The sequence below is a fragment of the Flavobacterium sp. HBTb2-11-1 genome, assembly GCF_009826975.1.
Lineage (GTDB): Bacteria > Bacteroidota > Bacteroidia > Flavobacteriales > Flavobacteriaceae > Flavobacterium.
The window spans coordinates 57,672-173,014 of sequence record NZ_WUMO01000001.1 but is presented as its reverse complement, the minus strand read 5'-3'; the positions used below and the strand labels follow the sequence as shown (position 1 = coordinate 173,014).

Annotated in this window: 112 protein-coding genes and 3 tRNA genes (2 of these 115 cut by a window edge); 58 read left to right on the top strand and 57 right to left on the bottom strand. The window is 33.6% G+C overall.

Annotated elements, in window-relative coordinates; translation table 11 throughout:
* From GR162_RS00850 to GR162_RS00780, 15 genes are all read right to left on the bottom strand, one after another.
* Positions 1-362: the start of a TonB-dependent receptor gene (locus GR162_RS00850; RefSeq protein ID WP_160780639.1), read on the bottom strand. The gene continues 2,458 nt to the left of window position 1, outside the view; 362 of the gene's 2,820 nt are visible here — the first part of the coding sequence; its start codon is at positions 360-362; the stop codon falls past the left edge of the window.
* A 202-nt stretch (positions 363-564) separates the two neighbouring features.
* Positions 565-1,779: an MFS transporter gene (locus tag GR162_RS00845; RefSeq protein ID WP_160780638.1), complete on the bottom strand. Its 1,215-nt coding sequence runs from the start codon at positions 1,777-1,779 to the stop codon at positions 565-567.
* Between the two features lie 486 nt (positions 1,780-2,265).
* The gene (locus tag GR162_RS00840; RefSeq protein ID WP_160780637.1) at positions 2,266-3,309 is read right to left on the bottom strand and encodes a Gfo/Idh/MocA family oxidoreductase; all 1,044 of its coding nucleotides are present in this window, start codon (positions 3,307-3,309) and stop codon (positions 2,266-2,268) included.
* A 103-nt stretch (positions 3,310-3,412) separates the two neighbouring features.
* A complete protein-coding gene (locus GR162_RS00835; RefSeq protein ID WP_160780636.1) occupies positions 3,413-4,483 on the bottom strand; it encodes an NADH:flavin oxidoreductase/NADH oxidase in 1,071 nt (356 codons plus the stop codon).
* 142 nt (positions 4,484-4,625) lie between these two features.
* Entirely contained in the window at positions 4,626-5,261 is a 636-nt protein-coding gene (locus GR162_RS00830; protein ID WP_160780635.1) for an ATP-binding cassette domain-containing protein, read from the bottom strand.
* Positions 5,255-6,157, bottom strand: a complete 903-nt coding sequence (locus GR162_RS00825) for a hypothetical protein (RefSeq protein WP_160780634.1) — start codon at positions 6,155-6,157, stop codon at positions 5,255-5,257. The genes GR162_RS00830 and GR162_RS00825 overlap by 7 nt, the downstream gene beginning before the upstream one ends.
* A gap of 68 nt (positions 6,158-6,225) precedes the next feature.
* On the bottom strand, positions 6,226-6,375 hold the full coding sequence (locus tag GR162_RS00820) for a class IIb bacteriocin, lactobin A/cerein 7B family (RefSeq protein WP_202393885.1): 150 nt from the start codon (positions 6,373-6,375) through the stop codon (positions 6,226-6,228).
* A gap of 173 nt (positions 6,376-6,548) precedes the next feature.
* Complete coding sequence (locus GR162_RS00815) at positions 6,549-8,699, bottom strand: peptidase domain-containing ABC transporter (protein ID WP_160780633.1); 2,151 nt, start codon at positions 8,697-8,699, stop codon at positions 6,549-6,551.
* Complete coding sequence (locus tag GR162_RS00810; protein WP_160780632.1) at positions 8,700-9,842, bottom strand: HlyD family secretion protein; 1,143 nt, start codon at positions 9,840-9,842, stop codon at positions 8,700-8,702.
* A 1,004-nt stretch (positions 9,843-10,846) separates the two neighbouring features.
* The gene (locus GR162_RS00805) at positions 10,847-11,092 is read right to left on the bottom strand and encodes a hypothetical protein (protein WP_160780631.1); all 246 of its coding nucleotides are present in this window, start codon (positions 11,090-11,092) and stop codon (positions 10,847-10,849) included.
* A gap of 11 nt (positions 11,093-11,103) precedes the next feature.
* Positions 11,104-11,676: a DUF3267 domain-containing protein gene (locus GR162_RS00800; RefSeq protein ID WP_160780630.1), complete on the bottom strand. Its 573-nt coding sequence runs from the start codon at positions 11,674-11,676 to the stop codon at positions 11,104-11,106.
* Positions 11,657-12,235, bottom strand: a complete 579-nt coding sequence (locus GR162_RS00795) for a hypothetical protein (protein ID WP_160780629.1) — start codon at positions 12,233-12,235, stop codon at positions 11,657-11,659. Before GR162_RS00795 ends, GR162_RS00800 begins: the two co-directional genes overlap by 20 nt.
* Positions 12,236-12,283: 48 nt before the next feature.
* Entirely contained in the window at positions 12,284-12,415 is a 132-nt protein-coding gene (locus GR162_RS00790; RefSeq protein WP_160780628.1) for a class IIb bacteriocin, lactobin A/cerein 7B family, read from the bottom strand.
* Positions 12,416-12,436: 21 nt separating this feature from the next.
* Positions 12,437-12,598 (bottom strand): class IIb bacteriocin, lactobin A/cerein 7B family, encoded by a 162-nt coding sequence (locus GR162_RS00785; RefSeq protein ID WP_160780627.1) that lies wholly within the window; start codon positions 12,596-12,598, stop codon positions 12,437-12,439.
* Positions 12,599-12,664: 66 nt separating this feature from the next.
* A complete protein-coding gene (locus GR162_RS00780; RefSeq protein WP_237421267.1) occupies positions 12,665-12,985 on the bottom strand; it encodes a hypothetical protein in 321 nt (106 codons plus the stop codon).
* A gap of 349 nt (positions 12,986-13,334) precedes the next feature.
* Between GR162_RS00780 and rseP the strand changes: the two genes are divergently transcribed.
* The 3 genes from rseP to GR162_RS00765 all read left to right on the top strand — a co-directional run bounded on the left by rseP (position 13,335) and on the right by GR162_RS00765 (position 14,948).
* Positions 13,335-14,678, top strand: coding sequence for an RIP metalloprotease RseP (gene rseP, locus GR162_RS00775; RefSeq protein ID WP_160780626.1), 1,344 nt, complete (start codon positions 13,335-13,337; stop codon positions 14,676-14,678).
* An 83-nt stretch (positions 14,679-14,761) separates the two neighbouring features.
* Positions 14,762-14,835, top strand: a tRNA-Asn gene (locus GR162_RS00770).
* Between the two features lie 39 nt (positions 14,836-14,874).
* Positions 14,875-14,948 (top strand) — tRNA-Asn (locus GR162_RS00765).
* Between the two features lie 511 nt (positions 14,949-15,459).
* Here the strand turns inward: GR162_RS00765 and GR162_RS00760 are convergent.
* On the bottom strand, positions 15,460-16,140 hold the full coding sequence (locus GR162_RS00760) for a hypothetical protein (protein WP_160780625.1): 681 nt from the start codon (positions 16,138-16,140) through the stop codon (positions 15,460-15,462).
* 120 nt (positions 16,141-16,260) lie between these two features.
* On the bottom strand, positions 16,261-16,539 hold the full coding sequence (locus tag GR162_RS00755; protein ID WP_160780624.1) for a hypothetical protein: 279 nt from the start codon (positions 16,537-16,539) through the stop codon (positions 16,261-16,263).
* A 176-nt stretch (positions 16,540-16,715) separates the two neighbouring features.
* Here GR162_RS00755 and GR162_RS00750 point away from each other — a divergent pair, with 176 nt between their 5' ends.
* Together GR162_RS00750 and GR162_RS00745 are read left to right on the top strand one after the other, a co-directional pair.
* Complete coding sequence (locus GR162_RS00750) at positions 16,716-17,114, top strand: helix-turn-helix domain-containing protein (RefSeq protein WP_160780623.1); 399 nt, start codon at positions 16,716-16,718, stop codon at positions 17,112-17,114.
* A 182-nt stretch (positions 17,115-17,296) separates the two neighbouring features.
* Entirely contained in the window at positions 17,297-19,594 is a 2,298-nt protein-coding gene (locus GR162_RS00745) for a hypothetical protein (protein WP_160780622.1), read from the top strand.
* A gap of 74 nt (positions 19,595-19,668) precedes the next feature.
* On the opposite strand, the gene GR162_RS00740 is transcribed toward GR162_RS00745, so the two are convergent.
* The 14 genes from GR162_RS00740 to GR162_RS00675 all read right to left on the bottom strand — a co-directional run bounded on the left by GR162_RS00740 (position 19,669) and on the right by GR162_RS00675 (position 36,424).
* Positions 19,669-20,865, bottom strand: a complete 1,197-nt coding sequence (locus GR162_RS00740; RefSeq protein ID WP_160780621.1) for an aminopeptidase C — start codon at positions 20,863-20,865, stop codon at positions 19,669-19,671.
* 213 nt (positions 20,866-21,078) lie between these two features.
* Positions 21,079-22,239: a BamA/TamA family outer membrane protein gene (locus GR162_RS00735; protein ID WP_160780620.1), complete on the bottom strand. Its 1,161-nt coding sequence runs from the start codon at positions 22,237-22,239 to the stop codon at positions 21,079-21,081.
* An 87-nt stretch (positions 22,240-22,326) separates the two neighbouring features.
* Positions 22,327-23,502 (bottom strand): AraC family transcriptional regulator, encoded by a 1,176-nt coding sequence (locus GR162_RS00730; RefSeq protein WP_091128899.1) that lies wholly within the window; start codon positions 23,500-23,502, stop codon positions 22,327-22,329.
* A 128-nt stretch (positions 23,503-23,630) separates the two neighbouring features.
* A complete protein-coding gene (locus GR162_RS00725) occupies positions 23,631-24,209 on the bottom strand; it encodes a DUF4136 domain-containing protein (protein WP_008466016.1) in 579 nt (192 codons plus the stop codon).
* A gap of 345 nt (positions 24,210-24,554) precedes the next feature.
* On the bottom strand, positions 24,555-26,099 hold the full coding sequence (locus GR162_RS00720) for an arylsulfatase (RefSeq protein WP_160780619.1): 1,545 nt from the start codon (positions 26,097-26,099) through the stop codon (positions 24,555-24,557).
* 104 nt (positions 26,100-26,203) lie between these two features.
* Entirely contained in the window at positions 26,204-27,604 is a 1,401-nt protein-coding gene (locus tag GR162_RS00715; protein ID WP_160780618.1) for a DUF2252 domain-containing protein, read from the bottom strand.
* A gap of 13 nt (positions 27,605-27,617) precedes the next feature.
* Positions 27,618-28,436: a hypothetical protein gene (locus tag GR162_RS00710; RefSeq protein WP_160780617.1), complete on the bottom strand. Its 819-nt coding sequence runs from the start codon at positions 28,434-28,436 to the stop codon at positions 27,618-27,620.
* A 91-nt stretch (positions 28,437-28,527) separates the two neighbouring features.
* Positions 28,528-29,544 (bottom strand): HAD family phosphatase, encoded by a 1,017-nt coding sequence (locus tag GR162_RS00705; protein ID WP_160780616.1) that lies wholly within the window; start codon positions 29,542-29,544, stop codon positions 28,528-28,530.
* A gap of 61 nt (positions 29,545-29,605) precedes the next feature.
* The gene (locus GR162_RS00700; protein WP_160780615.1) at positions 29,606-31,288 is read right to left on the bottom strand and encodes an arylsulfatase; all 1,683 of its coding nucleotides are present in this window, start codon (positions 31,286-31,288) and stop codon (positions 29,606-29,608) included.
* Between the two features lie 602 nt (positions 31,289-31,890).
* Positions 31,891-33,324 carry a pyruvate kinase gene (gene pyk / locus GR162_RS00695; protein WP_160780614.1) on the bottom strand — a complete coding sequence of 478 codons (1,434 nt, stop codon included), beginning with the start codon at positions 33,322-33,324 and terminating at the stop codon, positions 31,891-31,893.
* 5 nt (positions 33,325-33,329) lie between these two features.
* The gene (locus tag GR162_RS00690) at positions 33,330-33,818 is read right to left on the bottom strand and encodes an IPExxxVDY family protein (RefSeq protein WP_008466002.1); all 489 of its coding nucleotides are present in this window, start codon (positions 33,816-33,818) and stop codon (positions 33,330-33,332) included.
* 125 nt (positions 33,819-33,943) lie between these two features.
* Positions 33,944-34,684, bottom strand: a complete 741-nt coding sequence (gene rnc, locus GR162_RS00685) for a ribonuclease III (RefSeq protein WP_008466000.1) — start codon at positions 34,682-34,684, stop codon at positions 33,944-33,946.
* 10 nt (positions 34,685-34,694) lie between these two features.
* Positions 34,695-35,948, bottom strand: a complete 1,254-nt coding sequence (gene fabF, locus GR162_RS00680) for a beta-ketoacyl-ACP synthase II (RefSeq protein ID WP_008465997.1) — start codon at positions 35,946-35,948, stop codon at positions 34,695-34,697.
* 239 nt (positions 35,949-36,187) lie between these two features.
* Positions 36,188-36,424, bottom strand: a complete 237-nt coding sequence (locus tag GR162_RS00675) for an acyl carrier protein (RefSeq protein WP_007137004.1) — start codon at positions 36,422-36,424, stop codon at positions 36,188-36,190.
* 175 nt (positions 36,425-36,599) lie between these two features.
* Between GR162_RS00675 and purN the strand changes: the two genes are divergently transcribed.
* Together purN and rnhA are read left to right on the top strand one after the other, a co-directional pair.
* Positions 36,600-37,163 carry a phosphoribosylglycinamide formyltransferase gene (gene purN / locus GR162_RS00670; protein ID WP_008465995.1) on the top strand — a complete coding sequence of 188 codons (564 nt, stop codon included), beginning with the start codon at positions 36,600-36,602 and terminating at the stop codon, positions 37,161-37,163.
* Positions 37,164-37,313: 150 nt separating this feature from the next.
* A complete protein-coding gene (rnhA, locus tag GR162_RS00665; protein ID WP_008465993.1) occupies positions 37,314-37,793 on the top strand; it encodes a ribonuclease HI in 480 nt (159 codons plus the stop codon).
* Positions 37,794-37,856: 63 nt separating this feature from the next.
* Here the strand turns inward: rnhA and GR162_RS00660 are convergent, their stop codons facing one another.
* Positions 37,857-38,204 (bottom strand): DUF6249 domain-containing protein, encoded by a 348-nt coding sequence (locus GR162_RS00660; protein WP_008465992.1) that lies wholly within the window; start codon positions 38,202-38,204, stop codon positions 37,857-37,859.
* Between the two features lie 309 nt (positions 38,205-38,513).
* Between GR162_RS00660 and GR162_RS00655 the strand changes: the two genes are divergently transcribed.
* The 4 genes from GR162_RS00655 (at position 38,514) to GR162_RS00640 (ending at position 42,598) form a co-directional block, all read left to right on the top strand.
* A complete protein-coding gene (locus GR162_RS00655; protein WP_008465991.1) occupies positions 38,514-39,101 on the top strand; it encodes an RNA polymerase sigma factor in 588 nt (195 codons plus the stop codon).
* Positions 39,085-39,489, top strand: coding sequence for a hypothetical protein (locus GR162_RS00650; RefSeq protein ID WP_008465990.1), 405 nt, complete (start codon positions 39,085-39,087; stop codon positions 39,487-39,489). The genes GR162_RS00655 and GR162_RS00650 overlap by 17 nt, the downstream gene beginning before the upstream one ends.
* Positions 39,490-39,695: 206 nt before the next feature.
* Complete coding sequence (locus tag GR162_RS00645) at positions 39,696-40,619, top strand: PfkB family carbohydrate kinase (protein WP_008465988.1); 924 nt, start codon at positions 39,696-39,698, stop codon at positions 40,617-40,619.
* Between the two features lie 80 nt (positions 40,620-40,699).
* Positions 40,700-42,598 (top strand): amidophosphoribosyltransferase, encoded by a 1,899-nt coding sequence (locus GR162_RS00640; protein WP_008465986.1) that lies wholly within the window; start codon positions 40,700-40,702, stop codon positions 42,596-42,598.
* 662 nt (positions 42,599-43,260) lie between these two features.
* Here GR162_RS00640 and GR162_RS00635 read toward each other — a convergent pair.
* From GR162_RS00635 to GR162_RS00620, 4 genes are all read right to left on the bottom strand, one after another.
* Entirely contained in the window at positions 43,261-43,872 is a 612-nt protein-coding gene (locus tag GR162_RS00635; protein ID WP_008465979.1) for a superoxide dismutase, read from the bottom strand.
* A gap of 139 nt (positions 43,873-44,011) precedes the next feature.
* Positions 44,012-44,641 carry an aminoacyl-tRNA hydrolase gene (gene pth, locus GR162_RS00630; RefSeq protein ID WP_119788853.1) on the bottom strand — a complete coding sequence of 210 codons (630 nt, stop codon included), beginning with the start codon at positions 44,639-44,641 and terminating at the stop codon, positions 44,012-44,014.
* A gap of 381 nt (positions 44,642-45,022) precedes the next feature.
* On the bottom strand, positions 45,023-45,634 hold the full coding sequence (locus GR162_RS00625; RefSeq protein WP_008465977.1) for a 50S ribosomal protein L25/general stress protein Ctc: 612 nt from the start codon (positions 45,632-45,634) through the stop codon (positions 45,023-45,025).
* 76 nt (positions 45,635-45,710) lie between these two features.
* The gene (locus tag GR162_RS00620) at positions 45,711-46,652 is read right to left on the bottom strand and encodes a ribose-phosphate pyrophosphokinase (protein WP_008465976.1); all 942 of its coding nucleotides are present in this window, start codon (positions 46,650-46,652) and stop codon (positions 45,711-45,713) included.
* Between the two features lie 286 nt (positions 46,653-46,938).
* Here GR162_RS00620 and GR162_RS00615 point away from each other — a divergent pair.
* Positions 46,939-47,018: transfer RNA gene (locus tag GR162_RS00615), tRNA-Leu, on the top strand.
* Between the two features lie 57 nt (positions 47,019-47,075).
* Here GR162_RS00615 and GR162_RS00610 read toward each other — a convergent pair.
* The 9 genes from GR162_RS00610 to GR162_RS00570 all read right to left on the bottom strand — a co-directional run bounded on the left by GR162_RS00610 (position 47,076) and on the right by GR162_RS00570 (position 55,946).
* Entirely contained in the window at positions 47,076-47,369 is a 294-nt protein-coding gene (locus GR162_RS00610; protein ID WP_160780613.1) for a type II toxin-antitoxin system RelE/ParE family toxin, read from the bottom strand.
* Positions 47,370-47,372: 3 nt separating this feature from the next.
* A complete protein-coding gene (locus GR162_RS00605; RefSeq protein WP_160780612.1) occupies positions 47,373-47,642 on the bottom strand; it encodes a type II toxin-antitoxin system Phd/YefM family antitoxin in 270 nt (89 codons plus the stop codon).
* A 60-nt stretch (positions 47,643-47,702) separates the two neighbouring features.
* A complete protein-coding gene (locus GR162_RS00600; RefSeq protein ID WP_160780611.1) occupies positions 47,703-48,167 on the bottom strand; it encodes an OsmC family protein in 465 nt (154 codons plus the stop codon).
* A gap of 25 nt (positions 48,168-48,192) precedes the next feature.
* Positions 48,193-48,684 carry a DUF4468 domain-containing protein gene (locus GR162_RS00595; protein WP_160780610.1) on the bottom strand — a complete coding sequence of 164 codons (492 nt, stop codon included), beginning with the start codon at positions 48,682-48,684 and terminating at the stop codon, positions 48,193-48,195.
* A gap of 154 nt (positions 48,685-48,838) precedes the next feature.
* On the bottom strand, positions 48,839-50,023 hold the full coding sequence (locus GR162_RS00590) for an aldose epimerase family protein (protein ID WP_160780609.1): 1,185 nt from the start codon (positions 50,021-50,023) through the stop codon (positions 48,839-48,841).
* A gap of 147 nt (positions 50,024-50,170) precedes the next feature.
* Entirely contained in the window at positions 50,171-51,679 is a 1,509-nt protein-coding gene (araA, locus tag GR162_RS00585; protein WP_160780608.1) for an L-arabinose isomerase, read from the bottom strand.
* Positions 51,680-51,795: 116 nt separating this feature from the next.
* Positions 51,796-52,497: an L-ribulose-5-phosphate 4-epimerase gene (locus GR162_RS00580; RefSeq protein ID WP_008465939.1), complete on the bottom strand. Its 702-nt coding sequence runs from the start codon at positions 52,495-52,497 to the stop codon at positions 51,796-51,798.
* Positions 52,481-54,172 carry a ribulokinase gene (locus tag GR162_RS00575; protein ID WP_160780607.1) on the bottom strand — a complete coding sequence of 564 codons (1,692 nt, stop codon included), beginning with the start codon at positions 54,170-54,172 and terminating at the stop codon, positions 52,481-52,483. The genes GR162_RS00580 and GR162_RS00575 overlap by 17 nt, the downstream gene beginning before the upstream one ends.
* Positions 54,173-54,401: 229 nt before the next feature.
* On the bottom strand, positions 54,402-55,946 hold the full coding sequence (locus GR162_RS00570; protein WP_160780606.1) for an alpha-N-arabinofuranosidase: 1,545 nt from the start codon (positions 55,944-55,946) through the stop codon (positions 54,402-54,404).
* Between the two features lie 529 nt (positions 55,947-56,475).
* Here GR162_RS00570 and GR162_RS00565 point away from each other — a divergent pair.
* Positions 56,476-57,165 carry an NUDIX domain-containing protein gene (locus tag GR162_RS00565; protein WP_091128953.1) on the top strand — a complete coding sequence of 230 codons (690 nt, stop codon included), beginning with the start codon at positions 56,476-56,478 and terminating at the stop codon, positions 57,163-57,165.
* Positions 57,166-57,236: 71 nt separating this feature from the next.
* On the opposite strand, the gene GR162_RS00560 is transcribed toward GR162_RS00565, so the two are convergent.
* Positions 57,237-58,235: a GntR family transcriptional regulator gene (locus GR162_RS00560; RefSeq protein WP_160780605.1), complete on the bottom strand. Its 999-nt coding sequence runs from the start codon at positions 58,233-58,235 to the stop codon at positions 57,237-57,239.
* Between the two features lie 101 nt (positions 58,236-58,336).
* Here GR162_RS00560 and GR162_RS00555 point away from each other — a divergent pair, with 101 nt between their 5' ends.
* The 5 genes from GR162_RS00555 (at position 58,337) to GR162_RS00535 (ending at position 64,626) form a co-directional block, all read left to right on the top strand.
* Positions 58,337-59,389, top strand: coding sequence for an aldose epimerase family protein (locus tag GR162_RS00555; RefSeq protein WP_160780604.1), 1,053 nt, complete (start codon positions 58,337-58,339; stop codon positions 59,387-59,389).
* Positions 59,390-59,423: 34 nt separating this feature from the next.
* The gene (gene galK, locus GR162_RS00550) at positions 59,424-60,584 is read left to right on the top strand and encodes a galactokinase (RefSeq protein WP_160780603.1); all 1,161 of its coding nucleotides are present in this window, start codon (positions 59,424-59,426) and stop codon (positions 60,582-60,584) included.
* 14 nt (positions 60,585-60,598) lie between these two features.
* Complete coding sequence (locus GR162_RS00545; RefSeq protein WP_160780602.1) at positions 60,599-61,657, top strand: UDP-glucose--hexose-1-phosphate uridylyltransferase; 1,059 nt, start codon at positions 60,599-60,601, stop codon at positions 61,655-61,657.
* A gap of 251 nt (positions 61,658-61,908) precedes the next feature.
* Positions 61,909-63,597 carry a sodium/sugar symporter gene (locus GR162_RS00540; protein ID WP_091128969.1) on the top strand — a complete coding sequence of 563 codons (1,689 nt, stop codon included), beginning with the start codon at positions 61,909-61,911 and terminating at the stop codon, positions 63,595-63,597.
* A 249-nt stretch (positions 63,598-63,846) separates the two neighbouring features.
* Positions 63,847-64,626, top strand: a complete 780-nt coding sequence (locus tag GR162_RS00535; RefSeq protein WP_008465924.1) for an SDR family oxidoreductase — start codon at positions 63,847-63,849, stop codon at positions 64,624-64,626.
* Between the two features lie 136 nt (positions 64,627-64,762).
* Here the strand turns inward: GR162_RS00535 and GR162_RS00530 are convergent, their stop codons facing one another.
* Positions 64,763-65,653 (bottom strand): AraC family transcriptional regulator, encoded by an 891-nt coding sequence (locus GR162_RS00530; protein ID WP_160780601.1) that lies wholly within the window; start codon positions 65,651-65,653, stop codon positions 64,763-64,765.
* A gap of 172 nt (positions 65,654-65,825) precedes the next feature.
* Here GR162_RS00530 and GR162_RS00525 point away from each other — a divergent pair, with 172 nt between their 5' ends.
* From GR162_RS00525 to GR162_RS00510, 4 genes are all read left to right on the top strand, one after another.
* A complete protein-coding gene (locus GR162_RS00525) occupies positions 65,826-67,481 on the top strand; it encodes a UxaA family hydrolase (protein ID WP_160780600.1) in 1,656 nt (551 codons plus the stop codon).
* Between the two features lie 36 nt (positions 67,482-67,517).
* Positions 67,518-68,282 carry an SDR family NAD(P)-dependent oxidoreductase gene (locus tag GR162_RS00520; RefSeq protein ID WP_160780599.1) on the top strand — a complete coding sequence of 255 codons (765 nt, stop codon included), beginning with the start codon at positions 67,518-67,520 and terminating at the stop codon, positions 68,280-68,282.
* A 319-nt stretch (positions 68,283-68,601) separates the two neighbouring features.
* The gene (locus GR162_RS00515; protein ID WP_160780598.1) at positions 68,602-69,459 is read left to right on the top strand and encodes a fumarylacetoacetate hydrolase family protein; all 858 of its coding nucleotides are present in this window, start codon (positions 68,602-68,604) and stop codon (positions 69,457-69,459) included.
* 4 nt (positions 69,460-69,463) lie between these two features.
* Positions 69,464-69,799 (top strand): L-rhamnose mutarotase, encoded by a 336-nt coding sequence (locus GR162_RS00510; RefSeq protein WP_160780597.1) that lies wholly within the window; start codon positions 69,464-69,466, stop codon positions 69,797-69,799.
* Positions 69,800-70,043: 244 nt separating this feature from the next.
* Here GR162_RS00510 and GR162_RS00505 read toward each other — a convergent pair whose 3' ends face one another.
* On the bottom strand, positions 70,044-71,294 hold the full coding sequence (locus tag GR162_RS00505) for an NAD(P)/FAD-dependent oxidoreductase (protein WP_160780596.1): 1,251 nt from the start codon (positions 71,292-71,294) through the stop codon (positions 70,044-70,046).
* A 101-nt stretch (positions 71,295-71,395) separates the two neighbouring features.
* Between GR162_RS00505 and hutH the strand changes: the two genes are divergently transcribed.
* From hutH to dusB, 35 genes are all read left to right on the top strand, one after another.
* Positions 71,396-72,916 carry a histidine ammonia-lyase gene (gene hutH, locus GR162_RS00500; protein WP_160780595.1) on the top strand — a complete coding sequence of 507 codons (1,521 nt, stop codon included), beginning with the start codon at positions 71,396-71,398 and terminating at the stop codon, positions 72,914-72,916.
* 41 nt (positions 72,917-72,957) lie between these two features.
* Entirely contained in the window at positions 72,958-74,169 is a 1,212-nt protein-coding gene (locus tag GR162_RS00495) for a WG repeat-containing protein (protein WP_160780594.1), read from the top strand.
* Positions 74,170-74,264: 95 nt separating this feature from the next.
* Positions 74,265-74,996: a 3-oxoacyl-ACP reductase FabG gene (gene fabG / locus GR162_RS00490; protein WP_160780593.1), complete on the top strand. Its 732-nt coding sequence runs from the start codon at positions 74,265-74,267 to the stop codon at positions 74,994-74,996.
* Positions 74,997-75,201: 205 nt separating this feature from the next.
* Positions 75,202-76,437 carry a beta-ketoacyl synthase gene (locus GR162_RS00485; RefSeq protein WP_160780592.1) on the top strand — a complete coding sequence of 412 codons (1,236 nt, stop codon included), beginning with the start codon at positions 75,202-75,204 and terminating at the stop codon, positions 76,435-76,437.
* Entirely contained in the window at positions 76,430-76,684 is a 255-nt protein-coding gene (locus GR162_RS00480; protein WP_008465907.1) for an acyl carrier protein, read from the top strand. Before GR162_RS00485 ends, GR162_RS00480 begins: the two co-directional genes overlap by 8 nt.
* A complete protein-coding gene (locus tag GR162_RS00475; RefSeq protein WP_160780591.1) occupies positions 76,685-77,569 on the top strand; it encodes a lipid A biosynthesis acyltransferase in 885 nt (294 codons plus the stop codon). It begins immediately after the preceding gene.
* Between the two features lie 364 nt (positions 77,570-77,933).
* On the top strand, positions 77,934-78,836 hold the full coding sequence (locus GR162_RS00470) for a dialkylrecorsinol condensing enzyme DarA (RefSeq protein ID WP_160780590.1): 903 nt from the start codon (positions 77,934-77,936) through the stop codon (positions 78,834-78,836).
* 17 nt (positions 78,837-78,853) lie between these two features.
* Positions 78,854-79,987, top strand: a complete 1,134-nt coding sequence (locus GR162_RS00465; protein ID WP_160780589.1) for a beta-ketoacyl-ACP synthase III — start codon at positions 78,854-78,856, stop codon at positions 79,985-79,987.
* Positions 79,987-80,418 (top strand): hypothetical protein, encoded by a 432-nt coding sequence (locus GR162_RS00460; protein WP_160780588.1) that lies wholly within the window; start codon positions 79,987-79,989, stop codon positions 80,416-80,418. Before GR162_RS00465 ends, GR162_RS00460 begins: the two co-directional genes overlap by 1 nt.
* 8 nt (positions 80,419-80,426) lie before the next feature.
* Positions 80,427-80,891, top strand: coding sequence for an ABC transporter permease (locus GR162_RS00455; RefSeq protein WP_160780587.1), 465 nt, complete (start codon positions 80,427-80,429; stop codon positions 80,889-80,891).
* A gap of 322 nt (positions 80,892-81,213) precedes the next feature.
* Complete coding sequence (locus GR162_RS00450) at positions 81,214-81,618, top strand: hypothetical protein (protein WP_160780586.1); 405 nt, start codon at positions 81,214-81,216, stop codon at positions 81,616-81,618.
* On the top strand, positions 81,619-82,617 hold the full coding sequence (locus GR162_RS00445) for a BtrH N-terminal domain-containing protein (RefSeq protein WP_160780585.1): 999 nt from the start codon (positions 81,619-81,621) through the stop codon (positions 82,615-82,617).
* Positions 82,618-82,680: 63 nt separating this feature from the next.
* Positions 82,681-83,379, top strand: a complete 699-nt coding sequence (locus GR162_RS00440; RefSeq protein ID WP_160780584.1) for an ABC transporter ATP-binding protein — start codon at positions 82,681-82,683, stop codon at positions 83,377-83,379.
* Between the two features lie 7 nt (positions 83,380-83,386).
* Positions 83,387-84,652: an ABC transporter permease gene (locus GR162_RS00435; RefSeq protein ID WP_237421266.1), complete on the top strand. Its 1,266-nt coding sequence runs from the start codon at positions 83,387-83,389 to the stop codon at positions 84,650-84,652.
* Positions 84,627-85,076, top strand: a complete 450-nt coding sequence (locus GR162_RS00430; protein ID WP_160780582.1) for a thioesterase family protein — start codon at positions 84,627-84,629, stop codon at positions 85,074-85,076. Before GR162_RS00435 ends, GR162_RS00430 begins: the two co-directional genes overlap by 26 nt.
* 114 nt (positions 85,077-85,190) lie before the next feature.
* The gene (locus GR162_RS00425) at positions 85,191-86,330 is read left to right on the top strand and encodes a beta-ketoacyl synthase (RefSeq protein WP_160780581.1); all 1,140 of its coding nucleotides are present in this window, start codon (positions 85,191-85,193) and stop codon (positions 86,328-86,330) included.
* A 1-nt stretch (position 86,331) separates the two neighbouring features.
* On the top strand, positions 86,332-87,015 hold the full coding sequence (locus GR162_RS00420; RefSeq protein ID WP_160780580.1) for a hypothetical protein: 684 nt from the start codon (positions 86,332-86,334) through the stop codon (positions 87,013-87,015).
* Between the two features lie 12 nt (positions 87,016-87,027).
* Positions 87,028-87,510, top strand: a complete 483-nt coding sequence (locus GR162_RS00415; RefSeq protein WP_160780579.1) for a hypothetical protein — start codon at positions 87,028-87,030, stop codon at positions 87,508-87,510.
* Between the two features lies 1 nt (position 87,511).
* Positions 87,512-88,129, top strand: coding sequence for a 3-oxoacyl-ACP synthase (locus tag GR162_RS00410; RefSeq protein WP_160780578.1), 618 nt, complete (start codon positions 87,512-87,514; stop codon positions 88,127-88,129).
* A 2-nt stretch (positions 88,130-88,131) separates the two neighbouring features.
* On the top strand, positions 88,132-88,389 hold the full coding sequence (locus GR162_RS00405) for a phosphopantetheine-binding protein (RefSeq protein ID WP_008465883.1): 258 nt from the start codon (positions 88,132-88,134) through the stop codon (positions 88,387-88,389).
* Positions 88,390-88,528: 139 nt separating this feature from the next.
* On the top strand, positions 88,529-89,725 hold the full coding sequence (locus GR162_RS00400) for a beta-ketoacyl-[acyl-carrier-protein] synthase family protein (RefSeq protein WP_160780577.1): 1,197 nt from the start codon (positions 88,529-88,531) through the stop codon (positions 89,723-89,725).
* Entirely contained in the window at positions 89,725-90,786 is a 1,062-nt protein-coding gene (locus GR162_RS00395) for a beta-ketoacyl synthase N-terminal-like domain-containing protein (RefSeq protein WP_160780576.1), read from the top strand. The genes GR162_RS00400 and GR162_RS00395 overlap by 1 nt, the downstream gene beginning before the upstream one ends.
* Positions 90,783-91,559, top strand: coding sequence for a polysaccharide deacetylase family protein (locus GR162_RS00390; RefSeq protein WP_160780575.1), 777 nt, complete (start codon positions 90,783-90,785; stop codon positions 91,557-91,559). The genes GR162_RS00395 and GR162_RS00390 overlap by 4 nt, the downstream gene beginning before the upstream one ends.
* 280 nt (positions 91,560-91,839) lie before the next feature.
* Positions 91,840-92,466 (top strand): outer membrane lipoprotein carrier protein LolA, encoded by a 627-nt coding sequence (locus GR162_RS00385; protein WP_160780574.1) that lies wholly within the window; start codon positions 91,840-91,842, stop codon positions 92,464-92,466.
* Between the two features lie 7 nt (positions 92,467-92,473).
* Positions 92,474-93,067 (top strand): hypothetical protein, encoded by a 594-nt coding sequence (locus GR162_RS00380; RefSeq protein ID WP_237421265.1) that lies wholly within the window; start codon positions 92,474-92,476, stop codon positions 93,065-93,067.
* Positions 93,068-93,104: 37 nt separating this feature from the next.
* Entirely contained in the window at positions 93,105-93,692 is a 588-nt protein-coding gene (locus GR162_RS00375) for a porin family protein (protein WP_160780572.1), read from the top strand.
* A gap of 5 nt (positions 93,693-93,697) precedes the next feature.
* Positions 93,698-94,069, top strand: coding sequence for a 3-hydroxyacyl-ACP dehydratase (locus tag GR162_RS00370; protein ID WP_160780571.1), 372 nt, complete (start codon positions 93,698-93,700; stop codon positions 94,067-94,069).
* 2 nt (positions 94,070-94,071) lie between these two features.
* A complete protein-coding gene (locus GR162_RS00365; protein WP_160780570.1) occupies positions 94,072-94,557 on the top strand; it encodes a hypothetical protein in 486 nt (161 codons plus the stop codon).
* Positions 94,558-94,573: 16 nt separating this feature from the next.
* On the top strand, positions 94,574-95,749 hold the full coding sequence (locus GR162_RS00360) for a DUF2062 domain-containing protein (protein WP_160780569.1): 1,176 nt from the start codon (positions 94,574-94,576) through the stop codon (positions 95,747-95,749).
* 89 nt (positions 95,750-95,838) lie between these two features.
* On the top strand, positions 95,839-99,513 hold the full coding sequence (locus GR162_RS00355) for a 1-acyl-sn-glycerol-3-phosphate acyltransferase (protein WP_160780568.1): 3,675 nt from the start codon (positions 95,839-95,841) through the stop codon (positions 99,511-99,513).
* Complete coding sequence (locus GR162_RS00350) at positions 99,513-101,030, top strand: NAD(P)/FAD-dependent oxidoreductase (RefSeq protein WP_160780567.1); 1,518 nt, start codon at positions 99,513-99,515, stop codon at positions 101,028-101,030. The genes GR162_RS00355 and GR162_RS00350 overlap by 1 nt, the downstream gene beginning before the upstream one ends.
* 6 nt (positions 101,031-101,036) lie before the next feature.
* Entirely contained in the window at positions 101,037-102,701 is a 1,665-nt protein-coding gene (locus tag GR162_RS00345) for a C45 family peptidase (RefSeq protein ID WP_160780566.1), read from the top strand.
* On the top strand, positions 102,698-103,987 hold the full coding sequence (locus GR162_RS00340; protein WP_160780565.1) for a phenylacetate--CoA ligase family protein: 1,290 nt from the start codon (positions 102,698-102,700) through the stop codon (positions 103,985-103,987). Before GR162_RS00345 ends, GR162_RS00340 begins: the two co-directional genes overlap by 4 nt.
* A 68-nt stretch (positions 103,988-104,055) precedes the next feature.
* Entirely contained in the window at positions 104,056-104,874 is an 819-nt protein-coding gene (locus GR162_RS00335) for a toxin-antitoxin system YwqK family antitoxin (RefSeq protein WP_160780564.1), read from the top strand.
* Between the two features lie 118 nt (positions 104,875-104,992).
* Positions 104,993-105,985 carry a tRNA dihydrouridine synthase DusB gene (dusB, locus tag GR162_RS00330; RefSeq protein ID WP_160780563.1) on the top strand — a complete coding sequence of 331 codons (993 nt, stop codon included), beginning with the start codon at positions 104,993-104,995 and terminating at the stop codon, positions 105,983-105,985.
* A 54-nt stretch (positions 105,986-106,039) separates the two neighbouring features.
* Here dusB and GR162_RS00325 read toward each other — a convergent pair whose 3' ends face one another.
* The 3 genes from GR162_RS00325 to rbfA all read right to left on the bottom strand — a co-directional run bounded on the left by GR162_RS00325 (position 106,040) and on the right by rbfA (position 109,233).
* Positions 106,040-107,467 carry an MATE family efflux transporter gene (locus GR162_RS00325; RefSeq protein ID WP_160780562.1) on the bottom strand — a complete coding sequence of 476 codons (1,428 nt, stop codon included), beginning with the start codon at positions 107,465-107,467 and terminating at the stop codon, positions 106,040-106,042.
* A 172-nt stretch (positions 107,468-107,639) separates the two neighbouring features.
* The gene (locus GR162_RS00320; RefSeq protein ID WP_160780561.1) at positions 107,640-108,839 is read right to left on the bottom strand and encodes an FtsX-like permease family protein; all 1,200 of its coding nucleotides are present in this window, start codon (positions 108,837-108,839) and stop codon (positions 107,640-107,642) included.
* A 1-nt stretch (position 108,840) separates the two neighbouring features.
* Positions 108,841-109,233 carry a 30S ribosome-binding factor RbfA gene (gene rbfA, locus GR162_RS00315; protein ID WP_008465852.1) on the bottom strand — a complete coding sequence of 131 codons (393 nt, stop codon included), beginning with the start codon at positions 109,231-109,233 and terminating at the stop codon, positions 108,841-108,843.
* A 124-nt stretch (positions 109,234-109,357) separates the two neighbouring features.
* Between rbfA and GR162_RS00310 the strand changes: the two genes are divergently transcribed.
* Positions 109,358-109,777, top strand: a complete 420-nt coding sequence (locus GR162_RS00310) for a CBS domain-containing protein (RefSeq protein WP_160780560.1) — start codon at positions 109,358-109,360, stop codon at positions 109,775-109,777.
* Between the two features lie 30 nt (positions 109,778-109,807).
* Here GR162_RS00310 and GR162_RS00305 read toward each other — a convergent pair whose 3' ends face one another.
* The 6 genes in view from GR162_RS00305 to GR162_RS00280 are tightly spaced (at most 57 nt apart) and all read right to left on the bottom strand, a layout consistent with a single transcriptional unit that may run on beyond the window.
* Positions 109,808-111,061 carry a murein hydrolase activator EnvC gene (locus tag GR162_RS00305; protein ID WP_160780559.1) on the bottom strand — a complete coding sequence of 418 codons (1,254 nt, stop codon included), beginning with the start codon at positions 111,059-111,061 and terminating at the stop codon, positions 109,808-109,810.
* A gap of 24 nt (positions 111,062-111,085) precedes the next feature.
* Entirely contained in the window at positions 111,086-111,865 is a 780-nt protein-coding gene (locus GR162_RS00300) for a DUF4292 domain-containing protein (protein ID WP_160780558.1), read from the bottom strand.
* A 7-nt stretch (positions 111,866-111,872) separates the two neighbouring features.
* Positions 111,873-113,225, bottom strand: coding sequence for a lipopolysaccharide assembly protein LapB (locus GR162_RS00295; RefSeq protein WP_160780557.1), 1,353 nt, complete (start codon positions 113,223-113,225; stop codon positions 111,873-111,875).
* 49 nt (positions 113,226-113,274) lie between these two features.
* On the bottom strand, positions 113,275-114,291 hold the full coding sequence (locus GR162_RS00290; RefSeq protein ID WP_091129097.1) for a sugar phosphate nucleotidyltransferase: 1,017 nt from the start codon (positions 114,289-114,291) through the stop codon (positions 113,275-113,277).
* A gap of 57 nt (positions 114,292-114,348) precedes the next feature.
* Entirely contained in the window at positions 114,349-114,783 is a 435-nt protein-coding gene (gene dut / locus GR162_RS00285) for a dUTP diphosphatase (RefSeq protein WP_008465845.1), read from the bottom strand.
* Positions 114,784-114,810: 27 nt separating this feature from the next.
* Positions 114,811-115,343, bottom strand: the final stretch of a protein-coding gene (locus GR162_RS00280) for a lipopolysaccharide biosynthesis protein (protein WP_160780556.1). It continues 928 nt past the right edge of the window; 533 of the gene's 1,461 nt are visible here — the last part of the coding sequence; its start codon lies beyond the right edge, outside the window; the stop codon is at positions 114,811-114,813.

Here is a 115,343-nt window from a genome sequence, read left to right as displayed (position 1 = left end):
AAATCGCTATCTGATAAAGTAATCAATGCAGCAGGAACCTCATCCGAATACGTATCTTCTAATTGTAATATTCCGAGATTAATATTCTGTCCGGCATTGGACTTTACTTTCAAAAGAAAATCTTTGTATCCTTGGCTTCTTAGTAAAAGTAATTGTTCTTTTTGGGGAAATATATGAAGTTCAAATTTTCCCGACTTTGACGTAAGCTGCATCACAGCCGTGTTCTGTATCGTCACCACTACATTTTCGAGTGGATTCTGAGTTCGGGCATCAATAACAATTCCTGTTACCGTAATCTCTTTCTGCGAAAAAGCGAAATTAAGAAAACATACGAAAAAGAAGATAGCGTACTTTTTTACCATTTAAAAAATCCAATTTACTTTGAAAAAATAATCTTAGGATCGAAATCCTCTTATTCAAAAGATAAAATTGTTTTTTGGAAAAAGAGCGTTTTAAAAACTCAAGCTATTGCTTGATTTCAAATATAGACAAAATATTTAAAAACAAATAAATTCTTACAAATTTTATTCGTTTTTAATAAATGTTAGTCAAAAGTTGTTGATCTTAATTTCTAATTTTAGAAACCATAAAGGCAATCAGAACGCCAAAAATTCCGATAAAGGCAAAAGAAAACTGCAGTCCGAAACTTTGCGCAATATGTCCAATTACTGGTGGTCCCATTAAGAAACCTAAGAAACTTACGCTAGATACAATCGTTAAAGCTTCGCCTGCTGGAACAGTTGGGTTTTTCCCTGCAATGCTATATACGGTAGGAACAATCGTTGCAACGCCCAGACCTACAAACATAAAGGCAATCGTACACGGAATGATATAAGGAAGAAAGACCGCTGTAAAAAGTCCAGCCGAAATCATAACACCGCTAATCTGCATGACGCGTTCGCGTCCAAATTTATTTATTAATCCGTCGCCAAGAAATCGTCCGCTAGCCATCATAATCATAAAAGAAGTATAACCTAAAACTACCAATGGTCCTGGCGCTTTTACAATATCTTTAAAATAAACGCCACTCCAGTCAAACATAACACCTTCACTGGCCATACTGCAGAATCCGATAACGCCTAACCAAAGCAAAGCTGTATCTGGTTTTACAAATAGCTTTTTGCCTTCTTCTTTTGGTTTCTTTTTTTCTTTGGCTCTTACCAAAAATTTAAAGTTAAATGCCACCATCAATAAAACAATTCCGGCTACAATAATAAAATGATGCAGCGGACTTAATTTTAAAGCCAGCATTCCTAAACCCACCAGCGCACCAGTAAATCCGGCAAAACTCCACATTCCATGAAACGAAGACATGATTGTTTTTTTGAACAAAACTTCGGTATAGACCCCTTGTGTGTTTACGGCAATATTGGCTAGGTTTCCGAAAAGACCAAACAAAAATAATCCGAGGGATAATTGCAATGCTGTTGTTGCCAAACCTAAATTGATAAGGCATAAAACATACATTATTAAGGAGAAAATCAAAATGCGATGGCTTCCAAATTTGGTAACCATTTTGCCCGAAAAAGGCATAATAACCAATTGACCAACAGGAAGTGCAAAAAGTATAGAACCCAAATCGCCTTCTGTTAAATGCAAAGCCGTTTTGATATCTGGAATTCTACTCGCCCATGTGGCAAAACTCAAACCCATTCCGAAATAAAACATTCCGACAGCAAAACGAATGCGATTTAAATACGAAGCTTTGGCTTCTCTAAATACTTTCTTGATTTTTGCCTTGGTCTGAAAAAGCGATAATGGATTAATGTTTATCAGCATATTGAATTGTATTGGAATGTTGTCAAAAATACTAAAAACGCTCGTCAAAGTGTACAAAACCTACGGTTATGCACAATATACAACGTTATTGTTTATAAATTCAAAGGTTTTCATTTGAATTTAGCTTATTAAAATTACAATTTTTCGGGTTTAGTAGAATTAGAATTTGGTTCAATTTTTTATATACGCAAAAAAGGAGCATTCTCCATTTTTTTGTGACGCTCCTTTTTTCAAATACATTTAGTTGTTCCGTAGGAACATTTCGTCGGTAGAAAAAAATAATGCCCCCCACATTTACGTTCCGGAGGAACGTCTGATTTTGGCTTCATTTTAATCATTTAATGCATCAAACGTTCCTCCGGAACGTAAAATACGGCAAGAAATAATTTTTCTACTACCGACGAGACATTCCTACGGAATGTTTTTATGATATGCCTATTACTTTTTATTGTGCATTCTACCGATCAGACATTCCTACGGAATGTTTTATGATATGCCTATTACTTTTTGCTGTGCGTTGCTCGCAATTGCGGCTTCTATAACCTGCATTACTTTTACGCCTTCATCTGCGGTAACGGGTTCTTTTTTATCATTTGCAATCGAGTCGTAAACACCATCAAAGAAACTGAAATAATTGCCTTGAAGCGTAGGAATTTTTTCTCTCACAATTTTACCGTCTATTTCGGTATGCAAAAGCCCTTGCAAGCTTTCATCTTCTGTTCCCCAAGAATCTAAATTTGGCTTTTTGCCAATTTTCAATTCGTCTTCCTGAACGTCTCCACGAGGCTTTAAGAAAGAACCTTTTTTTCCATGCAAGACATAAGCTGGATTGGCCTCACGAACAAAGAAACCAGCTTTTAATCGTACTCTAAAATTAGAATAAAACAAAGTCAAATCGATCCAATCATCTACAACAGAGTTTTCTCTGGTTACGCGAATGTCTCCAAAAACAGCTTTCGGACAGCCAAACAGGCTTATCGCCTGATCTATAATATGCGGACCTAAATCTTTTAAAACTCCAGCCCCGTCATTGGCAGTTTCTTTATGTGCTTTTGGACTTAACAATGGATTGTATCTGTCGAAATGAAATTCGGCTTCGACCAAATCTCCCAAAACGCCATCATTGATTACTTTTTTTACGGTTTTAAAATCGCTGTCCCATCTTCTATTCTGGAAAACAGCCAATTTTAAATCATTTTCTTTGGCAATTTTGGCCAATTCTTTTGCTTCGGCCGCCGTTGTGGTAAATGCTTTTTCGACCACGGCATGTTTTCCTGCCAAAAGCACTTTTTTAGCGTATTCGTAATGCGTTCCAACTGGCGTATTTACAATTACCAGATCGACGTCATCTTTTAATAATTCGTCTAGCGAAGCGTAACTTTTTACGTATGGATAATCTTCTTGAATTAATTTTTTGCTTCTTTCCCAAGAACCTAATAATTCAAATCCTTCGTGAATATCCAAAAACGGAGCGTGGAAAACTTTCCCCGACATTCCGTATGATAATAATGCTGTTTTTATCTTCTGCATTGGTATTTTTTTTTGTACGCCACAGATTAAAATGATTTTCACAGATTTTTTTTTGTGGCAAAAAAGAATCCTTTTAATCCTTAAAATCTGTGGCTAAATAAATTTAAAGTTTAGCTCTTTCGTATTGTTTTGGCCATTGAATATCGTCGTTTAATGCTTTAGCGAAATCTAAAGGCAAATTCGGATTTCTTAAAGACTCTCTGGCAAATAAAATTAAATCGGCTTGATTCCTATTTAAAATTTCTTCGGCTTGTTTGGCTTCCGTAATTAACCCCACTGCTCCTGTTGCAATATTCGCTTCTTTTTTTACTTTTTCTGCAAAAGGAACTTGATAACCTGGCCCTAATGTTATTTTTTGATGCGAAACCAATCCGCCTGACGAAACATCTATTAAATCTACTCCTTTTTCTTTTAATATTTTAGAAAGTTGTACAGATTCTTCTGGATTCCAACCATTTTCTGCCCAATCGGTTGCGGAGATTCTAACAATTAATGGCAAATCTGAAGGCCATTCCGACTGAACCGCTTCTACAATTTCTAATGTAAAACGAATTCTATTTTCGAAACTTCCTCCATATTCGTCTGTTCTCACGTTTGTAAGAGGGGATAAAAACTGATGCAATAAATAACCATGAGCCGCATGGATTTCTACAACCTTATATCCTGCTTCAACCACTCTTTTTGTCGCGGTTTTAAAATCGGAGATCACTTTTTGAATTCCGTTTTTGTCCAATGCTTCCGGAAGAAATGGTTCATTTTCATGATATGGAATCGCGCTTGGCGCTACAGTCTGCCATCCGTCTTGAGCGAAACCTAATTTCTTATTCCCCAACCACGGAGCCGAAACACTTGCTTTTCTTCCCGCATGCGCTAATTGAATTCCAGGAATAGAATTTTGAGAAACAATAAACGCATTGATTTGTTTTAGTTTTTCGATATGCTCATCTTTCCAAATTCCGAGATCTATAGGCGAAATTCGAGCTTCTGGAGAAACCGCGGTTGCTTCTTGAATAATTAGTCCAGCGCCACCTGTGGCACGGCTTCCTAAATGAACAAGATGCCAATCGTTTGCAAATCCGTCTATTGCAGAATACTGGCACATTGGCGAGATTGCGATTCTATTTTTTAAAGTGATTTTTTTTATGGTGAGAGGAGAAAATAATTTCGTAGCCATAGACTTGTAACTTTTAGTGATTTTATACTACCAATTGAATAAGGCAGTGTTTAAAAAGTAAAGTTACGGCATCTTGTTAAAACGAGAAATTGAAATGTTTATTAATTAACAAACATTTAAAAGTATAATTTCTTCCCTCAATTTATAATAAAAACAATTCTTTCTCAATTTTTGAATACTTTTCTTTTTCGAACTTAAAAATGCTTTTATTCTTTAGCAGAAAGATTTTATCGCAATCTTTATATAGAATTTCTAAAATATGAGAGGAAATTAAAACTATACTCTTTTGAGAGAGTGTTCTAATATGATTCATCAACAAATAATTTGATTCTAAATCAAGTCCGTTAAAAGGTTCATCCAAAATATAGATTGGAAATTCTTTTTGAAAAACGGCATTCAGATACGTTTTCTTTTTCATCCCGGTGGAGAATTCTCGTATTAACTGATTATTTGGAACTTCAAATATTCGATTGTTATTTTTTATTTTCACATCCAATAGATGAGCATAGAAATCATAAAATTCTTCGGCAGTAAGTTCTCCATAAATTGGAGGTTCTGTTGGAACCCAACCAGCATTTTTCAAGACCACCTTTTCCTCATTGATAAAACAATTTCCGTTGAAACTTTCTAAACTCAACATACATTTAAAAAGTGTCGTTTTACCTTGGCCATTTTTACCAATAACTCCATAAATTCCAGGGCAATCAATAGAAATATTAATATTTTCTAATATCGTTCTATCCTTATATTTTTTATGATTTATAATAATCTTCAACATGTTTTGAATTCATTTAAGTTCTTGATCGCTATTTTATACATAAAAGGTGTTGCTAAAAATGGAACTCCAAAAAAAAGTATGCTTGTTATAATAAAAATGACAAAGAAAATCTGTTGTAGCAAACTATTATTAAAATAGATATACTTTAAAAGCAAATTAAAAAGAGGTGCTATAAATACTAAAATCAAGAATACCATTTTTTCCCACTGTAACAAAAAACACAATGATATTGCTATTGGAAATACCAAGCAAAAAGTATTGGCAATTGAATTTTTAAATTGAAATCTTAAATATTTTTTAGCGCTAAATGGATTGTATTTTATCTCTTCCTTTTTCTCTCTTTCAAATGATGGAATACATGCTATCAAAGATAAAACTAAAAATACAGCATATAAAAGATTTTCATTATTACTATTTACTGCCATAAAAGTAACAACAATCAATATCGGAAGAATATAAATAAGCTTATATTTTCTAAAAGAAATATGCCAATAAATATTAAAGGTATTAAAGGGATATTTAATGATTTTCAGACTAATTGTAGGCAAATTGATTAAAACTATTTTAAATAAAATAATTATTACAATAAAAACGAACTCTTTCTTTAATAAAAGCACCAAATAAAATGGAAATGAATAGATTGCATATTCTATGAATAAGATTACTTTATAATTTCTCTTCATTTTTAAAAGCTCCAAATCTGACCTTTGTAAATGATAAATCACCACTTCTAAAAAAAGAAAAGGAATATAATTTTTAAAAGACTCAAAGTTTACATAAATTAAAAATGCTCCCCCAATATAACTAAGTATAAGGATAAACACAGCCAAGCTATCATCTTTAGCTACTAATTTTCTAAACCGAATTAGAAACAAATAATGTAAGATTGTTATCAATATTTTTCAGAAATTTATTTGTTTTTTATAAAAAATCCCAAGTCGTACGCGCTTGGGATTTTTTTAATTTAATATGCTTTATGTGTACCATAAGGCCCTATTAAATACCAAGCAACTACAACTGCTAAAGGTAAAAACCCTCCTTCAATTTCTTGCTCTTCTTGAACATTTAGTTCTACTAAATTCAATTCTTCTAAATTCACTACTGCTGATTCCATAAATGATAAATTTTAAAAACGTTAATTAATAAATTTCAACAAAAATCATTTTTCTCGAGAACATTTTTGTTACAACAAACTTATCAGACTTCCGTCCAATAAACTTGGACGGAAGTCAAAAAGTCAAAATATCAAAATTTTCTTTTAATAATCTCCAATTTTCAAGTCTTAGATTAAACGAAATTCTGCTTATTCCATAAATTATAATATTCTGTTTTCTGTTCCAATAAATCAAAATGATTTCCTGACTCCACAATTGACCCATTTTTCATAACTAAGATAGTGTCTGCATTGGCTATTGTACTTAGGCGATGTGCAATGACAATTATGGTTTTTCCTGAGGATTTAAAATTATCAATCACTTCTTTTACAATTTGTTCAGAGTTAGTATCTAATGATGCTGTTGCCTCATCCATTAATAATATTTCAGGATTTTTGTACAATGCACGTGCAATTGCAATTCTTTGCTTTTGTCCGCCCGAAAGCATTGCTCCGTTTTCACCAATTTGTGTTTCAAATCCGTTCGGTAATTTTTCAACAAATTCATAAATTCCAAGTTGTTTTGAAAGGTCTAAAATTCTCTGAATATTTGGAAAAGATTCCCCTAAAGCTATGTTTTCTATAATATTTCCAGAAAACAAATTAAGCTGTTGGGGAATAACACCAACAATTTCTCTTAAACTTTTGTAATGAACAAACTGAAGATCAATATCTCCAATATTAATTTTACCTTCTTTTATTGGATAAAGATTTTGCAAAAGCGAAATCAAAGTAGTTTTCCCGCTACCGCTTTCACCGACAATCGCTGTCGTTTGATTTTTTTTAAATACAGCATTAAAATTCTTAAAAACTTCTGTACGAGACCCATATCGAAAAGAAACATTTTCAAATTTTATATCTCCCAAATTTTCTTTTGTTAATTCAATCTTGTTCTCTGTTTCCTCTCTTTCTAAATCCATAATTTCAAAAAGTCTGTCAGCAGCAATCAGAGCATTTTGCGCTGTTTTATTCATATTAATTAAGGATGCCACAGGCGAAGTAAAATAACCGATTAACGCATAAAAGGAAAACAATTCTCCAGGAGTAATTGCCCTGTCAATTACATAACCTGAACCAATCCACATTAAGATTACAGTAAATACAGATGCCAAAAACTGTGTCGATGTTGTGGCAAAAATGCCATTTAGACCAGATTTATATGTTATAAATAATAGTTTTACAAATTTGTTTTCGGTTTTTAGATTTGAAAATTCTTCAATTCCAAATTCTTTTACAGTTCTAACATGCGTAATGCTTTCAACCAATTGTGTCTGCAGTTCTGCAGCATTCTCCATTATGTTTCTTTCAACCTTTTTATTGAATTTATTAAGCAGAAAATAAATTAAAACATAAAACGGAATAACTAAAACAATGACCAAAGCCAATTTCCAATAATAGGTAAACATTAATGCAAAAGAAAAGATGACAATAAAAACATTTACAATCATTTCGATTGCAGTTTCATTTATGAAAGATCGAATTTTTACTGCATCATTTATTCTAGATGTGATTTCTCCAATTTGCATAGTATCAAAAAATCGTTGCGGAAGATGTAGAAGATGCTTATAGTACCCAAGAATTAATTTAGCATCAATTAATTGCCCCATTTTCATGACAAAAATGCTTTTCTTTGAGCCAATATATGCTTGAAGGAGAATAATCGCGATCATAGAAACACTTAATAAATTAAGCAAATTTCTATTGCCATCAACCAGAACATAGTCTGTTATTTTTTGGATATAAATAGACATTGCCAATCCTAAAACTGTAAATACAATAGCACCAATTAGTGCCTGAATTAAAATAGTTTTGTGTGGCTGGATTAAATTCCAAAACCTCTTTAAAGGTGAAGTTTTTTCATCTAATGTTTTAAAATCTTCATTTGGTGCAAAAAGAATTAAAACGCCCGTCCAGATTTTTTGAAATTCTTCAAAAGTATATGTTTCCATTTTACCAAAACCTGGATCCATAACCGTAATCGCAGATTTTTCAACTTTGTAAATAACTAGATAATGTTGATACTGCTCTTTTGTTATAATATGTGCAATAGCTGGAAGCGGAATTTTATCTAAGGCATCTAAGCCTCCTTTTACGCCTTTTGCTGTAAAGCCCATTTTCTCAGCAGCTTCAATTATTCCAAGAACATTTGTACCGCGTTTATCTGTATTGGCATACTGACGTATTCTTGCTATGGGAAGATTAACTTTGAAATGATTTCCGATAGAAGCCAGACAAGCAGCACCACAATCTTTAATATCATGTTGTTTTATTTTTATTGAAGCCATTTATTTTTTAGCTGATAATTGTTTTGGGTTTAGCCAATTGTCTATTTTATCAAATAACAAATCAAATAAACTTCGGCGTGTAATTATATATCTTGTAGTTAAGGTCATTCCTTTTGAAACATCGGTTTTGTAGCCTGATTTTAGATGTAAAGTATTAGAATTTAATGAACAGCGTACCTTAAAAAAAGCCTGTTCTCCCTGTATTGTTATATTATGGTCAATATCAATCACTTTCCCTTCCAACAAACCCCATTGGTTATAATTGAAAGCATCCAATTGAAATTTTACTTTTTGATTTTTCTTAATTAAACCAATATCATTTGGAGAAACATTATTCTCAACAATAAGGTGATCTGGAGAAGAAATTGTTGCAATAGATTGCGATGCATTTATAAAAGATCCTTTTTGAATACCAGAAAAGTTTTCTACAGTTCCTGAAATAGGAGCCAAAACAAAATAATTATTTGATTCAACGTTTATTTTTGCAACAGTTCCGTTAAGATTTTTCAATCGTTCTTCTAAATCTCTTTTCTGATTTTCCCAAGCTGCTTTTTGTTGGCTTACAAAACTTTGCAAGGCTTGTTTGTTTAACCGTAATTCGTATTCAAGTTTTTCAAAATCTGCTTTAGCAATAATATCTTTATCAAAAAGAATTTTATTGCGGTCATAATTATTTTGCGCTTGCGAAATTTTGCTTTGCAGTTCGTTCTTTCCTGATTGAAATTTTAGTAAATCTTCACGTGCTGTAGAAGTAAGCAAATTTTGTGTTTGATTCTGCAGTAAATTATTAATATCGCTTAGCAATAAAGAAACCGAACTCGACAATACATCTTGAGTTCTTTTGTCGCTTTCCAGATTTTCTTTAGAGATTTTTATTAATGTGTCTCCTTTTTTTACAAAAGCGTTATTTTTTAAAGCTATCCAATTAACTCTTCCGCTAACAATTGTTGCAACTGGAACATTATCTGTTTTACTGCGAATTATTCCTCTACTTTGACTGCTAATGTCTACTTTAATTACTGGCAACAATAACAGCAAAGCTATGATAGCCAAAAGAATTATCAGATAAATGGAGAAACTCCTTGTTTTGTTTTTTGAAATAAGATTTTCAAGTGTGTTTATTGGATCTGAACTGAAATGCATATTTTTTTTATCTGGGAAACTATTCTATTTCTTTTGAAAGAGAATAGTTTTAAATAGTTAATGACATATATAATATGCGATCTTGCCACACACATAACCTGCCCAATACAATAAAAATGATAGTGCAACTATCAATAAAACAATTTTAAGAAAGGGGTCTTCTTTTAAAAATCCTTTAGAAAAATTCATAGCTATTTATTTTTAATATTTTGTTTTTTATCAACTAGATACATAAAAAACACTACCGTTAGTGCACAAGAAACGCCTGTTAAAAAAGAACACATATGATTTTCGGGGTATTTTCTTAAAATAACAATTGTAATGAAATATATCATTCCTAAAAGAAAGAGAAGTTTCTTTTTCATAAAATAGCCATATTTAAAACCTTTATTTGAGAATGTTTTTAAATTTAAAAAAATATAAGTTTTATCTCATCTAGCCATAACCCTACCAAAATAAAACCCTAAGCAGAATAAAATAAAAACTATAATAAAAAGATAAGATATAAATTCGTTAGAATTCTCGTGCGCATATAGCGCAAGCCGATTTGCTATTTTCTTCATTTTTATATTTTTCGATTAATTAAAAATTTGTACAAACAATGGGAAAACATTCTATTTCTATTTCTTGCTAGATGGGCTACTTTATAATTTCTAACAACCCTTGTAGAGTTTTATTTTTTTTAATTAAGCTTAGTGTTGAAAGAAAATAATTTCACTTAAAATTCTCTTCCCTAAAAAGAGAAGAGAATATAGTTACTAGAAATAAAGATTATCCGAAACAATAACCTATAGCATATCCAAACAAATAAAATGAAACAGTTATAAGTATTCCAATTTGTATCCTTGTTAAAATTTTAGATGATCTCATAAAAAACACTTTTAATTTTAATTATTTTCCTTCTTTTATTATCGTAAACTTATTGGTGTTCCGTCTAACAAACTTGGACGGAAGTAAAAGCTTTTCATTTTTTTTCCAAAAAACATTTGAAGTCCACTGGGCAATTACACCTTATCAAAAATTCCCAAATTAAAATCATTAATAATTTTTTGTGCCTTTTGACTATCTCCTTCTTGTACAATTAATTTAACAGCACTCAAATCTCCAACCACCCCCCATGGATTAAACACAGACATTGATGAAGAATCTTCAAAAACCTGAATAGAGAAACTTTCTAATAGTATTTTTAAAATCATTGCTTCTTCCTTGCTACCATTAAAAACAGATATTCTTCTTTTTTCCTCGATCACTTTATTTCATTTTAATCTATAATCATAAAACCGACTTTGCTCTTATGATCTAATAATTTATGATTTAAACCCGCTTTTAATATTAAATAAGCGTAGATAAAATCTCCGACTGCACCTAAAGTCATCGAAAAGCCAATAAATAAGAAAGTCAAATCATTATAAAGAAATCCATAAATTGAAGGCAATAATCCAAGAATAAAAAATGGTGCAAGTGCAACAACTAACATTTTCTTGGATTCTAACGGTTCCGTACAATTTGCAAAAGGCATTAAATATTTCTTAATGAAACCAAATTTTACAGATTGCCATCCTTTTTTTGAAAAAAGTGCCATAAAAATTCCATGTATAATTTCATGTACAAGTATACCTACGCAAATAATTAAATTTGGAACCAATAAAATTAAAAGTACATTTAGTTTTTTATTGTCAAAAACTTGTAAGGTTTGCTTTACTGCTTTCAAATTCGTTGCAAAAACCTCATTCCATGTGAAATACAAAACAAATAGAAAAAACAAAACAATCGGTACACTTATTAGCATTCCTAAAATTTGCACTTTTTTAGAATCAATAGAGATTTCTTTCATTTTCTATGATTTTATAATTTCTAATTTCTAATAACTCCTGTGGAATTTTAATTTTTTCAATTGACATTAATTCTGTTTCAACAGTTTGATTTATGTGATTAAAATTTATTTCAGTTTTATTATATGCCAAAATTTCATTTTTATCAAATGAAACACTCATCAATTGATTTTTCATATTGAAATTAAAGTAATCACTATAGGCTGTATTAATAAAATCAATATCATAAATAGTTTTTATTGTACAATTAAAGGTATTATCTTCATTGAAATAGTGGTATAGATAAGACTCATAGTCAAAAATATTTTCTGGATTTATTTCTTTTACACTGTTTAAAAAACCAATTCTTTTAGACATATTATCGTTCTGCTTTTGAAAATTTGAAAAATCAATTGAAGATAAATGTTGTGTTTCTGAATTTATTGAATATATCTTATCAACCTTTTTTATGTAAATACTTTTTTTATCTTCAAAAAATACGAGGACAATAGAATCATCAACTAATATTTTTTGAAGAATATTTTTTCCACCAAATCTTAAATTAAACAATAAACTATACATAAGGATATAAATATTTAAAGGTGGCATCATATGATGCCACCCCATAAATTAAAGCAATAACGCGCAAGCCATACCTGCGGCAAAACAAACTATAACTAGTCCAATCATTATACCACCATCAATATCAATCATCTCTTGAGTTGATAATGGAGAAACATTTAATTCAATTAAGTTCATCATGTTCTATTTTTTTTTAAGATTTTAAGAATAATAATATGCAATTGCACAACCCACAGCAAAACCTACACACCATGCACCTCCATATACTAATAAAGGTGCAATACCACCTTCTATTTCTTGTGACTCTTGAGTGCTTAATTCAACTAAACCATAATCTTTTAAACCCACTAATGTTAGTTCCATAATGTTAATTTTTAAATAGTTAATTAATAAATTTCAACAAAATTCATTTTCTCGAGAAGTATTTTGTTATAGCAAACTTATCAGAGTTCCGTCCAATAAACTTGGACGGAAGTTAGAACCGCCAAAAATTTCTTTAGATTCATCATCTTTTATTGTTTTTAGCGAAAAAATCACTACCAATTCAAAAGGAGTTTCATAATAAAAGGTTTCTCTTTTTTTACAATACTTTACCGGAGCATCAAGTTCTTTTATGAGGTCTAGCTCGTTATAAAACTGGCTTCGGCTCAGACATAACCTTTTGGCAAATGTTAGAGGAGAGCCTGTTTTTTCTCCAGAAATTAATTTGTGCATTTCTTTTATTCTTTCAATTTGTTTAATAAAATTCATATTCTCACTGTAAAAAAATTAATAAAACAAAAAAGTCTTTAAGAATTTCAAAATAGTTGTGTTAACTATTTAAGAATAACCTTATATCCTTGAAAAATAAAATTAGAATTGAATTTTTAAAAAACACCTACCCAATAAGCTTTAAAAATATCAGAATAAGACAAATTGTAACATTTTAACTAAATGAGTTACTAATTCTAGTAGAATAAGAATTGAGATTTAAATTTTTGTTTAATAAAAACTAATATAATTATTAACAAACATTTAAAATCTTAAACACTATCTTGCATACTTATATTAAAATAGAAAACGCTACTTTTGTGCGTTAAATACGAATTAAAAACAACAAATGGATATAGTTATCAAACTGTCTCAATTTCTATTGAGTTTATCTTTACTTATTATTCTTCATGAATTAGGGCATTTTATCCCTGCTAAATTGTTTAAAACTAGAGTCGAAAAATTTTATTTATTTTTTGATGTTAAATATTCACTTTTCAAAAAGAAAATCGGAGAAACAGAATATGGTATCGGATGGCTTCCGCTTGGGGGTTATGTGAAAATTTCTGGAATGATTGACGAAAGTATGGACAAGGAGCAAATGGCTCTGCCTCCTCAGCCTTGGGAATTTCGTACTAAACCGGCTTGGCAACGTTTAATTATTATGCTTGGCGGTGTTACCGTAAACTTTATTCTGGCTTTTATTATCTATATCGGAATGGCATTTGCTTACGGAGATACTTATATTGCAAATGCTGACTTAAAAGACGGTGTTGCAATTGAAAATCCTGCTATGCTTAAAGCTGGTTTTAAAACGGGTGATAAAATTATTTCTATAGATGGTAAAGCTGTAGAGAATTTTGACAGCGACATGAACATGAATGTGATCATGGCTAAACATATTTTGATCGAAAGAGACGGAAAACAGCATACTATTACAATGCCGACCGATTTTGTTGACCAGCTTTCTAAAACAGAAAAAGGAATGCTTATCGATATCCGCAGACCTTTTGTTATTGGAAAAGTTGCGGAAGAATCGCCTAATCAGAATTTAAAAGCAAAAGACTTGATTCTTTCTCTTAATGGGCAAAAAGTTAAATATTTTGATGAAGCAAAAACAATTTTAGAAGCAAACAAAGGAAAATCAATCCCTGCTGTTGTTTTACGTGATTTAAAAGAAACACCTCTTACTATAAAAGTTAGTTCTAAAGGAAAATTAGAGGTTATGCCTGGTGACTTAGATATAAAATCATTGGAAAAATTGGGTTACTATAAAGTAAGTAAAAAAGAATATGGCTTCTTCGAATCTATTCCGATTGGTCTTGAAAAAGGAAAAGATCAATTAGTAGGTTACGGAAAACAATTGAAAATGATTTTTAACCCTGAAACTAAAGCTTACAAACAAGTGGGTGGTTTTGCGGCGATTTACAACATTTTCCCTAGTTCTTGGAGCTGGGAAGTTTTCTGGTCAATCACAGCTTTATTGTCAATTATGCTTGGCGTTATGAATTTATTGCCAATTCCGGCTCTTGATGGTGGACACGTAATGTTTTTATTGTATGAAATTATTAGCGGCAAAAAACCAAGCGACAAATTCCTAGAGAATGCGCAAATGGTTGGTTTTGTTTTACTTATTTCACTGCTACTATTTGCTAATGGTAACGACATTTATAAGGCCATTGTAGGCAAGTAAAAAAAAGTCAAAAAAAGAGTGGAAATGTTTTTGAGAAACTAAAAATAGTTTTATATTTGCACTCGCTAAAAAGAGCAACACTTTCCTCCTTAGCTCAGTTGGTTAGAGCATCTGACTGTTAATCAGAGGGTCCTTGGTTCGAGCCCAAGAGGGGGAGCAACTTTTTTTAGCAAACATATTAACCTTTTAAGGTGATTCCTCCTTAGCTCAGTTGGTTAGAGCATCTGACTGTTAATCAGAGGGTCCTTGGTTCGAGCCCAAGAGGGGGAGCAAAAAAAAAAGACTATCAGAAATGATGGTCTTTTTTTTTGTTCAAATTTCAAAGTTTTAAAATTCCAAATTCCAATATGTAGGATTGTTTATTTAACCGCAAAGGGCGCAAGGGTTTTACGCAAAGCTCGCAAAGCTTTTAAGCAGAGGACACGAAGAGTTTTTTTTTCGAGACTTAAATAAGAATCTATAAAGGAGATCGCAAAGGTTACCAATCTTTGTCGATATGCGAGTGTGATCCTTCGTTCCTCAGGATGACAAACTGTCGATAAAACAAAAAATTCGCAAAGTCTTATACAAAGCTTTGCGAACTTAATCTTTAGATTTATCTCAAAATAACCTTAGCGAACTTTGCGTAAACCTTAGCGCCCTTTGCGGTAAAAAAACTTCACACAAAAAAAGCTCGCAGAGCTTTATAAACAAAGCTTTGCGAACTTAATCTTTAGATTTATCTCAAAATAAAAATAACCTTAGCGAACTTTGCGGTTAAAAAAACACACAAAGAAAAACCCTATTTCATACTCAAAGTTTCACTCTTGAACCTTTTCATCAAAGTATTTGCTTTTTCATCTTCATTTATTGCTTTTAAAGACTGAGCATATCTATAATAATAAATAACATCCAAATCTTTGGCTTGGTCAAATAATTGGGTGTAATAGCCCGCTGCTGCGGTTAGATTGCCTTCAAAATAAAAACGGTCGGCTACTTTTTTAAGCATATCGACAGATTTATACCCTTTATCAATCACTTTTTCGTAAGTGTCGACCATATTAACGGTTATATATTTTGAAGTTGAAGGCGCAGGAGCTGTAACTTCAACCTTAATAGGCGCTACAGAAGTATTCGCACTTGCAACAAGCGTTTTGGTTTCTATTGTATTTGGAGCAACTTTAGGTTTTCTTTTTACGTAATTCGGAATTACGGTTCTTGTATTATTAGGACCAAGATCGTAAGTATCGACCATGTCCAATTTTGAAACTTGGTAGGTAATAATTCTACCTCCAAAAAGTTTATTTATTCTTTCTTCTACATAATACGATTGAATTACCATATCATCTGTAGGGAGACTATCCGTCAATAATGTCGTTTTTCCAGGTGCTGGAGAAGCAGAGGCACTGTTTGTGCTCTGAGCAAAACAGCCGAGAGAAAATACGAACGCAAGTGTACATAAAATTGCTTCATACTTTTTCATGATTTTTTGAATAAAATTAATGCTCCTATTAAAAAACTCAGACTAAAGATACTGATTTTCTTTTACTTAGCTTTTATTCTGACCATGAATTACTTAGAAAGCCGATAAAGTACTTCTTTTTTACGCCTTTATCATTTTAACGCAGGCTTTTTGCACTTCTTCGTCTGAAAATGGCTCTAGTGCTTTTGCCAACATTTTACTGGTTCTAATGCAGCTTAGCATTTTAATTCGTAAGGAACGGCTGTCTCCAGATTCTGTTTCTAGAAGATGCTCAAAAATCTCGGCTAAGTATTCTGGATGATTTTTATATTCTCCGTCGAAACCAATATCTGATACCAACCTAGCTATCGATTCTATTATTTGGTTCTCATTGGCATTGTTTTCATTTTCTGTTTTCATGGCGTTTATTTATGGTTTTGATTAACGAATAATTATTGTACGAAAAGTTGTATTTTTACCTCAGCAAAATAAATAATCTAAAACATCCAAACAAAACATTAAGTTTGGTAATTCACCAAAAAAGATAGTCTTTCACCAATATCTTAATTTTTAAGGATTTTTAATATCTTTGAAGTATGAGCACAGCAACAAAACCAAAACATATCGGGAGAAACATAAGCCGCATTCGTGAGCTTAGAGGAATGAAACAAGAAGCACTTGCCATTGCTATTGGCATGAGCCAACAGACGATTTCTAATATTGAAGGAAGCGAAACCGTTGATGATGAAAAACTAAACGCCATTGCAGAAGCTTTGGGTGTTTCAGTTGATTCAATAAAAAGCTTCTCAGATGAAGGCGTCGTTAATTATTTCAATAATGTATATGACAACGATATCACTGATAGTATTTTTAATGCAAATGCAATAGAATGTACTTTCAACCCGATTGATAAAATTGTGGAGCTTTATGAGCGTTTGGTTCAGGCTGAAAAGGATAAAGTGGAGTATTTGGAGAAGTGGATGAAGGGGAAATAATTTCTTTTGACAAAATCTGATTTTTATTTAATAATATATCTTTAAAGGGACTATTCATTTCATGATGGTCTTTTTTTTTGTTTTACAAGCATCGTATTAAAAACAGGTGTTTAATCCTTGCTTAGAATAATATTTAAAACACTTTATTTAGCTACATCTTTGATATAATAAATTAGAAAAATATGATATTAGAAAATATAATTGAAATTTGCGTTGCAATTGATATTGCAATTTTAGGTATTGCTTATCCTATTATCGTTGATAAAATCTCAAATATTGGAGATAAGTACTCTTCTGAATATCTTTCTGTTTTATTCAATAATGATTTCCCTCAAAAGACATTTTCGCGAAGTATAAAAGGACGAGATTTTGAAATCTCAATTTTCAAATTAACCTTATTTCTTACAATTTTAACTTTCTTTTTTTTAATCTTTAATGAACAACCTCCTTTTGGTTTTGATAATTGGTTTGTAAATAATTCCGCCAAAATAATTGTTTTGATATTTACTACTTTTCTAACCATTTTCTTTTTTATGTGGCTAGATAAAGTTGTTTTATATAATGGCAAATCAACTTCTCTTCTAAAATATATTATTTTAAAATATAATTCTACAAAAGATAATGATGAAATAAAACCATACTATCTAAAAGCAATAAATGAATTAACATTTTATGCTGTAGAAAAACAAGATGAACATTTGCAAAAAACCTTATTAGAGTTTTATTATCAAGTATTTAAGAATATAAGAAAGAATCATGACAAATCAAAACCTTTAATATATCCAGTTGACTTATATTTTTTAGTCAATAGATTAAATAGTGAGCTAATAAGTAGCCATAACAAAAAACTTCAAGCCATTGAACATAGAGCAGTAAGCGCAGTTTGGCTACTTGGTGAAGATTTCGAAGACATTACAATTTCTGAGGATACTTATAATTGGATTTGGCAAAATTTATATATCATTTGTGACAATGATAAGTTTATAAAAATGTATTGGGCTAACGTAAACCAATATTTTGACTTTCGTTTAAAATATATTACCCCAGAATACGATAAAAATCATACATTGATAAATGATGAAGCAATAAAAGCAAAGGAAATTGAAAGAAACAATTTTTTAGAGTTTCATTTTGCATTGGGAGGATTGCTTTTGTACAGAAACCAATATGAAACAATAAAATATATTTTTCAATTTACACAATCTCAGCCACCAAAATATGTATTATTACCTGAATCAATGACAATGATATTTAATTGGTTCGAAAACTTTAGAAATGAATTTAAAAGCAGAAAAACTCCGATTGACATAAAATATTATTTTCCTGAGCTAGATAATTTAGGAACCAGAAGACAGGTTAACTATTGGATTTGTTACTACTTAACACTTCTTTTCGTAAGACAGTATTCATTAAACAAATATTACACTTTTCATGATTTTATTTCTCAACCAAATCTTCCAGAAGATGTTTTAGAATTAAACAATTGGCTAGATAGTGTTTCTTTTTTTAAAGAATGCCTAAAGGATGTGCTCTCTAATAAAGAATTATTACAAAAACTTAATTTTGAAAAAATCGTTACTGATAATAAAGATCAAATTGAAAAATTTGCAGATGAATTGAAAAAATCAATAGAAACAAAAATTGGACAAAAGAAATTATATGCTCCTTTATCGAAAGATAAAATCAAAGATTTTGAGTTAGCTACAAATAAAATTTTATCTAAAGCATTTGAAGATTATAAAAGTATTTTCAATAAAGAAAATATTCCAGAAAGTAACGATAACTTAAAATTGTATATAAAAGGTGAAATTACCCTAATGAGTAAATCTGCATTTACAGATGATGATATCACTTATTTTGATTACGATTCAATATTTGCTAATTACATAGCTGAGAATAACATAAATAAATATATTCCGAATTCATTTCTAACTGCTAGAACAAAGAGATATTTGCTAAATATTGAAAATATACTTATTGGCATCGAAAAGATAATTGGAAAAAATAAAAATGCAATATTAATAGGTGTCAATCTTAGTTTTGAAATGGGAACAATAATTTCCAAATCAAAATATTTCTCAATATTAACAAAAATTTCTTCATCCGATTTTAGAATTCAAGATGTCTTCTACATCTTAAATAAAAAAGATTTACCTTTTATCGAATATAAAGAATCAAAAGAAAAAGAAATTAATGATTTGCAACTTCAAAAAATAAATTCTGAATACAATATTTATACTTCCGTTATTGATATAAATACTACAGAAAATATGGCAATAAAAGATAACTGGAAATTTGATAATAAAGAAGGTAATCTAGATTTAAAAGTCCAAATCGCAATTGCATTTTTAGCAATAATTCATTGGAGAAAAGAAAGGGACATTATACAAATAAGTATCGCTTCCCAATTTAAAGAGCAAGGTATTCAAACCGATATAAATGAGTTGGATATTTTAAGAAATGAAGATGATAGAAAATGATTCCTTGATAACAAAAAAAGCGCTACAATTTTCATTGTAGCGCTTTTCTATTTTCTGTAAAACTTTCAGAGTAATTAAACCCCTAATTTCTTAGCAATTTCAGCAGGAATTCCTCCTTTGTTTACTAGTAATGCAGTAGTTTTATATTTTACGAAGTTCTTAGTTACAAACAAGAAACCTTTGTAGTCGTTTGTTTCTCCCCAAGAATTTTTTACTATGTAGTATTCTTTTCCAGTTTGATCTTTTGCAAGACCAATAATATGCATTCCGTGGTCGTCTGTTGTTGCGTAGTTATCAAACGCAGCCTGACGCATTTCTGGAGTAATTTCTGGTTCTGCTTTTGGTCCGTTAAACATGTCTGCTTTTTCTTCAGCCGTCATGTCGTCGAATTTTTTAGTTGCAACGTAAGCTACACCATTTTTCCAGCTAAAGCTTTTCTCGCTAACATCTGTTGCCCAAGCTACAGTATATCCTTTTTTAAGTGCATTGTCGATAACGTCTGTCATATCGTTCAATTTTACGTTGTAAACTTGATCCAATGACCAGTTGTCTGGCACCATCATAGTTGTTTTTTGGTAGTAAGGCGCATTTGTAAAAGATGACATTTCTACGTAATCGTCTGGGTTAATTCCTACTACTTCTTTAGCAAAAGATTGCGGTGTATAGTTTTTTCCTTTGTATGTAAAGTTGTCTGGCACTTTTCCTAAGTAAGAATCAATAACAGCAGAATATGCTTTTTGCCAGTTTGGAGTCAATTCTCCGTTCGGGTTTTTCACCACTGCTGCCAAAACACCTTCAATAAGCGCGCTCATTTCGGCAAATTTGTTTTTGTCTGTTCCGTAGTTTAAACCTGTGTAAACTTCTCTAGGCACAGTTCCGTATTTTTTGTACATATTAATTACATCGTGAAGAGCTCCTCCATCTCCAAGCGTAATTGCTCCGTGCATACGAACATAGTTAATTCCTTTTTCTACATACACGTTTCTTGCAGAATAAATTTGAGAAAGCTCAACAGGCTGTTTTCCTAAACGAATCATTTCTGACTCTAAGAATGAGTTTGTTGAGTAGCTCCAGCAAGTTCCAGATGATCCTTGAGATTTTACCGATGTTGTTCCTAGGTTAATTACTTCTGTAAATTTGAAGTTCTCTTTACTTTTGTCGCTAGCATTTAGTTTAAGTGAATTTACTAAAATGTCTTGCGCAAAACAGCCTGCAGTTCCAGCCAAAAAGATTGAAGCGGCAAACACTGATTTGAATGAAAATGTATTCATAAGTTATGTTTAAGATTTACTAAAATTAGTCTCAAATGTTTCCAATTTGTTACAAAACAATTAAATATTATACAATTTGTGTAATGTTTAGTTGTTAATATTTTCTTAATGGGCCTGATTATTAAGATATTTAACACAAAAAACCTCGATACAGGAGCATCGAGGTTTTTTATTTTACAAACAACTTCTTACAAGTTTTTTCTGTTTCTTTATTTATCGCATCCAATTGCTTCCAAAAACGATATAGTAAGCCCATTCTTCTGGCCCTTTGGCAACGTCTACTCCCATACGGAGTTTGAATTTTCGGGCAATGAGATATCTAAAACCTGTTCCGTAGCTGTACACAACGGGTTTGGTAAAAGCCTGATCCCAATCATTAAAAGCACTTGCGAGACCTCCATAACCCATAAGGCTCCATCTTCGGTAGAGATCCCATCTAAATTCGAGTTCAGAAACAATGCTGGTGTTTCCCATATAACGGGCAGCGGGAATTCCTCGCATATTGATTCCTGGTTTTAAATAAAAAGGCGGACTCCCCAACGCCTGCTCCCCTTCAATCCTTAGTCCGCCAATTAAAGTTTTCGCCAACGGATAATATCCAATTGCCGATAAATTGATACGCCATGCCTGATAATCGCTCCCCAATGCTTTATCAGACCAGAAAAAATCGGTTTGGATTCTTATTCCTTTATCTGGCGTAAATATGTTGTCACGTCCGTCAAACTGAAGCGCAGCTCCAAGCTGACTTATGGTGCTCTTAATATCTTTTGGATCTACAAATGGCGGCGGAAGATTAAAATCGGGCAGATTTATTTTAGAATTTAAAAATAAGTACTGCGGTCCTGCGCTCCATTTTGCATTATTAAATTGTTTGAGCCATTGCGTGTAAAAAATAGTCGATTTAAAATTGAGTTTAAATTCTTCGTCTTTCCGATTCGGAAGATTATTGGCATAAAATGATAAATTCATATCGCCGTAAGCTGCAAAAGCACGATACAATATTTTTGGCTTTACCAATGTTGCCGAACGAAAAGCTCCTGCCAGCCAGCTTTTATTGGCCGTATACATTCCGATTCCTCCCGTAATGTCTGGGTTTATAAATCGTTTTTTACCGTTTTCATCCACAACAGGAGCACGTTTTTTCAGGAAAACTGGCGCAACAGCACCTCCAAATCCTCCAACGGCAGGTTCTGTAATAATGGTGGGCACGACTATAAATCCGTTGGCATAAATTAGAAAGTCGCTCAAATCGAAAGCGCCATCTAAAGAATCTTTCATAACGGTATGATGCTTCTGTGCATTTAAAACATTAAACGATACTACTATCCAAAGTAAAAACAGGACTTTTTTGTGTATTGTTTTTTTGTTTTCCATAGAATGTTATCGTTTATATTCAAACTCACCTCATTAAAAAAAATAGAAACTACCGCTAGTATTAAACTCATGTATTCCGAAGTACGACTATTTAAAGTAATACGCGTTTGTATGCTCCGGATTTATTCGAATGGTTTTAAAGTATTCTGAAGGAGATTTTCCGGTGTGTTTTATAAATGCCCTAAAACAAGTAGTTCGAGATTTAAAACCAGAACCCCAAGCCATGCCTTCTAAAGACAAATCTTTCCATTCTGGATCGTTTATTTTGTCTTTAAAATACTCAATCCTTTTGAGGTTAACGTAATCCTGAAAGTGAAGGCCAAATTCAGAATTAATCAAATTGGATAAGTGGTGTACAGATATTCCGGTTTCATCTGACAAATCTCTGATTACGAAATCTTTTTTTAAGAATAGATGCTGAGAGTTCAAAACATGATCTAGCTTTAAAAGATATTCTTCTCTTTTTTCGAGCGTCAGTTCGTTTGTTATCGGAATTGTATTCTTCGTTTCTTTTGTTTTTACCTCTATTGTATTATCAACAACAAAATCGAAGGTTTCTTCTTGATCATGAAAAATATGAGGTCTGAAATAAAGCCAGCCGACCGTAAAAAACAATACAGAGGAAATAAGCACATAACAAGAAAGGTCTGTTGCATCTATTTTTCTTAATAGGAAGTGATGAACAAAAAGCGCCGAAAATAAAAACAGAATCATGAGATTATACACTCTAATCCAGTTAATTACTTTAATTTGATGAAATTGGTTTCCTTTAAATTTTTTCAGATCATAGTTTAAAATCAACATGGTTTGAAAAAAGACATAGAAAAGCCAAATCGTCAGGGTTAAAACAGAAAATGGATTTTTGATTAATTCTGCAATATAATCGACCGCTTTTATATTGGTATGGCTTCCAACATAAACAATTAGCGTTAAAAAGAAATAGATCACAAAAGGCATAAAATGCAGCCAATCGTATTTTCTAAAACTTTTATTTAATGATAAAATGTTTCTAACATATAAAAAAGAGCATGGAGCGGTTAAAAATATAAACGCTTTTGTGATAGTAAATAGATCTGGGAAATTTTTAAATAAGTTGGCCGACAGATAAAAATTGTAGATACTTACTACCGCCAAACTCAATAAAAACATTCCTAAAAAGAAACTTTTTGAATAGTTTTTTTTGGAAAACAAAACCATAATTGAAGTTGCCAAACCTGCAATTGTGGCAATAAAAAAGAAAAGTGAGAGTAATATATCGATCATTTTTTTAAGTTTAATTTGCGTGGGTATTATTTTTCTTAAAATCTTAAAAATAGAATACGATGGGGGCGTATGGAGAAGTAGAAATAATCGTACTTGCCGTACTTTCGGCAAGTACAATTATGTATCAATTATTTTTTAACTGCTCCGGGAGGGAAACCAGCTAATATTTTTTTGATTGCATCGTTAATGAATTGTTCTGGATTATCTGGTTTGCTGTCAATTTCGGCATTTCCGATTCCTTGCCAAACCAGTTTATCGGTTTTTGTAGATACGATATCTATTACCAACGAGCCGTCAACATAATCATAGCTGTTGAATGTTGTGGTACCGCCGCCCATCATGGCACCGCCGCCCCAATATCCGTATGGACGATACATTCCTCCATAGCCATAAAAATTAGTATCGGCTGTCACTTGGGTTTTGTTTTTTAATATCGAAACCGCATTTACTTTTAAATCAGGATTGCTAGATTCTGTAAATCCTTTTGCGAGCATTTCGTTTCGGATTGCTTTTGCAACACGATCAACATTTAACTGATTTACTTGGCCTTGCTGTGCTTTTAAATCATACACCGCAAAAGTTTTGTATTCGCTGAAGTTCGCAGCATGATCATAATCAGTTGTAACTTTTACAGTTGGAGAGCAGCTGTAAAACAAACCCAAAAATAAGATTGGGATTATACGAAGACTTGTTCTTTTAATATTCATGTTGTGGTATTTATTAAATTAATAATTAAATCAGTTTAACTCGAATTTAAAAACGTAAAAATCTTGAACGTAGGGGCTAAAAGATGCCAATAATTGATTATATAACACAAACAGCTACTAAACAATTACTTGCATCACTCTCAAAGATAAATCATTTTATTTAATTAACAGTATTAAATAAATAAAATCTTACTTTAACAATACTCCTCCTCGTTTTTATCGATTTTCCATATCCTGCTTTAGAATTTATTAACCTTGTGCGACTATGTAAGTGTACTATCAAACAAAAAGTTTTATCCAGATTTCGTCTGTTTAGAAGCCTTCGATTATGTTTTCTTTATAAATTTATTTGTTTTCTTCTGGAATAATTTTATTTAAACCTTCTCCAAAAGGGATATACTTTTTGTTTGGAAACTTCTTCATTTCTTCAAACAATTTTATAACACGAGGAGCCATATACATTCCTGCCCATCCATTATCTGATCCGCTAAAATGTCCTTTTGAATTTCCATTATCTGGTGCCGCTCCATTAAAAGTCATATCATATTGTTCTGCTGGATCCCATAGCAAATCATAAGTTGCTACTACCTTTAATGGTTTATCTGTTCCTAGCCATGAATCTTTTGCAGTAAAAAGAAATTTGAAGTTTTTAACACGAACTGCTCCAAAAGCCTGTCCTGCAAAAAAATAAAAATCTTGGCGTGTTCCTGGACCTGTTCCTAATAAAGAAGCACTCAGATCTAATCCATCAAAAATAATTGGACTTCCATTATTATCTTTAAATTCGTGACCAGGAACAGGCTGCCCTATAATTGAAGCAATCGTTGGCCACCAATCCATATGAGAAAACATATCTGTATTTAGAGAACCTGCTTTTATATGACCTGGCCACCAAGCAAGTGCCGGACAGCGAAAACCTCCTTCATATACAGAACCTTTCATTCCTCTAAAAGGTGTATAACCTGCATCTGGCCATGCATCAACCCAGGCTCCGTTATCTGTTGTCCAAACTATTAATGTATTTTTTTCTATTCCAGCATCTCGAACTGCTTGTATAATTTGCCCACAATTATCATCCATTTCCATTAAAGCGTCAAGGTAATTTCCTCCTCCGGGAGATTTTCCTTTCCATCGCGGTGAGGGATTATTTGGATTATGAACTTTTTCAAAACAAACTGTTGCAAAAAATGGCTTACTGTCTTTTGCATGTTCTTTTATGTAATTTACAGTTGTTGCACGCATTTCGTCATCTACAGTTGCTAAATCTGCAAATCCTACTTTTTGTTTTACAACTTTTGCTTTTTGCCCAGCTTTACCTTCAAACTCTCCTAGATTTATTGAATTCCATACTTTTTGAAATTCGGCATCATCTGATGGGAAATTCGGATGAAGTGTTTTATCATCATAAGCATATACTCCGGCGTAGTATGGAAGCATATGAAACATTTCGTCATATCCGTGCGCGATAGGGTAATTTTCTTCTTTATCTCCTAAATGCCATTTACCAACAAAAGCTGTTGAATAGCCCGCTTTTTTCATGGCTTGGGCAATGGTAGGGGTCTCTTTTGAAAGCCCGTTTGGATCTCCTGGGACTAATACTGCCGATAGTGCTGAACGAACTGGTATTCTTCCTGTAATAAACGAAGCTCTTCCTGCTGTACAACTTGATTGTCCGTAATAATTTACAAATCTGGTTCCTTCAGCAGCCATACGATCAAGATTGGGTGTTGGTGCACCCCTCATAACCCCTCCGCCATAACAACCTAAGTCACCCCAGCCAACATCATCTGTCATTATAACTATTACATTTGGTTTTGTCTGCGCTTGAAGATTTGACGAATAAATTGTAAATAATCCTAAGAATAGGATCGAAAATTTGAACTTTTTCATGACACAATTTTTTAGATTAACAAATTAAAAAACGACGTAATAAATCAATCCTTTAATATATAGCAACTAGTAGCTTTATTTTCGGATTAATGTTTTTATATAAATTATAATTCTTCTGAAATTGGTAATCTTCCTTGTTTTATCGCTTCCAGCATTTTATTATAATCTGACTCGTTTTGATCAGCGTATAAAACCGAAAATTCCGAAATGGCATCGGCAAATTCGTCTGTGTCTCCAATATATCCCGAAATCATTGAAGGATCTCCAGAACGCGCGTGAGCTCTTGCAAGTGCCCATCCGCAAGCTTTGGCATATTCTGCCATATTTTTAGATTTCATCACTTCTAGAACTGGTTTTACTTTGGCATCTCTCAGCTGACGGATGTAAAAAAATCTATTTTTACTGTCGTCTGTCCATCCCAAAAACATATCCGATGCAGACTGCATTAGCTTTTGCCCCATTACAATTCTCTCACCCTGATGGCTGTATTTCCCTTTTATTTTTACATTCCCTTCTAATACACTTTTTCGGGCTTCTTTAAACTGTAAAAAAATAGGTTCTCCAGTTGCCGACATTAGCAGACTAATGCCACACAATGTTCCAACACTGCCAACACCCACTACTTTTATAACAATATCATGAAGCATGTATCGGTTTAACAAAATCTGCTTTTCTTCTGAAAGCGATTCTAGATATCTATTATGGATAATTTCGCCTTCTTTAGCCACTTGTTTTTCAAGTTCTCCGCTTGGGTGAAATATCAATGGCGGATCATCTTTAATACGGGCTCTGGCGCCATCAAAATAAGTCATCTTTGCAAACTCTTTTTCGTGAGCGGTGTACTCTGATGCCTTTTTAATTCTTTTCTGGTCAAATTCTTTAAATTCTTTATCTCGGCCTAATTCGATCAGTTCTGCTAGATCAATATCGGCATACCAAATCTGAAGTGCTGAAAGTTTGCTGTAATCTATCATGTGCCGTTTGTAACTCTCTGCAACATTCCAAGCAAATTCTTTACAGTTTTTATGGGAGAATTTTCGCCATCTTCCAGCAATAACAAAACTGGCTGCAAGTCTTTTTATATCCCATTCCCAAGGCCCTGGAAAAGTTTCATCAAAATCATTAATATCAAAAACCAATTTTCGTTCTGGAGTTGCAAATCCGCCAAAATTCATCAAGTGACAATCGCCGCAAAGCTGAAGATTTATTCCAGAAACAGAAGTATGAGCCAAATCGGCAGCCATAATCGCAGCGGCACCTCTGTAAAATGCAAAAGGAGATTCCATCATTCTTCTGTATCGAATTGGCAGTAGACTTTCAACTCTTCCCTCGCTAGTTTGAATTAAAATATCTACAGGATCTTTTCGGTTTTTAAAAGAGTTCCATTCCTGATGTTTTGCTAAAGGCGTTTTTTTTCTAATCGAAACGCCTTTTTCATAACGCTGCGCCTTTGATGCAATAGGATCAAACTTAATTTCGTCTGTATTTTTAAGTACATCAGCCATTCTTGATAAAATATTATGATCCAGGAAACACAAAAGAAATTACAGCTCTCAAGCCCCAATCGGGTTTTATGGCCTGATGTCCCACAATCGGAATAAGTGGTTGAACTGAAAACTGTACCACTTGGTCACCAAATTTGGTAATACCCCCCATCATTGGGTTTAAAGAGATTAAAGTAGTATTTCCTTCCCAGTTTTGGGTAATTTCGGCATTTACGCCCCAGTTGGCACCACTTTTATAACTGTGCGAAAGAAATATCTGGGTGTAAAACTGATTAAAATCAGCACGGTCAGAGGCTCCAGCTACAGACCAGATCTGATTGGCAATAAAACCAACCGAAAGGCCTTTGCCCTGATGCATTACTAAAACGCTTGGTCCGACACCAAATTTTTCTGTTCCTAATAATTTATCTGTAGCCGTTGGTACTAAAAATGCTGGTCCGACTCCATAGATTATTTTTTCAGTTTTTGGAGCAAGAAATGCTGTCACTGTGGCATCGCTCAAACCAAATTCGTGTGTATTTAATCCAGTTATATTTCGCTGATCTACAACCGGCAAAATCCATCGGCTTATTAAGTTTAGGTTGTCACTCAATTTAAATGGAATAACGGGCTGAATATTAACCGTATATTTGACGCCATTGTATGGTCCGATTCCATAATTCAAATTATTCTGAAGTGGCACACTAATTAAACTCGCCACTGGATTTGCCAATTTATCAGCCAGTTCCTGAGGACTATTTCCTGGTTTATGTTCTTCTTGAGCATAAGAACTATAGCTTACAACGAAAGAGATTGTACCCAATAGTAATCTAATAAATTTATGAAACTCCATAGGCGTTCTTTTAAAATTTTGTAAACATTTTAAAATCAAAATGAAACAGCCAACCAATAAACTGTTTCACTTCAATTTTAACTAACTCAATCTAATTGTCTGCAAAAACTTTTTTCCAGTCTTTCTGCATATCTACCACATGCCATTTGTTTTTTGCAGCGGCATTTAATGAAGCATTATCCTTTTCTTGATATTTGTATTCTCTTATTGAATCATTATGATTTACAAGCAATTGAAAAGAAGGATATTTATTCCCTTGAGAATATTTCAGCATCGCAATATCTCCTGCACCACCTTCGTTACCGCAGGCAAAAACAGGTCGCTGTCCAATGTGCAACTGAATACCAACAGGTTTCCCTTCTTTATCATTAAAATGATCTAAAGCGGCTTCTCGTTGCACTGCATTTTTAGCTGCATCGTATTTATATTTGAAAGAAGTTCCCACAACTTGATCTTTTGGAATTCCGTAAAAATCTTGAGATATTGCTCGCACCACTTCAATTGTTCCTCCAGTAACGATATAAGTTTTAAATCCGTTGGCACGGAGATAATTCAGCAGTTCTAATTGCGGTTGATAACGTATTTGTTTTACCGGAACATTTTTACCTGGATATTGTGCACTTTTAAAAAAGTCATTCACTGAAGCCTCAAATTCATCTTCTGTCATTCCGGTATGAGTGGCTGCAACCAATTCTATAAGTGCTTTATCGCCTCCTTTTTCAAAGAAGGTTTTGTCTTTTTCTATAACTGCTTTAAAAGGCTGTTTTTGTGCCAATTCCGGTTTGGCTTCTACCATTTTTTTTACTCTATAAAAAGCAAAAAGTTCTTGTACATATGGTTTTTCAGCCCATAATGTTCCATCATTATCAAAAGTCGCAATTCTGTCTTCTACCGGAATAAAATCAGGACTTCCTTCTTTTGTTACTTTTTCAACATAAGCAATAATGTCTTTTTTTAAAGCTCCGTCATTCCAGCTTGGCAATGGATCGCCGTTATTTGCTGCAGCTTCTGTTTGTTTATTTTCTGTTGGAGAAGTTACTGTATCCGATTTTTTACAGGAAAAGAAAAACAAAGCCACCAGAGACAATATATATATACTTTTTTTCATGATGTTTTTATGTTAGTAAAAGAGACCCAGATTTTTCAACCTGAATCTCTTTTGTTATGATTTATTTTTTCTTTTTTGAAGCTGCCTCTTCTTCTTCTTTTATTTTAGGCATTACATTTTTCTCTATATACTGTTTAGCTTTAATATCTTTCATCGCTTCCTCCATAATAGTATAAGCAGAGAAACTCGGTGGGATTGATCTTGGAGGATAATCTTTGAATGTTTCTGCAAAAACAACCACATCTTGTATTGCTCCGTACATCATCTGCACGTGATTCAACTGCCATTCCCAAAATGAATTAGACGTAATATCGGCTCTTTCAAAAGGATCTTGATATAAATTGAATATCTTTTGCAAACGCAGTTTAGTAAATGGTTCAGCCCAAACTCCCATTGTACCTTCAAGACGCTGCTCTGCAAAAACGTATTTATAATCTCCCTCTCTTAAACCAACTAGTAAACCATCGTCATCTGTATAAAAGAATTTATCTCTGGCGCTTTTTGGAGTTTTGCCCTCTAAAAATTTACTTTGATCATAACCATCCAAATGCACTTTGTACGTTTTTCCATTTGCAGAATAACCTTTTAGAAGTTTATTTACGATATCTGGTTCTCCTGCAATTGAAGCAAAAGTCGGAATCCAGTCATTGTGGCTCATTAACTCTGTCGTTACAGTACCTGGTTTAATATGACCTGGCCAACGAACGATACATGGTACACGGAAAGCTCCCTCCCAGTTTGTATTTTTTTCTGAACGATATGGTGTCATTGCTGCATCTGGCCATGTATTCATATGAGGACCATTATCTGTCGAATAAACAACAATTGTATTATCTGCAATTCCTAAATCGTCTAATGCTTTTAAGATGCTTCCGATAGTTTCATCGTGTTCGATCATACCATCAATATATTCGCTGTCTCCATGAGTATATCTTCCTCTATGTTCTTTTCTAACATGTGTACGCAAGTGCATACGAGTAGCGTTGAACCAACAGAAAAATGGTTTTCCGGATGCACTTTGTCTTTTAATAAAATCAATAGCGGCAGCAGATGTTTCGTCATCAACCGTTTCCATTCTTTTTTTAGTAAGTGCTCCTGTATCTTCAATTTTTTGTTTTCCTACTCTACCAAAACGAGGATCAGTTGTTGCATCATCAACATTTGTTGCCGTACATTTTAAAACTCCTCGTGGTCCAAATTTTTTCAAATACTCTGGATCTTTTGGATAATCTGGCAATTCTGGTTCTTCTTCTGCATTTAAGTGATACAGATTTCCGAAAAATTCATCAAAACCATTAACTGTTGGCAAACTTTCATTTCTATCTCCAACGTGGTTTTTACCAAATTGTCCTGTCACATATCCTAAGCTTTTCATTATTCCTCCCACTGATGGATCTAACTGACTCATTCCCATTGGTGCTCCAGGAAAACCAACTTTTGTTAATCCCGTACGAAGACCATGCTGTCCTGTTAAAAATGCTGCACGTCCAGCAGTACAGCTTTGTTCTCCATAATAATGTAAAAATCTTAGTCCTTCATTGGCTAAACGGTCAATGTTAGGGGTTGTATATCCCATAACTCCATCACTATAGGCGCTAATATTGGTAGTCCCAATATCATCACCCCAAAGCACTAGAATATTTGGCTTTTTATTCTGTGCTGTAACAGAAACTCCAGAAAAAAACAGCAATGCTAATACCTTTAAAGTATCTGCAAATCGGCACTTAAATTTGATTTGTTTCATGATAATAAAAAATTCGTTAATAATTCTATGTCTGTATGTGGTGTAAAACTATAAACAAAAATAAGATAATTCTTATTTTTTATAAAATATATTAAAAAGACAGATTGTATTTTTTCCTACATGTTTCAAATTCATTTTGTTTTAAAATCTGAAACAGAATATTTTTAACTTTTTCTTAAGTATCTCAAATTTAACTAGTAAAAGAGCGAACTATTGAATTTATAAGGCATGAACTTGTTTCATATTATAATATGAAACAAGAAAATTGGAGAATTTGCACCAAAATGTTTCATTTTATAAAATGAAACATATCAAAACACCAGAAAGTTAAGCAGTTATGTTTTTTCTTAAAGAAGAATAAAAAGGAAGTAAATGATGATCAAAAGGATTTTTTTGACTAAACAATTTTCAAAATTTTAGTCAAATGAAACCAAAAAATCTTTTTGATCAATGCTTTTTTTGTCAAATCATCAGAGAGTTAAATTAAAATAAGTCCTAGAAAAGACAAAATATCGAATCCAGAATATGAATTGATATTGGTTTTTTAAAACAAAAAAGCCACTTAAAAAATTAAGTGGCTTTCTAAAATTTATTTGAAGTGATTATTCGATTTCAGAAACTCTCATCGTGTTAACCATTCCTTTATCTTTAATTGGCATTGCAGCAAGGTTGATTAAATAATCTCCTTTTTGTGCATAACCTTTGTCAACTGCAATTTGATTTACATCTGTTACAGTATCATCTGTACTCTCTTCATTATCATAGTAGAAAGATTTAACTCCCCATAATAAATTTAATTGAGTCAAGATTCTTCTGTTTGAAGTAAATACTAAAATATGTGCTGTTGATGGTCTCCAAGCTGAAATTTGGAAAGCTGTATAACCACTATTTGTCAAAGTACAAATTGCTTTAGCTTCAATTTCATTTGCTAATAAAGCTGCTTGATGACAAACTGTTTTAGTAACAAAACGTTTTGTTTTAATTTGCGGTGTATTTTGAGGAACTTGAATAAGCGGAGAGTTTTCTACAGCTTCGCAAATTTGTGCCATTCTCTGAATTACTTGCACTGGGTAGTTTCCTGTAGCAGTTTCTCCAGACAACATTACAGCATCTGCACCGTCCATTACAGAGTTTGCAACGTCGTTTACCTCTGCTCTTGTTGGAGTTAAACTTGTAATCATTGTCTCCATCATTTGTGTAGCAACGATAACCGGAATTCTAGCCGTTTTAGCTCTTCTAATTAAATCTTTTTGTACCAATGGAACTTCGTGAGCAGGAAGCTCAACACCTAGATCTCCACGAGCAACCATTAAACCATCGCAATATGCTACAATTTTATCCATGTTCTCAAGAGCTTCTGGCATTTCGATTTTAGCAACGATTGGAATTTTAACCTCTGAGTGTTTTGCAATTAATTCTTGTAAATCCTGCAAATCGCGAGGAGTTTTTACAAATGAAAGTGCGATCCAGTCAACTTTTTGCTCGATTGCAAAAATAGCATCTGCAATATCTTTTTCTGTTAAAGCTGGTAAAGAGATTTTTGTATTTGGAAGATTAACTCCTTTTTTAGATTTTAATTCTCCTCCTTGAATAACTCTAGCAACAACTTCTGTTTTTTTGTCTGTAGAAACAATTTCGAAAATAAGTTTACCATCATCAAGCAAGATACGCTCTCCTGGATTAACATCATTTGGGAAATTCTGATATTTCATGAACACTCTTTTTGATGTTCCGATAATATCTTCAGCAGTTGTAAAAGTAATTTCATCTCCATCGTTTACAACAGTACCTTCTTCCATTACACCAACTCTAAGTTTTGGTCCTTGCAAATCTCCTAAAATTGCTGTCGTGTAACCAAACTCTTCGTTTAAGCCTCTAATGATATTGATTTTTTCTTTTACTCCTTCGTAATCTGCATGCGAAAAATTGATTCTAAACACATTAACACCTGCATCGATCATATCTTTAATGATCTCTCTTGTACTACATGCGGGGCCAAGTGTAGCAACAATTTTGGTTTTCTTGTTTGTTAGCATTTTTTTTAAAAAATTAGATTGTTTTTTGATTTTATTTTGTCTGTATCAACGGCATAAATAGCCACAATACTTTCTATTGTGTTTAATTTTTGTTGAATTTCTGAAAAATTAAGCGCCTCTTCGCCATTATCAATTTTCAAGAAAAAATCGACTTTTTTGAATTCAGGAAGTAAATGAATTGTTGTCGAAACCTCACTTGTTTCATTAGAAAACAAATTCTGGAAATCATTTGTACTCACAGAAATGATTTCATTTTTATTCTGAATTAAATTCCAGGAAACAGCTTTTTCTTCATCATAATAATAGAATCTCGAAAAATTTGCTTCACCTTCCTTAGTCTGAGCATGGATCTCGTTTTTGCTCTTACTTAAGTTGATCGGAAGGATTTTATTGATAAAATAGGCTAATCTATAATCTTCTAATGAAGTATGAATTGCCATTAAATAATAATCAATTTCGTCAAATTCGTCTAAATCCAATTTATGAATAGCCATGTCTTGAAAAATCAAGTTGTAAATATACTATTTCTAAACGGAGCATCAACAGTTATGACATGCTTGTTTTGTTAAATTATAAACGAAAACGATGTAGCCTTGTGAGAGTTACAACATTTTTGCAGCTATTTCTTGTCAATTTTTTCTTGAAACGCAAAATAAGCTCTCTGCGATGCTTTTTCTTCTGCTTTCTTTTTTGAAGTTGCTCGCGCTCTTGCGACAACTTTATCATCAATACTCAATTTAACACCAAATAGACGCTGTCCGTCTATACCGTTATCTTCAAAAATGTCATAATGAAAAACTCTTTTTTCTTTCTGACACCATTCAATAACAAGGCTTTTATAACTTATCACTTTTCCTTCAAGTCGCGCAATATCTACATAAGGCGTCACTACTCTTTTTTGGATGAATTTCTCGCAAAAAGTATAGCCCTTGTCTAAATAAATAGCACCTATTAGGGATTCAAAAATATTACCGTGAATGTTTTCTCCAAAATGCTGAATCGGCACTTTGCTCTCTACAAACTGCACTAAATTTAAGTCTTTACCTAATTCGTTCAAATGTTCACGACTCACTATTTTCGAACGCATTTTGGTTAAATAACCTTCATCTCCATTTGGAGCTTTATTAAATAAATGTGCAGCAATCACGGCACTTAACATAGCGTCTCCTAAAAATTCTAAACGTTCATAATTAATAGGATGTCCATTTTGATCTAGTTTATTAGACGAACGATGGGTAAATGCCCGTCTATAAAAATCTACGTTAGAAGGCTGAAAACCAAGAATTTTCTGAATAGTGTCAAAAAAAATCCCGTCTTCTTGAGAACGGGATTTCGAAAATATTTTTTTGATAATATTCATATACAGAAAATTAATCAGCTAGTTTTTTAAACAATACGCAAGCATTGTGTCCACCAAAACCAAATGTATTACTCATAGCAACATTTACTTCTCTTTTTTGAGGTTTGTTTAGAGTAAGATTTAAAGATGGATCAATGTTTTCGTCAACAACTGTATGGTTAATCGTTGGAGGAACAATTCCGTGCTGCATTGCCAAGATAGAAGCAATAGCTTCAATAGCTCCAGCTGCACCCAATAAGTGTCCTGTCATAGATTTTGTAGAGTTAATGTTGATGTTTTTAGCATGATCACCAAAAACAGCACTAATTGCTTTTAATTCAGCAACGTCTCCTAATGGCGTAGAAGTTCCGTGAGTATTGATATGATCCACTTGATCGGGAGTCATTCCAGCATCTCTCAATGTGTTTTCCATTACTGCGATAACTCCAATTCCTTCCGGATGTGGTGCAGTTAAGTGGTAAGCATCAGACGACATACCGCCACCGCCAATTTCGCAATAGATTTTTGCCCCTCTTGCTTTAGCATGTTCATACTCTTCAAGAACTAAAGCTCCTGCTCCTTCACCTAAAACGAAACCATCTCTGGTTGCATCAAAAGGTCTAGAAGCTGTTTCTGGGCTTTCGTTTCTTGTAGATAAAGCGTGCATTGAGCTAAATCCTCCCATACCTGCAATTGTAACAGCAGCTTCAGAACCACCAGAAACAATAACATCGCACATTCCTAAACGAATGTAATTGAAGGCATCGATTAATGCATTTGCAGAAGATGCACAAGCAGAAACCGTAGTATAATTTGGTCCCATATACCCGTTACGCATAGAAATATGTGCAGGAGCAATATCGGCAATCATTTTAGGAATAAAGAAAGGATTGAACTTTGGAGTTCCATCACCTTTTGCATAATACAATACTTCATCTTGGAAAGTCTCTAAACCTCCAATTCCTGCTCCCCAGATAACACCAACTCTTTGTTTGTTTACGTTATCATTTGTGATTCCAGCATCTTTAATAGCTTCATCACTGGCAGCAATTGCGTATTGTGCAAATTTATCTAATCTACGAGATTCCTTGCGATCCATGTAATCTTCAATATTGAAGTTTTTTACTTCGCAGGCAAATTTCGTTTTGTGTTTCTCGGTATCATAATATGTGATTGGAGCGGCTCCGCTAACTCCATTCACAAGTGCATTCCAATATTCTTGGATATTATTCCCAATAGGAGTAAGTGCACCTAATCCTGTTACAACAACTCGCCTTAATGCCATAAATATGTGTTTTGTACTTTAAACAAATAAAACCCACGCTTTCTTAACTTATAGTTATTTAAGAGCCATGGGAATTACAATATAAATATATCTTTTTGATTGAAAAATCAATCGAAATTTAAATTTAAAAAATAATAACACCCGATTTCTAGAAATTCCAATTCTTTAAAAAACAAATTCCAATTTTGGGATTTGGATATTCAAATTTTGAGATTTTTTAGAATTCGGGTGTGGTATTATTATTTTTTTGCTTCTTCGATATAAGAAATAGCTTGACCAACAGTAGCAATGTTTTCTGCTTGATCGTCTGGAATTTGAATATCAAATTCTTTTTCGAATTCCATAATAAGCTCAACAGTGTCTAGTGAGTCAGCTCCTAAATCATTAGTGAAGCTTGCTTCTGTTACAACTTCGTTTTCGTCAACACCTAATTTGTCTACGATAATCGCTTTTACTCTTGATGCAATGTCTGACATAATCTTTAATTTTAGAATTTAATTTGTTGGCAAAAATAAAAAACTTTATTTTAAAACAACTATTTAGTTTATAAATGTGACACTAATTTATAAAATTAATTTCAAGAAAGGTCTTTTAAAGCTATTTATTTTCGATTTTTATTCCGTTTTTTGCACTCTCAAAACACACAACTTTATGAAAAAAATTATCGTTTTTGCCTCAGGATCAGGAACTAACGCAGAGAACATTATAAAATATTTTTCGAACACTGAAATTGCAAAGGTCGTTTCGGTCTTTACAAATAATGCTTCGGCAAAAGTGATTGAAAGAGCAAAAAATCATCAAATTCCAGTCGAAATCTTCGAAAAAAACGAACTTTTAGAAAGAAAAGTGCTACAAAAAATACAAAAAATCGACCCGGATTTGATAGTTTTGGCTGGTTTTCTACTCAAATTCCCAGAAAACATAATTGAACAATATCCAAATAAAATAATCAATATCCATCCTGCACTTTTACCTAATTATGGGGGCAAAGGAATGTATGGAATGCACATCCATAGAGCAATTATAAATAATAAGGAAAAGGAAACTGGAATATCTATTCATTATGTTAACGAAAACTACGACGAAGGCGCTATCATCTTTCAGGCAAATGTGGCTTTGACAGATGAAGACACTCCAGAAACAGTTGCAGAAAAGATTCATGAGCTGGAACAAAAACATTTTCCAGAAATCATACATAGATTATTAGAAATTTAAACTATTAGACTTCTTAGACATAAGACTACTTAGATTTTAATCTAAAGCATTTTTAAAAATCTAAGCAGTCTAAAATCTAAAGATGTTTAATGTCTAAAAAAGAAAAACCTAAAAGTCTAAAAATCTAAAATCTAAGCAGTCTAAAATAAAATGAATCACGAAGTACATATATATACCGATGGCGCGGCAAAGGGAAATCCAGGAAATGGCGGTTATGGGGTCGTGATGGAACTGGTGGGCACTCCGCACAAAAAAGAATTCTACGAAGGCTTTCGTCTGACTACTAATAATAGGATGGAACTTTTGGCTGTAATTGTGGGGTTAGAAAAACTGAAAAAACCCAACATGAAAGTCCTTGTGGTTTCGGACTCTAAATATGTTGTCGATTCTGTTGAAAAGAAATGGGTGCTTGGCTGGGAGAAAAAAGGTTTTGCTGGAAGAAAAAATGCAGATCTTTGGAAACGCTTTTTAATCGTCTACCGCAAACATCAAGTCGATTTTAAATGGATTAAGGGACATAACAACCATCCGCAAAACGAACGCTGTGATCAACTGGCCGTAATGGCATCTATGCAACCCAAACTTTCAATCGATTCTTATTACGAAAACATCGATTCTAAGTTGCTATAAAAAAGATAACGTATCGAAAACCTAAATTCTCGATACGTTATACTCAAATTACTAATTTCAATTTTATTCTTTATCTAAGTCTTTTGCAGTTTTAAATCCTGTCAAAAGTCCGATTCCTGACATTATAAAAATAATTGAAGGATAAACCGCACCATCATTAAGAGATGTATAAGTGGTGATTAATAGCGCAAGAAAAATTCCAACACCGCTTCCTATTAATAAGAATGCTAGATTTACTACAAAGATTTTCCAAGCTGGAACTCCACTTCCCTTTCCTTGCAAAAAGATACTGGCATCTACCCCTTTTTCTATTAGAGCCAGACGCTCTCTGTTTCTTGTTGAATAAATTAAATAAACGATTCCGAAGATCATTAAGAAAAGACTGATTGGAATTAAAATTTTTTCGTCCATGATATTTTATGTTTTTAATTGATTGATATACCTCATATGACGAGGGTTTTTAAATTGAGGTTACAAGAATTTTAAAATAAATTCCAATTTCTAAACTCCAAATTCCAAAACTTACTGATAATCAATTAATTTTGACTCTAAAAAACTTTGTCAAAGTTGAATCTTTCTAAAAGCTTATACTATATATATAATATGTATAATCTGAATTTAACTCTGATAGTTAATTAGATTGGAATTTGGGATTTGCTTTTTGGAATTTATTTTCAATTTCTTGTAACCTAAATTAACATTCTGTCGTCCTATATAATTATGAGCACATTAACTGATCAACATTATATCGATAAAATCCTAAAGGGCGAGACCAGTGCTTTTGCCGTTCTTGTAGATCGTTATAAAGATATGATCTTTACGCTGGCTCTAAAAATGGTTAAAAATCGGGAAGAAGCAGAAGAAGTTACACAGGATACTTTTATAAAAATTTATAGTTCGCTGACAAAATTTAAAGGAGAATCTAAGTTCTCAACTTGGATTTATAAAATTGCCTATAATACTTGTCTAGACCGTTTAAAGAAAAACAAAAAAGAAGATTTGAATATTTCTATTGATGATTTTTCGTCTCATTTAATCAAAACAATGGACAATGCTTTAAGCGCATTAGAAGAAAATGAACGAAAGCAGACCATTCAGAAATGTTTGACTTTATTGCCAAGTGATGAAAATTTCCTTTTAACCTTATTTTATTTTGATGATCAGAGTTTAGAAGAAATTGGAAAGATCATGAATATATCGGCCAATAATGCAAAAGTGAAATTATTTAGGAGCCGACAGAAATTAGCCGTAATTTTGAGACAGCAGTTAGAACCAGAAATAATAGAATGTTATGAGAGAGAGCGATAAAAATATAGACCAACTTATTAAGAAAATGATGGCTGAAGAAAAACTGCAGTCACCATCAGTAGATTTCACTTCAAAAATAATGGCTGAAGTTCATATACTAGAAGAGAAAAAACTCAAAGCATACAAACCTTTAATTTCTAAACCAATCTGGATTACGATTGGCTTAGCTGTGGCGGCATTAGTGCTTTATGTTTCTCTGTTTTCTGTTTCGAATAATGATTTTAAAATTGACGTAATCGGGAAATTATATTCTGATAGAATCTCAACAGCATTTTCTAGAATTCATTTTTCTAAAAACATCTTATATGCCATTTTGATTGTTCCAATTATGATTTTGGTTCAGGTTGGTATTTTGAAGAATTATTTTGATAAGAAATATAATCTGTAAAATATTCGCAATTATTTTCAAAAAACTTGCATCCTAAATTCAAAAAGCCTATTATAAACACTGCTAAAAATCAATTTTAACCCATTCATTTACAATAGTTTTACTTCGAAATCGTTGTCATTTTTTTAAGAAAATTTTGAGAACCTAAACCGTTGCAAGATTGTAACTTATGAAGTATCTTTGCACCCTAATTCGAAATTCATAAAATGAATAAACTATTGATTGTTGGAACAGTTGCTTTCGACGCTATTGAAACTCCTTTCGGAAAAACAGATAAAATATTAGGTGGTGCTGCAACGTACATCGGATTATCAGCGTCATTTTTTAACTTGCAATCGGCCATTGTTTCTGTAGTTGGCGACGATTTCCCTCAAGAACATTTGGATCTTTTAACTTCAAAAAATATTGATATCTCTGGTATCGAAATTGTAAAAGGAGGAAAGACTTTTTTCTGGAGCGGTTTATACCACAACGATTTAAATTCTAGAGATACTCTTGTAACTGAGTTGAACGTTTTAGCTGATTTTCAGCCAAAAGTTCCTCAAAACTACAAAGATGCTGATGTTGTAATGTTAGGAAACTTACACCCATTAGTACAAAGCAGTGTTTTAGATCAAATGGAGAAAAAACCAAAATTAGTAGTTTTAGACACTATGAACTTTTGGATGGACTGTGCTCTTCCAGAATTATTAGACGTTATTAAACGTGTAGATGTTATTACAATCAATGACGAAGAAGCAAGACAACTTTCAGGAGAATATTCATTAGTAAAAGCTGCCGCTAAAATCCAAGACATGGGACCAAAATATGTGGTGATCAAAAAAGGAGAACACGGAGCACTTTTATTCCACAACAGAGAAGTTTTCTTTGCACCGGCTTTACCATTAGAAGATGTTTTTGATCCAACAGGAGCAGGAGACACTTTCGCAGGTGGTTTCTCTGGATTTATTGCGCAAAGCGAAAATATTTCGTTTAACAACATGAAGAATGCAATTATTTACGGTTCAAATTTAGCTTCTTTCTGCGTTGAGAAGTTTGGAACTGAAAGAATGGAATCATTAAGCAAAGCCGAGGTAGCGATTCGATTACAGCAATTTAAGTCGTTAACTCAGTTTGACATAGAAATATAATGCCTAAGAGCCTCGATAAAACGGGGCTTTTTTATTACGAATACACACAACTTACAACAACACACAAATAACAAAAAACAATGAGCGACGCTTTAAAACACGAATGTGGGATAGCTTTAGTTAGACTACTTAAACCGCTTGAATATTATAAAGAAAAATACGGAACTGCTTTCTACGGAATCCAGAAGATGTATTTAATGATGGAAAAACAGCATAACCGTGGACAAGACGGAGCTGGTTTTGCAAGCATTAAATTTGATGTCGATCCAGGACAGCGCTACATTAGTAGAGTTCGTTCTAATCACGCACAACCTATACAAGATGTTTTTAAACAAATCAATGAAAGAATCAGCGAGGAGTTAAAAGCACATCCAGAATTGGGAGACAACATGAAAGAGCTAAAAGCAAATATTCCTTATGTTGGAGAATTGTTTTTAGGTCACGTTCGTTACGGAACTTTTGGAAAAAACAGCATCGAGAGCGTTCACCCATTCCTGCGTCAAAGCAACTGGATGCACCGTAACCTGATTTTGGCAGGAAACTTTAACATGACAAATGTTAAAGAACTTTTCGAAAACTTGGTTGAACTTGGCCAGCACCCAAAAGAAATGGCTGATACCGTTACGGTAATGGAAAAAATCGGTCACTTCTTAGACAAAGAAGTAATGCAGTTATACCAAGATTGTAAAGCTGAAGGCTACTCAAAAAGAGAAGCTTCTCCAGTAATTGCAGAACGTTTGGATATTGCTAAAATCTTAGCTCGTTCAGCGAAAAATTTAGACGGAGGTTATGCTATGGCTGGTTTACTAGGTCACGGTGACGCATTTGTTTTTAGAGATCCTGCAGGAATTCGTCCAGCTTATTATTATCAAGATGACGAAGTTGTAGTTGTCGCTTCTGAAAGACCAGTTATTCAAACTGTATTTAATGTTCCTTTTGAAAGTGTTCAGGAAATCAATCCAGGAAATGCATTGATTATCAAGAAAAATGGTAACGTTACTATGAACCAAATCTTGGAACCAACTACTTTAAAAGCTTGTTCTTTCGAAAGAATCTACTTCTCAAGAGGAAGTGATGCTGAAATTTATCAAGAACGTAAAAATTTAGGAAAATTTATTTTACCTGCTGTTCTTAAAGCAATTGATAGCGACACAGACAACACTGTTTTCTCATATATTCCAAATACAGCCGAAACATCATTCTATGGTTTAGTTGAAGCTGCTCAGGATTTCTTAAATCAGAGAAAAAATAATTACATTCTAGAAAATAGAAACACATTAACTGCAGAAACACTTCAGGAGCTTTTATCTGTAAAGATACGCACAGAGAAAGTGGCTATTAAAGATGCTAAACTTAGAACTTTCATCACAGAAGATAGCAGCCGTGACGATTTGGTGGCTCACGTCTACGATGTTACTTATGGCGTAATTAAACCAGAAGATAACTTAGTAATTATTGACGACAGTATTGTTCGTGGTACTACATTGAAAATGAGCATCATCAAAATGATGGATCGTTTAAAACCAAAGCGCATCGTAATTGTTTCATCGGCACCTCAAATTCGTTACCCTGATTGTTACGGAATCGATATGGCAAAACTAGAAGGTTTAGTTGCTTTTAGAGCAGCACTTGCTTTATTAAAAGAAAGAAACCTTTATCATATTGTAGACGAAGTTTATGCCAAATGTAAAGCTCAAGAAAATTTCGCAGACAAAGATGTTGTGAATTATGTTACAGCAATATACGATCAATTTACTGACGAAGAAATCTCAGATAAAATTGCAGAAATGCTAAGCTCACCAGAAATAAATGCAGAGGTAAAAATCATCTTCCAAACAGTAGAAGATTTACACAGAGCATGCCCTAAAAATTTAGGTGATTGGTACTTTACGGGAGATTACCCAACTCCTGGCGGAAACAGAGTTGTAAATCGTGCTTTCATGAATTTTTATGAAGGAAAAGACGCTCGAGCGTATTAATAAAATACTAATAAAAGGTTAAATAGTGCATTTCATCGGTTTTTTTTGCCGTTCATCCCATTTCTTTGGTGAAATTGAAAAGCTATGATACTTTTGAGATACCATAACATTAGTAGGTTAAGTTTATGGTAGATTTGGGGCAAAAAGGGTGGAAGCAATTCCACCTTTTTTATTGAAATAAACTCAACCTATTTATAAACAGCCGATTATATCTCTTCATCGGATTTACTTACCTTTCATCTAAAAATTTTTACTCGAAAAAATAACTGTCATACATTTACTAGACCATAACGTTAGTAGGTTAGTTTATGGTAGATTTGGGGCAAAAAAGGCGGAGTAACTTCCGCCTTTTTTATTGTAAATTATTAACAAATTGACAATCAACGTATTAATGTCTTTTTATCGAGTATAATTGCATTTCATCTAAATTTTTTTCTTTATAAAAATTCCCGCCATACCTTTACTGGACCATAACATTAGTAGGTTAGTTTATGGTAGATTTGGGGCAAAAAAGGCGGAACTTCTTTCCGCCTTTTTTATTTTCTCTTTTTTTGAGAATAAATAAAAGAAAATAGAGTAAAGATTATATACGAAATGTATAGATAAAAAAAGACGAGCACCTTTGGCACTCGTCTTTTCTCTATATTCTTTACTCTATTCTCTTATTTTTCTAAAGCAAATCTTCTAGCAACTTCTGTCCAGTTAATTACATTGAAGAAAGCTTCGATATAATCTGGTCTTCTGTTTTGATAGTTTAAGTAGTAAGCGTGCTCCCAAACATCCATTCCTAAGATCGGAGTTCCACCGTGACCAGCAACTTCTGGCATTAATGGATTATCTTGATTTGGAGTACCTACAACTTCTAACTTTCCTCCTTTTTGAACTGTTAGCCAAGCCCATCCAGAACCAAATTGCGTAGCACCAGCTTTAGCAAATTTTGCTTTAAATTCTTCGAATGATCCGAAAGAAGACTCAATTGCAGCTAATAAATCACCTGTTGGCAATCCTCCTCCGTTTGGAGACATTACAGTCCAGAATAAATTGTGATTGTAAAAACCTCCACCATTGTTACGAACTGCTGCGTTAGATTTGTCTAAGTTGATTAAGATATTTTCGATAGTTTTTCCTTCTAAATCTGTTCCAGCAATAGCAGCGTTAAGATTTGTAGTATATGCGTTGTGGTGCTTTGTATGATGGATTTCCATTGTACGTGCATCAATATGTGGTTCTAATGCATCGTATGCATAAGGTAATTGTGGTAATTCAAAAGCCATGGTATTATGATTTTTATGGTTTATAATAATTTATTCCAAATTTAGACATTTAACTTTGGAATTGAAAATACTATTTCGTTATAATTAAATTAAATTCACTGATAATTTACATTTTTAGAATATAAACACCTGAAAATCTTTATTTTCCATTAAATGTAGTCATTGTATTTTCTAAACCAGCAGTTCCGAAAGTTTTTATAATTTCAGCAGAAGTTTCTAAACGCTCTGGCAATTTTGCTTCTTCTTCGGCATTCCATTCTCCTAAAACATAATCTACCTGCTGGCCTTTTTTAAATTGGTCGCTGATACCAAATCTATAGCGGGTATAGTTTTGCGTATTAAGAACTAAATTGATGTTTTTAAGTCCGTTGTGGCCGCCATCGCTTCCTTTTGGTTTGATGCGGATTGTGCCAAATGAAAGGTTTAAATCGTCTGTAATAACCAGAATGTTCTCTAACGGAATATTTTCCTTATCCATCCAGTATTTTACTGCTTTACCACTAAGATTCATGTAAGTGTTTGGCTTTAAAAGAAAAAAAGTTCTTCCTTTAAATTTATATTCAGCCAATGCGCCCAATTTTACGGTTTCGAATGAAAGCCCTTCTTTTTTAGCGAAAAAATCAAGCACTTTAAATCCGATATTGTGTCTGGTGTTTACGTATTCGGCTCCGATATTTCCTAATCCTACGATTAAATATTTCTTCATATTGTCTTCTTTGTTCTCTTCTTTTGATGTTGATGAAAACATTTTTGTTATCCATTTTATCATGATTGCAAAAGTAAGATTAATTAGAGAATGCGGCAATTGGATAATTAGATAATTTGAAAATGCGGCAATTAAATAATTTCTTACTGGCCGTGGTTTAACCGCAAAGTTCGCAAGGGTTTACGCAAAGAACACTAAGATTTCTTGTCCTTCTTGTCATCCAGAGCGAAGTCGAAGGTCCACAAAAAGAAGGTCGACAACCTAAATTCCATACTTTGAGTTGGCTTCGACTCCGCTCAGCCTGACATGTTCAATATTTGTCAAGCTAAGCGGAGTCGAAGCGTTACATAGCAAAAACCTTAGAATCTTAGCATCTTAGAAACTTAGAAGCCAAAAAAAAGCCCCAATCGAAAGATTGAGGCTTTTTGTATAGTTTGAAAAAAATTATTTTTTCTTTCCTTTTGCAGGAGCTTTTGCAGCTTTTGCAGCCTCTTGAGCAGCTTTCATAGCAGCACGAGAGATTCTCACTTGACAAACTACAGTGTTGTCTGGGTGCATAATTTTGTACTCTGGTTTTCCAACTTTAGTAACGTATAATTTGTTACCCATTTCAAGTGGAGTGATGTCAGCTTCAACAAAATCAGGAAGATTTGCTGGTAAAGCTTTAACTTTTAATTTACGTTGGTTTAAACGTAAAACACCTCCCGCAAGAACACCTTTAGATGTACCAACGATTTTCACAGGAACCTCCATTGTGATTTCTTTATCATCAAATAATTGGAAGAAGTCGATGTGTAAAATTTTGTCAGTTACTGGGTGAACTTGGATATCTTGCAAAATTGCATTGAATGATTTTCCTTTTCCAAGTTCGATCACAACTGTGTGAGCGTTTGGAGTGTAAACCAAGTTTTTGAATGCAGTAACGTCTGCAGAGAAGTGTACTGCCTGGTTTCCTCCGTATAAAACGCAAGGTACCTGTCCAGCATTACGTAAGGCTTTAGTTGACACTTTGCCCACGCTTTCTCTTTCTGATCCTTTAATTGTAATCGATTTCATTGTAAAAAAAATATAGTTATTAATAATAAATATTCTAATTCTTAGTGTAGTAAGATTGCTTCGTTCCTCGCAATGACTACATTATAAATTTTCCACTGATGGAATTATTGTGGTGAACCATTTGCATTACCTCAGCAAATAGAGGCGCGCAGCTTACCACTTTTATTTTCTTTGATTCTCTCTTTAACGGAATAGAATCGGTTACGATTAATTCTGTTAGTTTTGAGTTTTCAATTTTCTCATACGCTCCGCCAGATAAAATAGCATGCGTACAAATTGCTCTTACACTTAGCGCTCCTTTTTCGATCATTAGGTCTGCCGCTTTCGCTAAAGTTCCTCCTGTATCGATCATGTCGTCTACTAAGATTACGTTACGTCCTTTTACTTCACCAATAAGCTCCATAGTATCGATAACGTTGGCTGCTTTTCTTTGTTTGTAACAGATTACTACATCTGATTCTAAAAACTTAGAGTAAGCATATGCTCTTTTTGAACCTCCCATATCCGGAGATGCAATTGTCAGATTTTCTAAATTTAAACTTTCTACGTATGGTAAAAAGATAGTAGAGGCAAATAAATGATCTACCGGTTTTTCAAAGAATCCTTGAATCTGATCTGCATGCAGATCCATTGTCATGATTCTTGTTGCTCCTGCAGCTGTTAGTAGATTTGCTACTAATTTAGCTCCAATTGGAACTCTTGGTTTGTCTTTTCTGTCTTGTCTTGCCCAACCAAAATAAGGCATAACAGCTGTAATATGTCTTGCTGATGCACGTTTTGCCGCATCAATCATTAACAACAATTCCATCAGATTATCTGCACTTGGAAAAGTTGAGCATACGATAAATACTCGTAAACCTCTAATTGATTCTTCGTAAGACGGCTGAAATTCTCCGTCACTATACGTTGACATCGTTACTTTTCCTAACGGAATCCCGTAATCTTTTGCAATTTTTTCTGCAAGATAAACACTTTGTGAACAAGCAAAAATTTTAGCTTCTGGTTCTAGGTGCGACATTGTAATTTGTTGTTTTATTCCGTTACTTTTCTACAATTCAACTTTATTATTTAAATAAAGCAGAAAGCGTATAAATGTCTCGGATGTAGTTAGTTGTGTGTGCTTCGTTTTAACGAGCCGCAAATTTATAAAATTTATTGAACACTGAAAGTAAAAATTTAAGTATTTTTAGTAGTTCGTTTAAAATTATTTTTTACATTTGCACCGTGTTAAAGGAATGGCGCCATTTATGACTTCATTCTATTGCGTTAAAATAATCGCTTTTGATTATTTTTTCGTCTGCTACGCCCGGATGGCGGAATTGGTAGACGCGCTGGTCTCAAACACCTGTGGGAAACCGTGCCGGTTCGACTCCGGCTCCGGGTACTTAAAAACCTCTTCTTTAACGGAAGAGGTTTTTTTAGTTTCATTTTAGCCGTAAAATTATAACTTTAATTTTTTAGGATTCTGATAGGTGTTCCAAAATCTTAAAAGTTCAATATTGTAATTTTCTAAGATTCTATAATATAATGTTATTTGTTTTGTAACAGGAACATGAAATACATCTTTGTAATCTGTAGGCTTAAAAACTAAATTTTGCTTTAACAATAACAATATTAAGGCATCTGTCTTATCTATAAAATTATACACCTCTTGTAAAGTCCATTCACTTTGCAAATATTCAATATTTTTCCAATAATCATTTTTCGCTGCATTTGTCCAAATTACCTCTGCCATGAATTATCTATTGAATAAATGCGGAAAACGTTTTCTAGTTTCATCCATAACATCTTGATGGGATTGCACTCTACCTTTTGCTATATCTTCCAAGGCTTCATCAATTGCTGTTTTCTGTTCCTTACTTAATAACGAACTATCATCTTCCTCATCTAACGGAACAATTACAAAAGAACGCCCTTTACTTCTGTGTATAACAAGCTTTTCAGATTCAGCTATTTCTAAATACTTTTTAATATTTCCTCTAAATTCCGTTACGCTTACTGTTTTCATAATAATCAATTTGTACAAATGTACGCTTTTCTGTACGTTAGTAAATTTATTTATTATAATTTATTCGCAACTCGCCTCATGCAAAACAGGAAAATTACAAGAATTAGCAATAAAACACAATTGATTTGCTTTATGATGCAATTCCAACGCCAATTCTATTTGATCGGGATTTGAGATTTTTACTTTTGGATATAATTTTGCTTCAATAAAACGTCCACTTCCGTCTGGATTTACTTCTAAAGTTGTTTCTGCATTGTCTGAATATTCTAAAACTTCTATTCCGTTTTGAGAACAGACGTATAAATAGGACATCATATGGCAGGAAACTAAACTACTCAACAATAAATCTTCGGGATTGTATAATTCAGGATCACCTTTGAAGGCTTTTGCAGCTGAAACATCTAAAATGGGTTTGCCTTCAATTTGAATTTGATGGGTTTTGCTGTAGAATCTTTTAGACGATTCTTCTTGATTTTGTCTGGAATTCCAGTTTAATTTTGCTTTGAATGTATGTTTGAAAGTCATTTTTCTCAATTAAAAAATTTTACTTTTACCAATCATCTTTTTTATTGGAATTTTGTATATATTTTTTTAACTTTTCAATTGATTCTTTTATGTCCTTTTCTGTAGATTTAATTAAAGATTTTTTGAACGCTAAATTTTTACTTTCAAAACTTAACTCACCTGATCCTTTACTATAATATGAGAAATCAGTATAAGTATATCGTAACTTTCCATCTTTAAATTCTAAGATTAAAGTATGAAAAATTGAACCTTCTTTCATAAACATGTCAGATTTAAAATTGCCCTTATTAATGATTTTCAAACTTTCTTTATCTGCAAGCTGAATTACATCATTTGCCGATCTATAATTTAAAGTAATCCATTCTTTAGCCTTCGAAAATATTAAATCTGCTTTAAGATTTTCAAACTCTAAAATACCCTGTGCTTGATATAGTCCAGAAACTGAATCTTTCTCAATAGTTTGGGCGCTAGAATTAAATGAGTAGACTAAAATTATAATTAAAAAAAGATATTTCATCTTGCTGTATTTATTGATTTTAAAAATGTAAGAAAAAAATTATTTTTCAAAAATAAACATTAATGTCTTTACTTATAAAATTTTTATAAAAAAACCTCGAAAGCAAATACCTTCGAGGTTTTAAAAAATTACTAAATTAATTAAATTCTAAAATTTATTTTTGAACTGAAAACTTAAAAGTAGTTTTCGTTTTATAATTTTCTCCTGGATTTAGAACAGTTGTTGGGAAGTTTTTTTGGTTTGGAGAATCTGGATAATGCTCTGTTTCTAAACATAATCCTGTTCTGTGTGCAAAAGTACCCCCGTTTGGCATTGGCAACGTTCCGTCAAGGAAATTTCCAGAGTAGAACTGAATTCCAGGTTCGTCTGTTGTCATTTCCATAACTCTTCCGCTTGCTGCGTGGTATACTTTTGCAATGATTGTTTTTCCTTTTTCCGGATTGTTCAATACCCAGCAATGGTCGTAACCTTTTCCTTTTTCTAACTGATCATTTTTAGCATTGATGTCTTTTCCAATTAATTTTGGAGTTCTGAAATCAAAAGGAGTACCTGCAACATCATCTAATTTTCCTGTAGGAATTAAATCAGCATCAACTGGAACTATTTTATCAGCATTTAAAGTCAATTCATGATCTAAGATGGTTTTGGTAAAATCTCCAGATAAATTGAAATAAGAATGCTGTGTTAAGTTTACAACTGTTTTCTTATCAGTTGTTGCTTCGTATAAAACTTCCAACTGATTATCTTTTGTCAAAGTATAAGTCACAAAAACTTTCAAAGTTCCCGGATAACCTTCTTCCATATCTTTACTTACATAAGATAATTTTAAAGAAGCCGTTTCACCAGATTTAACCTCATCGGCTTTCCAAACTACATTGAAGAATCCTTGCGGACCGCCGTGTAAAGCATTTGGCGCATTGTTGATAGCTAACTGATATTCTTTTCCGTCTAAAGTAAATTTTCCTTTAGCAATACGGTTTCCGAATCTTCCAATCAAAGCTCCAAAAAATGGATTTTCTTTTTCATATTGTGCCAAAGAATTAAATCCGAGTACAACATTTTCTGAAACGCCAGCTTTATTGGGCACTTTCAAATCGGTAATTCTTCCTCCAAAAGTGATGATGTCCACTTCCATCCCATTTTGGTTTTTCAGTTTATAGCTCTCCACTTTTTCGCCTTTGGCTGTTGTTCCGTATTCTGATTTTTCAATTGTAACTTCTCCTTTTTTATCTGAAGAAACTGTAGTGTTATCCATTTTTTTATCGCTTTTGCATTGAACTGTAACTATAGCAATACCTAGCATGCTTAGTATGAAAAGGGAACGTTTTAATACATTCATAAATAATCGTTTTTTGGTTTGTAAAAGGTTAAATGTTAGATGTTAGATGTAAAATGTCAGATGCGAAATTTAATCATTTTAAAAATGTAAAAATTACCTTTTTAAGTTTTTTGACATTTTACATCTTACAAATTACTTTTTACTGCCTTATAGGCCATGCTGAAACAAATGGTAATATGTTTCGTTGGCATTAATTTTATCTTTAAACTCTCTTACAGTAGTTTTTTCATCAATAACCAATAATTCTATTCCCGCAATATCCGCGAAATCTTCCATGTATTCAGTTGTGATTGACTGGCTATAAACGGTATGATGCGCTCCACCAGCTAAAATCCAGGCTGTTGCTGCAACTTCAAGATTTGGTTTGCAATCCCAAAGAACACGTGCAACAGGTAATTTTGGTAATTCAGCCATTGGTTTTACTGCTTCAACTTCGTTCACGATTAAACGGAAACGAGTTCCCATATCAACTAAAGAAACATTGATGGCATCTCCTGCGGGTGAATTAAATACCAAACGAGCTGGATCTTCTTTTCCTCCAATTCCTAAAGGATGCACTTCGCAAGAAGGTTTCCCGTCAGCAATAGAAGGACAGATTTCCAACATGTGAGAGCCTAAAACATATGATTTTTGCGGTGTGAAATGGTACGTATAATCTTCCATGAAAGAAGTTCCGCCTTCAAGACCAATATTCATTACTTTTAAAGCTCTAACCATTGCAGCGGTTTTCCAGTCTCCTTCTCCACCGAAACCATAACCATCGGCCATTAATCTTTGTGTTGCAATTCCTGGCAATTGTTTCCAAGCTCCAAGGTTTTCAAATGTATCAGTGAAAGCACCAAATCCTCCTTCTTCAAGGAAAGCTCTTAATCCTAGTTCTATTTTTGCAGCCTCAACTAATGAACTTCTCTGTGCGCCGCCTTCTTTTAAAGAATCTGTCAAGTTATAAGAAGACTCATAAACGGCTAATAAATCAGCTAATTGTTTGTCCGTTACTTTCTCTATATGTTTAGTCACATCTGAAGAATCGTATCCATTTACCGAAACGCCAAAACGAATTTGTGCCTCAACTTTATCACCTTCTGTAACGGCAACTTCACGCATATTGTCTCCAATACGAGCTACTTTTAAGTTTTGAAGTTCGTCCCATCCTAGAGCAACTCTTGACCAGATTCCTAATTTCTTCTGAACTCTCTCATCTTCCCAGTGCCCCACTACAACTTTACGTTTTTTACGCAATCTTGACATGATGAAACCGAATTCACGATCTCCATGAGCCGATTGATTCAAGTTCATGAAATCCATATCGATGCTTCCCCACGGAATTTCAGCATTGTATTGTGTATGTAAGTGGCATAATGGTTTTTTAAGGATGTTTAAACCCCCAATCCACATTTTTGCTGGAGAGAAAGTATGCATCCAAGCAATAATTCCGATACAGTTTTTAGCTGAGTTTGCCGCCAAACATACATCTAAAATCTGTGAAGGCGATTTCACCACATCTTTGTAAACCACCTTTACTGGAATTGAAGACGAAACATCTAATCCTTTTGCAATAATCTGTGAATGTTCTGCTACTTTTCTAAGCGTTTCTTCACCGTATAATTCTTGGCTTCCTACTACAAACCATACTTCTTTTTGAGATATATCTATCATTATGTTTAATCGTTTATTTGTTTAACCGTTAAATCGTTTTTCTTTGTCTAAAAGTTCCCGACTAACTAAAATCTTTTCTCTTTGTTCTTTATTCTATTTTCTTTAATCTAAAATCATTATTGTCCGTAGTACGAATCTTTTCCGTGTTTACGGTTGTAATGTTTCTTTATTAAGGAATCTTTTAATCTTGGTGCGTTTGGGTTGATTTGTAAAGTCAGGTAGGCCATTTCTGCTACAACTTCTAAAACTTTACTGTTGTAAACCGCTTTTGCTGCGTTTTTTCCCCAGGCAAAGGGACCGTGATTTCCAATAAGGATCATTTCTACTTCTTCATAAGAAAGATTTTTTTCTTTGAAACAATCCAGAATCTGAATTCCAGTATTGTGTTCATAATTTCCTTCAATTAAAGAATCTGCCATTGGCGGTGCGCATGGAATATCTGCCGTTAAATGATCGGCATGTGTGGTTCCGAAAATCGGAATATCCAATTGAGATTGCGCCCAAGCCACAGAATAAGTTGCGTGAGTATGCGCAACGCCTCCAATATTTGGCCAATGTTTGTATAAATAGGCGTGCGTTTTAGTATCTGACGACGGACGCAGATTTCCTTCTATAACATTATTGTCAAAATCGACAATTACGATATCTTCCGGTTTTAAATCTTCGTAAGGAACACCGCTTGGCTTTATAGCAAAAACACCATTTTTTCGGTCAACGGCACTTACGTTTCCAAAAGTGTATACCACCAAATTCAATGCATTTAGTTGCATGTTGGCTTCATAACACTCTTGTTTTAAATCTTTATAAAGAGAGCTCATGTTGCGATATTTTAAGGTTTGGATCTGCAAAAGCACTTAGTTTTTCGTACCCTAAAAGCAGTTTGTGATAGGCTTCAACTTTGTCTGTCTGAGGGAAATATTCTCCATCAAAATCACTTCCGATTTTCTGGCTTGCTTCGATTACGTTTGGATAAATTCCGGCTGCAACGGCTGCGTAAATTGCCGCACCTAAAGCTGGAGTTTGGTCTGAAGCCGCAATTTTAATTGGCTTGTTTAAAACATTTGCCAAAGTCTGCATAATGAAAGGCGATTTACGAGCAACACCGCCAATTCCGATAACGCTGTCGATTTTTACACCTTCTTCTTCAAAACGATCTACAATTTTCTTCGCTCCAAAACAAATTGCGTTTACTAAAGCTTTGAAAATATGTGGTGCTTTTGTTCCTAAAGAAAGGTTAGAGATAGCACTTTTTACTTCTTGGTTCGCATCTGGAGTTCTTCTTCCATTAATCCAGTCTAAAGCAATTGGAAGACTTTCTGAAACTGGGATTTTCTCTGCTTCTTTTGTTAATTCCACAATTAATTTATCGCTGAATTCTTCTCTTAATTGTTCTTTTTGCGCATCATTTAAAGTTGATGAAGAAGCTAATAAATGTTCTGTCGGCCACATTAATAATTCTTTGTACCAAGCTAATAAATCACCAAAAGCAGATTGTCCCGCTTCTAAACCGATAAATCCTGGAATAACAGAACCATCAACTTGTCCGCAGATTCCGCGAACGGTTTTTGTTCCCACTTCATCATAAGAACCCACTAGGATATCGCAAGTTGAAGTTCCCATAACACGAACTAAAGTATTTTCTCCAATTTTAGCTCCAACTGCACCTGAATGCGCGTCGAAAGTTCCAACGGCTACAACTGTTTCTGTTGAAAGTCCTAAACGATCTGCCCATTCTTGGCTTAATTTTCCAGCAACTAAATCTGATGTATAGGTTTCATCGTATAAGTTGCCGCGAAGCTCTGCTAAGTATGGATGTAATTTTTCTAAGAATTCAACTGGCGGTAATCCGTTCCAGTCTGTATGCCACATGGCTTTATGACCTGCAGCGCAACGGCTTCTTTTGAAAGTTTTTAAATCTTTATCTTCAATTAATAAATAGGTCATTAAATCGCAGTGCTCCATCCAAGTGTGCGCTGCATTTCTAACTGCTTGATCTTGTCTTGCGATATGAAGAATTTTTGCCCAAAACCACTCAGAAGAATAAATTCCGCCCACATATTTGGTAACGTCTTCTCCGCCCCAGCTTACTGCTAGTTCGTTAATTTCGTTTGCTTCGTTTATTGAAGTATGGTCTTTCCATAAAACCATCATCGCATTTGGATTTTCTTCAAAACCTTTTGTCAGGGCCAATGGTGTTCCGTCTTTTGTAACTGGAACTGGAGAAGATCCTGTTGTGTCGATACAGATTCCACGAACTAATGACGGTTCTACTTTACTTTCTTTTACAACATTCTGAATCGTAATTTCCAATCCTTCTATATGATCCAAAGGATGCTGGCGAAACTGATTTATAGAAGCATCACAATATTGCTTGTTTTTCCATCTTTTGTAATGAGAAACATTCGATGCCAGCTCCTGCCCATTTTCTGTATCAATAAGCACCGCGCGAACAGAATCTGTTCCGTAGTCTAATCCTATTACATAATTTTTCATTCGTATTTTATTTTAAAATATTGACAAATATAGAGATAAATATTTTATAAGTGTACAAAAAACACTTAATTGAAATTGCACAATTCATTTTTGCTATAAATGCATTAAAACAGCATTTTAGCACCTTTTCAAAAAATAAATGTCAACAATACATTTATAACATTGCGATTATTTTATCTAAAATCCAGAAAGTCGCATCTGTTCCGAAAAAATTTTAATTATTTAACTGTTATTTTCCCTCTAAAACCAATACCGAAAATGGCGGAATTGTAATTTCTAACTTTCCTTTTTTGTTTTCAAAACCTTTAAAAGCAACAGGAATAATTTTATTTGGATTTTCGAAAGAGTTATAATCCTGAAGTTTTGAAGCTGTAATTATACTTGCGGTATAGTTTTTAGCGCCAAGCGAAGCCACATCAATTTCAACTTTATTTTTATTTACGGCATCAACATTCACTAACGAAATATGAACCAATCCGCTTGCATCTTTTGAAGCCGAAGCAGAAACTGCTGGTATGCTTTGTCCGTTAAAAGTATAAGATGGCGATTTAAATTCGATCGGAATCAATTTAGCATCTTGGTGTACACTGTACATTTTCATGACATGGTAAGTCGGCGTCGTAATCATTTTGGCTTTGTCTGTTAAGATTACAGCCTGAAGCACATTAACACATTGCGCTAAATTTGCCATACGAACACGGTCTGCGTGATTATTGAAAATATTTAATGTTGCTCCAGCCAAGACAGCATCTCTCATTGTATTCTGCTGATATAAAAATCCTGGATTTGTTCCTTTTTGAACATCATACCAGCCTCCCCATTCGTCTACAATCATCGCCACTTTTTTTTCTGGATCATATTTATCCATAACAGCAGCATGTTTTGTCACTAATTCTTCCATTTTCAAGGCAGATTGCATGGTAAGAAAATATTCTTTTTCGGTAAAATCAACATCTGAACCTTTTTTTGCCCAATCGATTACAGCATAATGATGCACTCCAACTCCACCAAGCATACTTAAAGGGATGTTTTTCATTAAAACTTCTGTCCAATTGTAATCAGAGCTGTTGGCTCCAGAAGCAATTCTTGTAATGCCGCCCGTATTTCCCCAATCAGACATAAAAGTGGCAAACTTTTTATATTCGTCTGCATAATAATCTGCGGTCATATTTCCTCCGCAGCCCCAAGCTTCATTTCCGATTCCCCAGTATTTTACTTTCCAAGGCTCGGTTCTTCCATTTTTCTTGCGAAGGTCACTCATAGGACTTTTACCTCCAAAATTGGTGTACTGCACCCAGTCAGCCAATTCCTGAACTGTTCCGCTTCCCACATTTCCAGACAAATACGGTTCTGCTCCAAGCAATTCACACATATTTAAAAAGTCGTGTGTCCCAAAGCTATTGTCTTCCGTAACACCTCCCCACCATTGGTTTACTATTGTTGGACGCTGTTCCTTAGGACCTATTCCGTCTTTCCAATGGTATGTATCGGCAAAACATCCGCCAGGCCATCTTAAATTTGGAATCTTTAAATCTTTTAGTGCTTTTACAATATCATTTCGCACTCCATTGGTATTTGGAATTTTAGATGTATCGCCAACAAAAAATCCGCCGTAAATACAATGTCCCAAATGTTCAGCAAAATGACCGTATATATTTCTATCTATTGTTGGCGCCGAAGCATCGTTTTTTACTGAAATAATTATGGATTCCTTCTGTGCAGATATGTTTTGAATGCAGAATGCAGCAAACAATATCAGTGATAGTTTTTTCATGGTTTTTTAGTTTTTTGGTTTTAGAAAATAAGATCTCGCCTATTTTCAATGTTTGTGGTTTTTAAATTATAAGTGTTTGTTTAACATTTGTAAATTTAAATAAAAAAAAACCACATAAAAAAATAAAAACATCAAAACAACTGGTTGTAAAAAACGGATTTCTTAATTAGACCTTAAAAATCAACATAAAAACAGATTTCTTTAGAATATGAAAATGTAAAAACCAAAAAAAATCGACAAAAAACCTTTTGACAGTGGTATTTGTAACAAAACTTAAAAAATTTTGAATCTTGGACGCGAAATAATAATCCTTATATCAATTCTCTTTTAAAAATGTTTCTACCTTTGACTTTGTAATTTTGATATAAAACTGAGGACGAAATATAGAGGATACTTTTATCATGATCTTATTAAATGGATTGTCAGAAATTCTTTTTTTGCAGCCTTAGTGTTAAGTGTAAAATCGACATTAATAATTTATGATACGTTTTAAGAAGTTTATATATTTACCTATCCAAATTAATTATATATGCTAAACAGTTATAGTTCTGCTGATAAAGTTTTACTGGCGGTGGACTGCATCATTTTCGGATTTGACAATGAGGGTCTGAAAATCCTTTTGATTCAAAGAGATTTTGAACCAGAAAAAGGAAAATGGTCTTTGATTGGAGGATTTCTAAAACGCGATGAAGTTTTAGATGCTGCTGCAACCCGAATTTTAAATACCTATACTGGTCTCAACGATATTTATATGGAGCAGCTATATGCTTACAGCGAAATTGATCGTGACCCGGTAGAAAGAACCATTTCGGTTTCTTATTTTGCTTTGATTAATATCGAAAACCATAATGCAGAACTAATTAAAAATTATCACGCAGAATGGTTCCCTATTAATGATGCGCCAAACTTAATTTTTGACCATAACGAAATGGTCGAAAATGCCATTAAGAGACTCCGCTACAAAACTTCGATCAAACCAATTGGTTTCGAATTGCTTCCTGAGAAATTCACCATGCGTCAGCTTTTAGAGTTGTATGAAGCTATTTTGAGCAAAGAACTAGACAAAAGAAATTTCATTAGTAAAATTAATTCTCTTGAAATTTTAAATAAATTAGACGAAAAAGACATGCAGTCTTCTCGAAAAGGTTCTTATCTGTATACTTTCAACAAAGAGAAATATGAAGAAAAACTACTCAATAATTTTGTGCTGAATCTATAAAGTTTTTTTATTCTCTCGCAGATTAGCAGATGTCTGGGATTCAGCCAAATCTCCTAAATCTGCGGGAAAATTTATAGCGAATTTCTCAATATTAAGGCAGATTTGTTTTCGATCTGCCCTTTTATTCCCTGCAAAACCATATCGGCCAGAATTTTTCCCATTAATTCAAAATTGGTCGAAATTGTCGTAATTCCGTTTGCTGCAATTTTCTTCAATGGCGTTTCATTGTATGATATAATTCCGAAATCTTCTCCTAATTTTAAGTTTCTGCTCATTGCATTTTCTATCACTAAAAGCAAATCACGATCGTGCGGAATAATATATAAATCTCCCAAAGCAATAGACTGATTACCGAAATCTGAAATAATTTCATAATCAAAACTATAGGCTTGGCAAAAAGATTCAAAACCCAGTTTCATTCCTGGAGGCTCTCTAAAGCCAGGGAAAATTAAAATCAGTTTCTTATATTTTGACAATCGGGATTTGCCTTTCATTAACCCTTCGTAAATATCTTTTTGGTGGTTTTGATAAATCGCTGGGAACATTTTTAACTCTGGATTGGTCTGATCCAATATAATTACATCGTTTACTGGTAGGGTTTTTATCGAGTCGACAATATCGGTTAAGTTGGTCGGCATGATAATATATTTTGTATAATTTCCATTACTGTCATTTATAAGTTTTTTGAAAACCTGAACATTAAAATGATGAAAGAAAATGTCAACCTGCACATTTTTCCCAATGTTTTTTAAAAACGAATTATAAATATCTTCTTTAAAAATATTCAATTCGTCAAAAAGCAAGAAAATCTTCTGAGTTATAGTGATTTCAACACTTTTAACATAATATCCTTTGCCCGGAATCGCATAAATGATTCCTCTTTTCTTTAACTCGTCATACGCCAATAAGACCGTATCTCGAGATAAAGAAAAAGCCAAACAGACTTTATTTACAGAGGGAAGTCTATCTCCTTTAATCAAATTGCCTTCTTCAATTGCTTTTTCTATTGAAAGAATTATCTGCTTATATTTTGGCAGACCAATATTATTTTGGATTGAAATGATGTTCATGATAAAGTCATTTTGACTATTATAATTAAAAACTGGTAGGTACTGGTATGCAAATATAGAAAATGTTTCTAATTTTGGATTTCATTATTGGTAAAAATTATATGGAAATAAAACACATATCGCATTTAAAAGAGACTCACAATTGCAAATTGTTTGGTTTAATGCCTAATAAGGAAGAAATTTATTCTTTTGATCTGGTAAACAAAAACGGAATGAAAATTCAGATCATCAATTATGGTGCAACTGTAACTTCTATCCAAATTCCAGTAAACAGAAAATTAACAGATGTTGTATTAGGGTTTGACAATTTAGAATCGTATTTAGAATCATATAATTTACCAAGCGCTCCGTATTTCGGAACCACAGTTGGCCGATATGCCGGACGCATTCATAATGCAGCTTTTAGCCTTAATGATAAAAAAATTCAGCTTGCCGGTAACAATAATGGAAATACGCTTCACGGTGGTGAAATGGGTTTTGGAAGAAAAGCTTGGAGCGTAACTGATGCAAAAAGTGGAGAAAATCCTTCTATAACTTTTGGGCTTTTGAGCGCGCATTTAGACGAAAATTTCCCTGGAGAAATGACCGTTTACTTGACATACACTTTAACTGAAGAAAACGAATTAAAATTAGAATATAAAGCAACCTCAACTGAAGATACTATTATCAATTTGACGCATCATAGTTATTTTAACCTTGATGGGCATGATGGAAATGTTTTAGAACAGCAAATGTTTATCAAATCGGCTAAAATGCTGGAAACAAATCCAGATAATATTCCAACAGGAAATTTTACCGATTTGGCCAATCATGATTTTGATTTTAGAACTGCAAAAAGCTGTCCGTTTCCAATAGACAATTCTTTTGTGGTAAATTCTAAAACCGAAATCGTAGCGCAATTAATCAGTTTAAAGAACAAACTGAGAATGAATGTTTACACCGATCAGCCAAGTGTACATATATATGTAGGTGGGAATTGTTTTGGAAAACTAAAAGGAAAAGAAAATGTCGATTACAACGCTCAAAGCGGAATTTGTTTTGAAACACAGAATTTTCCAGATGCGCCAAATCAAGTTCATTTTCCTAATGCTGTTTTGAAAAAAGGGGAAGAATACACGCAGAAGACACTTTACAAATTTGAAACCATAAACTAACTATTTATACAATACCACAATTACAACAACTATAATGAATGATATTTTAATACAAAATACTGTTGCTTTTTTTGAGAAATCTTTCGGATCTTCTCCTCAAAAAACGGTACTTTCTCCAGGCCGAATCAACATCATTGGAGAACACATTGACTACAATGACGGTTATGTTTTACCTGCTGCAATTGACAAAGTAATTTGTTTTGCTTTTGAAAAAAATAACACCAATACTTCTAAAGTAATCGCTATCGATTTGAATGAAGAATTTGAAATTGACTTAACTCAGGAAGTGAAATTGAGTGATGTCGTTTGGACCAATTATATTCGTGGCGTTATCAAACAATTGCAAGACAACGGATTTTCTTTTGACGGTTTCAACTGCGTTTTCAGCAGTAATATTCCCGTTGGTTCTGGATTATCTTCTTCGGCGGCTTTAGAATGCGGAATGATTTTCGGAATCAAATCTCTTTTCGATTTAAAAATTGAAAAAAAAGACATTTCACTATTAGGACAAAAAGCAGAACATTGGGTTGGAATCAACTGCGGCATTATGGATCAGTTCTCAAGTGTTCACGGTCTTGAAAATAAAGTAATTCAGCTGGATTGCAACACTTTGGATTTTGAATATCACAATGCCGACTTTAAAGATTATTCTTTGATTTTGTTTGATTCTAATGTGAAGCATTCGCTCTTTACATCAGAATACAATACGAGAAGAATCGAATGTGAAGAAGGTTTATCGATTATAAAAAGCCATTTTCCAGAAGTAAAAACTTTTAGAAATGCTACAGAAGAACAGGTTTTAAGCCTTAAAGATAAAATGACTGAAAAAGTTTTTGCCAGAGTTCATTTTGTAGTAAAAGAAATCAATCGCGTTATCAAAGCTTGTAAAGCTTTAGACCAAGGAAACATTGAACTTTTAGGCGAATTGCTTTTTGAAACACACTACGGTTTATCGCAAGAATATGAGGTAAGTTGCGAAGAATTAGACATGCTTGTCGATACAGCAAAAGAAGACGATGCCATCATTGGTTCTAGACTAATGGGTGGCGGTTTTGGCGGCTGCACTATCAATTTAGTTAAAAAAGGACATGAAAATGAGGTTAAGCGTAAGTTTTCAAAGCTTTATTTAGATACATTTGGAATTGAATTAAAATTCTACGATGTAAAAATCTCAAACGGAACAACGCTACTTTAAAACCACACACCACAATGAAAAATTTTGACATTAACGAAGATCCGCACAGACGCTTTAATCCATTAATCAACGAATGGGTTTTGGTATCTCCTCACCGTGCAAAACGCCCTTGGCAGGGACAGAACGAAACCATTTCAACTGAAGAACTTCCTAAATACGACCCAACTTGTTATTTGTGTCCAGGAAATGTTCGTGCCAACGGAATGAATAATCCGCAATACGAAAACAGTTTTGTTTTTGAAAATGATTTTGCCGCTATGAAACAGGAAGAAATTATTTTTGAAGACGATATTAAACATACTTTTTTTAAGGCAAAACCAGAACAAGGCATTTCAAGAGTAGTTTGCTTTTCGCCAAGACATGACCTGACTCTTCCAGAAATGGAAATTGCCGATATTGAAAATATTATTAAAACTTGGCAGAAAGAATATACCGATTTAGGAAATATTAAATACATCAACCACGTTCAGATTTTTGAAAACAAAGGAAGCGTTATGGGCTGCAGCAACCCGCACCCACACGGTCAAATCTGGGCGCAGTCGTCATTGCCGACTCAGGTTGAAAAAACACAAAACAGCTTAAAATCATATTACGATAAAAACGACAAAACTTTATTGGAAGATTATGTTAAAGCTGAATTGAAAGCTGGCGACCGTATCGTAATCGAAAATGATCATTTTGTGGCATTGGTTCCGTTTTGGGCAATCTGGCCATACGAAACCATGATTGTAAGTAAAAGAGCTGTAAACAAAATCACTGATTTTACTGCTGAAGAGAGCACCGCTTTCGCGAAAATCTTAAAACAGTTAACTACGAAGTACGACAATTTATTTAATACTTCTTTTCCATATTCATCAGGAATTCACCAATCGCCAACAGACGGTTTACTGCATCCAGAATGGCATTTCCACATGCATTTTTATCCGCCGTTATTAAGATCTGCAACCGTAAAAAAGTTTATGGTTGGATACGAAATGCTAGGGGAATCGCAAAGAGACATTACACCAGAAAAAAGTGCTGAAATTTTGAGACAACTTTCGGATGTACATTACAAAAGCACTGTAAAAGTATAATAGCCTTCTCGTTGTAGTAAAGCCAAAAATAAAAATTTAACATAATAATTATCAAATAAATGTAAAAAACACATTTACTAATGACTGATTTCTAAATTTTTATTTTACATTTGGCTTCTGCTTTTATTTTCGCAAAAAAATAACAGAAATAAAACACATCTTGCATTTTTAACAAGATTTAACAACATAAAAACAAATTTAAAACCACATAAACAAACAACCTATAATAATTATTTAAAATACTACTAACAATGAACCAAAACCTCGCTTTCGCAGACTATGCGGTTTTTATTATTTATTTTATCGTAGTCTCTGTCTACGGTTACACCGTTTACCGCAAACGTAAACAGGACGAACATGATGCTAAAGCTTACTTTTTGGCTGAAGGAAATTTAACTTGGTGGGCAATTGGAGCTTCTCTTATTGCTTCTAATATTTCGGCAGAGCAATTCATCGGGATGAGCGGTGAAGGTTTCTTCTTAGGAATCGCTGTCGCTGCTTACGAATGGCTTGCTGCCGTTGCCCTTATTATCGTGGCGGTATGGTTTATTCCTGTTTATCTTAAAAACAAGATTTACACGATGCCACAGTTCTTAAAAACACGTTACAACGAATCTACTGCGCTTATCATGGCAGTATTTTGGCTGTTTTTATATGTTTTTGTAAACCTTACTTCTATTTTATATTTAGGAGCAGTTGCGATTAACAAACTTGCTGGTGGGGAATATCTTCACGTAATTATGCTTGGATTGGCTATTTTTGCTTTGTTTATTTCGCTTGGAGGAATGAAAGTTGTAGCGTATACAGACGTTATCCAAGTTGCCGTTTTAATTATTGGAGGTTTGGTGACTTCTTATATTGCTTTAACAACAGTTGCGGAAGCTTTTGGTGTTGGTCAAAATGCAATTGCCGGTTTTAAAGTTTTAATGCAGCAGGCACCAGAACATTTCAAAATGATTATTCCGAAACCAACTGCAACATCTTCTCAACTTGAAATCGATAAATATTTAACTTTCCCTGGATTGTTATCTTATGCCGCTGGTATCTGGATTATCAACTTAAATTACTGGGGATGTAACCAATACATTACGCAGAGAGCACTTGGAGCAGATTTACAAACAGCTCGTACAGGAATTTTGTTTGCTGGTATGCTTAAATTATTAATGCCGCTTATTGTAATGCTTCCTGGTATTGCTGCTTACGTTTTATACACAAGCGGACACTTACCTCAATTAGAGGGAGGAGTAAAAGATGAGGCATATTCTGCTATATTAACATTCCTTCCAACCGGATTAAAAGGTCTTTCTGTTGCTGCTCTTACTGCTGCAATCGTAGCTTCTTTGGCAGGAAAAGTAAACAGTATTTCTACAATCTATACATTAGACGTTCATAAAAAATACATTCAAAAAAATGCTGGCGAAAGACAGCAGGTAAACATCGGTCGTCTTGCCGTTTTTGTTGCTATGCTTTTGGCCGTTTTATTTACATGGAATGACGTTTTAGGAATTGGTGGCGTTGGAGGATTTACCTACATCCAAAAATACACTGGATTCATCAGCCCTGGAGTTTTTGCCATGTTCTTCTTGGGTATGTTCTGGAAAAGAACTACTGGAACAGCGGCAATCGTGGGTGTAATCTTAGGATTCTTATTATCTGTTTTATTCAACGAATACGCTCCAGCTTTATTTGGAAATGATACACTTTTATACACAGCTTACCCTAATGGAAAAGGAGCTTTCGAAATTCCGTTCCACATCTGTATGGGATTATCATTCTTATTTACAATGATTGCAATGATATTAATAAGTTTTGCTGGTCCAAAAGTAAACCCTAAAGCATTCGAAATTGATTCTGAAATGTTTAAAGTAAAACCGCAGACAACAGTCTTAATCGTTATTACGCTATTGATTATTGCTGCGCTTTATGTTAAGTTCTGGTAATAAATTATCAGTTCTATTCTCTCTATTTTTACAGCTGTTGTTTGTCATGAACAACAGCTGTAAATTTTTAAAAATGTTTTAACACATAGAAGCATAGATTTTTAGCCTGTAAGAAAGAGCAAAAAACAAATCTAGATTTGAACACATAGCTATGTGCTTTAAAAAAAATGAAATGCCTTTTTAGGCAAATTAAAACTATGTTTCTATGTGTTTAAAAATATTAGCAATAAATTATAATAAAATAAAATCATGCAGTTATCATTAACCCAAAAAATCATTATCGTTACGGGAGGAGCAAAAGGAATCGGTTTAGGAATCGTTAAGGTTTTAGCCGAAGAAAATGCAATTCCGTTTATCGTTGGACGTAACGAAAATGATAACATCAAAGCCGTAGAAGAATTAAAAGCCATCGGAAAGGAAGCGCATCAAGTTGCTGCCGATTTAACAAAACCAGAAGACTGCAAAAAAGCCGTTGAAGCTGTAATCGCAAAATTCGGAAGAATTGACGGACTTGTAAACAATGCCGGAGTTAATGACGGTGTTGGATTAGAAAACGGAAATTATGAAGATTTCGCTGCTTCGCTTCACAAAAATTTAGTGCACTATTATTTAATGGCACAGCATGCTCTTCCGTATTTGAAAGAATCAAAAGGCGCCATTGTGAACATCGGTTCTAAAACTGCCGAAACAGGTCAAGGCGGAACCTCAGCGTACGCTGCTTCAAACGGAGGAAGAAACGCTTTAACTAGAGAATGGGCGGTTGAATTATTAAAATACCGCATCCGCGTAAATGCCGTAATTGTAGCAGAATGTTACACCCCACTTTACGAAACGTGGATCAATACTTTTGAAAATAAAGAAGAAAAACTGGCTGCAATCACTAAAAATATTCCGCTAGAAAACAGAATGACAACAGCTGAAGAAATAGCCAATATGGTGGTTTTCTTATTGTCTGAAAAGTCAAGCCACACCACAGGACAGATTATTTATGTGGATGGCGGTTATACGCATTTAGACCGTTCTATTTAATTTTTTTTTAGCCACAGATTAAAAGGATTAAAATGATTTGCTTTAGTTTGTCACCCTGAGCGAAGTCGAAGGGCGTTCCAATTGGACGTGGGCTTCGACTCCGCTCAGCCAGACAAAACTGGACTTAAAAATCTCTTTAATCCTTTAAATCTGTGGCAAAACTAACCTTCGCATTGTTTTTAAAGTCAGAAGGAGTAATTCCTTTACACTTTTTAAAGAGTTTATTAAAGTTCGAAGCCGTTTTATACCCGCAAGCATAAGCGATTTCAGACATACTTTTATCAGTTTCTAAAAGTAATTTGCAAGCATTCGAAATTCGGATTTCATGCAGATAATCCACAAAATTTTTCTTTGTTTTAATTCTAAACATTCTGCAGAAAGAAGTCCGCGTCATATTCGCGACAGCGGCAATTTCTTCTAAGGAAATATTCTTTTTATAATTCTTATTGACATATTGAAAAACCTCTGAAAGACGATCTACTTTCGAATCTTTCTGCATCAACGAATAAATTTCGTCGTTGATGTAAATCTTATCCTGGCTTTCTGAAAGAATAGACAAAATCTCAAAAAGTCCGATAATAACTTCGAAGTCTTTTTTTGAAACTAATTTCTCCAGTTTTTTAGCAATCTGTTTATTGGTTTTTCCGATAATCGAAATGCCTTTTCCAGCCTGAACAAAAAGCTCGTTGATTTTTTGGGTTTCTTTTAATTCATAAAAAGTTGGTCCGAAAATATCTTTATGAAAATATACGACAATCGAATTGGCTCTTAAATCCTCAATTCCCTGATAATATTTCTCATCATTCAGCCAAACATGCGGAATATCAGAACCTAAAAAAACCATATCGCCAGGCTCAAACGGCATTACCGAATTTCCGATAATACGTTTTCCGTAACTCTCTTTCACATAAACCAATTCCAGTTCAGGATGCGAATGAAACGGCGCTTGAAAAAATGGTTCAATACGATTAAGCACCGAAACTTTTGTGTTGAGATAAGACGCTATTTTGGTTTGTTCCAATTTCATACTGCAAAGATAATTAAAGATTAGATACGGATAATATTAGACTATTAACCAATATGTAAAAAAGCTAATTTTATTTTTCGTTAACTGCCCGAATTCTATACAAAATCAGAAGATTAAAATGTTATAAAACAAAAGCAGTGACATCAAAAAAAGAAAAAAAAACAACAACACAATGTCTGAGAATAACACAAAAAAACTGGTTGTAAAACTGCATCCAGATGATAATGTATTGGTTGCCTTAACCGATCTTCAAAAAGGCGATTCGATTCATTTTGAAAACGAAACTTACGTTTTGCAAGACCTCATCAAAGCCAAACATAAATTCTACATGCAGGACATGAAGCAGGGAGAAGAAGTAAACATGTATGGCGTTTTGGTTGGAAAAGTGCAAAATGATGTGGCAAAAGGAAGTTTAATGACGACCGAGAACTTAAAACACGCCGCAGATCCTTACGCTTACAGAAATGCTTCTTACGAATGGAATGCGCCTGATGTTTCTAAATTCGAAAACAGAACTTTTAAAGGTTACAAAAGAAAAGACGGACGCGTTGGAACGGCAAATTACTGGCTTTTTATCCCGACTGTTTTTTGTGAAAACCGAAATTTGGACGTAATCAAAGAAGCACTTCACAAACAATTGGGTTATGCTGTAACAGACAAGTACAACCAATTTACGCACGAATTATTGGAAGGTTATTTGAACGGAAAAGACATTAACGATATCCATATTGAATTGAATCCAACTCCAAAAAACAAACGTATTTTTGAAAATGTAGACGGAATCAAATTCCTAAATCACCAAGGCGGCTGTGGCGGAACGCGTCAAGATTCATCTACTTTGAGCGCATTGTTGGCTTCTTATGCGAATCACCCAAACGTTGGAGGAATTACGCTTTTGAGTTTGGGATGCCAACATTTACAAGTTCAAGATTTTGTAAATGATGTCAAAAAACAAAACCCAGATTTCGATAAACCATTATTTATTTTTGAACAGCAGCAGACCGAAAGCGAAGAAGTTTTGATTACCAATGCCATCAAAAAGACTTTTGAAGGTTTAATTGAAATCAACCAATACGAAAGAACCGATGCGCCATTAAGCGATTTATGCATTGCCGTAAAATGTGGCGGAAGCGACGGTTTCAGCGGTGTTTCTGCAAATCCTGCTGTGGGTTATACTTCTGATTTGGTTGTAGCTTTAGGCGGAAAAATTCTTTTGGCTGAATTCCCTGAATTATGCGGCGCTGAGCAGAATTTAATCGATAGATGTGTTACCGAAGATAAGGCTAGAAAATTCATCAATTTAATGGAATCTTATGATGAGCTGGCACATAAAGTGGGTTCTGGTTTTCATATGAATCCTTCTCCTGGAAATATCAAAGACGGATTAATTACTGATGCTATAAAAAGCGCTGGAGCGGCCAAAAAAGGCGGAACTTCTCCTGTAGTTGATGTTTTAGATTATACCGAATTGGTTACAAAACCAGGTTTAAGTTTGGTTTGTACGCCAGGAAATGACGTTGAAGCCACAACTGGAAAAGCAGCTTCTGGAGCAACTTTAATTTTGTTTACAACTGGATTGGGAACTCCGACAGGAAACCCAGTTTGTCCCGTAATTAAAGTAGCGACAAACTCTGTTCTGGCAAAAAGAATGAAAGATATTATCGATATTGACTGCGGACCAATCATTAGTGGCGAAAAATCTATTGAAGAAATGGGCGAGGAAATTTTGGAATACTGCATCAAAGCGGCGAGCGGCGAAATTATTCCGAAAGCGGTTCAATTAAACCAAGACGATTTTATTCCGTGGAAACGCGGCGTATCTTTGTAAAAGACTCAATTAAAACAACTTAAAAAAATTATATAAATGTTTTCATTACAAAATAAAAAAGCAATTATCACAGGCGGAGGAAGCGGAATTGGAAGAGCGATTTCTGTCTTATTTGCTAAACAAGGAGCTGAAGTCCACGTTTTAGAATTGACGGAAGAAAGCGCAAAAGAAACGGTTGAAGAAATCAAATCTGCGGGAGGAACTGTTTTTGCGCACGCTTGCGACGTTTCAAACCACGAACAAGTTAAAACGACTTTCGAGAAAATCGGAAACATTAATATTCTAGTAAACAACGCCGGAATCGCACACGTTGGAAAAGTAGACACAACTTCTGAATCTGATTTTGACCGTATTATGAATGTAAACGTAAAAGGAGTTTACAACTGTCTTCACGCTTCGATTCCGGCTTTAAGAAGTTCTGGCGGTGGTGTGATCCTAAACTTAGCTTCTATTGCTAGCTGGGTTGGTATTCCAGATCGTTTTGCTTATTCTACAGCAAAAGGTGCTGTTATGGCCATGACTTTATCGGTTGCTAAAGATTATTTGAATGATAAAATCAGATGTAATTCTATTTCTCCTGCGAGAGTTCACACGCCTTTCGTAGACGGATTTATTGCTAAAAATTATCCTGGAAAAGAAGAAGAAATTTTCGAAAAACTTTCTAAATCACAACCAATCGGACGTATGGGAAAACCAGAAGAAATCGCCACTTTAGCCTTATTCTTATGCAGTGACGAATCGTCTTTCATCACAGGTTCTGACTACCCAATTGATGGCGGATTTATAAAATTAAACAACTAAAAAAGGGAAATAGCCACGAATTCACGAATTAAAATGATTAAAAAATCTGTGAAATTTGCATCGAAAAATAAATGCGAATTTCACGAACTGATTTATAAAAATAGTGAATTGCTTCGCCTATTCGCTATCGTTCGGATCGTGGCGAAAAAAAATATAAAGCCACAGATTGAAAGATTAAAATGATTTAAAAAATCTGCTTAAATCTGTAAAATCTGCGTGAAACAAAAAAAATTAAAAACCACAAATTTCACAAATTCACACAAAATTATAATTCGTGAAGTCGTGGCGGAAAAAATATTACTTAAAAAATATAAAGATTATGAAACTGATTAGATTCGGAGAAGAAGGAAAAGAAAAACCGGGAATTTTACTAAATGAAAAAAGATACGATGTTTCGTCTATCGTAACAGATTACAATGAAGCTTTTTTTGAAAATGACGGATTAAAAAAATTAGAAGAAGCCTTAAAAAATAACCCTGCACTTCCAGAAGTAAGCGATTCAGTTCGTTTAGGTTCGCCAGTGGCGCGTCCGTCAAAAATTATCTGCATCGGATTAAATTATGTAGATCACTGTGAAGAAACTGGTGCTGCAATTCCAGAAGAACCAATTATCTTCTTCAAATCAACGACTTCTTTATGCGGACCAAATGATAATTTGATTATTCCAAAAAATAGTGAAAAAACAGACTGGGAAGTGGAATTGGCATTTGTTGTAGGCAAAAAAGCAAGCTATGTTTCTGAAGAAGACGCACCAAACTACATCGCTGGATATTGCCTTTTGAATGATTACAGCGAAAGAGCATTTCAAATCGAAAGAGGCGGACAATGGGCAAAAGGAAAAGGTTCTGACACCTTCGCTCCTCTTGGACCAATTATGGCAACTCCAGACGAAATTGGTGATGTAAACAATCTAAAAATGTGGTTGACTGTAAACGGAAAAACTTTCCAAAACAGTAATACTTCAAATTTGATTTTCAAAATTCCATTTTTAGTTCATTATTTAAGCCAGTTTATGACTTTGCTTCCTGGCGATGTAATTAGTACAGGAACACCTCCGGGAGTTGGGTTAGGAATTAAACCAGATCCAATTTACATTAAAGCAGGCGATGTAATCGAATTAGGAATTGAAGGTTTAGGCACTAGCAAACAAACTGCTGTAGCTTACCAGCAAAAATAAAATTATGGCAGCTCAAAAATTCTATCTTGCGTTAGACTTAAAAGATGACGCAGATTTAATTGCAGAATACAAAGAACTGCACGAAAATGTATGGCCAGAAATTAAAAAAAGCATTAAAGATTCTGGAATTGAAGTTCTAGACATTTATTGCACAGGAAATAGATTGTTCATGATTATCGAGGCTGATGCCGATTTTACTTTCGAAAAGAAAGATCAAGCTGATGCTGCAAACGAAAAAGTTCAGGAATGGGAAACTTTAATGTGGAAATTCCAGCAAGCTTTACCGTGGGCAAAACCAGGACAAAAATGGGTTGTAATGGATAAGATTTTTGGATTGTAATTCATTTAAATATTCCGTTAGGAATATCTGGTCGGTAGAAAAAAATATTGTTCGTTTGTATTATGTCCTGTAGGGACATCTGATTTACGGAAATGATATACACAAATCAATTAATCAAACGTTCCTACGGAACGTATTATCGCAATTCAATTCTTTTTTCTACCGATGAGACATTCCTACGGAATGAATTGTTTTCAATAAAAAAATGCCCCAAATAGTGTCTAACTTTTTGGGGCATGTTCAATTATTCAGAGCTTTGTTCTTTTTGCATATTCAGTAAATATGCCATATTGGCAATTACATGATCGTGTTTCTTGACAAACGAATTTTCTTCGTTCCACACATAACCCGCTAAAACCGCGCATATTTTTTCTTTTACTTCTGGATTTTCCGGCTGATGGAAGAATAATGTCTGCAGATTTCCTGTGTACCATTCTTGTACATAAGTGGTGAAAACGGCAATTCCGCGTTTCATGTATTGTGTAAACTCCACTTCCCAATCAACAGGAATTCCTTGTGATTCTTTCAAATATAATTTTGCAGCCAGCATTCCAGATTCAGTTGCAAAAGCAACTCCAGAAGAGAAAACAGGATCTAAGAATTCCGAACTGTTTCCTGTTAAGGCAAAACCATCTCCGTACATTCTTTTTACCGCTCTTGAGTAATTTTCTAATTTAACAGGTTCAAATAAAAACTCTGTTCCAGCGAATCGTTTAATATAATAATCAGACTTCTGAATGGCATTTCGCAAAGCCTCAGCATTATCTTTATTTTCAGAAAGCGAATTGATGAAATCTGTTGGCCCGACAACCCCCAAACTTGTGTTTCCGTTAGAAAATGGAATTACCCAAAGCCAAACTTCGGTTTCTAAAATATCAAACGAAATTTGAGTTCCCTCTACTCCTTCTTCTCTATTAATATCTTTAACATGGGTAAAAATAGAAGAATGCGGATCTAATTTTGAAGGTGTATCCAAATCTAAAAGTCTTGGCAAAACGCGTCCGTATCCGCTAGAATCGATGATAAATTTAGCGTGGATTTCTTTTAAGTTTCCGTCTTTATCTTTTACAATAGTTTTTGAATTTTTTCCTTCAAAAGAAACTTCCAAAACTTCTGTTTCAAATTCTAAATCAATTCCTTTTCTTATGATTTCTTGAGCCATTGTATTGTCAAAATCAGCTCTTGGAACCTGCCAAGTCCAGTCCCAGCCTTCTCCAAATTTTACACTGAAATCAAAATTGCAGATTTCTTCGCCTCTAATAAAACGAGCGCCCAATTTTTTTTCGAAGTTCATTGCATCAAGAGCCTCAAACAATTCTGCCTCAGCAAAATGATCCATTACTCGCGGAATAAGGCTTTCGCCTACCACAAGTCTCGGAAACTTTGTTTTTTCTACAACTTTAACCTTAACATTGTTTTTAAAAAGATACGATGCTGAGACACATCCAGACGGTCCTGCACCAATCACTAAAACATCAACAAACTCCTTTGTCATATTAGAATTATTATCATTAATTAACCTACATTTGCCATCATCAAAATAACTACATTTATTTTGATAAATAAAATTAAATTAGCGCAACCAAAATCGATTTGATGAATACAATAAATGAATATCTAAGTTTAGCAGAATTTGAAGCCATAATCTTTGGAAAAAACAAAGTTGCCATAAGCGATGTGGTTTTAAATCGAGTAAACGAAAGTTTTAATTTCTTAAAAGAATTCTCAGGAAATAAAGTAATCTACGGAGTAAATACAGGATTTGGACCAATGGCTCAATACAGAATTAAGGAGTCAGATCAAATTCAATTGCAATATAATTTAATTAGAAGCCACTCTTCTGGAACAGGAAAACCTTTGAACGCTGAGTGTGCAAAAGCAGCAATTTTAGCTCGATTAAATACACTTTCTTTAGGAAATTCAGGAGTTCATTCTTCTGTTATTCATTTAATGGCAGAATTAATCAATAGAGATATTACGCCTTTAATTTTTGAGCACGGTGGTGTAGGTGCCAGCGGAGATTTAGTGCAATTATCACATTTAGCTTTAGTTTTAATTGGAGAAGGCGAAGTTTTTTATAAAGGAGAAAGACGCGCAACAGCAGAGGTTTTTGAAATTGAAGGTTTAAAACCAATTCAAGTAGAAATTAGAGAAGGTCTGGCATTAATCAACGGGACTTCTGTAATGACAGGAATTGGTGTTGTCAATGTGCATTATGCTAAAAAATTATTAGACTGGTCTGTAAAAGCTTCTTGTGCAATTAACGAATTAGTTCAAGCTTACGATGATCATTTCTCAGAAGAATTAAACCAAACCAAACGTCATAAAGGACAGCAGGAAGTTGCTGAAAGAATGAGACAAAATCTTTCTGACAGTACTTTGATCCGTAAAAGAGAAGACCATTTATATTCTGGCGAAAACACAGAAGAAATCTTCAAAGAAAAAGTTCAGGAATATTATTCATTAAGATGTGTTCCTCAAATTCTAGGACCAGTTTTAGAAACTATAAATAATGTAGCTTCTATCCTAGAGGATGAATTTAACTCGGCAAACGACAACCCAATTATAGACGTAAAAAACAAACACGTTTACCACGGAGGAAATTTCCACGGAGATTACATTTCGCTTGAAATGGATAAACTGAAAATCGTTATTACGAAATTAACGATGCTAGCAGAGCGTCAATTGAATTATTTATTGAATTCAAAAATCAACGAAATTTTGCCTCCATTTGTAAACTTAGGAACATTAGGGTTCAATTTCGGAATGCAGGGTGTTCAGTTCGTTGCCACTTCAACCACTGCAGAATGCCAAACATTATCTAACCCAATGTACGTGCACAGTATTCCAAACAACAATGACAATCAAGACATTGTAAGCATGGGAACAAATGCTGCAGTTATTACATCAAAAGTGATTGAAAATTCTTTTGAAGTTTTGGCTATCGAATTAATCACAATTATTCAGGCAATTGATTATTTGAAACAGAAAGATCAAATTTCGTCAACGACTAAAAAATGGTATGACGATATCAGAAATATAATTCCAGAATTTAAGGAAGATCAAGTAATGTATCCTTTTGTTCAAAAAGTAAAAGATTATTTAATCAACAGTTAAAAATCTTTATTTTACAGTATTAATATTGAATCTTAAAAATCATGAAAAAGTCATTTGTTTTTTTATTGCTTGGTTGCATTCAATTTGTTAATAGCCAAGAATTAGCATTAGTTAAAAAAAATTCTAAAATTGGATATCTTTCTAAAGACGGATCTTTTAAAATCGAGCCTCAATACAAATCTGCCAGAAGTTTTTCTGAAGGTTTAGCTGCTGTAGAAAACGGCGGAAAATGGGGATTTATCGATGCAAAAGGAACTTGGGTAATTCCAGCAGATTTTAAAGATGCTAAAGATTTTAACAGCGGAATCGCAGTTGTACAAAAAGACAAAGACTGGGTTTACATTAATACAAAAGGAGAAATTCAAAAAGGACCAACTACTGATAAAGTATTTGATTTTAATGACGGCGTTGCCTTCATCAGGCAAAACAATAAAGTTGGGTTAATCAACAACAAAATGACTGTAGTTTTAGAACCAAAATACGATCAGATCAAACCTTTTGAAAATGGTTATGCCAGAGTGGAACTGAACAAAAACTGGGGAATTATTGATACTAACGGAAAAGAATTGGTTGAACCAGTTTATGCCGAAGTTGGAAATTATTTTAAAGGAACGACTTGGGCAAGAAAAGACAAAACTTTCGGATTGGTAAGTGGCGGAAAATTTATTCCGGTTGACGGAGCTGAAAAAATCTGGGATTTCGAAACTCAGGATTTGACGTTTGCTAAGAAAAACGGAAAAATCGGTTATATCGATTTAAAAGGAAATTGGGTAATTCTTCCTATTTATGATAAAGGAAAAGCGTTCTCAAAAAACCTCGCTCCTGTTTTAGTTGGAAAAAAATGGGGATTCATTAACCCAGAAGGAAAATTTGTAATTGAGCCAACTTACAACGATGCAGAAGTTTTCAGTACAAATGGTCTAGCTCCAGTAAAAGAAAACAATTGGGGATTCATTAACGAATCTGGAAAATTGGTAATTCCCACTCAATATGGCATCACAACAAACGCTATTATCGCCATGTTTACACAACAAGACAAAGGATTTATTGGTGGTGTTGCCAGGGTTAAAAACGAAGGAAAATGGGGATTTCTTAAACCTGACGGAACAGTTTTGGCCAACCAATGGTTTGAAAATGCAGAATTATTTTCAAAAAGTGCAGAAAAACCTCAGCCTGCTGCAGCTCCAGCCGAAAAACCAAAAGAGGAAATTAAACCTGCAACGAAAAAACCAGCCCCAAAGAAAAAGAAATAGTATTTATTCTCCGAAATAAATTATAAAATTTGCAAGATGAAATCGCTTTTTAGAATGTGATTTCATCTTGCTAATAAATAAAACCAACCTTATAAATGAAATGTGTATTAGTAACAGGCGGTTCGAGAGGAATTGGAAGTGCCATTTGTAAAAAACTAGCCGTAGAATCCGATTATCATATTCTGATTAATTATCATTCGAATAAAACAGCTGCCGAAGAAACATTGCAAGAAGTGCAAAAATTAGGTGCAACAGGCGAAATCTTAGGTTTTGATGTTTCTAATTTTGAAGAAGTACAAAATGTTTTAACCGCTTGGCAGGAAGCAAATCTTGAAAAATTGGTCGAAGCCATTGTAAACAATGCCGGAATCACAAAAGACGGTCTTTTTATGTGGATGACTCCAGAAGACTGGAACGGTGTCATGAATACTAGCGTTAACGGTTTCTTTAATGTTACTCAGTTTTTCATTCAAAAAATGTTACGCAATAAATATGGCCGAATCGTAAATATGGTTTCGGTTTCTGGAGTAAAAGGAACTGCAGGACAAGCCAATTATTCGGCAGCAAAAGGGGCAATTGTAGCAGCAACTAAAGCTTTAGCCCAGGAAGTTGCTAAAAGAAATATTACTGTAAATGCTGTAGCTCCAGGTTTTATTAGAACCGACATGACAAGCCAGCTGGACGAAAAAGAATTGCTGAAACTAATTCCAGTAAATCGTTTTGGCGAAGCCGAAGAAGTAGCAGATTTGGTAAGCTTTTTGATTTCTAAAAAAGCAAGCTATATTACAGGAGAAATTATTAATATAAACGGCGGAATATATTCTTAAGAATTCTCTACTGTTTGCGAGGTTTATTTAAGTTTTTAAATGACGAAAATGGCTCGCAAAGACTCAAAGTCCCTAAGTTTTTATTAAAAATACTTTAAAAAAAAACCTTTGTGACTTAGTGCCTTTGTGGCAAGATTAAAAAAACTTTGTGCCTTTTGATTAAAAAAATTACACTTTAAGGATAAAAAATTACTTTTGAAAGACGATGAATAGACGAGTTGTAATTACTGGAATGGGGATTTATTCTTGTATCGGAACTTCTTTGGACGAAGTAAAAGATTCGTTATACGAAGGAAAATCTGGTATTCAGTTTGATTCTGAAAGAAAAGAATTTGGTTTTCAATCGGCCTTAACAGGGATGGTTCCGAAAGCCGATCTTAAGAATTTATTGACTAGAAGACAGCGTATGAGCATTGGCGAAGAAACCGAGTATGCTTATATGGCCACTATAGAAGCGCTTAAAAATGCCAACATCGATGATGCTTTTTTTGACAATCGTGAAGTTGGTATTATGTACGGAAACGATAGCGTTTCTAAAGCTATCATTGACGCAACAGATATTGTACGCGAGAAAAAAGACACCGCTCTTATTGGTTCTGGTGCAATTTTTAAATCGATGAATTCTACGGTAACCATGAATCTTTCTACGATTTTTAAACTTCGCGGCATCAATCTTACTGTTAGTGCAGCTTGTGCGAGCGGTTCTCACTCAATCGGCTTAGCTTATTTTTTAATTAAAAGCGGTTTTCAAGACATTGTAATTACCGGCGGAGCTCAGGAAATCAACAAATATGCGATGAGCAGTTTTGACGGATTAGGCGTTTTTTCTAACAGAGAAGGTGATCCGACAAAAGCGTCAAGACCATTTGATGCTGGCCGCGACGGTTTGATACCTAGTGGCGGAGGAGCGACTTTAATTCTAGAAAGCTACGAATCTGCAATTGCTCGCGGTGCCAATATTATTGCAGAAATTGGCGGTTACGGATTTTCTTCAAACGGAGGGCACATCTCAACACCAAACGTTGAAGGACCTGCAACAGCAATGAAACGCGCACTTGACGATGCAAAATTAGAAGCTTCAGATATTGAATACATAAATGCTCATGCAACCTCGACACCAGTCGGAGATGCAAATGAAGCAAAAGCCATTTTTGAAGTTTTTGGAGAAAAAAATCCTCTGGTAAGCTCTACAAAATCTATGACAGGCCACGAATGCTGGATGGCTGGAGCAAGCGAAATCATTTATTCTATCTTAATGATGCAGCACGATTTTATAGCACCAAACATCAATTTGGAAAACCCAGATGAAGATGCGTCAAAATTAAATTTAGTTAAAACTACGTTAAACAAAAAATTTGACATATTTTTGTCCAATTCTTTCGGTTTCGGAGGAACCAACTCTGCGTTGGTGGTTAAAAAGTTTAAATTGAACAATGAATAAAGAAGAGATTATAGCAAAAATTAATGGTTTTTTAGTTGATGAATTTGAAGTTGATAATGACGACATTGAACCAAATGCTAATTTAAAAGATACACTTGGGTTAGACAGTCTGGATTATGTTGACTTAGTCGTTTCAATAGAGGCAAACTTTGGTGTAAAACTAGTTGAAGCAGATTTTGTTGGAATTTCTGATTTTCAAAGTTTTTATGACTTAATCGAAACTAAAATCAAAGCCAAATCAGCTTAAATGAGTCAATGGGATGGTAAATCCAAAGGAACTGTCTTAGGTTATAAAATATTCGTTTTTTTAATTCAAAAAGCGGGTGTAAAAGCTGCTTATGTCTTACTTTACTTTGTTGCTTCTTATTATTTTTTATTTCTAAAAAAAAGCAACAGAGCCATTTTTTATTATTTTAAAGAAAGACTTCAGTATTCCTATTTCAAATCTAAAAAGATGGTTTTCAAAAGCTATTATACTTTTGGACAAACCATTATTGACAAAATTTCTATTTCTGCAGGAATGCGCAACAAATTCACGTACGAATTTGATGGGATAGAAACACTAAAAAAATTACTCGCCGAGAAAAAAGGCGGTGTTTTAATTAGCGCTCATGTTGGTAATTTTGAAATTGCAGAACATTTTTTTGGAGAAATCGACCTTGATTTCCAAATCAATCTTGTTACAACAGATTTAGAACATTCTGCCATTAAAAATTATCTGGAAAGCGTTTCTAAAAAACCTACCGTAAAATTTATTATCATCAAAGAAGATCTTTCTCATATTTTTGAGATCAATGCTGCTTTGGCCAAAAACGAACTGATCTGTTTTACAGGTGACCGTTATTTTGAAGGAACAAAATCACTTTCTGAGAATCTTTTAGGCAAAGAGGCCAATTTCCCTGCGGGTCCATTTTTAATTGCTTCACGATTAAAAGTTCCAGTAGTTTTTGTTTATGTAATGAAAGAGCCAAATCTTCATTATCATTTGTACGCAAGAGAAGCCGAAGTAAAACACCGTGACGAAAAAGCGCTTTTGAAAGAATATGTAAAAAGCGTAGAGAGCATCCTTCATCAATACCCTTTACAATGGTTCAATTATTTTGATTTTTGGAACGGTCTAAAGGAGTCTTAAATTTTTTCCGCCACTAATTCACGAATTTTCGCTAATCATTTGTGTCGAAATTTTAATCCTGAATTTCACCAATTTTCATTAATCTGTTTTTGTAAAAATCAAAACTTTTGCACGAATCATCATTCGTGAAATAAAATATCATTCATAATTTATACAAAATCATTCAGCATTCCAGCATTTTGAATAATTCGTGAATTCGTGGCTAATAAAAAATTTAACCAAAATCATTATCACTGCAGTATTTTAAACAATTCGTGATCCCGATAGCTGTTAGGAGTGGCTAATAAAAAACGTTGGTCGAATTAAGAAAATTCGTTTAAATAAATTTACTTACTTTTGCGAACCACCAAAGCCAAAAGACCTAATGAAAAATGTTCTCGTAATTTATTATTCTCAATCTGGACAATTGGAATCTATTGCAAGAAATATTGCAAAACCGTTTCTAAATTCAGAAGAAATAAATCTTACTTTTCACGAAATACAATTGGAGAAACCGTTTCCGTTTCCTTGGAACAAAGAATCATTTTTTGATGCGTTTCCAGAATCGTTTTTACAGATTCCGACTGCATTAAAACCTGTTCCAGAAGAAATCTTAAACACAAAGTTTGACCTAATTTTATTTCATTATCAGGTTTGGTATTTATCGCCTTCAATTCCGATCAATTCATTTTTGAAAAGTGACGATGCCAAGAAAATTTTGAACAATACTCCAGTTATCACCATAAGCGGTTCAAGAAACATGTGGATTATGGCTCAGGAAAAAATCAAAGTCCTGCTGAGAAAAGCCAATGCCAATTTGGTTGGAAACGTAGCTTTGGTAGACCGCGTTGGAAATCTAATTAGTGTGATAACTATTGTAGAATGGATGTTTTCTGGAGTTAAGAAAAAATATTTAGGTATTTTTCCGCTTCCGGGAGTTTCAGAAAAAGACATACAAGAATCAAGTCAGTTTGGAGAAATCATGCTAGATTCTTTACATAAAAATAATTTAGCGCAATTACAGCCAAAATTGGTCGAGGCTGGCGCTGTAAAAATAAGTTCCTATTTAGTGACTGTTGACAAAACGGCCAACAAAATTTTTAATAAATGGTCAAACATCATTTATAAAAATCAAAAAAAACGAAAACAGCTGCTTAAAGTATTTAATGTTTATTTATTCCTTGCGATATGGTTAATTTCACCAATAGTGTATATATTGCACCTTATTACCTATCCGCTTAAGTTAAAAACTATAAAAAAGGAAACTCAATATTATCAGGGAGTTTAGAAGACGAAATTTAGATTATGTTTGAAGTATATATTACAAAAGCTGCAAAATATTTGCCAAACGAAGCCGTTTCAAATGACGAAATGGAAGCCTACTTGGGCCTTATCAATGATACTGCTTCAAAAGCAAGACGTATTATTTTGCGCAACAATAAAATTACAAGCCGATATTATGCTGTTGACAAAGAAGGAAAAAGCACACACAGCAATGCCGAATTAACCAAAAATGCTATTTTACCGTTATTCGACGAAAATTTTACACCTCAGGATTTAGAAGTACTTTCATGTGGAACCTCGACTCCCGACATTTTTCTGCCTTCGCATGCCGCGATGGTGCATGGTCTGCTAAAAAACAAATCGGTAGAATTAAACTCTTCAACTGGAGTTTGCTGTGCTGGAATGAACTCTCTTAAATTTGGTTTTCTTTCTATTAGATCTGGAAATTCAAAAAACGCAATCTGCACAGGTTCTGAAAAAGTTTCGACTTGGCTGAATGCCCAAAAATACAATCACGAGGCCGACAATTTAAAAAGCCTTGAAGAACAGCCAATTATTGCTTTCAAAAAAGATTTCCTTCGCTGGATGTTATCTGATGGTGCTGGAGCTTTTTTATTAGAAAATAAGCCAAGAGGACCAATTTCGCTAAAAATCGAATGGATGGAAGCTTTTTCGTATGCGTACGAATTGGAAACTTGCATGTATGCGGGAGGTGATAAATTGGAAAATGGGGAAATTAAAGGATGGAGCGATTATTCTCCAGAACAATGGCTAAACGAGTCTGTTTTCTCAATAAAGCAAGACGTAAAATTATTAGACGAATTTATCCTGTCAAAAGGTGCAGAAAGCATGAAAGAGGCAATGGATAAAAACAATATTAAATCGGAAGATATTACTTATTTTATCCCTCACGTTTCTTCTAACTTTTTTGTTGAAGGACTAAAAAAAGGATTAAACGAAAAAGGTATCGGAATGAGCGATGACAAATGGTTCATGAATCTTTCTCGAGTAGGAAATGTTGGCTCTGCTTCTATCTATCTTGCTCTTGAAGAATTAATGAATTCAGGAAATTTGAAAAAAGGAGATAAAATTTTATTATCTGTTCCAGAAAGCGGAAGATTCTCTTTTGCATATGCATATTTAACAGTTTGCTAATGGAGACGATGGCACTTCTAGAAAAAGAAATGGTAGAAAATTTACTGCCGCAAAAATTCCCTTTTGTGATGGTAGACGCTATGCATTCTTATTCTGAAACTTCTTTGGTTTCTGGTTTAAAAATTAAGCACGATAATATTTTTGTGTCAGATAATATTTTTCTTGAAGCCGGATTAATAGAACATATGGCACAATCTGTAGCATTGCATACGGGATATCAATATTTTTTGAGAAACGAAATTGCTCCAACGGGCTACATTGGTTCGATTAAGGAAATTGAAATTAAAAAGCTTCCGAACGTAAACGATAATATTCAGTCTGAAGTAACAATTCTACAGGAATTTGCAGGAATTACTTTGGTGGATATTGTAACAACATTAAACAATGAAGAAATTGCCAGGGGACAAATGAAAACTGTTTTGGCAAAATAAAAACCATAATGAAGGCTACTGCTGTTGACATACAAAATTATTTACCCCACCGAGCACCAATGCTTATGGTGGATTTGATTTTGAATATTGATTCCAGTTCAGTAGAAACTGTTTTTCTTGTTGAAGCAAACAATATTTTCGTTCAAAACAATGTTTTTATTGAAGCAGGTTTAATCGAAAACACCGCTCAGACTTGTTCGGCAATTGTTGGAAAAAAATACTTTTTTGACGATAACGGACTTGAAAATGAAAACGTAAATGTAATCGGATTTATCAGTGCCTTAAAAAATGTAAAAATTCATTCGCTGCCAAATGTTGGCGATACAATAATTACCAAAGCAGATTTAGTTTCAAAATTCACTGGCGACGATTACACTTTATGCACCATGAGCTGTAAAAGCTTACTTGGAGAGCAGATACTCTTAGAATGCGAAATTAATTTGTTTATTCAGAAAACAGTTTCGGTTGGATAATTTTAAAAAAGTCATTTCACATTTAGGAATTCGAATCGGGATTTTATTGTCATTGTTTGGATTATTAGTCTTGTATTGGAGCTTCATTTATGATCCCCATTCACTTTGCGATCAAGACCAACATAGACATACAGATGCAGGTTTAGGAATGTTTGTTTTAGCATTATTCATCACTTTTTTTTTCTATTTTGGATTATTAATAGAAATGATTTATTTATTCGTAAAGAAAAACCGAATTTTAGCTTTCGCAAATCTTGGATTTTTAATAATTAGTTTATGTATAGTTTCAATCTGTATGTTTCTAATAAATTAATTTAGCAAAATGGAAAAAGATAAAGTACCTCAGGATCAAAGCAATTTAACGAAAAACAACGTTAAAGAACTTTTGTACGCAACAGATGAAAATGGCAATTATACCACAACATTAAGTACAGGCTGGGAACCTAAAACAATAGCACTTTCAAATTCTATTGACGAAATAAACGAACGAATTGCCGATGCCAAACAACAGGTTTTAAATGGCGAAATAAGTCCGATTGTGTATTTTATGGAAGCCAATAAAATGGATCTTAACATATTATCAAGTTATGTGGGATTTTGGAAATGGCGTGTAAAAAGACATTTTAAACCTAGTGTTTTTGCCAAACTAAACGATAAAATCCTGAAAAAATATGCTGATACTTTTGGAGTATCAATCGAAGAATTAAAAAACAGCATTACCAAATAAATGGAATTAACTTTCACACATCATCAGTCTGCTCATTGCGAGAATGGAGTAGCGTCGAATCTGCTAAAAAACAGCGGACTAAACATTAGTGAACCGATGGTTTTTGGTATTGGCTCTGGATTGTTTTTTGTATATCTGCCTTTTATAAAAGTGAATCATGCACCGGCAATCAGTTACAGAACTTTGCCTGGACAGATTTTCAATAAAGTGGCCACTCGTTTACATTTAAAAATAAAAAGACAAAAATTTTCTTCTATAGCAAATGCGAATAAAGCATTAGACGAAAATTTAAAAAATAATATTCCAACAGGATTACAAGTTGGGGTTTACAATTTAAGTTATTTTCCAGACGAATATCGTTTTCATTTCAACGCGCACAATTTAGTCGTTTACGGAAAAACCGAAACCGAGTATTTAGTGAGCGATCCTGTTATGGAAACCGTTACGACTTTAACTTACGAAGACATGAATAAAGTACGTTTTGCCAAAGGAGCTTTTGCGCCTCGCGGTCAAATGTACTATCCGATTCAGATTCCAAAAGAAGTTGATTTAAAAAGTGCTATCATTAAAGGGATCAAAAATACATGCCGAGATATGCTTGCGCCAATGCCAATTGTTGGTGTTCGCGGCATCAAAATGGTTTCTCGCCAAATTCGAAAATGGCCTGCAAAACATGGCGTTAGAAAAGCCAATCATTACTTGGCGCAAATGGTTCGTATGCAAGAAGAAATTGGAACTGGTGGCGGTGGTTTCCGTTTTATATATGCGGCATTTTTACAAGAAGCTTCCGTTATTTTGAATAACGAAGAATTAAAAACACTTTCTAAAGAAATGACCAAAATTGGCGATTCATGGCGTGATTTTGCCGTTGAAGCTTCCCGTATTTACAAAAACAGAAGTGCCAAAGAAGATGCCTACAACACTATTGCCGATGAACTTTTGGACATTGCCAATAGAGAAGAAATCTTTTTCAAAAAACTAAAAAAAGCGATCAGCTAAAAACATATTTTGCAATCTATCATTCAAATAGAATCCCTTTCGAAAAAGTACAAAAATGCAGAAATGTATTCTTTGAACAACGTTTCGCTAAATATAAATGAAGGTCAGATTTTTGGCTTGCTTGGCCCAAACGGCGCTGGAAAAACAACCTTAATTTCTATGCTTTGCGGATTGGTAAAACCAACGTCTGGAAACTTTACAATTGATGGTTTAGACTATCAGCATCATGCTTCAAAAATTAAAAAAATCATAGGTGTTGTGCCTCAAGAATATGCTCTGTATCCAACTTTAACAGCAAGAGAAAATCTGCTTTATTTTGGAAGTATGTATGGTTTGAAAGGTTCTGATTTAAAAGATAAAGTAATTGAAACGTTGGATCTTTTGGGTTTATTGAAATTTGCCGATAAACAAGTTCAGACCTTTTCGGGCGGAATGAAACGCCGTGTAAATCTGATTGCAGGAATTCTACATAATCCGAAAGTTTTGTTTTTAGATGAACCAACAGTTGGTGTCGATGTGCATTCTAAAACGGCCATTATCGACTATCTGAAAGTTTTGAATCAAAACGGAACGACTATTATTTATACTTCGCATCATTTGGCTGAAGCCGAAGATTTCTGTTCGCAAATTGCGATTTTAGATCAAGGACAGATTTACGCACAAGCAACTCCGTCGGCATTAATTGAATCTATAAAAGATGCCCGAAATCTCGAAGATGTTTTTATTTCATTAACCGGTAAAGCGTTGAGAGATGATATATAAAATTTGGATGTCAGTAGTAAAAGAATTCCTTTTGCTAAAAAGAGATTTAGGCGGATTGATTATTTTATTTATCATGCCTTTGGTTTTGGTAATTGCCGTAACCTTAATCCAAGATAGCACTTTTAAAGCGGTAACCGATTCTAAACTTCAGATTCTTTTGGTCGATAAAGACCACGGATCTGTTTCGAAAACCGTTTTTGAAAATTTAGAAAAAAGCAAATATTTTACCGTTGTAACACAAATTGACAATAAACCGATTACCGAAGAAATTGCCAAAGAAAATGTGTACAAAGGAAAATTTCAATTGGCAATTGTAATTCCAGAAAATTTAAGTTCTGATTTGCAAGAAAAAGTAAATCAGAATGTAGAGAAAATTGTGAGTAATTTAGGTTTGACTGATAGCACTTCGGCTACCAAATCTCAACGCATTATTAAAGAAAAAGAAGTAAAACTGTATTTTGATCCAGCGGTTCAGATGAGTTTTAAAAATGCGGTTATGAGTTCGATTGACAAAATGATTTCGCAGATTGAAACCAAATCGATTTATTCTACTTTTCAAAAACAACTCGGAGAAGAAACAATAGATTTTGAACAAAAGAATTTTATCACTTTCAAAGAAATAATTCCGAGAATCAACAACAAAGAAGTTCGTCCGAATTCGGTTCAGCATAATGTTCCGGCGTGGACGCTTTTTGCGATATTTTTTATTGTCATTCCGTTATCGATCAATATTGTAAAAGAAAAATCACAAGGAACTTTTGTTCGATTAAGAACCAATCCGGTTTCTAATCTGGTTGTTATTATTGGAAAAACCATCACCTACTCGATCATTTGCATGATTCAGTTTTATATGATGGTTGCCGTTGCAGTTTTCTTATTTCCATCAATCGGATTGCCTTCTTTAAATATTGAAGGTCATTTCTTTTTGACCAGTATTGTTGCCTTATTTTCAGGTTTTGCAGCAATCGGGTTCGGAATTTTATTGGGAACTGTAGCCAGCACACAAGAACAATCGGCTCCTTTTGGCGCGACAAGTGTGATTATTTTAGCGGCAATTGGCGGTGTTTGGGTTCCTGTTTTTGCGATGCCAAAAATCATGCAGTTTATTGCAAAATCTTCTCCAATGAACTGGGGATTAGAAGCTTTTTACGATGTATTGCTTAGAAACGTTTCTTTCGTCGAAATCATACCAAGAATAAGTTTATTATTTTTGTTTTTCATTATTACCACTTCCATCGCATTATTTTATGATAAAAAGAAAAGAGCAGTTTAAAGAAGCTACAGATCTAACCGTTTCGCATGAAATTAGGATTCGTTTTAACGAAACAGATCCGCTTGGAATTGTTTGGCACGGCAATTATATCACATATTTCGAAGATGGAAGAGAAGCGTTTGGCCGTCAGCACGGACTTACTTATCTGGATATTGCAGCAACAGGCTACACAACACCCATTGTAAAATCTACTTGCGAACATAAACTGTCTTTGCGTTACGGAGACGTTGTAACAATTGAAACCACAGTTGTTGATACGCCAGCTGCCAAAATGATTTATCGTTTTAAAATTATTGATGATAAAGGAGAAGTGGCCTGCACAGGAGAAACAACTCAGGTTTTTTTAGATAAAGATGGAAATTTAATGCTAACTAATCCTCCTTTTTATGAGGAATGGAAACGAAAAGTTGGGTTGTTGAAATAATCTGAATCCGTTTCCTGCAAGGTTTTCAAAACCTTGTAGGTATAAATATTAGAACTTACAAAATTAAACCTACAAGGTTTTGAAAACCTTGCAGGAGAAACTGAGAATCATAAAATGTTAAGAGAAATATATATCACAGAAACAAATTGCATTACACCTTTGGGTTTTGATGTTGAATCAAATGTTGAAGCCATTCTTAATGGAGATTCTGGAATTCAGCTTCATAATGATATTTCTTTGATGCCAAATCCCTTTTATGCTTCGATTATTTCTGATGAAAAAATAAACAGCGCTTTTTCAAAAATTAGTACTGACACCAAATATTCTCGTTTAGAGAAATTGATGATTTTGGCTTTGGAACCAATTATCAAAAACTCAAACGTAGAATTAAACTCAAAAACGGCTTTTATACTTTCTACCACAAAAGGAAATGTAACCGCTTTGGCAAATGATTCTGAGGAAAGTTTTAACAACGCACATTTAGATGTTTTGGCAAAAAACGTTGCCGATTTCTTCGGATTCCAAACTCAGCCAATTGTCGTTTCAAATGCCTGCGTTTCTGGAATTTTAGCCGTTTCTGTTGCCAAAAGAATGATTCAATCTGAACTTTACGACAATGTCTTTGTAGTGGCTGGCGACGAAGTTTCAGAATTTGTTTTGTCTGGTTTTAATGCTTTCCAAGCGATGAGCGAACTTCCTTGCAAACCCTATTCTAAAAACAGAACCGGCGTAAGTTTAGGCGAAGCAACTGCAGCTGTTTTAGTTTCGGCAGAAGCGAAAAACGCTAAAATAAAAGTGATTGGCGACAGTTCGATAAACGATGCCAATCATATTTCGGGTCCGTCAAGAACAGGTGAAGGTTTGTTTAGAAGTATTCAGAATGCTTTGAAAGAAGCTCAAATTGAAGCCAACAAATTAGATTATATTTCAGCTCACGGAACTGCAACTCCTTATAATGACGAAATGGAAGCGATTGCTCTAAATCGTTTAGGTTTACAAAATGTTCCTGTAAATAGTTTGAAAGGATTTTACGGTCATACACTTGGCGCTTCGGGATTATTGGAAACGGTAATTGCGATAGAATCTGCGAATCAAAACGTACTTTTTGAATCGAAAGGTTTTGATGAAATTGGTGTTAGTGAAGCTATCAATGTGATTGAAAAAAATGAAGAAAAAAATATTGAATATTTCCTAAAAACAGCTTCGGGATTTGGGGGTTGTAATACGGCTGTGGTTTTTGAGAAAGTGAAATAACATGAAACTATCAAAATTCATATTTATAACTTTAGTTCTTCTTTCATCTTTTGGATGTAAGAAGAAAGAAGCGCCTAAATCTGAATTTGAAAAAGAGGTTTTAAATAGTGTTTTTGTCGAAATTGTAGATTCTATTTATATGGATCGAAGAATGATGCTTGGACCACCACCTCCATTATTTAATTCTAAAACAAATAAAATAGATACCACAGGACATGCTGCAGAATTAAAGAAATATTTACAGTATAAAGACAGCATAAAAAACATTAAAAAAAGAATCTTATTAGGTGTATATGATCGTGTTGGAAAGATTAGTTCTTTCGAAACAGAAATGATTTCTAAAGAAGTTAATCTTTCAAACTTTACTTATGACACTTTAAAAGAAGGCGACGAATTTAAATTTGATTTAAAACCTTTTAAGAATAATAAAAAGTTTCGTTTTGAAAGTACTTCCAAGTATCTTCATGAAAAAGAATGGAACTTAAACGATAAAAGTAATTCTTTGATACCTGTTGGAACTGTTTTTATGTCCAGAATTCAATTTGATAAAGCAAAAACAAAAGGAATTTTGTCAGCTGGCGCTTCATGTGGTGGTGGAAAATGTGGAAGGGGCTTTCTAGTCATAATTGAAAATAAAACTGGAAAATGGAAAGTAAATAAAATTATTCATCTTTGGGATTCATAAAAAACAGACATTATGAATTTAGACGAATCCCTTTTTAAAAAAGCTTTAAAAATTCAAGATTTTGATTTCAAAAATGATGTTATAAAAATTACAGATAAAACTATTGAATTTCTTGAAAATTTAAATCTATCGAAGGATTTAATAGATTTTTTTAAAACATTTTCCTTTAGAGAAGAAATCATTTTTGGAAGCATCTATTTTAATTGTGTAAATAGAATTACAATAGAAAATCTCGAAGAAGAGAACAGAGAAATCTATAAAAAAGATTTACTTATAATTGGTTCAGGTGCAAATGGAGATCCAATTGTTGTAAACACAAAAACAATGAGTGTTGGATATATTTTTCATGACATTCTTTGGGAAGAAGAAAATATTGAAGATTTAAATAAAGTTTACATTGATCTAAAAATGAGTATTGGGACTTTCTTTTATAAATCGGTAACAGAAGAAGATTTTCCAATTGATGCTTATCAAGCAGAAGATTACATAAAATAAAATGACTCAAAACAAAACCTACATACAATCCTACATCACCATCCAAAACAACGAAATTGTTTTGAACGGAACTTCTGTATTCAAAATTGAACCAACCGATTTTGCAGATTTCTCTAAACAAGCCTATCGTAATTTTGAAATGCAGTATCCAAAGTTTTTCAAAATGGATGCTTTGAGCAAACTGGCTTTTTTAGGATCAGAATTACTTTTGAGTCCGATAACCTCAACAGAGCAGGAAAATAATATTGCTTTGGTTTTAGCCAATAAATCTTCGAGTTTAGATACCGATGTAAAATATCAGGAATCCATTTCAGACAAAGAAAACTATTATCCAAGTCCGGCGGTCTTTGTTTATACGCTGCCAAATATTTGTTTGGGCGAAATAAGTATACGCCATCAGCTGAAAAGTGAAAATTCTTTTTTTATATTTGATGCTTTCAATGCCGAATTTTTGTCGAACTATTCGGAGATTTTGTTAAACATAAATAAAGCAGATTCTGTTTTATGTGGCTGGGTAGAATTTTTTAATGAGAGTTATAAAGCGTTTCTTTGCATCATAAGTGCAAACGAAAACACAAAATATACAAACGAAACAATCAATACATTATACAATAAATAATCATGGAAGCATTAAAAGAAGAATTAAAAAATAAAATCATAACTACTTTAAACCTTGAAGATATCGCAGTTGAAGATATTGCTGATAACGATCCTTTGTTTGGAGACGGTTTAGGTTTAGACTCGATTGATGCACTTGAATTGATCGTGATTTTAGATAAAGATTACGGAATTAAATTGGTTGACCCAAAAGAAGGAAAAGCTATTTTCCAATCTATCGAAACTATGGCTGCGTATATCAGCGCTAACAGAACGAAGTAAGACTTCTTAGACTCACTTAGATTTTTAGACTTCTTAGACAATGTTTTCCAAAAATCTAAGAAGTCTAATATCTAAAACTCTAAGCCAGTCTAAAAAAATCTAAGAAGTCTAAAATTCTAACAATCTAAGAAGTCTAAAAATGAAAGGTGTTGCAATAACGGGAATGGGAATTATCTCTGCGATTGGCAATTCGGTTGAGGAAAATTATATTTCACTGACCGAAAACAAAATCGGTATTTCTCGTATTCAAAATATTTCGACTGTTCACGCAGATATAATTAAAGTTGGCGAAATCAAAAAAACCAACGAAGAGCTTATCGAAGAACTGAAATTAAATGAGGATAATAATTTTTCCAGAACCGCTATGATTGGCACTTTGGCAGCAAAACAAGCTGTTGAAAATGCCGGCATTACCGATATAAATGAATTTAGAACGGGACTTATTTCGGCTACAAGTGTGGGCGGAATGGACATGACGGAAAGACATTATTATGATTATTTCGAAAAACCAGAATTGACCAAATATATCACTTGCCACGATGGCGGAGATGTTGCCGAAAAAATTGCGGAAGAATTAGGTTTAAAAGGAATGGTGACAACTATTTCTACGGCTTGTTCATCTGCAGCAAATTCGATTATGTTGGGCGCAAGATTAATCAAAACGGGAAAACTAGATCGCGTAATTGTGGGTGGAGCCGATGCTTTGGCAAAATTCACCATCAACGGATTCAAGACTTTAATGATTTTATCTGACGATTACAACAAACCTTTTGACAACACCAGAAAAGGATTAAATCTTGGAGAAGCTGCTGCATTTTTGGTTTTAGAATCGGATGAAATTGTTGAAAAGCAAAACAAAAAAGTGCTGGCAAGAGTTTCGGGTTACGGAAATGCAAACGACGCTTTTCACCAAACTGCTTCTTCAGAAAATGGAGACGGCGCTTATTTGGCGATGAAAAAAGCGTTTGACGTTTCGGGTTTAAAACCTTCTGAAATTGATTACATTAACGTGCACGGAACCGCAACTCCGAACAACGATTTGTCTGAGGGAAGAGCTTTACTGAGAATTTACAAAAATGAAAAAGTTCCAGATTTTAGTTCTACAAAACCTTTTACAGGACATACTTTAGCGGCAGCTGCTGCGATTGAAGCCGTTTACAGTGTTTTGGCAATTCAAAATAATGTGGTTTATCCAAACTTGAATTTTGAAATTCCGATGGAGGAATTTGATTTGAAACCGCAAACTTCATTAAAAAATAAAAACATCGAACACGTTTTATCCAATTCTTTTGGTTTTGGAGGAAATTGTTCAACTCTTATATTTTCAAAAAGCTAATGAAAAAAACATATATAAATGGAGTAGGCTGTATTTCGACTCAAAAAACATTTGATACTGTTTTTTTGGAAGAAGCTGTTGTAAATCATAACGAAAATGTACTGGCAATTGTTCCGCCATCGTACAAAGAATATATTTCGCCAGCTGCCAGCCGACGCATGGCAAAAGGTGTAAAAAACGGAATCGTAGCTTCGGCTTTGGCTATGAAAGATGCGAATGTTGAAAGCGTTGAGGCCATTATTACCGGAACAGGTTTAGGATGTATTGAAGATTCTGAAAAATTCCTGAAAAGCATTTTAGATAATAATGAAGAATTTTTGACTCCAACATCTTTTATTCAATCAACTCACAACACAGTTGGAGCGCAGATTGCACTTTTACAGCAATGTAAAGGTTATAATTTTACCTACGTGAACGGTGCAGTTTCTTTTGAATCGGCTCTTATTGATGCAAAAATGCAGATTGAAGAAGATGAAGCCAATTCAATTTTAGTGGGCGGCGTTGATGAAAACGGAGATTATACCACTTCGCTTTTTAAATTGAACGGCCGTATTAAAGCAGATAATAATGCTCCATACGATGTTTTGAATTCTAAAACCAGCGGTGCTGTTTATGGTGAAGGCGCCAGTTTTTTTGTTTTAGAAAACGAAAGAAAAGAAAACACTTATGCCGAACTTCTGGATGTTTCTATTATAAATACTTTGGAAGAGAATGAGGTTGAAGCAGCTGCTATTTCTTTTTTAAAATCAAATAATTTGGAAATGTCAGACGTTGATGCTCTTATTTTAGGTTTTGACGGAAATGTCGATTTTGAGAATTATTACAGAAATCTTGCCGAAAATTCGTTTGCCCAAACTCCTGTTTTATATTACAAACATTTGAGCGGCGAGTATGATACGGCTTCTGCTTTTGCTTTTTGGATGGCTGCTAAAGTTTTGAAAACGCAAGAAATTCCAGAAATTGTAAAAGTAAATGCGATCCAAAAATCAGATTATAAAACAATTTTATTATACAATCAATTAAACGGAAAAAACCATAGTTTTACGCTGCTGTCAAAATGATAACGCACAAAAACATATCGCTGTTTTTTATCTTTTTATTGCTTTTATTGTTTCTTCTGAATCTTTACATCGCAATTCATTTTCTATGGTTTATTGTTATAATTCTAATTTGGATTGGAATAAATGCTTTTGGTTCTGCACGAATTTCTTCCAATTATCATGTAAAAGCATTTTGCAGTAATCCGTTCGAAACAGAAAAAAAAATCGCGCTTACTTTTGATGACGGTCCGAGCATTTATACTTTGGAAGTTTTAGAGCTTCTGAAAAAATACAATGCCAAAGCGACTTTTTTCTGCATTGGAAAAAATATTGAAACGCATCCTGAAATTCTTCAAAAAGTAATTTCCGAAGGACATTTGGTTGGAAATCATTCTTATTCTCATTCTAAATTTTTTGATTTTTATAATGTGAAAAAAATAACCGAAGAACTTCAGAAAACAGATGAACTTCTGGAGAAATTCACTTCCCAAAAAATTAACTTTTTTCGTCCGCCATATGGAGTTACGACTCCTTCGATTCGAAGAGCTTTGAAAGTAACAGGCCACAAAGTTATCGGATGGAATATTCGTTCCCTTGACGGAGGAACTACAGATGTGGAATTGATTTTGAATCGGATTAAAAAACGTGTTTCTCCCGGCGGAATCGTACTTTTGCACGACACAGGAGAACATTCTGTTTTGGTCTTGGAACAGTTTTTGCAATTTTTACAGCAAAATAAGTATCAAGTCGTTTCGATTGAAGAACTTTTGAATCTTAAGGCTTACGGAGATTGAACGCAGATGAAACGGATTTGCATGCGCAAAGACACGGATGAAAACGGATTTTTATAAAAAACTTAATTTAATCCATTAGTGTAATTAATTTAAACACATAGAAACATAGTTTTTCAGTACGCAGAAAAGGCGTTTCACTTGCATAACCACACATAGCTATGTGTTAGAAACTAGTTTCTTTCAATGTTCTTTCACAAGAAAATGAAATCTATGTTTCTATGTGTTTAATAAAAAATATTAATCCCAATAGTTATTGGGAGTGGCAAAAAAATGAAAAAACATGAAAACTAAAATAGCTATACTAATTTTATTTATTTCAGGCAGTTTGTTGGCTCAGGAACAAAAAATGACTGATGCAGAAATTGCTTCTTTTAAACAAGATGTAAATGTAGTGGCGAAAAAAATCAAAACCTTAACTACTGATTTTGTTCAGTACAAGCATTTAGATTTTTTATCAAAAGACATTGAAACTTCAGGAAAAATGGTTTTTAAAGAGCCTGCTTTACTTCAATGGCAATATAAGAAACCATACAATTACAGCATTACTTTCAAAAACGGAAAAATTTTAATTAATGACGAAGGAAAGAAAAGCGCTGTTGATATTGGAAACAGTAAAATCTTTGCTCGAATCAATAAACTGATCGTGGGAAGTGTGAGCGGCAATATGTTTGATGATAAAGAATTTACGATTTCGTACTTTAAATTGAAAGGTCAGAATCTGGCGAAATTTATCCCGAAAGATGCGACGCTGAAAAAATACATCAAACAAATCGAACTGACTTTTGATAAAGAAGAAGCAACTGTTGTTCAGGTAAAACTATTAGAATCATCTGAAGATTATACTAGAATTGTACTTAAAAATAAAGTGATCAATGCAAAAATCGACGATTCAGTTTTTACTAATTAATTGCTTTATGGCAATTGTTTTAATTTCTTGTGGCTCGGTCACCAAAAATTATACGCCCAAAAAATTAGACAAAACGTCTTACACTGTTCCGTATTTCACCGATTCAAAAACCGATTATGTTTATAAAACCAATATAACTGTTTACGGAAATGAATTGTCTGGAATTTTCATTGCTAAGAAAATAAAAGACAACACTCATCGAATTGTTTTTACAACCGAATTCGGAAACAAATTAATGGATTTTGAAATCTCAGAAACCGATTTTAAAGTCAATTCTATTGTTTCAGAATTAGATAGAAAAATATTGATCAATACTTTAAAAGAAGATTTCAGATTGCTTTTGAAGAAAGAATATCCGATTCAAGAGCAATTTGAAAACGAATCAAGTGACATCTATAAATCGGCAGATGGAAAGCGAGACAATTATATTTTTATCTCCAAAAAAGATCAAAAATTGGAAAAGATTGTTCATGCATCCAAAACAAAAGAAAAATTTACACTGCTTTTCAATTCAGAAAACAATATTTTTGCTGAGAAGATCCAAATCATCCATCAGAATATTAAACTGAAAATAGAGTTAAACTATTTCAAATCAGAATAAAAACTTAAACTAATCCTAAACTTTAAATCAATTAGAAATGAAAAAATTTGCTGTAATTGCATTTGTTTTATTTATCGGAATCCAAGCAAATGCGCAGGTAAGAGTTAGCCCTGGACTTAGAGGAGGTCTAAATGTATCGACTTTAACCAATATTGACGACAATAGTTCAAAAACCGATTTTTATGTTGGCGGATTAGTAGATATTAAATTCAACCGATTTTTCTCGTTGCAGCCAGAGATAAACTATTCCAGACAAGGTGATAGAGGAAGATATTTTGAAGATGGCCGTTACTATTCTGAAAATTATGAACTGAATTATGTAACACTTGGGGCGGTTGCTAAATTTAACTTTGGTGGCGGAGGTTTTCATATTTTGGGAGGACCGTCTTTAGATTTAAAAGTTAGCGACAATTATATCAATACGAATCCAGAAGATGTTGATTTTGCATTTGTTGGAGGTTTGGGTTACACCCTGCCAAATGGTTTGACATTTGAAGCTCGATTCAAACAAGGATTGTTAGATATTTATGGTTATGAAGGTATTGATGATGGCTATTATTATGATCAGGTAATTTTAAATCAAGTTTTCCAGATTGGTATTAGCTATACTTTCAAGACAAAATAAAAAATATGATTTTACAAGATTTTTATAAAATACTATCAGAAGAAAAAGTATCTGATTCAAAATATATTGTAACCATTTTAGTCAATGAAAAACATGAAGTTTTTAAAGGGCATTTTCCTGGGAATCCTATTATGCCTGGCGTTTGTATGATCCAAATTATCAAGGAGCTTACAGAATCTATTACTAAAAGTTCATTGATGATTCAGTCTTTGGCAAATGTAAAATTCATGGCGCTTATTAATCCTGAAGTTACACCAGAATTAAGATTAGAACTAGATATTACAATAACTGAAGACGGTTTGGTAAAAGTGAAAAACACGACCTTCTTTAACGACACTACTGCTCTTAAATTGAGTAATGTGTACAAAAAAATATAATTATGAAACTAGTATTGACATTACTTTTATGGGTTAGTTTTGCTGGAACGCCAGATTTGGCTTCGATCCGCAAAATGTATGCTGATGTAGCAAAATCAGAAAATAATGCCAAGGATTTTGTGGCAAAACTTTCAGGAGTTTCTAATAATGATGATAAAATTTTAGTGGCTTATAAAGCGGCTTCAATTTTGGTAGATTCTAAATTTGAAAAAAAACTACGCCAGAAAATGGATCGTTTTAAAGAAGGTGCAAAATTGCTTGAAGCCACGATAAAAAGTGATCCAAGCAATATTGAAATGAGAATGATTCGATTAAGCGTCCAGCAAGATGTTCCTGCTATTACGGGTTACAAGAAAAATATTAAAGAAGATAAAAAATTCATCACGACGTATTATGCATCGCAAAGTGCGGCTTTGAAAGATTATCTTAAAGACTTTGTTTTACAATCTGAAAGTTTCTCTGAAAAAGAGAAGCAGTTTGTAAAATAAGCTCAAAAAATACCACATGAAATCACAGCAAGAATTACTTAGTTCGACTAACTTTTGCGTTATTGTGCCTACGTACAATAATCAAAAAACGCTGAAAAAAGTACTGGATTCTATTTTAGATTTCACCACAAATGTCATCATTGTCAATGACGGTTCTACCGATTCTACAAGCGAAATCTTAAAAGCGTATTCGCAGCTCACTCAAATTCACCATCCTAAAAATTTAGGAAAAGGAAGAGCGCTAAGAAACGGATTTAGAAAAGCATTGGAACTGGAATTTGAATATGCCATTACAATCGATTCTGACGGACAGCATTTTGCTACAGATATTCCTGTTTTCTTAGAAGCAATTCAAGATGAGCCAAACGCTCTTTTGATTGGAAGCCGAAATATGACTCAGGAAAATGTCCCGAAGAAAAGCAGTTTCGGAAACAAGTTTTCTAATTTCTGGTTCAAGTTTGAAACTGGAATCAAGCTAGACGACACACAATCTGGATTTAGATTATATCCGCTCCGATTGCTCCCAAAACGCTTTTACACCAATAAATTTGAATTTGAAATCGAAGTTATTGTACGCGCTGCGTGGAAAGGAATTGTGGTTAAAAATATTCCTATTCAAGTTTTGTATGATCCTGCTGAAAGAGTTTCACATTTCCGTCCGTTTCAAGATTTTACCCGCATTAGTATTTTGAATACCATTTTGGTAACTAATGCTTTGCTATATATAAAACCGAGAGATTTTTTTAGAAGAGCAAAAAAAAAAGGTTTTAAGAGATTTTTTCTAGAAGATATTTTAGAAAGCAAAGATTCTAATTTTAAAAAATCTGCGGCAATTGCTTTAGGAATTTTTATTGGACTTTCGCCTTTTTGGGGATTTCAAACTGTATTGCTTTTTACATTTGCTGCCTTATTCAGACTCAACAAAGTCATTGCCTATCTTACTTCAAACGTAAGTTTTCCGCCTTTTATTCCGTTTATTATTTATGCTTCGCTTCAAGTTGGAAGTGTTTTTGTCTCCAGCGACGCGCCATTGGTTCTGGATAGTTCAATCACACTCGACGATATTCAAAAAAATGCTACGCAATATATCGTAGGAAGTCTTATTTTAGCATCCGTTTCAGCGCTATCAGTTGGCTTTATAAGTTATTTGCTTTTAACAGCTTTTAGTTCTAAAAACAAAACAAATATTTAAGTTATGTTTCCTTCGAATTTCACAAATTAGCACAAATTAATTCGTGAAAATTTGAGAAATTCGTGGCTTAAAAAACTTAAGCGATAATCATGCATCAATACTTCTACGCCATTCATTTATTTGTTAACCGAAGAAAATCTCTTTCGGTACTATTGGCTATTATGATGCTTCTGGTTTTTGGGTTTTTCGCTTCAAGATTAAAATTTGAAGAAGACATTACCAAACTTATACCAACAAACGATAAAACCGATGTTACCGCTAAAGTCTTAAAACAATTAAACTTTGCCGATAAAACCACCGTAATTTTCAGTTTGGATAAAAATGGTTCTACAGAAGATCTAAAAGAAATGGCAACTGCGTTTTCTGACAGCGTTTCTAAATCTTGTAAACCATACATAACGGGAATTCAAGGAAAAATAGACGAAGAAAATATTCAAGAAACTATTGATTTTGTTTACAATAATTTGCCTCTTTTTCTAGATGATAAAGATTATGCAGCTATCGAAAAGAAGCTTCAAAAAGATAGTATTGCAGCAACCGTTCAAGGAAATTACAAATCGATTATTTCTCCATCTGGATTTGTTAGCAAAGATTTTATTCTTCAAGATCCGTTTGGGATTTCTTTTATTGCTTTAAAAAAATTACAGCAATTAAATATTGGAGACGATTTTACGCTGGAAAATGGTTTTGTAATGACCAAGGATAAAAAGAAACTGTTGCTTTTTATCACTTCGAATATTCCTTCGAGCGAAACAGAAAAGAATACCATTTTTGCCGAAAAACTGAAATCGATTCAAGAAAATCTAAATCAGAAATTTAAAGGAAAAACTTCTATCAGTTATTTTGGTTCGGCCTTAATTGCTGTTGCCAATGCCAATCAGATTAAAGGAGATATTATTTTAACAACATCTATCGCGATGTTTACCTTAATGCTGATTCTCATTTTATTTTATCGAAAACTCTTAATCCCGTTAATTATTTTTCTTCCAACGGTTTTTGGAGGATTGTTTGCCGTTGCGTTTTTATATTTCGTTAGAGAACAGACTTCGGCAATTTCATTAGGAATCGGTTCTATTTTACTCGGAATTACGATTGATTATTCCATTCATATTCTCACACATTACAAACATAACAGCGATGTAAAAACTTTGTACAAAGACATTACAATGCCTGTCATTATGAGCAGTTCTACTACTGCTGTTGCGTTTTTGTGTCTGCTTTTTGTAAAATCGGATGCGCTGAATGATCTTGGAATTTTTGCCGCCGTTATCGTTATGGCTTCAGCTATTTTCTCGCTTTTAATTGTCCCGCATTTATACAAACCAAAAGAAAATCCTGCAGATCATAAAAAGAATGTGATTGATAAAATGGCTCATTTTTCTTTTCACAATAATAAAATTTTAATCGCACTTTGTGTTATCATTACCATAATTTGCTGTTTCACTTATAATGATGTTGGTTTTAATAACGATTTGTCACAGCTGAATTTTATTCCGAAAGAAATTAAAGCGGCCGAAAAACAGTTGGAAGAAAGCACAAGTTTAACTTCCAAAACAATTTATGTGGCTTCTTACGGAAAAACCATGGAAGAAGCTTTAGAGCATAATAGCCGGCTTTTCGAAAATTTAAATACGGAGAAACAACAGCATAAAATTTTAAATTTCAGTTCGGTTGGAGGAATTGTGCTTTCACAAAAGGAACAGTTACAAAAAATCGAGAAATGGAATTCGTTCTGGAATTCGCAGAAAAAACAATTCGTTAAATCAGAATTAATTGCTGAAGGTTCAAAGCTTGGTTTTAAACCTTCAACCTACAATTTGTTTTTTGACCAATTAAATTCTGATTTCAAACCCATTTCTGCAAAAGATTATCTTCAAATAAAAGCATTACAATTACAAGAATTCATCACAGAGAAAAACGGTTTTTATACCATTTCAACTTTGGTAAAAGTCGCTCCAGAACAGCGCGATGCTTTTGTAAAATTCGCTTCTAAAACAGAAAACGTAATTGCAATTGACCGTCAGCAGATGAACGAAACGTTTTTCAGCAATCTAAAAACCGATTTTAATTCGTTGGTAAATTATTCTTTCGTAGCCGTAATTTTAATTCTATTTTTCTTTTTCCGAAGAATCGAATTGGTAATTATCAGCTGTATTCCGATTGCATTAACGGGAATTGTAACCGCAGGAATTATGGGCATATTTGGCATTCAGATGAACATTTTCAGTATGATTGTCTGCACCTTAATTTTTGGTCATGGTGTTGATTTTAGTATTTTCATGACCAGTGCATTGCAAAAAGAATATACTAATGGCGTTAACGAAATTGCCATTTATAGAACCTCAATTATTCTGGCGGTCATTACAACCATTCTCGGAATTGGTGCGATGATTTTTGCCAAACATCCTGCGCTTACTTCAATTTCGCTGGTTTCATTAATCGGGGTTTTTGCGGCATTGATTATCACGTTTATTTTCTATCCGATTTTATTCAAGCTGTTTTTATCCAACCGCCCGAAAAAAGGAAATCCGCCTTTTCAATTACGCACTTTTATTCATGGCGTCATTTCATTTGCCTATTATGGTTTAGGGGGAATCCTAATGTCGATTTTCAGTTTTACCATAATGCCGATTTTTCCTTTCAGCAAAAAGTCAAAAATGAAAACTTTCCGATATGTGGTTTCAAAATTCATGAAATCGGTATTGTATTCAAATCCGTTTATTCGCAAAAAAGTCGTTAATAATTTCAATGAAAATTTCGAAAAACCAGCCGTAATTATTGCCAATCATTCTTCTTTTCTGGACATTTTAGCCATCGGAATGTTAAGTCCAAAAATCATTTTCTTGGTAAGCGATTGGGTTTACAACTCTCCTATTTTTGGCGGTGTTGTGAGAAAAGCAGGATTTTATCCTGTTTCTGAAGGTCTTGAAGGCGGAGTCGAACATTTGCGTAAAAAAGTAAGCGAAGGATATTCTTTGATGGTTTTTCCAGAAGGAACACGCTCAGAAAATAATGTGGTAAAACGATTCCACAAAGGTGCATTCTTCCTTGCTGAAGAATTTAAAATAGATATTATTCCTATTGTTATTCATGGCGCCTCAGAATTGATTCCGAAAGGCGATTTTGTCATTCATCATGGAAAATTGACGGTTACTATTTTAGAGAGAATCGCACCAGAAAATCTTTCATTTGGAAAAAATTACACCGAAAGAACCAAACAAATAAGTTCATTCTTTAAGGCCGAATATCGCAAAATCAGACAAGAGCTGGAAGGTCCAGATTATTTTAAAACCATGCTCATTAACAGTTACGATTATAAAGAAATCGAAATTGGAAATAGCGTAAAAAAAGATTTAAAACAGAATCTTGAAACGTATTATAATCTAAACAAATACATTACGCCAAAAGCAAAAGTGCTGCATTTAGGAAACGATTATGGCCAATTGGATGTTTTGTTGGCGCTGCAAGAGCCACAGCGAAAAGTATTTTCTTCTATAAATGATGAAGAAAAATTGCTGGTTGCCAAAACCAATTACATTGTTTCAAAAAGAAAAATAGTTTATCTCGAGAATCTAGAATTAGCAGCTGAAAATCATTATGACATACTTTTAATTTCTGACCAAAGTTATGAAGAGGAAATCGAAAAAGTAATTTCAACAGCTTCTTCTATAATTTTAGTGAATTGTTCCCATTTAAGAAATCAGTTTGAGGATTTTGAAATTGTTTCTGAAGAAAATGCTTTATTAGTTTTAAAGAAAAAATAATGAAAAAACAGTACGATGTAGTTATAATTGGCAGCGGTTTAGGCGGATTGGTTTCTGCCGTTATTCTGGCAAAAGAAAGCTACAGCGTTTGTGTACTCGAAAAAAACAATCAATACGGAGGAAATCTGCAGACTTTCGTAAGAGATAAAACCATTTTTGATACGGGAATTCATTACATCGGAGGTTTAGGCGAAGGCCAAAATCTCCATCAATATTTCAAATATATTGGAATAATGGATCATTTGAATCTGAAAAAAATGGACGAAAATGGTTTTGATATGATTTCTTTTGATGACGATAAAACCGAATATCCGCATGCGCAAGGTTTCGAAAATTTCATTCAACAGCTAACCAATTTATTTCCTGAAGAAAAAGAAAATCTAGAACGTTATTGCCAAAAAATAAAAGCGGTTTGCAAAACATTTCCGCTTTACAATCTGGAATCTCAAGGAAAATATGACGATGAAATTTTAATGCTCAACGCAAAAGAAACCATCGATTCTTTTACTGAAAATGAAAAGCTAAAAGCAATTTTGGCAGGTTCTAATTTTCTCTATGCGGGAATTCCTGATAAATCGCCTTTTTATGTTCATGCCCTTATTGTCAATTCCTACTTAGAAAGTTCATGGCGCTGTATAAATGGCGGAAGCCAAATTACCAAACAATTGCTGAAACAACTTAAAAAATTTGGCGGAGAATTTTTTAAACATAAAGAAGTCACAAAAATTGAAGTTGAAGACCAAAAGGTAAATTCGGTACAAATGAAAGACGGAACCAAGGTTTCGGGAACGTTTTTTATTTCGAATATCGAACCGAAAACGACTTTAAAAATGGCCGGTCAGGAAAATTTCAGAAAACCATTTTTCAATAGAATTCAAAATCTCGAAAACGTACTTTCTGCTTTTAGTTTATACATTGTTTTTAAACCTAAAACTTTCAAATACATCAATCATAATTATTACCATTTTAAAAGTGCAAATGATGTTTGGACCGCACACGAATACGACGAAAATTCATGGCCCAAAACCTTTATGGCATGTATGAATCCGTCGAAAAAAGATGAGGAATGGGCAGACGGAATGACATTTTTGACCTATATGAAATATGATGATGTCAAAGCTTGGGAAAACACTTTCAACACTACTTTCGAAGAAAATGATCGCGGAGAAAGTTATGACGAATTCAAAGCCAAAAAAGCCGAAAAGCTTTTAAAAGAAATCGAAAAAAAATTCCCAGGCATAAAAGATTGCATCAAATCGGTTCATACTTCTACGCCGCTTTCTTACCGCGATTACATTGGTGGAGACGGTGGAAATATGTACGGATATGTTAAAGATTCAAATAATCCAATGAAAACTTTGATTCCGAACAAAACTAAAATAGAAAATCTTTATCTTACAGGCCAAAGTATTAATATGCACGGTGTCTTGGGTGTTACGGTTGGAGCGGTCATAACTTGCTCTGAAATTGTAGGAAAAGAATATCTGCTGGAAAAAATAAAAAAAGCATCTGAATAAATTATTATGAAAAACCGCATCCTATATATTTTCTTCGTCGGTTTTTTTAGTTTGCTGATTTCCTGCGGTACTTCAAAATCAAAAAAACACACGCCTGATATTACCGCTTTCAACAATACAAAACCCATTGTACAAAAATTATCAGACAGCATTTTTCTTTCTGGAAAAAATTCGCTTTTAAAAAATAAACAAGGTCTTTGGGAATTATATGTAGAAGGTGATCCTCTCGAAATTGGACTTTCTACTGGTGCTTTGACTGATTCGCTTTTGCACAAACAGCAACGCATTTTTTTCTCTAAAATTACCGATTTAATTCCGTCAAAATTCCAGCAGAATCTGCTTCGCCATTTTCTAAAATGGTACAATCGAAAATTGTATTTGAATGTTCCCAACGAATATCAAACAGAAATTTATGGCGTTTCGCAATACACTTCAAATGACTTTGATAATATCGCACCTCAATATCAGCGCAGTTTATATCTTCACGCCGCTCATGATATTGGACATGCTTTACAAGATTTAGCCTTGGTTGGCTGTTCTTCTTTTGCGGCTTGGAACGAAAAATCGGAAGATGGGAATTTAATTTTGGCTCGAAATTTTGATTTTTATGTCAATGACGCTTTCGCGGAAAATAAAATCGTGGCCTTTATAAAACCAGAAGAAGGTTATCCGTTTATGATGGTCACTTGGCCCGGAATGATTGGCGCAGTTTCTGGAATGAATTATGAAGGGTTGACCGTAACGATAAACGCTTCGAAATCTAAAATTCCGCTTAGCGCCAAAACGCCGATTTCGATTCTAACTCGTGAAATTTTACAGCACGCTAAAAATTTAGACGAGGCCATTGCCATTGCAAAAAAAAGAAAAGTATTTGTCTCTGAATCGATTATGGTCGGAAGCGCCAATGACAACAAAGCGATTTTAATTGAAGTTTCTCCAAATAAAATGGACGTTTATGATGTTCTAAATAGCGATCAATTAATTTGTTCTAATCATTTTCAAGGCGAAGCTTTTAAGGACGATAAAAGAAATCAAAAACAGATTGCCAACAGCCATTCTGAATATCGTTACGAAAGAATGCAGGAATTGCTATCTGAAAATCCCAAAGTAAATCCTGAAATTGCTTCGGAAATCCTTCGAAACAAAGAAGGCTTAAAGGACATTTCTTTAGGATATGGAAATGAAAAAGCCTTGAACCAACTGCTGGCGCATCACGGAATTATATTTAAACCAAAAGAAAAGTTGGTTTGGGTTTCTGCAAATCCCTATCAATTGGGCGAGTTTGTCTGCTATGATTTAAATGAGATTTTTGGAGAAAACAAAAATACAGTAAAATCTTTTCAAAAGGAAAATTTAAACATTGCCAAAGATCCTTTCTTAGAAACAACTGCCTTTCAGAATTTTAAAGAATTCAAAATAGAAGATCATAAAATGGACTCGATTTTAAAAAAGAAAGAAACTGTTTCTCCAGAATTTCTTGAAGATTATCAAGCACTAAACCCTAATTATTGGGTTGTATATTATAAGGTAGGATTGTACTTTTACCAAAAAAAGGAATTTCTTCAGGCAAAGCTTAATTTTGAAAAAGCTTTAAGCCACGAAATCACTACAGTTCCGCAAAAAGAAGAGATTGAAAAATATTTAAAAAAAGTCAAAAGAAAAGTACAATGATTCCAGCAATAGAAAAAGATTCTTTAGAAGAGATTAAAATTTTTCAAGAAAAAAAATTAGCCGAACTTCTTGCTTACATCAGTGAGAATTCTCCTTTTTACAAAAGGCTTTTTGCAGGACAGAATATTGATATTTCAAAGGTAAAAACACTGGAAGATTTACAGCATTTACCTATTACCACCAAAGAAGATTTACAGCAATATAACGATGATTTTTTGTGTGTTCCGCAACATAAAATCATCGATTACGCTACAACATCTGGAACTTTAGGAGATCCGGTAACTTTTGGTCTAACCGATTCTGACTTGGATCGTTTGGCTTATAATGAAGCAATTTCCTTTGCCTGTGCCGGAATTGCAGAAGGCGATATTGTACAACTAATGACCACAATTGACCGAAAATTTATGGCTGGTTTGGCTTATTTTCTAGGCCTTCGAAAATTGAAAGTAGGAGTAATTCGCGTTGGTGCTGGAATTCCAGAAATGCAATGGGATTCGATTTTAAAATATAATCCTAGTTATTTGATTACCGTTCCTTCTTTTCTTTTGAAATTAATTGAATACGCCGAAATTCACGGAATCGATTATAATAATTCGAGCATAAAAGGTGCCATCTGTATTGGGGAATCTTTGAGAGAACAGGATTTTTCAATGAATATTTTATCCAAAAAAATTACAGATAAATGGAATATTAAGTTGTTTTCGACTTATGCTTCAACAGAAATGAGCACGGCTTTTACAGAATGTGAACACGGAAAAGGCGGACATCATCATCCAGAATTAATCATCGTTGAAGTCCTAGACGAAAATAATATGCCTGTTAAAAACGGTGAAACCGGCGAACTGACTTTTACCACTTTAGGAATTGAGGCAATGCCTTTGCTTCGTTTTAAAACTGGAGATATTGTACAGTTTCATGACGAACCTTGCGCTTGCGGCAGAAATACTTTACGCGTCGGACCAGTTGTTGGGCGCAAAAAACAAATGATTAAATATAAAGGGACAACCTTGTATCCGCCAGCGATGAATGATGTTTTGAGCAGTTTTGACAATATCGAAAATCATTTGATTGAAATCTCTACCAACGATTTAGGCACAGACGAAATCTTGATTAAAATTGCAGTTAAAAATCAATCTCCAGAATTTTTACAAGAGATAAAAGACCACTTTAGAGCCAAATTGAGAGTAACGCCGAAAATAGAATTTGTTCCAAAAGAAATCCTAAACCCTATCGTTTTTAACCCAATGAGCCGAAAACCAATTCGATTTTTTGATTATCGATCTTAGCATAGGGGCAAAGTTTTTTAGCATACAATATTATATTCCACTTTTTAAGTAATTGAAACATTCAAAAAATGAAATTTTCAAAATTAATGCTAACAATACTTTTATTTTTTTTTGTGAAAATATATTCGCAACAAAAGTATATTGTTAATCACGAAAATGGGAAAATAAAAATGGAAAGCTATTTAAAGGAAAATACTCTTGATAGCATTTACAAAGAATATTATGATACCGGAATTTTAAAAACTGAGGGTATATATAAAAATTGCGAATATAAGACTAACCGTAAGAGCATACATATTGCTGGATGTGGAGTTGGAAGCGAATTGGATAATATTCGAATTGGAACAAAACATGGTATATGGAAAAATTATTATGAAAATGGAATCTTAAGCTATACTTCAAATTTTCACTGCGGTATTATACAAGGGAATGCTTTCTCCTATGACAATACTGGGAACCTGGAAACAATTGAATTCTATAATGAAGGAAAATTACTTTATTCTCAAGAATTTAATAAGATTGGAATTGTTGTTGAAACTTCAAATTATAAATATAATTTTCATAAACCGGAAAATTCTAAAAACATACATACTTTTAAATTTTATGACAATGGGGATTTAAAAAGTGAAAATATTATAGAGCAAGACAATGAAAAAGAAGATGAATTTTATAAGGAATACTATTCTAACGGTTTTTTAAAACTTGAAAAGCGTACTGTAAATGGAAATAAATTAGGTGTTTACAGAGAATATTATGAAAATGGAAATATAAAATATGAAGGAATCTTTAAAAATGATGTTCCCATAAAAAAACAATATTTCTATAATGAAAATGGAAATGTTCAGAAAGTTGAAATTTGGAAAAATGGCAAACTTATAAAATCCTAAACTACAATAATTTATATTCATTATTTAAAAACCTTTACATTTTTGTCACTTTGAACCTTTGAACCTCAATTTGGTACAAATTGAACTAAATGTTGTAATTTTGCAAAAAATTACGAAGATGGTCAAGATTGGCAACATAGAATTACCTGAATTTCCTTTATTACTGGCGCCGATGGAAGATGTAAGCGATCCGCCGTTTCGCAGATTATGCAAAACGCATGGAGCTGACATGATGTATTCTGAATTTATTTCATCGGAAGGATTAATTCGTGACGCTATAAAAAGCCGTATGAAGCTGGATATTTTTGATTACGAACGTCCTGTTGGAATTCAGATTTTTGGTGGCGATGAAGAAGCAATGGAAATGTCTTCTAAAATTGTTTCTACTGTAAAACCAGATTTAGTAGATATCAACTTTGGATGTCCTGTAAAAAAAGTAGTTTGCAGAGGTGCTGGTGCAGGAGTTTTAAAAGATGTTGATTTGATGGTTCGTTTGACAAAAGCGGTTATCAAAGGAACTGATTTGCCTGTTACGGTAAAAACCCGTTTAGGCTGGGACGAAAATTCAATCAATATTGATGAAGTTGCTGAAAGACTTCAAGATATTGGTGTGCAAGCTTTAACGATTCACGCCAGAACTCGTGCTCAAATGTACAAAGGCCATTCTGACTGGTCGCATATTGCACGCGTAAAAAACAACCCAAGAATTACGATGCCAATTTTTGGAAATGGCGATATTGACAGTCCAGAAAAAGCATTACACTATAAAAACGAATACGGAATTGACGGTATCATGATTGGCCGTGCTGCCATTGGTTATCCGTGGATTTTTAATGAAATCAAACACTATTTCAAAACTGGTGAGCACTTACCTGCTCCAACGGTTATTGATCGTGTTGAAGCGGCCAGAAATCATTTGCAATGGTCAATGGATTGGAAAGGCGAGCGTTTAGGAATTGTAGAAATGCGCCGTCATTATACCAATTATTTCAAAGGAATTCATTCGTTTAAAGAATTCAAACAAAAACTAGTTACCACTGATGCAGCTGAAGATTTATTCGCCATTATGAAAGAAATCGAACAGGTTTACGCAGGATATGAATTTGTTTAAAATATGAGATTTATAAGCAAAAAGACCTTCAAATTTGAAGGTCTTTTTTTTATCTTAAACTTGAACTCGTTTCCACTTTCCTCTTTTATAGAAAAAGATTCCAGCTAAAGTTATAGCGGTTTCAGCAACCGGAATGGCAATAAAAACTCCTGTTGGCCCCATATTAAAATGCTTTGCAAGCACAAAAGCTAACGGAATCTGGAACAGCCAAAAACCGAAGAAATTAATTCCTGTTGGTGTCCAGGTATCTCCTGCTCCATTGAAAGTGTTAATGAGAACCATTCCGATTCCGTAGAAAATAAATCCTACACTCATGATTTGCAAGGCCTCAATCGCAACGGTTTTGACATGTTCGTCATTCGTAAAAAATGAAATAATATATTGTCCAAGCCCCAAAGTAATAATCATAATTGTAGCCATGAAAATCACATTATATCTTGCCGTTGTATAAACCGATTTTTCTGCACGTTCAATTTGTTTAGCGCCTAAGTTTTGTCCGACCAAAGTTGCTGCAGCATTACTCAATCCCCAAGCTGGAAGAATAAAAAACATCATAATTCTCAATGCAGTCTGATATCCTGCCGAACCATGATCGCCTCCTGTTGTTGCAACTAATTGTGCTAAGAAAATCCAGCTGCAAGAGGCAATTACAAATTGTAAAATTCCTGGAGCGGCAATTTTTACTAAGGCTTTTATTTGTGTAAAATCTGGAACGAAATATGGAATCTTGATTTTTAGAACTCCATTTCCAAAAAACAAATGATACACTTGATATACAACCCCTATACTTCTTCCGAATGTAGTTGCCAAAGCAGCGCCGATTAATCCGAAAGCTGGAATTGGCCCAAGACCATTAATTAAAATCGGACATAAAATGATATTGCAAATATTGGCAATCCAGAGACTTTTCATAGCTATTGCAGCATTTCCTGCTCCGCGGAATATTCCGTTTATTAAAAACAAAAGCATAATGCATAAACTCGAACCAATCATAATTTGTGTAAATCGGAAACCATGTTCTGCCGATTCTATTGAAGAACCCATTAAAATTAAAATGTCTTTGGCATAAATAATTCCGAAAATGCTCAATAAGCTATTCACTGCAAAGGCGATAATTATGGCTTGCATTCCTGCTTTTGCAGCAGCGACGGGATCTTTTTCTCCAATACGTCTTGCTACGACTGCTGTTGCTGCCATGCTCATTCCGATGGCAAGCGAATAAATTACAGTCAATACCGATTCGGTCAAACCGACAGTCTGAATAGCAAAACTACTATGTTCCAAATGTCCGACGAAATACAGGTCGACAAGAGCAAAAACCGACTCCATCATCATTTCTAAAACCATCGGAATGGCCAATAGAATTACTGCTTTTTTAATACTCCCAGAAGTATAGTCAAAAGATTCATCGCCTTTTAAAGCCTGTTTAATTGTGGTAAAAATTTTGGAAATAAAACTTTCCTTTATAGATGTTTCTGTCATGATATTTTAGGATAAATGATAAAATTGGTCCAGATGTATCTTTAATCTGAACTAAAAAAGTAAAACGTAAGTATCCTAATTATTCTAAAAAATAAAATAGGATTAGGCAGAAACAATCATATGCTGTAGATTTTCAAGGCGGTAAATATAAGTAATATTTTTAAAGGAGAAATTAATCTAGTAATTTTTTACTTACTCGGCTGCTTGCAATTAGCGAAGCAATAAACCCTAAAGAGATAATTGTCGTCATTACGATGATAACATTTTCAACTGTAAAAACAACTGGATAGGCCAAGGTTGGCGTAATCATGATAAGTTCAAATTTCTGCTGTAATATCACGAGAATAATACCTAAAACAAGTCCGATCAAGCCACCAAAAACACTTAATAAAGTACCTTGAAGCAAAAATATTTTGCGTAGATCGCCAATGTCAGAGCCCAAATTGAAAAGGGTTTTAAGATTTCCTTTCTTTTCTAAAATCATCATAATCAATGCACCAATCAAATTAAAAAGTGCTACAATGATAACGAGAGTAAAAATCAGATAAACCGCGATGTTTTCGGTATTGAGCATTTTATACAAAGACTCGTTTAACTGTGCTCTATTTTTTAAAGTGATCTTATTTTTAAAAATAGAACTAAGTTTTGATTTTACAGCGCTTTCATCTGCATTTTCTTTTAATTTAAATTCTAATCCCGAGATTTGATTGTGCTTGTACATTAGCAATTCTTGCACTAAACCTAAATCTGCAAATACATATTTCGAATCTAAATCTTCGCTGATGGAGTAAATCCCAACTGGCAGAACATCGGTTTTATTGAATGCTTCTTCTGGATTTTCTATCCCTCCTTTTCCTGGCTTTGGAGCAAAAATTTGAAGTGGATTTTCAAAATCTAAAATTCCCATGGAGAAATTTTGAGCCAAACCATATCCAATTACAACCTGAAAACTATCCGGTTTTAGCCATTGACCATTAAAAAGTTTTTTCTTGATATCATTTACAACTGGATATAAACTGTCAACGCCCTTTAAATACGTAACTTGCTGTTTGTCTTTGAATAGAAACAAAACACGGTCTTCTATGATTTTGGTGTAAGAAGCAATACCCTCTACTTTTTTGATTTGATTTTCCTGATCGGGAGTAATTGAAAATGATTTTCCGTAAGTACTTGTCAATTTCAAATCAGGATCAATTTCGTTTGTAAACGAAAGACTGAAAACTTTTAATCCGCTGAAAACAGATAAAACAACAAACAAAGCCATTGTACCAACAATGATTCCCATGCTGGCAATACGGTTGATGATATTGATAGCATTGTTTTTACTGCTGCTAAAAATATAACGTTTGGCTATGTATAAAGGGAAATTCAAATTATGACTTTCTTCTTTTTTCTAAAAGATCACGGTTTTCTATTGGGTTTTCTTTTCCGGCAAGTGCATTGTCAATTTTCTCTATATAATCTAGAGAATCATCTATAAAGAACACCAAATTCGGAACACGGCGCAATTGCAAACGTACACGCTGTGCCAAATCATGTTTGATTAAATTTGAATTTGTTTTTATGGCTTCTAAAGTTTCTTTGGCTTTTTCTTGCGGAAAAATGCTTAAATATACTGTCGCTATAGATAAATCTGTAGTTACACTTACTTTGGATACTGAAATTACCAAGTTTGTAATTCCGTTTTTTCTCACTTCACCTTGCAAAATGTCAACCAGATCTTTCTGAAGAACACCGCCTATTTTTTTCTGTCTATTTGTTTCCATACTGCAAAAATACTAAAATTTAGTCGTATTACATGTTCTTTTAATTCTTTTAAAAGCTGATAAAGGTCATAGCGTTTGAGGGAATTATTCTACATATTTGATATAAATATAAAACTAATCTATCATGAAAAAAAGAGAACCAATTAGTCACATTATGACAAAAACTGTTGTGACTGCAAACGAAAAAGATGATCTTAAAACAGTAGTCGAAAAATTAAAAACAAATACGATTCATCATATTCCCATTGTAAGAGGCAAAGAAGTAATTGGAATCATCAGCCGAACGGATATTAACCGATTAACATTTGGAGCTTTATTTGAAGGTCAAGACAATGCCGATGAAGCTATACTAGAAATGCTGACTGTTCCTCAAGTAATGACTTCGAAACCAAAAACAGTTTCGTCTGACACTATAATAAGAGATTTAGCCGAAATTTTTGTAAAGGAAGATTTCCATGCGCTTCCTGTTGTTGATAATAGCGAACTTAAAGGTATTGTAACGACTACAGATGTTGTGAGATACTTCTTGGAACAATACGATTAAAAAAAGGGAGCCAAAAGCTCCCTTAATTTTTTATCTGCTTTGCAGCCATCCTTCCGGATTATTGTTTGATGTGTTTTGTAGAATCAGGAATTTAATAATTGTTTTTCCTGTATCTCCACTTGTTCTCACTCTTCCGATAGTTTGTTTAGTTGTCACTTTATCTCCCTGACTTACCGAAACCGAACTTAAATTTTGATATACGGTAAAATAGTCTCCATGCTGAATCACAACTGCTTTATTTACAGGCGATAATACAATAACTTTAGAAACTTCTCCAGCAAATACTGCTCTAGCGCTTGCGCCATTTTCGGTAGTAATCTCAACTCCAGAATTGTGAACTGTAATTGAAGGGTGAAGTGGATGTGGCTGATCTCCGTAACCAAGAGAAATAAATCCTTTCTCTACTGGCCAAGGCAGTCTTCCTCTATTTGCTTTAAAGTCAGCAGCTAGAATTTTATCTTCTGGTGTCAATGCAATTTTAGAAGAAGAAACTGGTGCTTTTGCTTCGCTAGAACCTGGATTTGCTTTTGCTCTTTCTGCAGCTGCTTTTCTATTGGCTTCCGCAATGGCTTCGCGAATTAAACGATCAATTTGTTTATCAATTCTTTTTGCTTCACTTTGTTTTGATCTAATATCGGCAGCAATTTTGTTTTTATCTTTTTTAAGCGAATTAACCAATTTCTGCTGTTCTTTTTTCTCTGCCTCAAGAGTAACTTTCTCTTTCTGATTTTCGGCAATTATCTTCTTTTTTATTTTTCTTTGCCCGTCCAGCTTAGCATTAAATTCAACTAATTGAGCTGTTTTTGACTGAATTTCAAGACCTTGATTTTTTCTGAAAGCAGTATATTGTTTTAAATACTGTGCTCTTTTATAAGCTTGCAAAAAACTTTCAGAAGATAAAATGAACATGGCACGACTCTGTTCAGAACGGCTTTTGTAGGATTTCAAAATCATCTCAGCATAATCTTCTTTTAGAACTTTTAGTTCTTTTTTAAGTTTATTTACCTGAACCTGATTAATGTACATGTCGTTGCTAATCAGCCTTTCCTGTTTTGCCGTAGTATTAATTAACTTCTCTTTTAGCTTAATTTTGTTTGCCTGAATTAAATATTCATTCACAGCAGATTTCTCTTTTTTTCGAACAGATTGCAACATCTTTTCGTTATCTCTTATTTCCTGCTGAATTTGGGCTTTACGCTGTTCCAGTTTTTCTTGCTGCGAATCTTGCGCCCATACAAATGTAGTGGCACAAACTAAAACTAGACTTAGAAGAAATTTTGGCATGTTTCTGTTTTTATTTTTGCAAATTTACTTAATTGTAACTTTTTTATAACCGCTTGGAACACTATACGGAAAAGAAAGTTCTTCATTAAATGAAATGTTGTTGTAATTTAAATTAATACTTGTTTTGCCTTTTGGCTGAACAGCATTGATTTCTATACTTGTCGGTAATACTCCCTGATCAAAATTTTTAGTGTCAGAATACGCTATTTGCAATGTTCTGTTTTCAGACGGCTGCGAAATCTCTTCTTTCTGGATTAAATATTTTTCTCCATCTAAGAAAAAGGTCTTTTTTAAATTGGCATCCTTTTCTTCATCAAATCTAAAAAGATTATCTACAATTGTCTGCGTATATTTTCCTTTTCTTAAATCGTCAAAAGCTTCTCCTATTAATAAATTTTGAACTTTAGAATAATCTAAATCTGTTCCCAACCATTTGCTTAAACTTGTAAAATCACCTTCATAATAAGTCCCGTTCATTTTTTCATAATAACTTACTGCAGAAGGTGTTATTAAAGCTTTAGCCATTGTGATTCCTAAGAAACGAACACTTATTAAAATCTGTTTGTCTTTTTCGATTCTAATTTCGGCAGTAACATTTTGGCTTTGTTTTTCATCAGCATATCTTGCACTCGCTTTTATGTACAAAGTCGAAAAATCTAATTTGTTGTCATAGTGCTTTTCGATTACTTTTTTGTCTTCTTTCTCTACAATAGTCTGGCCTGTATTTCCTTGCACTGCTACTGCTTTAGATTTGCATGAAATTACGGCAATAGACAATACTAGTATTGATATATATTTTTTCATCTAAATTTTATTTTTTCTTTTTTAATAATTCATTTGCCTTCAAAAAGTATTCCTCTTTTTTCTTTGCATCTCCCAATCCATTGTATGCCTCTCCTAATTGAATATTAAAATTTGATTCTAATTTTACGTCATCCACTACATAATCAAGACCCATTTCTAAGACGGTTTTTGCATTTTTAAATTGTTTCTGCTGATTGCTTCCTAAACCAGCATAATAATAAAACTGAGCCTGACTTGGATAAACTTCAATCAGCATCATGGCTCTTTTGGTCATTGGCTCGTATTGTTTTGCTTGGGCATAAGCTTCCAGCAATAGCATATTGGTTTCAAGATCTGTATCTGAATTGGCGCTTAAATCTTTTTCATAATATTTAATAGCATTTTCAAACTGTCCCTTGCTATGATAAAATTTTCCAATTTCTTTGGCCACATCTACATTCTTATCATTATCAAAATAAGAAATAGCTTTTTCTAAATCGGCAGCATACTGTGGATTTTTATTTACATAAATCAAAAACTCATTCAAAGTTCTATGTTTGATTTTTGAATCGATTTTTGAACTTGCTAAAATCACATTCATCGATTTTATAGCTTTATCTGCCTGATTGGCATCTAAGTAAGTTTTGAACAAACTTACCTGTCCCCATTCTGAATTTGGAATTTCTTTTGCCAGCTGTTTTGCTACTTCAAGCGATTTCTCATTTTCATTGTTTTTTGAATACAATAAAATAAGATTCAAATAATTGGATTCTTCTTTTGGATCTTTTTTAATCTGCTGAATTAGATTATCAATTTCAGCATTCTGATATTTTCCTTGGGATAAAATCTGAGCTTTATAAATTTCACGATCAGAAGATTTTCCGAACTTATCGTTCATTTCATTAATCGCTGTCAATGCCTTGTCATACTGATTGGTAATCATGTACAACGAAATCAAATCGTCTTTATATTCTTCGTCAAAAACAATTATTTTTTGAATAATTTCAATCGCCAAAGGATAGTTTTTTGTCTCGTAACTTACATCGTAAATTCCAAGCCAGAACCATTTATTTTTAGGATCAAGCTGTGCCGCTTTTTCAAAAGCAGTCTGTGCATTTTGATATTCTTTCAGCGCAAAATAGTTTTTTCCTAATTCAAAATAAGCAACTGCATCATTGGGTTTAAGTTTAATACATTTCTCCAATGATACAATAGCTTTATCATAATTTTCAATTCCTTTTTGTTTTAATGATTCATAAAATGAGTCTTGATATTCATCTGTTGCCATAGCAATATCCTCGGGTTCTGTCTGTGCAAAAACCGAAAATGGTGTGCTGAATAAAGCAAAAACCAATATTGTGAAAACTCTTTTTTTAATCATTTCTAAAAATTACCTTTTAAACAAAACGAAACTTTCTTAATTTTTTATTTTATTCTAAAACAGCGTAATCTCCAATACTGATGCTTGTAAATTTGCCATCGTAACTCACATGGTTTCCGATCATTGCATTATCTAAAGCAGCATTTTTAATTTGAGAATAAGTCTGAATCAAACTGTTTTTGATTGTACTGTCTGATACGTGGCATCCTTTTCCAAGCGAAACATTTGGACCGATCGTAGTATTTTTTAAAACCACATTTTCTCCAATATAACAAGGAGGAATAATTGTTGAATTTTCTAAAGTCACACCATAATCTACTAAATGCTCTCCGTCATTGTGAAGAAAACCAAGCATTCTTGTATTGGTTTCAACCGTAACATCCTTATTGCCGCAATCCATCCATTCATCAACGCTTCCAGTTTTAAAAACTTTTCCGTTTGCCATCATCGCTTTGATACCATCATTAATCTGGTATTCTCCACCATTCTGAATATTATTATCTAAAACATTTTGAAGTTCATTTCTTAAGATTCCAACTTCTTTAAAATAATAAATTCCGATAACGGCCAAGTCGCTAACAAATTCTTTTGGTTTCTCGACCAATTCTATAATTTCATTATTTTGGTTCAGCTTAACCACGCCAAAAGCTTCTGGCTGATCTACTTGTTTTACCCAAATTACAGCATCTGCTTCTGGATCTAATTCAAAATCTGCTCTAATTAAAGTATCTGCATAAGCAATTACAGCTGGACCAGAAAGAGATTCTTTGGCACACATAATAGCGTGTCCAGTTCCTAGTGGCTGATCTTGACGATAGATTGAAGCTTTTGCTCCTAATCCTTTTGCTAGATCTTCTAAACTTGCTACAACGTCATCTCCAAAGAAAGCCTCATCTCCTAAAATAAAAGCAACTTCTTCAATTGGTTCTTTTAATATTTTGGCAATATCTTCAACTAAACGGTGTACGATAGATTTTCCTGCAACTGGAATTAACGGCTTTGGAACCGTTAATGTATGAGGCCTCAATCTTGATCCTCGGCCTGCCATTGGCACAATTATTTTCATTATTTACTTGATTTTATGTGAAGATTAAAATCTTCGTTGGGTTTGGTCATCCTTTTTTTATTTCACTCCTGTGCTTCCAAAGCCTCCTTCACCTCTTGATGTCTCAGAAAGTGTTTCAACTTCAATCCATTCAGCTCTTTCGTGTTTTGCAATAATCAACTGCGCGATTCGTTCTCCATTTTCGATTACAAAATCGTCATTAGATAAATTTACTAAAATTACTCCGATTTCTCCTCTGTAATCTGCATCAACTGTTCCTGGCGAATTTAAAACTGTTACACCTTTTTTTGCAGCCAAGCCGCTTCTTGGTCTTACTTGTGCTTCATAACCGATTGGCAACTCGATAAAAAGTCCTGTTTTTACAATGGTTCTTTCTAAAGGTTTTAACGTGATAGGTTCTATAATATTGGCACGAAGATCCATTCCTGCAGAAGCAATCGTTTCGTAATTTGGTAAATCGTGCTGTGATTTATTGATAATTTGAATTTTCATTTTTGAATATAATTTTCTTAAAACGTCTTATTTTCTCTTCATTATTCCTTTTACGGTATCTTTTTCAAAATGATATACGAGATACATAAAAGCTAAAAGCAACGGAATTCCAACATAATATTTTTCTCTAAATCCGTAAAATGAGATTATTGAAAATAATATGGAAACGCCTAAATAAGCACCAATCTTGTTCATATCATAAGGAATCGGATAATATTTATTTCCTAAAACATAAGAAATAAGCATCATGCTTCCATAAGCTGAAATAGTTGCAATTGCAGATCCGTAATAGCTATATTTCGGAATTAATAGATAATTTAAAATCAAAGTTACAATGGCGCCCACAATAGATATGTATGCTCCAATTTGTGTTTTATCAGTAAGTTTATACCAAACCGATAAATTGTTGTAAATACCCAAAAAGAAATTTGCCAAAATAATGAGTGGCACGACTTTCATTGCTTCCCAATATGATTTGTTGTCTAATAACAAATATTTTAAAACGTCCGCAAAAACAATTACACCCAATAAAATCAACGATCCTAAAATCACAAAATACT

Coding starts and splice junctions, on each gene's coding strand:
- GR162_RS00595 (WP_160780610.1), bottom strand. CDS start 48,684: ATGAAATATCTTTTTTTAATTATAATTTTAGTCTACTCATTTAATTCT.
- GR162_RS00305 (WP_160780559.1), bottom strand. CDS start 111,061: ATGCCAAAATTTCTTCTAAGTCTAGTTTTAGTTTGTGCCACTACATTT.
- GR162_RS00485 (WP_160780592.1), top strand. CDS start 75,202: ATGAATAGACGAGTTGTAATTACTGGAATGGGGATTTATTCTTGTATC.
- purN (WP_008465995.1), top strand. CDS start 36,600: ATGAAAAAAATTATCGTTTTTGCCTCAGGATCAGGAACTAACGCAGAG.
- GR162_RS00430 (WP_160780582.1), top strand. CDS start 84,627: ATGATAAAAAGAAAAGAGCAGTTTAAAGAAGCTACAGATCTAACCGTT.
- GR162_RS00375 (WP_160780572.1), top strand. CDS start 93,105: ATGAAAAAATTTGCTGTAATTGCATTTGTTTTATTTATCGGAATCCAA.
- GR162_RS00495 (WP_160780594.1), top strand. CDS start 72,958: ATGAAAAAGTCATTTGTTTTTTTATTGCTTGGTTGCATTCAATTTGTT.
- GR162_RS00835 (WP_160780636.1), bottom strand. CDS start 4,483: ATGGCTACGAAATTATTTTCTCCTCTCACCATAAAAAAAATCACTTTA.
- GR162_RS00740 (WP_160780621.1), bottom strand. CDS start 20,865: ATGAATACATTTTCATTCAAATCAGTGTTTGCCGCTTCAATCTTTTTG.
- GR162_RS00380 (WP_237421265.1), top strand. CDS start 92,474: ATGGCAATTGTTTTAATTTCTTGTGGCTCGGTCACCAAAAATTATACG.
- GR162_RS00625 (WP_008465977.1), bottom strand. CDS start 45,634: ATGAAATCGATTACAATTAAAGGATCAGAAAGAGAAAGCGTGGGCAAA.
- GR162_RS00755 (WP_160780624.1), bottom strand. CDS start 16,539: ATGAAAACAGAAAATGAAAACAATGCCAATGAGAACCAAATAATAGAA.
- GR162_RS00395 (WP_160780576.1), top strand. CDS start 89,725: ATGAAAAAAACATATATAAATGGAGTAGGCTGTATTTCGACTCAAAAA.
- GR162_RS00385 (WP_160780574.1), top strand. CDS start 91,840: ATGAAAACTAAAATAGCTATACTAATTTTATTTATTTCAGGCAGTTTG.
- GR162_RS00700 (WP_160780615.1), bottom strand. CDS start 31,288: ATGAAACAAATCAAATTTAAGTGCCGATTTGCAGATACTTTAAAGGTA.
- GR162_RS00760 (WP_160780625.1), bottom strand. CDS start 16,140: ATGAAAAAGTATGAAGCAATTTTATGTACACTTGCGTTCGTATTTTCT.
- GR162_RS00735 (WP_160780620.1), bottom strand. CDS start 22,239: ATGGAAAACAAAAAAACAATACACAAAAAAGTCCTGTTTTTACTTTGG.
- GR162_RS00440 (WP_160780584.1), top strand. CDS start 82,681: ATGTATTCTTTGAACAACGTTTCGCTAAATATAAATGAAGGTCAGATT.
- GR162_RS00600 (WP_160780611.1), bottom strand. CDS start 48,167: ATGACTTTCAAACATACATTCAAAGCAAAATTAAACTGGAATTCCAGA.
- GR162_RS00400 (WP_160780577.1), top strand. CDS start 88,529: ATGAAAGGTGTTGCAATAACGGGAATGGGAATTATCTCTGCGATTGGC.
- GR162_RS00720 (WP_160780619.1), bottom strand. CDS start 26,099: ATGAAAAAGTTCAAATTTTCGATCCTATTCTTAGGATTATTTACAATT.
- GR162_RS00655 (WP_008465991.1), top strand. CDS start 38,514: ATGAGCACATTAACTGATCAACATTATATCGATAAAATCCTAAAGGGC.
- GR162_RS00575 (WP_160780607.1), bottom strand. CDS start 54,172: ATGAAAAATTATGTAATAGGATTAGACTACGGAACAGATTCTGTTCGC.
- galK (WP_160780603.1), top strand. CDS start 59,424: ATGAATGATATTTTAATACAAAATACTGTTGCTTTTTTTGAGAAATCT.
- GR162_RS00580 (WP_008465939.1), bottom strand. CDS start 52,497: ATGAGCTCTCTTTATAAAGATTTAAAACAAGAGTGTTATGAAGCCAAC.
- GR162_RS00730 (WP_091128899.1), bottom strand. CDS start 23,502: ATGATCGATATATTACTCTCACTTTTCTTTTTTATTGCCACAATTGCA.
- GR162_RS00480 (WP_008465907.1), top strand. CDS start 76,430: ATGAATAAAGAAGAGATTATAGCAAAAATTAATGGTTTTTTAGTTGAT.
- GR162_RS00505 (WP_160780596.1), bottom strand. CDS start 71,294: ATGACAAAGGAGTTTGTTGATGTTTTAGTGATTGGTGCAGGACCGTCT.
- GR162_RS00465 (WP_160780589.1), top strand. CDS start 78,854: ATGTTTGAAGTATATATTACAAAAGCTGCAAAATATTTGCCAAACGAA.
- GR162_RS00405 (WP_008465883.1), top strand. CDS start 88,132: ATGGAAGCATTAAAAGAAGAATTAAAAAATAAAATCATAACTACTTTA.
- GR162_RS00635 (WP_008465979.1), bottom strand. CDS start 43,872: ATGGCTTTTGAATTACCACAATTACCTTATGCATACGATGCATTAGAA.
- GR162_RS00470 (WP_160780590.1), top strand. CDS start 77,934: ATGAAAAATGTTCTCGTAATTTATTATTCTCAATCTGGACAATTGGAA.
- GR162_RS00335 (WP_160780564.1), top strand. CDS start 104,056: ATGAAATTTTCAAAATTAATGCTAACAATACTTTTATTTTTTTTTGTG.
- GR162_RS00645 (WP_008465988.1), top strand. CDS start 39,696: ATGAATAAACTATTGATTGTTGGAACAGTTGCTTTCGACGCTATTGAA.
- GR162_RS00820 (WP_202393885.1), bottom strand. CDS start 6,375: ATGGAATCAGCAGTAGTGAATTTAGAAGAATTGAATTTAGTAGAACTA.
- GR162_RS00845 (WP_160780638.1), bottom strand. CDS start 1,779: ATGCTGATAAACATTAATCCATTATCGCTTTTTCAGACCAAGGCAAAA.
- GR162_RS00300 (WP_160780558.1), bottom strand. CDS start 111,865: ATGAAAAAATATATATCAATACTAGTATTGTCTATTGCCGTAATTTCA.
- GR162_RS00410 (WP_160780578.1), top strand. CDS start 87,512: ATGACTCAAAACAAAACCTACATACAATCCTACATCACCATCCAAAAC.
- dut (WP_008465845.1), bottom strand. CDS start 114,783: ATGAAAATTCAAATTATCAATAAATCACAGCACGATTTACCAAATTAC.
- GR162_RS00690 (WP_008466002.1), bottom strand. CDS start 33,818: ATGGCTATTCATAAATTGGATTTAGACGAATTTGACGAAATTGATTAT.
- GR162_RS00390 (WP_160780575.1), top strand. CDS start 90,783: ATGATAACGCACAAAAACATATCGCTGTTTTTTATCTTTTTATTGCTT.
- GR162_RS00520 (WP_160780599.1), top strand. CDS start 67,518: ATGTTTTCATTACAAAATAAAAAAGCAATTATCACAGGCGGAGGAAGC.
- rseP (WP_160780626.1), top strand. CDS start 13,335: ATGGATATAGTTATCAAACTGTCTCAATTTCTATTGAGTTTATCTTTA.
- GR162_RS00555 (WP_160780604.1), top strand. CDS start 58,337: ATGGAAATAAAACACATATCGCATTTAAAAGAGACTCACAATTGCAAA.
- GR162_RS00790 (WP_160780628.1), bottom strand. CDS start 12,415: ATGATGAACTTAATTGAATTAAATGTTTCTCCATTATCAACTCAAGAG.
- GR162_RS00750 (WP_160780623.1), top strand. CDS start 16,716: ATGAGCACAGCAACAAAACCAAAACATATCGGGAGAAACATAAGCCGC.
- GR162_RS00560 (WP_160780605.1), bottom strand. CDS start 58,235: ATGAACATCATTTCAATCCAAAATAATATTGGTCTGCCAAAATATAAG.
- dusB (WP_160780563.1), top strand. CDS start 104,993: ATGGTCAAGATTGGCAACATAGAATTACCTGAATTTCCTTTATTACTG.
- GR162_RS00510 (WP_160780597.1), top strand. CDS start 69,464: ATGGCAGCTCAAAAATTCTATCTTGCGTTAGACTTAAAAGATGACGCA.
- GR162_RS00420 (WP_160780580.1), top strand. CDS start 86,332: ATGAAACTATCAAAATTCATATTTATAACTTTAGTTCTTCTTTCATCT.
- GR162_RS00785 (WP_160780627.1), bottom strand. CDS start 12,598: ATGGAACTAACATTAGTGGGTTTAAAAGATTATGGTTTAGTTGAATTA.
- fabF (WP_008465997.1), bottom strand. CDS start 35,948: ATGGCATTAAGGCGAGTTGTTGTAACAGGATTAGGTGCACTTACTCCT.
- GR162_RS00815 (WP_160780633.1), bottom strand. CDS start 8,699: ATGGCTTCAATAAAAATAAAACAACATGATATTAAAGATTGTGGTGCT.
- pth (WP_119788853.1), bottom strand. CDS start 44,641: ATGATAAAATGGATAACAAAAATGTTTTCATCAACATCAAAAGAAGAG.
- GR162_RS00350 (WP_160780567.1), top strand. CDS start 99,513: ATGAAAAAACAGTACGATGTAGTTATAATTGGCAGCGGTTTAGGCGGA.
- GR162_RS00445 (WP_160780585.1), top strand. CDS start 81,619: ATGGAATTAACTTTCACACATCATCAGTCTGCTCATTGCGAGAATGGA.
- hutH (WP_160780595.1), top strand. CDS start 71,396: ATGAATACAATAAATGAATATCTAAGTTTAGCAGAATTTGAAGCCATA.
- GR162_RS00345 (WP_160780566.1), top strand. CDS start 101,037: ATGAAAAACCGCATCCTATATATTTTCTTCGTCGGTTTTTTTAGTTTG.
- GR162_RS00570 (WP_160780606.1), bottom strand. CDS start 55,946: ATGAAAAAACTATCACTGATATTGTTTGCTGCATTCTGCATTCAAAAC.
- GR162_RS00590 (WP_160780609.1), bottom strand. CDS start 50,023: ATGAATGTATTAAAACGTTCCCTTTTCATACTAAGCATGCTAGGTATT.
- GR162_RS00840 (WP_160780637.1), bottom strand. CDS start 3,309: ATGCAGAAGATAAAAACAGCATTATTATCATACGGAATGTCGGGGAAA.
- GR162_RS00325 (WP_160780562.1), bottom strand. CDS start 107,467: ATGACAGAAACATCTATAAAGGAAAGTTTTATTTCCAAAATTTTTACC.
- GR162_RS00650 (WP_008465990.1), top strand. CDS start 39,085: ATGAGAGAGAGCGATAAAAATATAGACCAACTTATTAAGAAAATGATG.
- GR162_RS00455 (WP_160780587.1), top strand. CDS start 80,427: ATGAAGGCTACTGCTGTTGACATACAAAATTATTTACCCCACCGAGCA.
- GR162_RS00365 (WP_160780570.1), top strand. CDS start 94,072: ATGAAACTAGTATTGACATTACTTTTATGGGTTAGTTTTGCTGGAACG.
- GR162_RS00370 (WP_160780571.1), top strand. CDS start 93,698: ATGATTTTACAAGATTTTTATAAAATACTATCAGAAGAAAAAGTATCT.
- GR162_RS00800 (WP_160780630.1), bottom strand. CDS start 11,676: ATGAAAGAAATCTCTATTGATTCTAAAAAAGTGCAAATTTTAGGAATG.
- GR162_RS00295 (WP_160780557.1), bottom strand. CDS start 113,225: ATGATTAAAAAAAGAGTTTTCACAATATTGGTTTTTGCTTTATTCAGC.
- pyk (WP_160780614.1), bottom strand. CDS start 33,324: ATGCTAACAAACAAGAAAACCAAAATTGTTGCTACACTTGGCCCCGCA.
- GR162_RS00360 (WP_160780569.1), top strand. CDS start 94,574: ATGAAATCACAGCAAGAATTACTTAGTTCGACTAACTTTTGCGTTATT.
- GR162_RS00515 (WP_160780598.1), top strand. CDS start 68,602: ATGAAACTGATTAGATTCGGAGAAGAAGGAAAAGAAAAACCGGGAATT.
- GR162_RS00780 (WP_237421267.1), bottom strand. CDS start 12,985: ATGAATTTTATTAAACAAATTGAAAGAATAAAAGAAATGCACAAATTA.
- GR162_RS00415 (WP_160780579.1), top strand. CDS start 87,028: ATGAATTTAGACGAATCCCTTTTTAAAAAAGCTTTAAAAATTCAAGAT.
- GR162_RS00660 (WP_008465992.1), bottom strand. CDS start 38,204: ATGGACGAAAAAATTTTAATTCCAATCAGTCTTTTCTTAATGATCTTC.
- GR162_RS00715 (WP_160780618.1), bottom strand. CDS start 27,604: ATGGCTGATGTACTTAAAAATACAGACGAAATTAAGTTTGATCCTATT.
- GR162_RS00460 (WP_160780588.1), top strand. CDS start 79,987: ATGGAGACGATGGCACTTCTAGAAAAAGAAATGGTAGAAAATTTACTG.
- GR162_RS00310 (WP_160780560.1), top strand. CDS start 109,358: ATGAAAAAAAGAGAACCAATTAGTCACATTATGACAAAAACTGTTGTG.
- GR162_RS00545 (WP_160780602.1), top strand. CDS start 60,599: ATGAAAAATTTTGACATTAACGAAGATCCGCACAGACGCTTTAATCCA.
- GR162_RS00340 (WP_160780565.1), top strand. CDS start 102,698: ATGATTCCAGCAATAGAAAAAGATTCTTTAGAAGAGATTAAAATTTTT.
- GR162_RS00565 (WP_091128953.1), top strand. CDS start 56,476: ATGCTAAACAGTTATAGTTCTGCTGATAAAGTTTTACTGGCGGTGGAC.
- GR162_RS00830 (WP_160780635.1), bottom strand. CDS start 5,261: ATGTTGAAGATTATTATAAATCATAAAAAATATAAGGATAGAACGATA.
- GR162_RS00450 (WP_160780586.1), top strand. CDS start 81,214: ATGGAAAAAGATAAAGTACCTCAGGATCAAAGCAATTTAACGAAAAAC.
- GR162_RS00290 (WP_091129097.1), bottom strand. CDS start 114,291: ATGAAAATAATTGTGCCAATGGCAGGCCGAGGATCAAGATTGAGGCCT.
- GR162_RS00620 (WP_008465976.1), bottom strand. CDS start 46,652: ATGTCGCACCTAGAACCAGAAGCTAAAATTTTTGCTTGTTCACAAAGT.
- GR162_RS00525 (WP_160780600.1), top strand. CDS start 65,826: ATGTCTGAGAATAACACAAAAAAACTGGTTGTAAAACTGCATCCAGAT.
- rnhA (WP_008465993.1), top strand. CDS start 37,314: ATGAATCACGAAGTACATATATATACCGATGGCGCGGCAAAGGGAAAT.
- GR162_RS00705 (WP_160780616.1), bottom strand. CDS start 29,544: ATGAAAAAAAGTATATATATATTGTCTCTGGTGGCTTTGTTTTTCTTT.
- araA (WP_160780608.1), bottom strand. CDS start 51,679: ATGATAGATATATCTCAAAAAGAAGTATGGTTTGTAGTAGGAAGCCAA.
- fabG (WP_160780593.1), top strand. CDS start 74,265: ATGAAATGTGTATTAGTAACAGGCGGTTCGAGAGGAATTGGAAGTGCC.
- GR162_RS00435 (WP_237421266.1), top strand. CDS start 83,387: ATGTCAGTAGTAAAAGAATTCCTTTTGCTAAAAAGAGATTTAGGCGGA.
- GR162_RS00745 (WP_160780622.1), top strand. CDS start 17,297: ATGATATTAGAAAATATAATTGAAATTTGCGTTGCAATTGATATTGCA.
- GR162_RS00475 (WP_160780591.1), top strand. CDS start 76,685: ATGAGTCAATGGGATGGTAAATCCAAAGGAACTGTCTTAGGTTATAAA.
- GR162_RS00610 (WP_160780613.1), bottom strand. CDS start 47,369: ATGGCAGAGGTAATTTGGACAAATGCAGCGAAAAATGATTATTGGAAA.
- GR162_RS00640 (WP_008465986.1), top strand. CDS start 40,700: ATGAGCGACGCTTTAAAACACGAATGTGGGATAGCTTTAGTTAGACTA.
- rnc (WP_008466000.1), bottom strand. CDS start 34,684: ATGAATATTATCAAAAAAATATTTTCGAAATCCCGTTCTCAAGAAGAC.
- GR162_RS00675 (WP_007137004.1), bottom strand. CDS start 36,424: ATGTCAGACATTGCATCAAGAGTAAAAGCGATTATCGTAGACAAATTA.
- GR162_RS00810 (WP_160780632.1), bottom strand. CDS start 9,842: ATGCATTTCAGTTCAGATCCAATAAACACACTTGAAAATCTTATTTCA.
- GR162_RS00355 (WP_160780568.1), top strand. CDS start 95,839: ATGCATCAATACTTCTACGCCATTCATTTATTTGTTAACCGAAGAAAA.
- GR162_RS00530 (WP_160780601.1), bottom strand. CDS start 65,653: ATGAAATTGGAACAAACCAAAATAGCGTCTTATCTCAACACAAAAGTT.
- GR162_RS00605 (WP_160780612.1), bottom strand. CDS start 47,642: ATGAAAACAGTAAGCGTAACGGAATTTAGAGGAAATATTAAAAAGTAT.
- GR162_RS00540 (WP_091128969.1), top strand. CDS start 61,909: ATGAACCAAAACCTCGCTTTCGCAGACTATGCGGTTTTTATTATTTAT.
- GR162_RS00425 (WP_160780581.1), top strand. CDS start 85,191: ATGTTAAGAGAAATATATATCACAGAAACAAATTGCATTACACCTTTG.
- GR162_RS00535 (WP_008465924.1), top strand. CDS start 63,847: ATGCAGTTATCATTAACCCAAAAAATCATTATCGTTACGGGAGGAGCA.
- rbfA (WP_008465852.1), bottom strand. CDS start 109,233: ATGGAAACAAATAGACAGAAAAAAATAGGCGGTGTTCTTCAGAAAGAT.
- GR162_RS00710 (WP_160780617.1), bottom strand. CDS start 28,436: ATGGAGTTTCATAAATTTATTAGATTACTATTGGGTACAATCTCTTTC.
- GR162_RS00725 (WP_008466016.1), bottom strand. CDS start 24,209: ATGAATATTAAAAGAACAAGTCTTCGTATAATCCCAATCTTATTTTTG.
- GR162_RS00795 (WP_160780629.1), bottom strand. CDS start 12,235: ATGTATAGTTTATTGTTTAATTTAAGATTTGGTGGAAAAAATATTCTT.